This window comes from Marinilabiliales bacterium, from assembly GCA_007695015.1.
Lineage (GTDB): Bacteria > Bacteroidota > Bacteroidia > Bacteroidales > PUMT01 > PXAP01.
Map to the genome: position 1 here is coordinate 1 of REEN01000055.1, position 115,343 is coordinate 115,343.

The 115,343-nt window shown below is 46.1% G+C and carries 89 protein-coding genes, 1 tRNA gene and 1 riboswitch (1 of these 91 running past the window's edge); of the genes, 47 read left to right on the forward strand and 43 right to left on the reverse strand.

From position 1 onward, the window contains the following. Positions 1–348: 348 nt before the first annotated feature. Positions 349–1,209, reverse strand: coding sequence for a hypothetical protein (locus EA408_06185; protein ID TVR72528.1), 861 nt, complete (start codon positions 1,207–1,209; stop codon positions 349–351). 842 nt (positions 1,210–2,051) lie between these two features. Next, positions 2,052–3,494, reverse strand: coding sequence for an HD domain-containing protein (locus tag EA408_06190; protein TVR72529.1), 1,443 nt, complete (start codon positions 3,492–3,494; stop codon positions 2,052–2,054). A 176-nt stretch (positions 3,495–3,670) separates the two neighbouring features. Between EA408_06190 and trxA the strand changes: the two genes are divergently transcribed. Beyond that, entirely contained in the window at positions 3,671–4,030 is a 360-nt protein-coding gene (gene trxA, locus EA408_06195) for a thioredoxin (GenBank protein ID TVR72530.1), read from the forward strand. Between the two features lie 89 nt (positions 4,031–4,119). Further along, positions 4,120–4,217: riboswitch (TPP riboswitch) on the forward strand. 32 nt (positions 4,218–4,249) lie between these two features. Continuing rightward, a complete protein-coding gene (locus EA408_06200; protein TVR72531.1) occupies positions 4,250–6,664 on the forward strand; it encodes a TonB-dependent receptor in 2,415 nt (804 codons plus the stop codon). 59 nt (positions 6,665–6,723) lie between these two features. On the opposite strand, the gene EA408_06205 is transcribed toward EA408_06200, so the two are convergent. Then, positions 6,724–7,491 carry a DeoR/GlpR transcriptional regulator gene (locus EA408_06205; protein ID TVR72631.1) on the reverse strand — a complete coding sequence of 256 codons (768 nt, stop codon included), beginning with the start codon at positions 7,489–7,491 and terminating at the stop codon, positions 6,724–6,726. A 214-nt stretch (positions 7,492–7,705) separates the two neighbouring features. Here EA408_06205 and EA408_06210 point away from each other — a divergent pair, with 214 nt between their 5' ends. From EA408_06210 to EA408_06225, 4 genes are all read left to right on the forward strand, one after another. After that, the gene (locus tag EA408_06210; GenBank protein ID TVR72532.1) at positions 7,706–9,295 is read left to right on the forward strand and encodes a glycerol-3-phosphate dehydrogenase/oxidase; all 1,590 of its coding nucleotides are present in this window, start codon (positions 7,706–7,708) and stop codon (positions 9,293–9,295) included. 42 nt (positions 9,296–9,337) lie between these two features. Then, complete coding sequence (gene glpK / locus EA408_06215) at positions 9,338–10,828, forward strand: glycerol kinase (GenBank protein TVR72533.1); 1,491 nt, start codon at positions 9,338–9,340, stop codon at positions 10,826–10,828. Positions 10,829–10,916: 88 nt separating this feature from the next. Further along, positions 10,917–11,657, forward strand: a complete 741-nt coding sequence (locus EA408_06220) for an aquaporin family protein (GenBank protein TVR72534.1) — start codon at positions 10,917–10,919, stop codon at positions 11,655–11,657. A 49-nt stretch (positions 11,658–11,706) separates the two neighbouring features. Continuing rightward, the gene (locus EA408_06225; protein ID TVR72632.1) at positions 11,707–12,489 is read left to right on the forward strand and encodes a hypothetical protein; all 783 of its coding nucleotides are present in this window, start codon (positions 11,707–11,709) and stop codon (positions 12,487–12,489) included. Between the two features lie 149 nt (positions 12,490–12,638). Here EA408_06225 and EA408_06230 read toward each other — a convergent pair whose 3' ends face one another. Then, complete coding sequence (locus EA408_06230) at positions 12,639–15,224, reverse strand: beta-N-acetylhexosaminidase (GenBank protein TVR72535.1); 2,586 nt, start codon at positions 15,222–15,224, stop codon at positions 12,639–12,641. Positions 15,225–15,297: 73 nt separating this feature from the next. Here EA408_06230 and EA408_06235 point away from each other — a divergent pair, with 73 nt between their 5' ends. After that, positions 15,298–16,413: a DUF1624 domain-containing protein gene (locus tag EA408_06235; protein TVR72536.1), complete on the forward strand. Its 1,116-nt coding sequence runs from the start codon at positions 15,298–15,300 to the stop codon at positions 16,411–16,413. A 107-nt stretch (positions 16,414–16,520) separates the two neighbouring features. Beyond that, on the forward strand, positions 16,521–17,138 hold the full coding sequence (locus EA408_06240; GenBank protein ID TVR72537.1) for a hypothetical protein: 618 nt from the start codon (positions 16,521–16,523) through the stop codon (positions 17,136–17,138). A gap of 59 nt (positions 17,139–17,197) precedes the next feature. Here the strand turns inward: EA408_06240 and EA408_06245 are convergent. Beyond that, positions 17,198–17,274: transfer RNA gene (locus EA408_06245), tRNA-Met, on the reverse strand. A 195-nt stretch (positions 17,275–17,469) separates the two neighbouring features. Between EA408_06245 and EA408_06250 the strand changes: the two genes are divergently transcribed. The 6 genes from EA408_06250 (at position 17,470) to EA408_06275 (ending at position 24,057) form a co-directional block, all read left to right on the forward strand. Continuing rightward, entirely contained in the window at positions 17,470–17,847 is a 378-nt protein-coding gene (locus EA408_06250; GenBank protein TVR72538.1) for an SRPBCC domain-containing protein, read from the forward strand. Between the two features lie 113 nt (positions 17,848–17,960). Then, positions 17,961–19,457, forward strand: a complete 1,497-nt coding sequence (locus EA408_06255; GenBank protein TVR72539.1) for a YjgP/YjgQ family permease — start codon at positions 17,961–17,963, stop codon at positions 19,455–19,457. An 11-nt stretch (positions 19,458–19,468) separates the two neighbouring features. Next, complete coding sequence (locus tag EA408_06260; GenBank protein TVR72540.1) at positions 19,469–20,677, forward strand: glycosyltransferase; 1,209 nt, start codon at positions 19,469–19,471, stop codon at positions 20,675–20,677. After that, positions 20,674–21,843 (forward strand): glycosyltransferase, encoded by a 1,170-nt coding sequence (locus EA408_06265; protein ID TVR72541.1) that lies wholly within the window; start codon positions 20,674–20,676, stop codon positions 21,841–21,843. Before EA408_06260 ends, EA408_06265 begins: the two co-directional genes overlap by 4 nt. Next, positions 21,812–23,077, forward strand: a complete 1,266-nt coding sequence (locus EA408_06270) for a bifunctional 3,4-dihydroxy-2-butanone-4-phosphate synthase/GTP cyclohydrolase II (protein ID TVR72542.1) — start codon at positions 21,812–21,814, stop codon at positions 23,075–23,077. Before EA408_06265 ends, EA408_06270 begins: the two co-directional genes overlap by 32 nt. Positions 23,078–23,094: 17 nt before the next feature. Continuing rightward, the gene (locus EA408_06275) at positions 23,095–24,057 is read left to right on the forward strand and encodes a methionyl-tRNA formyltransferase (protein TVR72543.1); all 963 of its coding nucleotides are present in this window, start codon (positions 23,095–23,097) and stop codon (positions 24,055–24,057) included. A 4-nt stretch (positions 24,058–24,061) separates the two neighbouring features. Here EA408_06275 and EA408_06280 read toward each other — a convergent pair whose 3' ends face one another. Next, positions 24,062–25,036, reverse strand: a complete 975-nt coding sequence (locus EA408_06280; protein TVR72544.1) for a LysM peptidoglycan-binding domain-containing protein — start codon at positions 25,034–25,036, stop codon at positions 24,062–24,064. 97 nt (positions 25,037–25,133) lie between these two features. Here EA408_06280 and EA408_06285 point away from each other — a divergent pair, with 97 nt between their 5' ends. Further along, positions 25,134–25,631 carry a cytidine deaminase gene (locus EA408_06285; protein ID TVR72545.1) on the forward strand — a complete coding sequence of 166 codons (498 nt, stop codon included), beginning with the start codon at positions 25,134–25,136 and terminating at the stop codon, positions 25,629–25,631. A 108-nt stretch (positions 25,632–25,739) separates the two neighbouring features. Here EA408_06285 and EA408_06290 read toward each other — a convergent pair whose 3' ends face one another. The 3 genes from EA408_06290 to panB all read right to left on the reverse strand — a co-directional run bounded on the left by EA408_06290 (position 25,740) and on the right by panB (position 28,951). Beyond that, positions 25,740–27,335 carry a PAS domain-containing protein gene (locus tag EA408_06290; protein ID TVR72546.1) on the reverse strand — a complete coding sequence of 532 codons (1,596 nt, stop codon included), beginning with the start codon at positions 27,333–27,335 and terminating at the stop codon, positions 25,740–25,742. 79 nt (positions 27,336–27,414) lie between these two features. Beyond that, positions 27,415–28,149: an RNA pseudouridine synthase gene (locus EA408_06295; protein TVR72547.1), complete on the reverse strand. Its 735-nt coding sequence runs from the start codon at positions 28,147–28,149 to the stop codon at positions 27,415–27,417. Beyond that, the gene (panB, locus tag EA408_06300; GenBank protein TVR72548.1) at positions 28,130–28,951 is read right to left on the reverse strand and encodes a 3-methyl-2-oxobutanoate hydroxymethyltransferase; all 822 of its coding nucleotides are present in this window, start codon (positions 28,949–28,951) and stop codon (positions 28,130–28,132) included. Before panB ends, EA408_06295 begins: the two co-directional genes overlap by 20 nt. 279 nt (positions 28,952–29,230) lie before the next feature. Here panB and dnaK point away from each other — a divergent pair, with 279 nt between their 5' ends. The 3 genes from dnaK to EA408_06315 all read left to right on the forward strand — a co-directional run bounded on the left by dnaK (position 29,231) and on the right by EA408_06315 (position 32,349). Beyond that, the gene (gene dnaK, locus EA408_06305; GenBank protein ID TVR72549.1) at positions 29,231–31,147 is read left to right on the forward strand and encodes a molecular chaperone DnaK; all 1,917 of its coding nucleotides are present in this window, start codon (positions 29,231–29,233) and stop codon (positions 31,145–31,147) included. 165 nt (positions 31,148–31,312) lie between these two features. Then, positions 31,313–32,125: a hypothetical protein gene (locus EA408_06310; protein TVR72550.1), complete on the forward strand. Its 813-nt coding sequence runs from the start codon at positions 31,313–31,315 to the stop codon at positions 32,123–32,125. A 47-nt stretch (positions 32,126–32,172) separates the two neighbouring features. Then, complete coding sequence (locus tag EA408_06315) at positions 32,173–32,349, forward strand: MarR family transcriptional regulator (protein TVR72633.1); 177 nt, start codon at positions 32,173–32,175, stop codon at positions 32,347–32,349. Here the strand turns inward: EA408_06315 and EA408_06320 are convergent. Both EA408_06320 and dnaB read right to left on the reverse strand, forming a co-directional pair. After that, positions 32,331–33,596 carry a DEAD/DEAH box helicase gene (locus tag EA408_06320; protein ID TVR72551.1) on the reverse strand — a complete coding sequence of 422 codons (1,266 nt, stop codon included), beginning with the start codon at positions 33,594–33,596 and terminating at the stop codon, positions 32,331–32,333. The two genes, EA408_06315 and EA408_06320, sit on opposite strands and share 19 nt — an antisense overlap. Before the next feature lie 163 nt (positions 33,597–33,759). Beyond that, positions 33,760–35,274, reverse strand: coding sequence for a replicative DNA helicase (dnaB, locus tag EA408_06325; GenBank protein ID TVR72634.1), 1,515 nt, complete (start codon positions 35,272–35,274; stop codon positions 33,760–33,762). A 128-nt stretch (positions 35,275–35,402) separates the two neighbouring features. Here dnaB and ispE point away from each other — a divergent pair, with 128 nt between their 5' ends. Next, the gene (gene ispE / locus EA408_06330; GenBank protein ID TVR72552.1) at positions 35,403–36,230 is read left to right on the forward strand and encodes a 4-(cytidine 5'-diphospho)-2-C-methyl-D-erythritol kinase; all 828 of its coding nucleotides are present in this window, start codon (positions 35,403–35,405) and stop codon (positions 36,228–36,230) included. A 6-nt stretch (positions 36,231–36,236) separates the two neighbouring features. Here the strand turns inward: ispE and EA408_06335 are convergent, their stop codons facing one another. From EA408_06335 to EA408_06350, 4 genes are all read right to left on the reverse strand, one after another. After that, positions 36,237–36,614: an acetyl-CoA carboxylase biotin carboxyl carrier protein subunit gene (locus EA408_06335; protein TVR72553.1), complete on the reverse strand. Its 378-nt coding sequence runs from the start codon at positions 36,612–36,614 to the stop codon at positions 36,237–36,239. A gap of 110 nt (positions 36,615–36,724) precedes the next feature. Beyond that, positions 36,725–38,269 (reverse strand): acyl-CoA carboxylase subunit beta, encoded by a 1,545-nt coding sequence (locus tag EA408_06340; GenBank protein TVR72554.1) that lies wholly within the window; start codon positions 38,267–38,269, stop codon positions 36,725–36,727. Positions 38,270–38,535: 266 nt separating this feature from the next. Then, on the reverse strand, positions 38,536–39,630 hold the full coding sequence (locus EA408_06345) for a YjgP/YjgQ family permease (GenBank protein ID TVR72555.1): 1,095 nt from the start codon (positions 39,628–39,630) through the stop codon (positions 38,536–38,538). Beyond that, positions 39,627–40,757, reverse strand: coding sequence for a tRNA guanosine(34) transglycosylase Tgt (locus EA408_06350; protein TVR72556.1), 1,131 nt, complete (start codon positions 40,755–40,757; stop codon positions 39,627–39,629). The genes EA408_06345 and EA408_06350 overlap by 4 nt, the downstream gene beginning before the upstream one ends. A 246-nt stretch (positions 40,758–41,003) precedes the next feature. On the opposite strand from EA408_06350, the gene EA408_06355 reads away from it, so the two are divergent. The 3 genes from EA408_06355 to rsmG are packed head-to-tail and all read left to right on the forward strand — an operon-like array spanning position 41,004 to position 43,382. Continuing rightward, the gene (locus EA408_06355; GenBank protein ID TVR72557.1) at positions 41,004–42,146 is read left to right on the forward strand and encodes a glycosyltransferase; all 1,143 of its coding nucleotides are present in this window, start codon (positions 41,004–41,006) and stop codon (positions 42,144–42,146) included. Then, positions 42,137–42,736 (forward strand): sigma-70 family RNA polymerase sigma factor, encoded by a 600-nt coding sequence (locus tag EA408_06360; protein ID TVR72558.1) that lies wholly within the window; start codon positions 42,137–42,139, stop codon positions 42,734–42,736. The genes EA408_06355 and EA408_06360 overlap by 10 nt, the downstream gene beginning before the upstream one ends. Before the next feature lie 4 nt (positions 42,737–42,740). Further along, on the forward strand, positions 42,741–43,382 hold the full coding sequence (rsmG, locus tag EA408_06365; GenBank protein TVR72559.1) for a 16S rRNA (guanine(527)-N(7))-methyltransferase RsmG: 642 nt from the start codon (positions 42,741–42,743) through the stop codon (positions 43,380–43,382). A gap of 132 nt (positions 43,383–43,514) precedes the next feature. Here the strand turns inward: rsmG and EA408_06370 are convergent, their stop codons facing one another. Then, complete coding sequence (locus EA408_06370; protein TVR72635.1) at positions 43,515–44,399, reverse strand: transporter; 885 nt, start codon at positions 44,397–44,399, stop codon at positions 43,515–43,517. Between the two features lie 266 nt (positions 44,400–44,665). Here EA408_06370 and EA408_06375 point away from each other — a divergent pair, with 266 nt between their 5' ends. After that, positions 44,666–45,949 (forward strand): hypothetical protein, encoded by a 1,284-nt coding sequence (locus EA408_06375; protein TVR72560.1) that lies wholly within the window; start codon positions 44,666–44,668, stop codon positions 45,947–45,949. A gap of 146 nt (positions 45,950–46,095) precedes the next feature. Further along, on the forward strand, positions 46,096–46,254 hold the full coding sequence (locus EA408_06380) for a 50S ribosomal protein L34 (GenBank protein ID TVR72561.1): 159 nt from the start codon (positions 46,096–46,098) through the stop codon (positions 46,252–46,254). Positions 46,255–46,363: 109 nt separating this feature from the next. Here EA408_06380 and EA408_06385 read toward each other — a convergent pair whose 3' ends face one another. Beyond that, a complete protein-coding gene (locus tag EA408_06385) occupies positions 46,364–47,827 on the reverse strand; it encodes an aminoacyl-histidine dipeptidase (protein TVR72562.1) in 1,464 nt (487 codons plus the stop codon). Positions 47,828–47,933: 106 nt separating this feature from the next. Then, positions 47,934–49,517 carry an AbgT family transporter gene (locus tag EA408_06390; GenBank protein TVR72563.1) on the reverse strand — a complete coding sequence of 528 codons (1,584 nt, stop codon included), beginning with the start codon at positions 49,515–49,517 and terminating at the stop codon, positions 47,934–47,936. A 339-nt stretch (positions 49,518–49,856) separates the two neighbouring features. Here EA408_06390 and EA408_06395 point away from each other — a divergent pair, with 339 nt between their 5' ends. Beyond that, positions 49,857–50,405, forward strand: a complete 549-nt coding sequence (locus EA408_06395; GenBank protein ID TVR72564.1) for a DUF255 domain-containing protein — start codon at positions 49,857–49,859, stop codon at positions 50,403–50,405. Between the two features lie 85 nt (positions 50,406–50,490). Here the strand turns inward: EA408_06395 and EA408_06400 are convergent, their stop codons facing one another. Further along, positions 50,491–51,612 (reverse strand): DUF4831 family protein, encoded by a 1,122-nt coding sequence (locus tag EA408_06400; GenBank protein ID TVR72565.1) that lies wholly within the window; start codon positions 51,610–51,612, stop codon positions 50,491–50,493. Beyond that, positions 51,609–53,126, reverse strand: coding sequence for an NAD(P)H-hydrate dehydratase (locus EA408_06405; protein ID TVR72566.1), 1,518 nt, complete (start codon positions 53,124–53,126; stop codon positions 51,609–51,611). Before EA408_06405 ends, EA408_06400 begins: the two co-directional genes overlap by 4 nt. Before the next feature lie 232 nt (positions 53,127–53,358). On the opposite strand from EA408_06405, the gene EA408_06410 reads away from it, so the two are divergent. The 3 genes from EA408_06410 (at position 53,359) to EA408_06420 (ending at position 57,698) form a co-directional block, all read left to right on the forward strand. Then, a complete protein-coding gene (locus EA408_06410) occupies positions 53,359–54,921 on the forward strand; it encodes an AbgT family transporter (GenBank protein ID TVR72567.1) in 1,563 nt (520 codons plus the stop codon). Between the two features lie 18 nt (positions 54,922–54,939). Continuing rightward, positions 54,940–56,436 carry a sodium:solute symporter family protein gene (locus EA408_06415; GenBank protein TVR72568.1) on the forward strand — a complete coding sequence of 499 codons (1,497 nt, stop codon included), beginning with the start codon at positions 54,940–54,942 and terminating at the stop codon, positions 56,434–56,436. A gap of 431 nt (positions 56,437–56,867) precedes the next feature. Next, entirely contained in the window at positions 56,868–57,698 is an 831-nt protein-coding gene (locus tag EA408_06420; GenBank protein TVR72569.1) for a serine protease, read from the forward strand. Here the strand turns inward: EA408_06420 and xseB are convergent. Genes xseB through EA408_06450 form a run of 6 tightly spaced genes read right to left on the reverse strand, consistent with a single transcriptional unit; the run spans position 57,695 to position 65,331 of the window. After that, positions 57,695–57,922, reverse strand: coding sequence for an exodeoxyribonuclease VII small subunit (xseB, locus tag EA408_06425; GenBank protein ID TVR72570.1), 228 nt, complete (start codon positions 57,920–57,922; stop codon positions 57,695–57,697). The genes EA408_06420 and xseB overlap by 4 nt on opposite strands. A 32-nt stretch (positions 57,923–57,954) precedes the next feature. Continuing rightward, the gene (locus tag EA408_06430; protein TVR72571.1) at positions 57,955–59,946 is read right to left on the reverse strand and encodes a hypothetical protein; all 1,992 of its coding nucleotides are present in this window, start codon (positions 59,944–59,946) and stop codon (positions 57,955–57,957) included. Then, positions 59,943–62,237: a hypothetical protein gene (locus tag EA408_06435; protein ID TVR72572.1), complete on the reverse strand. Its 2,295-nt coding sequence runs from the start codon at positions 62,235–62,237 to the stop codon at positions 59,943–59,945. The genes EA408_06430 and EA408_06435 overlap by 4 nt, the downstream gene beginning before the upstream one ends. A 1-nt stretch (position 62,238) precedes the next feature. Then, on the reverse strand, positions 62,239–63,648 hold the full coding sequence (locus EA408_06440) for an exodeoxyribonuclease VII large subunit (protein TVR72573.1): 1,410 nt from the start codon (positions 63,646–63,648) through the stop codon (positions 62,239–62,241). Continuing rightward, on the reverse strand, positions 63,648–64,325 hold the full coding sequence (gene rsmI / locus EA408_06445; protein ID TVR72574.1) for a 16S rRNA (cytidine(1402)-2'-O)-methyltransferase: 678 nt from the start codon (positions 64,323–64,325) through the stop codon (positions 63,648–63,650). Before rsmI ends, EA408_06440 begins: the two co-directional genes overlap by 1 nt. A 10-nt stretch (positions 64,326–64,335) precedes the next feature. Further along, complete coding sequence (locus tag EA408_06450) at positions 64,336–65,331, reverse strand: hypothetical protein (GenBank protein TVR72575.1); 996 nt, start codon at positions 65,329–65,331, stop codon at positions 64,336–64,338. A 5-nt stretch (positions 65,332–65,336) separates the two neighbouring features. Here EA408_06450 and EA408_06455 point away from each other — a divergent pair, with 5 nt between their 5' ends. Next, positions 65,337–65,933, forward strand: a complete 597-nt coding sequence (locus EA408_06455) for a thymidine kinase (GenBank protein ID TVR72576.1) — start codon at positions 65,337–65,339, stop codon at positions 65,931–65,933. A 60-nt stretch (positions 65,934–65,993) separates the two neighbouring features. Next, the gene (locus EA408_06460; GenBank protein ID TVR72577.1) at positions 65,994–68,462 is read left to right on the forward strand and encodes a bifunctional UDP-N-acetylmuramoyl-tripeptide:D-alanyl-D-alanine ligase/alanine racemase; all 2,469 of its coding nucleotides are present in this window, start codon (positions 65,994–65,996) and stop codon (positions 68,460–68,462) included. Between the two features lie 46 nt (positions 68,463–68,508). On the opposite strand, the gene EA408_06465 is transcribed toward EA408_06460, so the two are convergent. Then, on the reverse strand, positions 68,509–69,204 hold the full coding sequence (locus tag EA408_06465) for a Crp/Fnr family transcriptional regulator (protein ID TVR72636.1): 696 nt from the start codon (positions 69,202–69,204) through the stop codon (positions 68,509–68,511). Positions 69,205–69,392: 188 nt separating this feature from the next. Here EA408_06465 and EA408_06470 point away from each other — a divergent pair, with 188 nt between their 5' ends. Together EA408_06470 and EA408_06475 are read left to right on the forward strand one after the other, a co-directional pair. After that, entirely contained in the window at positions 69,393–69,869 is a 477-nt protein-coding gene (locus EA408_06470; GenBank protein ID TVR72578.1) for a hypothetical protein, read from the forward strand. A 212-nt stretch (positions 69,870–70,081) separates the two neighbouring features. Continuing rightward, positions 70,082–71,485: an MFS transporter gene (locus EA408_06475; protein TVR72579.1), complete on the forward strand. Its 1,404-nt coding sequence runs from the start codon at positions 70,082–70,084 to the stop codon at positions 71,483–71,485. A gap of 36 nt (positions 71,486–71,521) precedes the next feature. On the opposite strand, the gene EA408_06480 is transcribed toward EA408_06475, so the two are convergent. The 5 genes from EA408_06480 to EA408_06500 form a co-directional block, all read right to left on the reverse strand. Continuing rightward, a complete protein-coding gene (locus EA408_06480; protein TVR72580.1) occupies positions 71,522–72,796 on the reverse strand; it encodes an adenylosuccinate synthase in 1,275 nt (424 codons plus the stop codon). A gap of 6 nt (positions 72,797–72,802) precedes the next feature. Then, entirely contained in the window at positions 72,803–73,243 is a 441-nt protein-coding gene (locus EA408_06485) for a transcriptional repressor (protein TVR72581.1), read from the reverse strand. A 79-nt stretch (positions 73,244–73,322) separates the two neighbouring features. Then, on the reverse strand, positions 73,323–75,569 hold the full coding sequence (locus EA408_06490) for a bifunctional (p)ppGpp synthetase/guanosine-3',5'-bis(diphosphate) 3'-pyrophosphohydrolase (protein TVR72582.1): 2,247 nt from the start codon (positions 75,567–75,569) through the stop codon (positions 73,323–73,325). Between the two features lie 155 nt (positions 75,570–75,724). Then, the gene (locus tag EA408_06495) at positions 75,725–76,993 is read right to left on the reverse strand and encodes an insulinase family protein (protein ID TVR72583.1); all 1,269 of its coding nucleotides are present in this window, start codon (positions 76,991–76,993) and stop codon (positions 75,725–75,727) included. 30 nt (positions 76,994–77,023) lie between these two features. Next, positions 77,024–78,274, reverse strand: coding sequence for an insulinase family protein (locus EA408_06500; GenBank protein ID TVR72584.1), 1,251 nt, complete (start codon positions 78,272–78,274; stop codon positions 77,024–77,026). Between the two features lie 319 nt (positions 78,275–78,593). Between EA408_06500 and EA408_06505 the strand changes: the two genes are divergently transcribed. From EA408_06505 to EA408_06515, 3 genes are all read left to right on the forward strand, one after another. Further along, positions 78,594–80,369 (forward strand): chloride channel protein, encoded by a 1,776-nt coding sequence (locus EA408_06505; protein TVR72585.1) that lies wholly within the window; start codon positions 78,594–78,596, stop codon positions 80,367–80,369. 67 nt (positions 80,370–80,436) lie between these two features. After that, positions 80,437–80,817, forward strand: a complete 381-nt coding sequence (locus EA408_06510; GenBank protein ID TVR72586.1) for a response regulator — start codon at positions 80,437–80,439, stop codon at positions 80,815–80,817. Between the two features lie 102 nt (positions 80,818–80,919). Then, complete coding sequence (locus EA408_06515) at positions 80,920–82,203, forward strand: serine hydroxymethyltransferase (GenBank protein ID TVR72587.1); 1,284 nt, start codon at positions 80,920–80,922, stop codon at positions 82,201–82,203. 120 nt (positions 82,204–82,323) lie between these two features. Here the strand turns inward: EA408_06515 and EA408_06520 are convergent, their stop codons facing one another. From EA408_06520 to EA408_06535, 4 genes are all read right to left on the reverse strand, one after another. After that, positions 82,324–83,151: a TonB family protein gene (locus EA408_06520; GenBank protein ID TVR72588.1), complete on the reverse strand. Its 828-nt coding sequence runs from the start codon at positions 83,149–83,151 to the stop codon at positions 82,324–82,326. Then, positions 83,151–83,543 carry a biopolymer transporter ExbD gene (locus EA408_06525; protein TVR72589.1) on the reverse strand — a complete coding sequence of 131 codons (393 nt, stop codon included), beginning with the start codon at positions 83,541–83,543 and terminating at the stop codon, positions 83,151–83,153. The genes EA408_06520 and EA408_06525 overlap by 1 nt, the downstream gene beginning before the upstream one ends. Before the next feature lie 22 nt (positions 83,544–83,565). After that, positions 83,566–84,270, reverse strand: a complete 705-nt coding sequence (locus EA408_06530; protein TVR72590.1) for a MotA/TolQ/ExbB proton channel family protein — start codon at positions 84,268–84,270, stop codon at positions 83,566–83,568. Between the two features lie 108 nt (positions 84,271–84,378). After that, a complete protein-coding gene (locus EA408_06535) occupies positions 84,379–88,857 on the reverse strand; it encodes a translocation/assembly module TamB (GenBank protein TVR72591.1) in 4,479 nt (1,492 codons plus the stop codon). A gap of 50 nt (positions 88,858–88,907) precedes the next feature. Between EA408_06535 and tsaD the strand changes: the two genes are divergently transcribed. Beyond that, on the forward strand, positions 88,908–89,933 hold the full coding sequence (tsaD, locus tag EA408_06540) for a tRNA (adenosine(37)-N6)-threonylcarbamoyltransferase complex transferase subunit TsaD (GenBank protein TVR72592.1): 1,026 nt from the start codon (positions 88,908–88,910) through the stop codon (positions 89,931–89,933). 84 nt (positions 89,934–90,017) lie between these two features. On the opposite strand, the gene EA408_06545 is transcribed toward tsaD, so the two are convergent. Beyond that, positions 90,018–93,314 carry a hypothetical protein gene (locus tag EA408_06545; GenBank protein ID TVR72593.1) on the reverse strand — a complete coding sequence of 1,099 codons (3,297 nt, stop codon included), beginning with the start codon at positions 93,312–93,314 and terminating at the stop codon, positions 90,018–90,020. 246 nt (positions 93,315–93,560) lie between these two features. Beyond that, entirely contained in the window at positions 93,561–94,049 is a 489-nt protein-coding gene (locus EA408_06550; GenBank protein ID TVR72594.1) for a T9SS C-terminal target domain-containing protein, read from the reverse strand. 160 nt (positions 94,050–94,209) lie between these two features. Here EA408_06550 and EA408_06555 point away from each other — a divergent pair, with 160 nt between their 5' ends. Both EA408_06555 and EA408_06560 read left to right on the forward strand, forming a co-directional pair. Next, positions 94,210–98,364 (forward strand): T9SS C-terminal target domain-containing protein, encoded by a 4,155-nt coding sequence (locus EA408_06555; GenBank protein TVR72595.1) that lies wholly within the window; start codon positions 94,210–94,212, stop codon positions 98,362–98,364. A 202-nt stretch (positions 98,365–98,566) separates the two neighbouring features. Further along, positions 98,567–100,132, forward strand: coding sequence for an aromatic hydrocarbon degradation protein (locus tag EA408_06560; protein TVR72596.1), 1,566 nt, complete (start codon positions 98,567–98,569; stop codon positions 100,130–100,132). 143 nt (positions 100,133–100,275) lie between these two features. On the opposite strand, the gene EA408_06565 is transcribed toward EA408_06560, so the two are convergent. From EA408_06565 to EA408_06575, 3 genes are all read right to left on the reverse strand, one after another. Further along, positions 100,276–101,487: a phosphofructokinase gene (locus tag EA408_06565; GenBank protein ID TVR72597.1), complete on the reverse strand. Its 1,212-nt coding sequence runs from the start codon at positions 101,485–101,487 to the stop codon at positions 100,276–100,278. Between the two features lie 91 nt (positions 101,488–101,578). After that, positions 101,579–102,004 (reverse strand): hypothetical protein, encoded by a 426-nt coding sequence (locus EA408_06570; GenBank protein ID TVR72598.1) that lies wholly within the window; start codon positions 102,002–102,004, stop codon positions 101,579–101,581. 156 nt (positions 102,005–102,160) lie between these two features. After that, positions 102,161–104,614: a phenylalanine--tRNA ligase subunit beta gene (locus EA408_06575; protein ID TVR72599.1), complete on the reverse strand. Its 2,454-nt coding sequence runs from the start codon at positions 104,612–104,614 to the stop codon at positions 102,161–102,163. Between the two features lie 115 nt (positions 104,615–104,729). Here EA408_06575 and surE point away from each other — a divergent pair, with 115 nt between their 5' ends. The 9 genes from surE to EA408_06620 all read left to right on the forward strand — a co-directional run bounded on the left by surE (position 104,730) and on the right by EA408_06620 (position 114,233). Beyond that, positions 104,730–105,521 (forward strand): 5'/3'-nucleotidase SurE, encoded by a 792-nt coding sequence (gene surE, locus EA408_06580; protein ID TVR72637.1) that lies wholly within the window; start codon positions 104,730–104,732, stop codon positions 105,519–105,521. Beyond that, a complete protein-coding gene (locus EA408_06585) occupies positions 105,502–105,801 on the forward strand; it encodes a hypothetical protein (protein TVR72600.1) in 300 nt (99 codons plus the stop codon). Before surE ends, EA408_06585 begins: the two co-directional genes overlap by 20 nt. Further along, positions 105,798–106,922 carry a lipid-A-disaccharide synthase gene (locus tag EA408_06590; protein ID TVR72601.1) on the forward strand — a complete coding sequence of 375 codons (1,125 nt, stop codon included), beginning with the start codon at positions 105,798–105,800 and terminating at the stop codon, positions 106,920–106,922. Before EA408_06585 ends, EA408_06590 begins: the two co-directional genes overlap by 4 nt. A gap of 6 nt (positions 106,923–106,928) precedes the next feature. Further along, a complete protein-coding gene (locus tag EA408_06595; GenBank protein ID TVR72602.1) occupies positions 106,929–108,077 on the forward strand; it encodes a SpoIID/LytB domain-containing protein in 1,149 nt (382 codons plus the stop codon). A 52-nt stretch (positions 108,078–108,129) separates the two neighbouring features. Next, positions 108,130–110,544: a gliding motility-associated ABC transporter substrate-binding protein GldG gene (gene gldG / locus EA408_06600; protein ID TVR72603.1), complete on the forward strand. Its 2,415-nt coding sequence runs from the start codon at positions 108,130–108,132 to the stop codon at positions 110,542–110,544. Then, positions 110,541–111,545: a hypothetical protein gene (locus tag EA408_06605; GenBank protein TVR72604.1), complete on the forward strand. Its 1,005-nt coding sequence runs from the start codon at positions 110,541–110,543 to the stop codon at positions 111,543–111,545. Before gldG ends, EA408_06605 begins: the two co-directional genes overlap by 4 nt. A 136-nt stretch (positions 111,546–111,681) precedes the next feature. Then, positions 111,682–112,812 carry a DNA polymerase III subunit beta gene (gene dnaN / locus EA408_06610; protein TVR72605.1) on the forward strand — a complete coding sequence of 377 codons (1,131 nt, stop codon included), beginning with the start codon at positions 111,682–111,684 and terminating at the stop codon, positions 112,810–112,812. Positions 112,813–112,837: 25 nt separating this feature from the next. Continuing rightward, positions 112,838–113,608 carry a 3'-5' exonuclease gene (locus EA408_06615; protein TVR72606.1) on the forward strand — a complete coding sequence of 257 codons (771 nt, stop codon included), beginning with the start codon at positions 112,838–112,840 and terminating at the stop codon, positions 113,606–113,608. Between the two features lie 13 nt (positions 113,609–113,621). Next, positions 113,622–114,233, forward strand: coding sequence for an FAA hydrolase family protein (locus EA408_06620; protein ID TVR72607.1), 612 nt, complete (start codon positions 113,622–113,624; stop codon positions 114,231–114,233). Positions 114,234–114,336: 103 nt separating this feature from the next. Here EA408_06620 and EA408_06625 read toward each other — a convergent pair whose 3' ends face one another. Continuing rightward, the gene (locus EA408_06625; GenBank protein TVR72608.1) at positions 114,337–115,059 is read right to left on the reverse strand and encodes a hypothetical protein; all 723 of its coding nucleotides are present in this window, start codon (positions 115,057–115,059) and stop codon (positions 114,337–114,339) included. A gap of 77 nt (positions 115,060–115,136) precedes the next feature. Continuing rightward, positions 115,137–115,343, reverse strand: partial view of an electron transport complex subunit RsxA gene (gene rsxA, locus EA408_06630; GenBank protein TVR72609.1) — the 3' portion only. 366 nt of this gene lie beyond the right edge of the window; 207 of the gene's 573 nt are visible here — the last part of the coding sequence; its start codon lies off the right edge, out of view; it ends in the stop codon at positions 115,137–115,139.

Here is a 115,343-nt window from a genome sequence, read left to right on the forward strand (position 1 = left end):
TATATTTGTTTTATCAAGTGAGGGATAAAAGACTTGTTCTTTGAGATGTTAAGCTGAAATAAACACCACCTTCGGGCAGGATTGCTTCAGTCAGGTCACACGGAGAATTTCCTTCGGGAAAATCTTCAGACCGCATAACAGGAACGGGGGCCAGCGTGAACATCAGCCGTAACAAGCTGGTCGGAACAAGGTCCGGATCCTCGCAACAGATCCTCCGGGATCTGCCATCAGGGATCAGTCATAATAACAGTAGCTTGACACTAAGGCGGTTCGCCGCCAAAAGTGAGCCGGGAATTTTTTCGTCAGGAAAAGTTCCCGGTTTTGTTTTTTTGGCTTTCTGCCGGAACCCTAATTTTTCCAGATACTGAAATCTGCAAATTGCATGTAGGAGTCATGCAGGGGAGCCCAGTCATCTGAATTTCCTCCGTGAAATGTTGAGAAGAATATACCCCCGATTTGCCCGTGTTCTCCTTCAGTATCGCGGAAACGCATATCATCTATTGACAGCATTTTTTCACCGTCTATCCAGACCTTCAGTTTGCCATCATCTTTTCCCGGAGTGCCTGCGTGTACATATTGATCTATACGGTGCCATATGCCGGGTTCTGCAAAAAAACCGCAGTCTATATCCTGCCCCCACCTTGTGCTGCCCCATTTGCCGTTCCCGGATGGGGGCACATAGGCATATATGACCAGCTGCCCGTTTCTTCTCCACATGAACCGCAAAGTCCATCCATTGGTGCCGTCAGGCTGGTTGCCTCCGGAACGTCCCCATGAGTCTCCTCCTCCCATAAGACCGGGCAATTTTCCTCCCAGCCTGAAATCAAAACCTTCTTCAAATTTCAGGTAATAGCTCAGACTGGCCTCCTTGTAGTGCGATCTGTCCATTCCTGGTATTTCGGCAAAAACCATAGGGAACTGTGCTCCTCCTTCTCCTGGGCCAACAGATCCGGCAGGATATTTTACCCGAATAGAATGATTTCCCTTAAATCCTCCGGGAATGCTTTTGCATTCAGAGGCACAATGATACCATGGTATACCCCAGGATTGCATCCATTCGTCAGTGCTGAACTGATCATCAAAAACACCTGAAAAAAGTACTTCCTTGTTGGTATCGACGGTTGAATTGATCGTCCGGACCTCTGCTGTCCATGATGCTATAAACAGAACCAAACTGGCGGTAATTGTCAAAATTATTCCTCTGGCCATAGTGTAAAAGAAGGTTATATTTTAATTGACAAGATTTATGATAACTGTTTTTGTTTTTACCGGGGTCATGTTATTCCGGTCCGGCCCAATATATTTAATTTTTGCCGGAGTGTACAGAAGAATGAGGCCTGTTATTGTTAGCAGCTGTTTCAAAAACCATTTTTATACAGCATAAGCTGAATTATATCAGTAGTATATACATGTTAACAAATTGTTAATAACCCCTGTTGTTTTCTTGTTGATACAGAGATGCGAAAAAATTTGGAGCTGAATGGTATTTCATACTATATTTGTTTTATCAAGTGAGGGATAAAAGACTTGTTCTTTGAGATGTTAAGCTGAAATAAACACCACCTTCGGGCAGGATTGCTTCAGTCAGGTCACACGGAGAATTTCCTTCGGGAAAATCTTCAGACCGCATAACAGGAACGGGGGCCAGCGTGAACATCAGCCGTAACAAGCTGGTCGGAACAAGGTCCGGATCCTCGCAACAGATCCTCCGGGATCTGCCATCAGGGATCAGTCATAATAACAGTAGCTTGACACTAAGGCGGTTCGCCGCCAAAAGTGAGCCGGGAATTTTTTCGTCAGGAAAAGTTCCCGGCTTTGTTTTGTGTGCCGGGCATGGCAGTCAGCCGGGTGGTGAAAGTCTGCTTTAGGGGTTTGTAGTCGCCAACCATTAGCTTAAGGCAAGGGTGTCTGATTGTCCATTCCTTAAAAACAGGCGTCTCCCAGATGATTGTTGCAGGCGCTCTCTTTTATTTGGTTTATTCCCAGGTAAAGTTTTCAGGTGTGCAGGCGAGGCAGGTTTTTTGATTTCTGCCAGGTTGCATGTCTTTTTATCAGGCCGGGTCCTGGCCGTTCCGCGAATTTTGTTGACTGCGGACAGGTTTAAGGCCCATTTCTTCAGCCTTACCGATCATGAACCTGATCGCTTCATCCCTGTCGTTTCTTATCACTCCGTCAAGTATGGCGTCTTTAATCGCCTGCTTAATTATGCCAATCTCCCGGCACGGAGAAAGCCCGAATGTATCCATTATTTCATCTCCCCTGACAGGCGGCTGGAAATTCCTGACTTTGTCTTTCTCTTCAATTTCCCTTAGCTTTCTTCTGACGGCCCTGAAATTGTTCATGTGCCTGCGCACTGTCTCCTTGTTTTTAGAGGTAATGTCAGCCTCGCACAGGGTCATCAGATCATCAATCTGGTCGCCCGCTTCATACAACAGTCGCCTTACCGCCGAATCGGTTATTTCATCACCTGACAGTGAGATGGGCCTGAGGTGCAGCAGCACTATTTTGCGGACATATTTCATTTTGTCGTTCAGCGGAAGCTTCAGTCTTCTGAATAACGGCTGTATCATGCCGGCACCCAGGTGGTCATGACCGTGAAATGTCCATCCGGTATCTTTGCTGTATCTTTTAGTTCCCGGCTTTCCGATATCGTGAAGCAACGCTGCCCACCTGAGCCAGATGTTGTCTGTTTTACGGCAAAGATTGTCCAGAACCTTGAGAGTGTGGTAAAAATTGTCCTTATGCCCTCTTCCATTCATAATTTCAACACCCTTCATGGCGTGAACCTCAGGCAGTATTATTTCAAGGAGGCCTGTCTTGTCCATCAGTTTAAACCCCATCGATGGTTTATCCGACATTATTATTTTGCAAAGCTCATCGGTGATCCTCTCCATGGATACTATTTCTATACGCACCTTGTTTTCTCTTATCGCATCCAAAGTACCCTTTTCAATTTCAAAATTGAGCTGTGAGGCAAACCTGATTGCTCTCATCATGCGGAGCGGATCATCTGAGAAGGTTGCTGAAGGCTCAAGCGGAGTGCGTATTATTTTTTTATCAAGGTCCTCAAGACCGTTAAAAGGGTCCACCAGCTGACCATAGTTATTTTTTCCAAGCCCTATTGCCAGGGTGTTTATGGTAAAATCCCTCCTTCTCTGGTCCTCTTCGATGGTGCCCGCTTCAACAACCGGTTTTCGGGAGGTTTTACTGTAAGATTCTTTTCTGGATCCTACAAACTCTATCTCATAACCATCGTATTTCAGCATTGCCGTACCGAAGGTTTTGAATATGCTTACCTTTGTATCTCCCATGGCTGAAGCAACCTTCCTGGCAAACTCTATTCCGTTGCCGGCAACCACGATATCTATGTCGACGGAAGACCTGCAAAGCAATATATCCCTGACGTACCCCCCCACAACATATATTTCTGTTTCATTCTCAACTGCTACGCCTGAAATGATTTTGAAAACCTTATAGTCAAGATGTTGCTCCATGCAGGTTTTTTATGACAGATAATGACTGTTTATCTGACAAAATTACAATTATTGGGCGTTATATATTAAAAAGTGAACAAATTGACATCTGGAACGTTTTTTGTACCAGATTTGCATGGGAAATATATACATGTATAAATAAAATATAAAAATTTAACTATCAAAATTTTAAAACGATGATCGAGCACTTAACTGCAGAAACATTCAAGGAAAAGATTTTTGACTACGCTAACAATAAGGATTGGAAATTCCAGGGAGAAACACCCTGTCTTATTGATTTTTATGCGGACTGGTGCCAGCCGTGCAAAATGGTTGCCCCGGTTCTTGAAGAACTCTCTGAAGAGTATGGTGATAAACTGAATATCTACAAGATTGATACGGAAAAGGAAAAGGAGCTTGCCGGTGTTTTCGGCATACAGAGCATTCCCTCCCTTTTGTTCGTGCCAATGGAGGGTATGCCGCAAATGGCGCAGGGAGCTTTGCCAAAGGAGACTTTCGAGAAGGCTATCAAGGAGGTCCTTTCTGTTGAAAAATAGTTCCCGCCGCGATCTGGGGTCTTTTAATACATCGACCGGTCAAATGACCGGTTTTTTTGTTTTGCCTCTAAGAATTATTATTTTTGCATAGTCTAATGATGGGGTGCCTTAATATTTCGGGCTGAGATCATACCCTTTGAACCTGATCCGGGTAATGCCGGTGTAGGGAAGAAGCAGATCACCTCATTGCAATTATAAGTCTAACCAAAAACTTTTATCATGTACAGGGTAATTGGAGTACTTGTATTGCAATTGGTTTATTTATCATCTTTTGCAAATACAATTTTACATGGCACTGTAAAAAGTGACAGAGGAGAACCGATTATTGGTGCCAGTGTCACCGTTGAGGGTTCTTTTATGGGAACCGCCACTAATGCAGATGGCCGGTTTACGCTTAAACTTAAAGCGGGGGATTATGTTTTAAGAGTATCTCATGTGGGATACAGGACCACTTTCCCGGAGGTTACCGTTGAGGGTGAGACAACTGTTGATATCACTCTTGAACGATCCTCCTATATGGCTGAGGAGGTTATTGTTTCTGCTACCAGGGCTCACTCAAGGGTGCCAGTGGCTTACACTGATATTAGCCGGGCGGAGATAGAAGGCAGGGATTACGGACAGGATATTCCGTATATAATAAGTCTTACTCCTTCATTTGTTGCATCTTCAGATGCAGGTACAGGAATCGGTTATACAAGTTTCCGGATCAGAGGTTCGGATATGAACCGCATAAACATCACTTTGAACGGGATACCATTGAATGATTCTGAATCACACGGCGTGTGGTGGGTAAATATGCCTGATCTGGCTTCTTCTCTTGATAATGTGCAAATACAGAGAGGAGTTGGAACTTCGACCCATGGCGCTGGCGCCTTTGGCGCGAGTATCAATTTGCAGACTTCAGTTATGCAGCAAGATGCGTATGGTGAAATAACTTCATCCGCCGGCTCATTCAACACATTCCGTAATACTGTAAAAGTTGGATCAGGTTTAATTAATGACCGCTTTACATTTGATGCCCGTCTTTCGAAAATCAATTCCGACGGGTTTATTGAACGCTCCGGTTCCGATCTCAAATCGTTTTTCATATCAGGTGGAATGCATAATGAGAAAAGCATATTGAAAGTCAATGTTTTTTCCGGCCAGGAAAAGACCTCTCTGGCCTGGACCGGAGTTCCGTCAGAAATGCTTGGTGATAACCGGAGATATAACAGTCTAGGCAGATTTACAAATCTGGATGGTGAAACTGATTATTATGATAATGAAACTGATAATTATCAACAGGATCATTATCAGCTTTTCTATTCAAGGGAATTGTCTCGGAATCTAAATCTTAATACTGCATTCCATTATACACGAGGGTATGGGTATTTTGAACAATACAGGCCAAATGATCGCTTCAGGAGTTATGGTCTGGGGAACCTGGAGATGGGTGATGATGTCATTGACAGAAGCGATCTTGTTAGAAGAAGGATACTGGATAATCACTTCTACGGGATGACTTTTTCCGTGAAGTACAGCCAGAGAAAATATGATATTACATTTGGCGGAGGAATGAACAGATATGACGGCGATCATTACGGACATATTATCTGGGCACAGTTTTCCGGACATATTCCGAAAGACTACGAATGGTATTTCAATAATGGCGATAAAACTGATCTCAATTTTTTTGGAAAAATCGATTACCGGCTCACAGACAGGTTAAACCTCTATGGCGATCTGCAATATAGAAGAATAGATTATTCAATAGATGGAATTGATAGCAGGTTACGCGACATTACCAGTAATCATGATTACGGGTTCTTTAACCCAAAAGCAGGTATTTTCTTTGAACTGGACGACCGTCAAAATGTTTATCTCTCATATGCGGTTGCACACAGGGAACCAAGCCGGAGTAACTTTACGGATGCCAGACCGGGTGAATTTCCACGTCCCGAAAGGCTTGATAATATAGAAACAGGATATAATTTCAGATCCGAAAATCTTAGTCTTAATGCAAACCTGTTTTATATGAAGTATACGGATCAGCTGGTTCTTACCGGCGACATAAATGATGTTGGTAAGGATATAATGACAAATGCACCTGACAGTTACCGTGCCGGGATCGAGCTGATGGCCGGGGCAAGGCTGTCTTCTGTTTTTGAACTGTCATTCAATGTGTCGGTCAGCGAGAACCGGATTTCTGATTTTACCGAGTATATTGATAACTGGGATTACTGGGATGATCCGGAGAATGAGCCGCTGCAAGTTGTAAGGCATATTGGCAGTACCGAACTATCCTTTTCACCCCCGGTTGTTGCAGGAGGTGATTTAACCATACGACCGGTTGAAAATCTCGCTGTTAACCTTGCAGGTAAATATGTGGGAAGACAGTTCATTGACAATACTGCAAGCAGGGACAGGATGCTCAACTCCTATTTCTTCAGTGACCTCAGAATTAATTACACTATAGAAACCTCACGGTACGGGGAGTTCGGGATAAATTTCATGGCAGCTAATATTTTTGATGCAAAATTTGAAACAAATGCATGGATTTACCGTTATTTATATCAGGGAGAAGAGCGATTTTTCGATGGCTTTTTCCCGCAAGCAGGCAGGCATTTTTTCACAGGCGTTTTTTTCAAGTTTTAGGTTAATTTTTTTTAGGGTTAATGGTGAATCGAAAGCCGGACAAGTTCCGGCTTTCGTCTTTATGTGATGATGATCTCAATACCGGCCTCCTCCAGTTTTCTCACAAAGGGTGAGTGTGCCTCGCTGTCGGTTATTACCATGTCAACCCGTGACAGATCACAGATCCTGCTAAAACCACGACGACCGAATTTTGTCGAGTCGGCAAGCACAATGACCCGCTGGGCGGCTTCAATCATTTTCTTGTTCAGGTTCGCTTCCATTGCATTTGTGGTAGTAAAACCATAATCAGCTGCAATGCCATCAACTCCCAGGAAAAGCTTGCTGCAGGAGAAATTTGTCAGTTGTTCTTCTGCGTAGGGTCCCACTATTGAAGATGAGCTTTTCCTGACTATTCCTCCCAGCTGAATTATATCGATTAAGGGATCGCGGGACAAAATCAATGCGGCGTTAAGCGAAGCAGTGACAACGGTTAACTGGTCAACTGCCCTGATTTGCCTGGCGAGTTCGATCACTGTTGTGCCCGATGCAAGGATTATACTTTCTTTTGGCTCAATCAGGCTGGCAGCGTACCTTGCTATTTTCTGCTTCTGAGAAACCCTGATCTTCTCTTTTTCATTTACGGGACGGTCATTGATGTAGGGGTTGTTGGGGGTTGCGCTTCCATGCGTCCTGAACAGAAGCTCCTTTTCTTCAAGGCATTTGAGGTCTTTGCGGATGGTAACCACTGAAACCTTTAACTCCCTGCTCAGGTCAATCACTGTTACATGTCCCTGCTCCCTTAGTCTGGTGAGTATGAACTGGTGCCTTTCTGCTATACTTGCTGACATAATAAGGCTTTCTTCAAATTTAACGCCTGATTTACTAAAAACCAAGCAGAACCGGATTTTGGCGGACCCTTGTAATGCAAAAGAAATAAAATGTAATTAAAACGAAAGAAAAAGAAATAAATAAGTTGTAAAAAATTTCGATATTTAATATATTTGTAATGGTTTATAATTGATCATAATAGATGCAGTGGTGAAAATCTTGTAAAGCGATGAGATGAAAAGAGAGATTATGCTTGAGAGACTTGAAGGGGGTAAAAAGAATTTTGACTTCATAATTGCCGGGGGCGGCGCCACCGGGATCGGTATTGCCCTGGAGGCAGCCAGCAGGGGCTATTCTGCTGTGCTGTTCGAAAAGTCTGATTTTGTCAAGTCCACATCCAGCAAAAGCACCAAGCTTGTCCATGGAGGAGTAAGGTACCTTGCGCAGGGAGATGTTGCTCTGGTAAGGGAGGCTTGTGTTGAGCGTGGCCGTCTGTTAAAAAATGCTCCTCACCTTGTACGCAACCAGCCATTTGTGATACCGGCATTCAGTTGGTTTGACGAGTATCTTTACACTGCAGGGCTTAAAATTTACGATCTTGTGGCTGGCAGGTACAGCATGGGCCGCTCTGAAAGGATATCAAAAGAGGATGTCTTGAAAAAATTGCCCTCTGTTTGCGGTAAAGGACTTAATGCAGGAATTCAGTATCATGACGGACAGTTTGATGATGCAAGGCTTGCCGTGAATGTGCTGCAGACGGCTGCAGAATGCGGGGCAGTGGTTTTGAATTATATGCCTGTAGAGGGGCTTGTTAAGGATGGATCGGGAAAAATCAGGGGGGTCCGGGCAAGGGATTTGCTAAATGACCGGGAATATGAGGTTATGGGCAGCGTTGTGGTAAATGCTACCGGAGTATTCGCCGATGAGATAATGAAAATGGATAACCCGGAAATGAAACCAACCATGAGGCCGAGTCAGGGTATCCATATCGTTGTGGATAAATCATTCCTGCCCGGTGATCATGCATTGATGATACCTAAAACTGATGACGGAAGGGTACTTTTTGCTGTGCCATGGCACGGGAAGGTGGTGATAGGAACTACCGACACACCGGTTGACCGGCCCTCTCTTGAGCCTGTGGCCCTTGAAAAGGAAATTGAATTTATTTTGTCAACTGCAGGCAAATATCTTGAAAAGGCTCCTGCCAGGAGTGATGTGCTTAGCATATTTGCCGGATTACGACCACTTGCTGCCGCAAAAAATGATAATGGAAAGAAGACAAGGGAAATATCCCGGAGCCATAAGATCATCGTTTCCCGGAACGGATTAATGACCATGATCGGAGGCAAATGGACAACCTTCAGGCGCATGGCTGAAGACATGGTCACACGTGCCGAAAAGGAGAACCGCTGGGGAAGGACCAGCCCGGCTACGCGAAACATGAAAATAAGGGGGTATTCGGCAGGGGTAGACTGCAACGATCCGTGGTATTATTATGGTTCTGACCGCGATGCCGTGGCAGGTCTTGCTTTTGATGACCCGTCTCTGGACGTATACCTCAGCGAGAGCCTTTCAGTCAAAAAAGCACAGGTGGTTTGGGCGGTCCGTGAGGAGATGGCCATGACCGTTGAGGATGTGCTTTCACGCAGAACCCGCTGCCAGTTACTGGATGCGGCCGAAAGCATGAGGATGGCCCGGGAGACGGCTGAGATTATGGCCCGGGAACTTGGCAGGGACAGGCAATGGATAGATGACCAGGTAAGCTCTTATGAGCAGGTGACGAATAATTACCTTCCGCCGGTTGAAGGCAGTACAAGGGAATAATCATCCAAAAACACTATATTGCCAGTTAAAAACCAGATCAGCATGGAAAAATACATTCTCGCACTTGACCAGGGCACTACAAGCTCGAGGGCGTTACTGTTTGACAGACAAGGAAATATCAGATCTGTTGCCCAGAAAGAGTTTAAGCAGATCTTTCCCCGGCCCGGATGGGTTGAGCATGATCCATTGGAAATTTGGTCATCACAGGTAGCTGTGGCAGCCGAGGCTATTTCGAAAGCAGGGATCAACGGGAAGGCGGTTGAAGGAGTAGGTATAACAAACCAGAGGGAGACTGCGATTGTATGGGACAGGAAAACAGGCAATCCTCTATATAATGCAATCGTATGGCAGGACAGGAGGACATCGGGTGAATGTGACAGGCTCAGGCAGGAGGGACATGCTGATATGATCAGGGAGAAGAGCGGACTTGTGATAGATGCCTATTTCAGTGGCACCAAGGTTAAATGGATACTCGACAATGTTGAGGGTGCAAGGGCTAAGGCAGAAAAGGGAGAGCTGGCATTTGGAACGGTTGACAGCTGGCTCGTATGGAAGCTGACGCAGGGCCGCACCCATATTACTGATGTTACCAATGCCAGCAGAACCATGCTGTTCAATATAAACACCCTTGAATGGGATGATGAACTGCTGGATCTTTTTGACATACCTCACAGCATGCTGCCCCAGGTAAGGGATTCAAGCGAGATTTACGATTACTCCAATACTACATTCTTTGCGTCAAAAGTGCCGATAGGCGGGATTGCCGGCGACCAGCAGGCTGCTATGTTCGGGCAGATGTGTATAGAGGAGGGTATGGTCAAGAACACCTACGGTACAGGATGTTTTATTTTGCTGAATACGGGGGACAGACCTTTTATATCAAAGAATAACCTGGTGACCACGGTGGCCTGGAAAATTGGTAACAAGGTGACCTATGCACTTGAAGGTAGCATCTTCATTGCCGGGGCTGTTGTGCAATGGCTGCGTGACGGTCTGGGTATTATCGGCAGCTCGGCAGAGGTGGAGAAGCTGGCTTCCAGTGTTGAGGACAATGGAGATGTCTTTTTTGTCCCTGCTTTTACGGGTATGGGGGCGCCTTACTGGGATCAGTACGCGCGGGGTCTGCTTGTCGGTATAAGCCGAGGTACAGGCAGGGGACATATAGCAAGGGCAGCGCTTGAGGGCATAGCCTACCAGACGATGGATGTCCTTGACGTGATGGAAAAGGATACCGGGATGGAGCCCAGGGAACTGCGTGTTGATGGAGGTGCAGTTGCAAATAACCTGCTTATGCAGTTCCAGGCCGATATCCTGGGTGTACCCGTGGTGAGACCTGAAATTACAGAAACAACGGCGCTTGGTGCTGCTTACCTGGCAGGTTTGGCTACCGGCTTCTGGAGCAATATTGATGAGCTAAGGGATAAATGGAAAGTGGACCGGGAATTCAGGGGTGAAATGGACAGAGATACCATAACCAGGCTAAGGTCCAGATGGGCCGATGCCGTTCAGAGGGCCAGGTCCTGGTCGGATTGATGCGGTTACATCTCAGCAAATATTTGTAAAAACTGTAACAACCGGGTCAGAAGGGATATAAACCGCTGACAATTCAAATATTTAAAGAATGGATACAATTTACCTTTATGAGTTTATCGGCACCGCTGTTCTGGTGCTTATGGGCGACGGGGTTGTTGCCAACAGTGTACTTAAAGACACGAAAAGCCACGGGGCGGGATGGGTGGTCATCACCTTCGGCTGGGGTCTTGGAGTGTTCCTCGGGGTAATCATTGCAGCACCCCATTCGGGAGCTCATATTAACCCGGCAGTGACGCTCGGCTTTGCTTTTGCAGGGATGTTTGACTGGTCTTTTGTGCCGGGGTATATAATTGCGCAACTTTTAGGAGGCTTTGCCGGTGCTACGGTGGTCTATATTTATTTCAGGCAGCATTTTGATATTACAGAAGACAAGGGGACAAAGCTGTCCGTTTTCTGTACAGGACCACAGATAAGAAGCTTCCCTAATAATGTTTTCAGCGAGGTGGCAGGAACCTTTGTGCTGATATTTACCATATTCCATTTTGCCGATCCCTCCTTTACAACGCCGGCACTCGGCGAGGTGCCGGTGGGACTGGGGTCAGTGGGTGCACTTCCGGTGGCTCTGCTGGTAGTCGGTATCGGCATGTCTCTTGGCGGTACCACCGGCTATGCGATAAATCCTGCCCGGGACCTGGGTCCGAGATTTGCACATTATATATTTCCTATGAGAAATAAGGGAGGAAGTGACTGGGGATATTCATGGGTACCTGTCTTTGCGCCAATCCTTGGAGCATTCATTGCGGCTATGGCTTTCGTTGCGATATGGTGAAGTGCCCGGATAATTGCGAACTTATTGGATAATTAAATATTATTTTGTTATGGCAAAGATTTATTATGTAGGCGACTGGGCAGTTCTTATGGGACCGATGTTTGCCGAATCTCCCTTCAATTACGAGTATAAGGGTATCGATATTTTCAATTATGGTGAATGGCTTGTAAAAGCTCTTGAATCTGATGGGAGCCACAGTGTCAGCTCAGTCCCCGCCTGGGATTTTTACAAGATGGGACCTGGTGAATATGAGAAGATTCTTGATGAATATGATATGTTTATATTCAGTGACGTTGAGGCCAAGAACTTCCAGCTTGCCCCGGGTTTTTTCGACCGTGAAAAAATGGGCAAAGGGATCCTTACCTTTCCCGACCGTGCCAGGCTTACAGTTGAGGCGGTGCACAACGGCAAGCCAGCCATGTTCCTGGGGGGGTGGCTCTCCTTTTCAGGGCAGACCGGCAAAGGCGGCTGGGGCCGAAGCCTTCTCAGGGAGGTAATACCAGTTAAATGCCTTCAGGGTGATGACCTTGTGGAGAGCACCGAGGGTTATCATGCCGTTGTCAATAGCGGCCATGGCCTGTGGGGTGACGGACCCGACCTGTCAACCCTGCCTCCAATACTGGGCTATAACGAGGTCCTGCCCAGGGAGGAGTGTGAGGTTATTCTCTCAGTAAAGGAGACAGGCGACCCACTGCTTGCCACAGGCAAATTCGGCAGGGGACGTACTATGGCATATATGTCTGATCCCGCTCCCCACTGGGGATGCAATTTTGTCTACTGGCAGCATTACAATGAATTCTGGCTGAAATGCGTTGATATCCTTTCCGGGTGATCTGACATAACAGCCGGTACGGGAGCCAGGATAACAATTGGAGGCTGCCCTTTTGAGACAACCTCCTTTTGATTGGCTTTGCCGCAACACCGTTGCCCGGCTTACAGCATGCCTGTTTTAATTGGCTTCTTCCGGTCAGTTATCCGGCTCTATTCTAGCACAACAGTGCGGCTTGAACGTCCGGCACGGTCAAAAGCCTTGAGCTTTACGGTGCCTGATACTTCCACCGGCTGTGTGTATGCCGTTGAACGGCGTGTCGGTTCTTCTCCGTCGGTTGTGTACCTGATCGTAAGTCCCGGGAAAGCAATATTGGCTTTCAGCATGTTGTTTTCAATTACTGCTCCGGGTAATGGCAACCTGTAGTTGAAGCCTCCGTGGAGTCCGGACAGCCTTGGCAGTTCCCTTTGCGCAAGTGTGTTGGCGAACACGTTCCATTTCTTTTGTGCTTCTGCTTCTCTCAGATCATGATCCTCAATCGTTTCAAAGCTTCTTTCCTGCGCCCATGCGCTTTCAGAGAACGCTATCATCCTTGGCAGCATGTAATATTCAAGCATTTCGGGGCCATGTATCGTCTCGCTCCAGAACTGCGCCTGCAGTCCCAGAACATTCCTCCTGGCGTCAGGTCTCAGCCTCTCCATACCGGCATACTCCTCGTCAATATCGACTTCCCTTCCCATAGTCGTCCGCACCGTTGTCCTGAACATATCGAAAGGTGCATAATACCATGCATCCCTTGTATTGACAAAACCTGCCCAGTAATGACCGGGTTCCTCAGGGTCTTTATTGTAGGCAAGGTCAAAATAGAAATTGGACACATGGCACTGCACTATGGGATAACCCATGTTTGCCAGTTTGTATCCCAAATCCTGGTTGCCCCAAAGGCTGTTCCAGATATAAGGTACAACGTCGCCGCCGGCAAATCCGGGGTTGGGGACATACTGGCCGGGTGCTTCCCTCAGCAGGGCAACCTCCTCCCAGCCTGCTATCCTGAGATTCCTCTCCCTGAGGATATCAACCGCCCTTTCAAAGAAGTATGCCTGCAGGTTCTTTGGGTCGTCAACCTCCGGCATTCCGGCAAGCAGCTCGTCTATCATGGGGGACTGTGTCCATGAGCCGTCGGGAACCTCATCACCTCCTGTATGGAATATTTCCAGCGGGGCGTCTGCTTCCTCATACATGGCAATTATGGCATCGACAACCGTTTCAAAAAAATGGTAAACCGACTCCCTGGCCACATTGATTACGTTATCGGTAAAGCTTTGAGCAGACAGGTATTCTGAAGTCTCCTCAGGGTCGATCAACCTGAATTCATTTGCAGCCTCCTCGTCGCCTTCGGCCATAAACCGTTCATACCTGGCCTCCATTGCCTTGATTGCCGACCTGGCGTGGCCGGGAAGGTTTACTTCCGGGATAACCCGTATATGTCTCTCATTCGCATATTTCAGTATTTCGACATACTCGTCATGCGTGTAATAACCGCTGCCCCAGGTGTCTTCAGCATAGGGGAAGGGGCCCGAACCGTAGGCGGGATGAAGCGCAGGGGCATCTTTTGTGGTATGGCCCCTTTGTCCGCCAACCTCAGTCAGCTCAGGTAATGCCTTTATCTCTATCCTCCATCCTTCGTCTTCGGTAAGGTGCAGGTGAAGGGTATTTAACTTGTAATAAGCCATCAGGTCAATGGCTTTCAGTATCTGTTCCTTCTCCTGAAAGTTGCGGGCCACGTCTATGTGGATTCCCCTGTAGCCGAACCGGGGTGCATCCTCTATTGTCTGCACCTCCATCCTCACGACATCGGCGGTTCCAAGGAAGGCATTGACCGGCAGCAGTGCCGTAAGCGTCTGAATTCCGTAGAACACCCCTGCATTGTCGGTGCCGGTTATAACTATGTTCCTGTTGTTCCTTATTTCGAGACGGTAAGCTTCGCTATCCTTGCCGCTGACCCTGAAACCGGCCTTTCTGAGGAGAATGCTGTTTGCTCTCTCTTCGGTGCTCTGTTCAGGGTAGAAAGGCATCCCGGTAAGCCTTGAAAGCAGTCCGGCCAGGTATCCGGCCTCATTTTCCAGCCCTTCCTGGTAGAATATATTGACAGGCTCGTTGAAGGTCACAAACTCACCTGTGCCCTGAATCCTCACAGGTGTAGGTATCACGTTTTTGAGGGCAACGGCATCCAGCAGGTCCATTTTCTTGTTTTCCTCGTATCTCAACTCAGGAGTGGGGATAGGAGTAAGATCATTCCTGTGCCTTGATATCTGTTCTTCCCTTTCAAAAGGTTTTACAGTGTACTTGCCGACTGTTATAATATCGATCTCATTTCCCTGATCATCGTAAAAAACAAAGTACATGCCCATCGGTGCATCTATCTCTTTTATCCACCATGCGCTTGCCTCGTATCTGATGGTAACCTCCTGTCCTCTCCGGAGGCTGAATCCCTCTTTTGGCACTATTCTGAACCAGTCGCCGTTTATCCATTCAACCTCTGTAAATGATTCCGGGTTTGTGGAGATTATCCTTCTGGGCGGCTGGCTGTAATAGAGGGCCCAGTTATAATCCCTGAACCGGAACCCGGAGTTGTTGCTGATGGTGAACTCTGCCTTTGTCCTGGGCTGGTCACTGTGGGTATTGCTTATAAGCTCCCAGGTGATCTCTATCTGGTCGGGCTCGGGAATCTGCGGAGCACAGTTTGTTAGCATCATCATAATAAATACTGATGCTAAAAGTAATCCTGTTCTTTCCATAATTTATATTTTTGGGTTATGTAGTTTTTCGCAAGTTAAATTAATTCTGGGTTTCTAACAATACCGTATTGTAATGACATCCGTTTCAAAAAAAGCTGCCCCGGGAAGACTTGTGTCACTTGATGCCTTTCGCGGATTTACCATTGCAGCAATGATAATGGTTAATTACCCGGGCAGATGGCATCATGTGTTTGCCCCCCTGCTCCATGAGGATTGGCATGGTATTACCCCGACCGATCTCATATACCCTTTCTTTATTTTCATAGTCGGAGTTTCAATAGTGCTTGCCTACAACAAAAGGCTTGCAGACGGGCATCCCAGGAAGGATATGTATAAAAAGATTGTTTCACGCAGTATCAAAATATTTACAGTAGGTATTTTCCTGGCCCTGTTCCCGATGTTTGATTTTGCAAACCTCAGGGTTGCCGGTGTATTGCAGAGGATCGCACTGGTGTTTGCCGCATGTGCTGTTTTATATCTTAATGCAGGCTGGAAAAAACAGGCATGGACCGGGGCTGTGATACTTATAGCTTACTGGCTGGCAATGACACTTATACCCACACCCGGCATGGGTAAGCCGATGCTTGAACCAGGTGTTAATCTTGCAGCCTGGATTGACCAGCAGCTGTTACCGGGGAGGATGTGGCAGGGGGACTGGGATCCCGAGGGTATCCTTAGCACGTTTCCGGCTATCGTTACCGGCATAACCGGTATGCTTGCAGGCAAACTGATAGTGAGCGGCATGAGTCGCGAGCGAATTGTAATATGGCTCTTTACGATAGGGTTCCTTTCTGCAGTGCTTGGTGAGGCATGGGGCTGGGGGTTCCCCATAAACAAGAATATCTGGACAAGCTCCTATGTTTTGTATACAAGCGGACTGGCTGCAATGACCCTGGCAACCGCAATGTTCCTGATTGATATCCTTGGTTACCGGCGGGGTACGAAATTCGGCATTATTTACGGTGCCAACGCCATTACTGCTTATGTGCTTGCAGGGGTTCTCAGCGGACTGTTTTACAGTATACAATACTGGGGGGGCAAGTCGCTCAACCATCATTTTGTTGACAGCCTGTGGGAGGCGGGACTTGACCCCAGGGTCGCAAGCCTGATGTATGCGCTGATGTATGTCTTTGTGATCTTTATCCCTGTATACTACCTCTACCGGAAGAAAATATTTATCAAATTATAAATACTTAACCATATTAATTATTTTGAAGAGATTAGCGTGGCTATAATAATACTTGCTTAAATGTTGTTAGTATATAGTTTTCTGAATGTTTTATCAATAATCTTATTATGTCTTTAACTATTGGGATTAAAAACACAGCAATTATTATCGTGGTAATTATATTCCAGTTTATACAGCCTTTGTCGGGACAGGCTGTCCTGCCAGGGATACTGGAGACGGGAACATTGCCGGAACAGCTCGACTACATTGAGGACAGGACAAGGATTTACAATGATTTCAGGGCGATCCGCGAAGATATGTTTCAGGCAATTAAAAGGAATTCAATTGATTCACTTGAAGGTCTGAAAGGGGAGATTGAGGAGCTTACTTCAGATCTGGTAGACAGAATTGAGAATATCGATTCACTGACGGTTCTTCTTGCCAATACCAGGGAAGAATTGAGCCTGGCTGTCCGTAACAGAGACAGCATTGCATTTCTTGGGATACCTATGAGCAAAACAACCTATAACCTGATTGTATGGTTTATAATAGCCGGTCTCTTAGCACTTCTGGTTTTAGGATCACTTGCTTTTTTCAGGAACAGGGTTGTAACATTAAGAGTCCAGGAAGATCTGGAGGAGTTAAAAGAGGAATTTGATAGTTACCGGAATAGCTCCAGAGAACAACGTGAAAAGCTCGTATTGGATCATTTTAATGAAATTAAAAGGCTGAAAGCAGGCCGGTAGATCAATACTTCCGAATCAAAAAAGCACCCACAAATTGACTTTGTAAGTGCCTGATTTTCTTGTAGCGAGAGGGAGACTTGAACTCCCGACCTCATGATTATGAATCATGCGCTCTAACCACCTGAGCTACCTCGCCGGTTTATTTGTTCAAACTGTCCTTGTACACTAAATGATAATATCCCAGGTTATATTATGGGCCCTCATTCAGAGGCTGCAAATATAATAACTTTTTGGATTTTTTATATTGTATAATTTTTCTATATTGCAATATGTCCGGATGACAAATATATAGTCCGCGACAGGTACTTCGATATGGTTAATACATTGACTGATGAAGCATAAATTCAATCTGGAATATACCATTAACTCTTCACCAAACGTGCTTTACAAGCAACTCAGCACGCCGTCGGGCCTCTCCGAATGGTTTGCAGATGACGTAAACCTTAAGGGGAATACATTTACATTCATTTGGGATGGGGCTGAAGAGCGGGCTGAAATGATATCGCAGAAGGAAAACAAGTATATCCGGTTCCGGTGGCTCGAATCGGATGATCAGGATGCCTATTTCGAATTCAAAATACATCAGCATGAGCTGACCGGGGATGTTGCCCTGGAAATTACTGATTTTGCCGACGCGGAAGATGCTGATGATGCTCGGGGCCTGTGGGATACACAGATATCCCGGCTTAAGCATACCATGGGACTGTAATGTTTGCCGGCAGGGTTCCTTAAAAAAAGTTTATTTTTACATGTTTTAGCATAAAAAAACGGAAAGATCGTTTTATTTCCGTTATGCCTGTTTGTGGTAAACCAGGATGCCCCATGAAGAAACTGCATCTTTTTATATTGAAAATGTATATAGGGCCATTGATAGCCACTTTTTTCGTGGTTGTCTTTATTTTGCTCATGCAGTTCCTGTGGAAATATATTGACGATCTTATCGGGAAAGGCCTGGAATTTGAAGTGATTACTGAACTTCTTTTCTATACTTCCGCAGGCCTGGTGCCACTGGCACTTCCCCTGGCAATACTGCTGTCATCGCTTATGACCTTCGGAAACCTTGGGGAGAATTTTGAGCTGACAGCCCTCAAGTCGGCCGGCATATCACTTCAGAGGATAATGAGCCCGCTTATAATACTTACCATATTAATGAGCATAGGGGCTTTCTATTTCTCCAACAACGTCTTGCCTTATACTAATTTGAGGTTCAGGTCATTGCTGTACGATGTGCAGCAACAGAGGCCCGAGATGCAGATTCGTGAAGGTATATTTTACAACGGTATAGATAATTACAGCATCAAGGTCGGCTCGAAAAACCATCGCACCAGTATGATGTACGACCTTAAGATATATGACCACTCTGACCGCCGGGGCAACCTGAAAGTTACAGTTGCTGATTCAGGTTTAATGAGGATCACTGAAGATAAGGGGCACCTTCTAACCACTCTGTACAGCGGGTATAATTATGAAGAGATGGAGGACCGGGCCCGCAGAAGGGGCGACAGGACGTTTCCACACAGGAACGACCGGTTCACTGAGCAGGTGCTTATCATTGAACTGTCAGGGTTTGACCTGCAGAGAACCGATGAGGAACATTTCAGGCACAACTCACAGATGATGAACCTGGATCAGTTGGTGATGACCAGCGACTCTCTCAACCAGGAGCTTACAAGACAAGTGGTAGAGCACACCGATAATATGATAAGTTCAGCATATTTCAAGAGGGAGGCATACCGCAGCGAAATAGCAGATACAATTGTCAGGCCTGAACGTAAACTGCATGACATAGTTAAAATGGAACAGGCCCTTACCCTTGACCAGAGAAGAAGGGCCTGGGACCAGGCGCTTGTCGATGCAAAACTGGCGAGGAACCAGATATTATCGACCAAAACCAACTTTGACTGGAGAAACAAAACGATACGCAGGTATGAAATGGAATGGCACAGGAAATTCACACTGTCGTTTGCCTGTTTCATCTTCTTTTTCATCGGCGCACCATTGGGTGCGATTATCAGGAAGGGCGGACTTGGAATGCCTGTAGTGGTATCGGTGCTTTTTTTCGTTTTGTATTATGTAATTGATATATCTGCCCAGAAATTTGTCCGGGAACTCGTAATTCCGGCATTTCCCGGGATGTGGATATCCAGCTTCATACTTTTGCCTCTCGGAATATTTCTAACCTATAAAGCAACCACTGATTCAGCAATTATGAGTACTGAAACTTATTATCTGATATATAAGAAAGTTGCCGGCTATATAAGGAATATTACAAGCCGGAATATAACCCGGCAAAAAGAGACGGTTTATTCCCGGGGATAAGATATTTACATATGAACATTCTGCTGTTATGTAACAAACTACCATGGCCTCCCAATGACGGAGGCTCTCTTGCAACTTACAACATGGCCAAAGGCCTGGCCGGGGCAGGGAACAGGGTAGATGTTCTCGCTATGAGAACAAGCCGGCACTCGTCACACACCGATGTTTCAGATATAACAATTCCTGGCGTTGACAGGGTGTATTCCGTTTTTGTCGATAACAGAATCAAGTGGAACAATTTGCTCATCAACCTTTTTAATTCTTCACTTCCGTATAATGCTTCCATGTATATAAATGAGGAGTTCAGGGAAAGACTTGTATCTCTGCTCAGGGAACGCAATTACGATGTGGTGCAGCTTGAGGGGCTCTATCTTGCACCATATTTACGTGATATCAGGGAGTTTCCCGGGCTGATCATGTCTTACAGGGCCCATAATATTGAGCATAGGATATGGGAAAGATTTGGACGGCAGTCTGGCGGAATTATCAGGAGATTTTATGTCGGCTGCCAGGCTGAAAGAATTAGGAACTATGAACAGGATATTATTGATAAATATGATCTCCTGGTTGCAATATCATCTGATGACCTGGAAATCTTTGATAGTATGGGTAACAGCAGGCCCTCTGTCGTTGCTCCGTTCGGAGTTGATAATGATGCAATTCAGTGTGTTGAATATGGGGGAGCAGATGAGCTTTGCCTGCAGTTTATAGGGGCACTTGACTGGATGCCAAATGTCGAGGCCCTGGAATGGTTCATTGATAATGTCTGGGAAAGTCTCAGGTTTAGAAGACCCGGATTAAAATTCTATGTTGCAGGCAGGAATGCCGGCAAAAGCCTTGTGAAAAAACTGACAGCCTGTGGAATAGATTTTCTGGGGGAAGTTGAAAATGCTTCAGGGTTTATTTCACAACCGGGAATTCTTGTTGTACCTTTGTTTAGCGGAAGCGGTATCAGGGTTCGGATTATAGAGGCTATGTGGGCAGGCAAAGCGGTAGTGGCCTCACCTGCTGCGATTTCAGGTATACCTGCAGACGATGGCAAACACCTGATTGTTGCAGAAGACGGAAAGGCTTTCACTGAATCCGTTGAGAGACTGCTTGACGGAGTTGGCAAGGCACGGGTGATAGGTAACCATGCAAGGGAGTTCGCTCTGAAATACTATAATAACGGCGATATTGCAAGGAAGGTAGCGGACTTCTACAAAAAGCACATTGGATGATAGCTCTGTTTATATTTCTGATTTCAGTTACTGCACTTGTGCACTCCTATATATTGTATCCTGCAATTATTGCATTGTTAGCTTCACGCAGAAAGGCAAACTACAAGCTGTATGATGATCCCGTAGAAATACCCCCCGTTTCCGTGCTGATGGCTGTTCACAATGAACAGGATGTTATAGAGGAGAAGATAAGAAGTATTGCAGATTGCCACCTGCAGGGGGGACAACTTGAGATTATGGTGGGCTCGGATGCATCAACTGACCGTACCAATGAGATACTTGAAAAGCTTACATCAGAGTTTGATTTCCTGAAAAAAATTGCATTTTCCTCACGTCGCGGTAAATCGGCAATAATCAATGACCTGGTGAGGAAAGCAGAACATGACATTATTATTATTACCGATGCCAATGTGTTTTTCGACCGAAATACCATTTTCAGGCTCCTGCGCCATTTCCGCAACCCGGAAATCGGCCTGGTGGACTCTCATATGCTTCACAGGGGGCTGAAGAAGTGTGGGATATCTATTCAGGAGAACTCCTATATTGCAAGGGAGGTTAAGATAAAATACCATGAGAGCCTGGCCTGGGGTACGATGATGGGGCCTTTCGGCGGATGTTATGCGCTCAGGAAGCATCTCTACAGGGATGTGCCCGGGTCTTTTCTGGTTGACGACTTCTTTATCTGCATGAATGTGATCTCCTCAGGCAGTAAAGCAATTCTCGAACCGGAAGCTCTTGTTTACGAGGATGTATCCAACCGGCTGGGTGAGGAGTTCAGGCGAAAAGTCAGGATTGCCGCCGGCAACTTTCAGAATCTGGTTTATTTTTTCCCTCTTCTGGGCTCGGGTATCAGGGGTTTGTCATTTAGTTTTTTATCTCATAAGGTCCTGCGGTGGCTGGGTCCACTTTTTCTGGCAGCAATTTTTAGCACAAGTTTTTTTCTTTCATCTGTACATCAGGTCTTTTGGTATATTTTCCTGTTGCAGATATTATTATTGACAATACCAATAATTGATTACTTATTGGGGAAAATCAAAACGCATATTGTAATTTTGCGGTTTATTACCCACTTTATTAGCATGAATCTGGCTCTTTTGCTCGGGTTCCTGAAATTTCTGAAAGGAGTAAAAACAAATGTCTGGCAACCAACAAGGAGAAATCAATAGAAGGCTTGATACGATTGAAGAAGCAATTGAAGATATCAGAAAGGGAAGAGTAATTATTGTTGTGGATGACGAAGACAGGGAAAACGAAGGCGATTTTGTGGCAGCCGCTGAACTTACCACCCCTGAAATCGTTAATTTCATGGCAACGCACGGCAAGGGACTGATTTGCGCCGCATTGCCGGAGAATAGGTGTGAAAAACTCGAGCTTGAACTGATGGTTGGAAGGAACACCTCACTTCACGAAACTGCCTTTACTGTATCGGTCGACCTTGTCGGCAGAGGTTGTACCACCGGGATCTCGGCATCCGACCGGGCAAAGACCATAAATGCCCTTATTGATCCGGCGACCAGGCCTGAAGATCTTGCACGACCCGGACATGTTTTTCCCCTTAAGGCCAAGAATAAAGGAGTTTTAAGACGTTCAGGACATACAGAGGCAGCAGTTGACCTTTCCGTACTCGCGGGTCTGGAACCCGGAGGTGTCCTGGTGGAGATAATGAATCCAGATGGCACCATGGCACGTTTGCCGGAGCTGTTGAAAATAGCGGAAGAATTTGACCTGAAGATCATATCAATTGAGAAGCTGATAGCCTACAGGCTTAAGCATGAGAGTATTGTGGAGAGAGGGGTGGAGGTGAAGCTGCCATCCAGGCACGGAGATTTCCATCTTATACCCTTCAGGCAGAAGTCAGACGGCACTGAGCATGCTGCCATAATAAAGGGAAAGTGGAGAAAGGAAGATCCTGTTCTTGTAAGGGTTCACTCCTCATGCGTTACCGGTGATATATTCGGTTCTCTAAGGTGTGATTGCGGTAACCAGCTGCAGGAATCCCTCGAAATGATAGAAAAAGAAGGCAGGGGTGTAGTTGTATATCTCAACCAGGAGGGAAGGGGTATCGGACTGTTCAATAAAATAGCAGCCTACAAATTGCAGGAAGAAGGACAGGACACGATCCAGGCAAATATTAGCCTGGGATTTAATGATGACGAAAGGGATTTTGGCGTCGGGGCCAATATTCTTCATGACATGGGAATCGGGAAGATACGGCTTATTGCAAACAATCCGTTTAAGAGAAAAGGTCTGGAAGGTTACGGTCTGGAAATAGTAGAAACTATACATCTGAAGACAAGGACAAACAAGCATAATTACGACTATCTTGTCGCGAAAAGGGACAAGATGGGCCACCTTCTTGACCTTGTCAGGCCAGAAGAGGCCAAGGGCAATATTGACTGATAAAAGTTCTCATCCCTATGACCAATCAAAAGCCCGAAATAATTTTCCTGGGTACAGCAGGCTTTGCTGTACCCTCACTGGAGGCCCTGATTAATTTTGGATATCCTGTAAAGGCTGTTGTTACAGCACCGGACAGGCCGGCCGGAAGGGGATTGAAGATTAAAGAATCTGAAATAAAGAAAACGGCACTTTCTTTGAAATTGCCCGTTTTCCAGCCATCAAACCTTAATGACAGAGAGTTTGCTGAGAAACTTAGAGCTATCGGAGCGGATATATTTATTGTGGTCGCGTTCCGGAAGCTGCCTGAAATCATCTGGAAAATCCCCCCAATGGGCACTGTTAACCTTCATGCGTCTCTTCTTCCATATTACCGTGGAGCGGCCCCTGTAAATCATGCGATCATTAATGGTGAGAAAGTTACAGGGGTAACTACATTTTTGATAGATAAGGATATCGATACAGGTAAGATTCTGTTGCAGGAGAAAACTGAGATCAGCGACAATGAGAATGCCGGTCAGCTTCATGACAGGTTAATGAAGATTGGAGCCGGACTGGTAATCAAAACTGTAGATGCCTTGATGGCAGGTACCGCAGATCCGGTTACACAGGAGAGGAACGCCCCTGGTAATGGATTCCCGGCTGCTCCTAAAATCTCGAGGGAATACTGCCGGATTGACTGGAATATGCCTGCTGGCAGAATATATAACTTTGTAAGGGGCCTGAGTCCATGGCCGGCGGCATGGACCACTCTTGTAACAGGAGGGAATCGAACAGGGGTTAAAATATTTGAGGTAGAAAAAGGTGAAGGCAGGATCAACCTTTCACCCGGTTCTGTGGTACAAGATGATGCGGAACTGATAATAGGGACCGGTGATGGCTTCGTCTCGGTGAAATCCCTGCAGCTAGAGGGCAGGAGAAGGATGGCTGCCGGTCAGTTCCTGCAGGGTTTCCGAATAACAGATGATGCAGTTTGTATATGATTATCTATGGGTTGAACTGCATGCCGGGTCTTCCTTCACCGGCCGGCTTTTCTCTCCTCAGGTAAATAGTATCGCCCTGAGACGGTTCATCTCCCTCCTGCATGTGATTTCTCATCAGGAGCCGGTCCAGCCTGACCCCATATTTTTGTGATATTTTCCACATGGTCTCACCCGCCCCGGCAACATGTTTGTCATTTCCTCTTTCTGCCCTTCTGCGCTTTGGCTGAAGATATAAAATATCACCCGGCTGTATGCGGTGGTCACGTGAAATATCGTTGTATCGTGAAAGCTCCCATCTCATCAGGTCCATTTCCCTGCTTATGCTTTCATAGGTGTCACCCTCTTCTGCAATAATATAACGGATCCTGTTGCGCACTTCAATCCTGGATGCTGCAGTTGATTCATGAGTTTCCACACGCTGTGCCGCTTCCGGTTGCCTTCTTTCCCGTGTACGGCCGGTTCCCCTGTCAAGAAGGTACAGCTGGTTATCTTCAATAATCCTTATCAACAAGATGTCATACTGGGGGTTTGTGGCGTAGCCTGCCTGTCTTAGTCCTCTTGCCCATGCCTTATAATCATGAGGGTCGAGTTCGAACAGCCCCGCATATCTCGATCGTCCTGTAAGAAAATCACTGTGGTCGCGGAAAGATTCTTCGGCATTCCTGTAGCGTCTGAAGCATTCATTGCGCTCATCGTCGTCATGGTAGATTCTTCTCCCGGTCCAGTCATGGCACTTAATCCCGAAATGGTTGTTGGCACGTCTGGCAAGGGTGCTTCTTCCATCGCCCGATTCAAGAATTGCCTGGGCCATCTTAATACTGGCGGGTATACCTGTTCTTCTCATCTCCCTTATAGCAATGTCACTGTAGGTCTCAATATATTCAGCCCTGGAGTTTGGTGTTGCAGTTGGTAGGTGCCTCGGAGTGCCGCATGCGGTGATCAGGATTAATAAAAGAACCGGATGCCGGAAACTCTTCATAGATATTTGATTATAATTGATTTAAAATTATTAATTTTCCGGTTATAAGCCCAAATATAATATGTTTTTAACAGCTTAACAGGTAATAATATTGTATATGTGTGAATATACCATAAATATAACAGTATCGGAATATGAATCTGCAGATGAACTTGCAGAAAAATTCAGGGAGCTTGTAATACGGGCACGGCAGATCGCACAATCTGCCTATATCCCATATTCCGGCTTCGGGGTTGGCGCTGCCCTTCTCCTGGAAGACGGTGCGATTATAACCGGGAACAACCAGGAGAACGCTGCATATCCATCAGGGAACTGCGCAGAGAGGATAGCACTCTATTATGCGAATTCCCAGTTTCCGGAGAAATCCGTAATTGCGCTGGCAATATCAGGGATTGATAAAAACGGAGAAAGGGTCGAACTTCCCATTTATCCCTGCGGAGCATGCCGTCAGGTAATGCTTGAGACAGAAACACGATTCGGAAACAAAATCAAACTCTTTTTTGACGGGAAGAGCAGGATACAATCGGTTGGGAGTGCCCGGGAGATTTTGCCATTAAGCTTTGACAAAAACGCCCTCTTTCCGGTCAGTCATTAATCTGACAGCTATCAGCAGATTCTCAACAGGCTTTCTGGCCAGTCATTTTTATTGTACAGGTAAAACCAGGCTCCTGGTGAGACTGAATTCTGATTTTACAGGTAAAGGTTAGAATTCTGAAAGGATTTTTCTGAATGCACTGTTGGGTATCGTACCTTTATCATCCTCACTGTACTCTTTTTTGAGCCGGTTCAGAAAATACATGTCAACCTGGCCTTTGTTGCGAACATCTATCCTGCCCCTGTAGCTGCAATCAAAATAATTATGGATATAGCTGTATGTCGAGCCCGAAATATTTATCTGGTTTGGTTCACCGCTTGTTTCAATCCTGCTTGCAGTATTAACGGCGTCTCCCCAGATATCATAGGCCATTTTGTTATTACCTATAACTCCTGCTATTACCTCACCTGTGTGAATGCCCAGCCTTATTCTCCATTCAGGCTTGTTCTCCTTTTTCTGGTGTTTATTGGTCTCTTTTACAAATTTCAGCATCTCAAGTGATGCCAGAGCGGTGTCAATGGGATTACTGCGGTTCCTGAGGGGCAATCCTCCTGCACACATATAGGAATCACCTATGGTTTTTATCTTTTCGATATAATGATCTTTTGATATTGCATCAAATTTCTCAAAGTACATGCTCAGCTCTTTTATAAGATCGTGAATTGAGAGCTGGTCGGATATGCTTGAGAAGCCCACAAAGTCGGTAAACACTATAGATACCATCCTGTAATGCTTAGGTTTGGTATAGCCTTTTACTTTTAACTGTTCCGCAATTTCGTAGGGGAAAATATTGATCAGAAGGTTGTCTGCAAGTTTCTTTTGCTCTTCTGCCAGTTTTTTTTGCAGGGTAATCTCTTTTTGCTGTTCCTCAAGCTTTTTGTTTATCTGTTCAAGGTTGACGGTAAGGTCTACCATATCCTGATTCAGCTCAAGCAGTCTCTCCTGTGCAGTCTTCAATTTTGTCACATCTGTTTCAACCGCTATAAAGCTGGTTATTTCTCCATTGCCTTCAATTACAGGTGTTAGCGATGTCTGGATCCATTTTATTTCACCTGATCCTGTCTTGTGCCTGTTCTCATAGACCTGCCATTTACGGTCTTTTTTGCATTTTTTAAATGCTTCTGAGAACTCAGCTGAAATTTTGGGCAGGTTTTTGCCGTGCCTGTTTCCAAACTCAGCAAGGCTGCATTCATATAACTTTTCGAAGGCCTTGTTAGCCCACTCAAGGTCGCCATTTGTATTTGTGATAAGCACCGAATTCTCAGATTTGTCAGCTACAAGCGATAGTTTTCGGAGTTCGGCGGACTGGTTAATGTTTTCACGGTAAAGATTGTTTCTCTTTATCAGAAACTTGATTCTTAATATCAATTCGACCCGTTGAACGGGTTTTTTTATGAAGTCATCTGTACCGGCAATGATAGCTGACTGCACTTCCTTGGAGACAAACATGGTAGTCATAAGTACGGGCGTACTTATAAGGAGAGGGTTATCCCTGATCATGTTGAGAAACGTGATGCCCTTGTCTTTAACATCTTCAAAATCCAGAATTATCAGATCAGGAATCTCTGAAATATCCGGAACCTCATTATCTTTTCCGGATAATCTGCAATACACAGAAAATTCCTGTGTAAATGGTTCAATGGCTTTTCTTAAAAGGGACATTGATCTGTCGTCGTCACCCGCTATCAGAATCCTGTATCTCATGTTATCAGCTGTGACAATATTAATGAGTTAAATGCTGAACTGGTAATATGGCAGTTAAAAATAGTAATTTATTGCCTGATCATTGGTTTCCGGCTCTTAATTTTTTAAGATAAATATCCCATAGTATGTGACCGGAGGGATCTGCCCTGATTATTGTTTCCTGGCCGCTCACCGGGTGTTTAAACGAGATATCCCTCGAATGAAGGGCTATCCCCCCGTTTTCAAGTGACCTGGGATATCCGTACTTGAGATCGCCCACAATTGGGCTTCCGATAGCAGACAACTGGCAGCGTATCTGGTGATGTCTGCCGGTAAGAAGATCAACTTCAAGCAGGTAGTAATTTCTGAATTTATAAATTACACTGTAGTTCAGCTTTGCTTCTTTTGCTCCTTTGGTAGTTCTGCCGGTAATAAATGATTTGTTCTTTTCCCGGTCTTTTTTCAGAAAGTGTACCAGTGAGCCTTTGTTTTCAGGTGGTTTGACTCCGGTAATTGCCCAATAAGTCTTTTTGACGTTTCCGGTTTTGAATAGATTATTCATCCTTGCAAGAGCCTTCCCTGTTTTTGCGAATAAAACAGCCCCGCTTACCGGTCTGTCAAGCCTGTGGATGACACCGAGAAACACGTTTCCCGGTTTGTTATATTTCTCCCTGACCCATATTTTCAGAGCTTCCTGAAGCGTCTGATCTCCCGTACTGTCGCCCTGTACGAGATCCGAGCATTTTTTGTTTACTGCAATCAGGTGATTGTCTTCATATATTACAAGAGGTTTCTGGCTAATGCCTGGCTGTATATCAGTATTGTTCTCGCTCATTGGGGAAGCTCCTGTTTTTTACGTCTTCGGTGTAGCTCTGAACGGCTCCTTTAATTTCTTCATAAAGATTGTGATATCTTCTGAGGAACCTTGGTGAGAATTCCTGGATAATTCCAAGCATATCGTGGAGCACAAGAACCTGTCCGTCAACATCAGCCCCGGCGCCTATGCCTATTACCGGGATCTTCAGTTCCGATGACACTTTAGCTGCCAGTATTGCCGGTATTTTTTCCAGTACTATGGCAAAGCAGCCGGCCTCTTCCAGCAACCTTGCATCCTCAACAAGCTTCCCGGCTTCCTCTTCTTCAGTGGCCCTGACTACGTATGTCCCGAATTTGTGGATTGACTGAGGCATCAGACCGAGATGTCCCATTACCGGTATCCCGGCCGAAAGGATCCGTCTGACAGATTCTATGATCTCATGTCCTCCTTCCATTTTAACAGCGTGACCTCCGGTCTCTTTCATTATCCGGATTGCCGATGACATTGCTTCCCTGGAATTTCCCTGGTAAGTCCCGAACGGCATATCAACCACAACAAGGGCCCTGTTTATGGCCCGTACAACAGATGTGGCATGGTATATCATATGTTCCAGTGTAATAGGAAGGGTTGATTCGTTACCTGCCATTACATTAGAAGCTGAATCCCCTACAAGGACAATATCGATCCCTGTTGCATCGATTATTCTGGCCATTGAGTAATCATAGGCGGTTATCATAGCTATCTTCTCTCCGTGCAGCTTCATCTCCTGCAGGACATGTGTGGTAACCTTCCTTGGCTTTGAGCTTTTGTATACCGACATCCTTTTTCAGCAATTGATTTGAAAACAAATATACATGACAATTTTAAAATGACACACAGGCAGATGCAATTTTGCACGAGTTGAAAATTCCATAATAAACATTGTATTAAGTGAAAAACCGGTAACCTGATGTGTCACTCTGCCTTTTTGTCACCCTGCCGGTGCTATTTATGATAAAATAACGGTGCCATTATTGCATAATGTTGCCATGACTCCCAATTGGCACAATGATTGATTAATACTTTAACCAAAAATAATTCTATAAACTGAAATTATATTATGGGTAAAATAATTGGAATAGATCTGGGTACAACAAACAGTTGCGTATCTGTTATGGAGGGTAACGAACCTGTTGTTATTCCCAACAGCGAGGGGAAAAGAACAACTCCCTCAATTGTTGCTTTTGTTGATAACGGTGAAAGAAAAGTTGGCGATCCGGCAAAGCGGCAGGCAATAACCAATCCTGAAAGGACAATTTCGTCCATCAAGCGTTTTATGGGCGAAACCTATGATAAACTTTCGCCTGAGATCGGTAGGGTTTCATTTAAGGTTGAAAAGGGTGATAACAACACTCCGCGTATTATTATAGGTGACCGTAAATATTCACCGCAGGAGATTTCAGCCATGGTGCTTCAAAAGATGAAGAAAACCGCTGAAGACTATCTGGGACAGGAAGTGACGGAGGCAGTGATTACCGTACCAGCCTATTTTAGTGACTCTCAACGACAGGCTACAAAGGAGGCAGGAGAAATCGCCGGTCTTAAAGTTAAAAGGATTATCAATGAACCGACTGCTGCTGCACTGGCTTACGGTCTTGACAAAAAATCCCAGGACCTGAAAATAGCTGTATATGACCTTGGCGGGGGTACTTTTGATATTTCTATCCTTGAACTGGGCGATGGCGTGTTTGAAGTCAAATCTACAAATGGTGACACACATCTGGGTGGAGATGACTTTGACCAGGTTATTATTGACTGGCTGGCCGAGGAGTTTAAGAAAGATGAGGGGATTGATCTTAAGAGGGACCCCATGGCCCTCCAGAGGCTTAAGGAAGCAGCTGAGAAAGCCAAGATTGAGCTTTCCAGCTCAACAAGTACAGAGATCAACCTGCCTTATATAATGCCGGTCGACGGTATTCCCAAACACATTGTAAAGACATTGACCAGGTCGCATTTCGAGAAACTCAGTGATAAGCTTATTCAGGCCACCATAGAGCCATGCAAGAAGGCGCTTAAAGACAGCGGATTAGCAGCCAATGAGATCAATGAAGTTATCCTTGTTGGAGGATCCACACGTATGCCTGCCATACAGAAAGTGGTTGAACAGTTTTTCGGGAAGACACCCTCCAAGGGGGTTAATCCTGATGAAGTAGTTGCAATAGGTGCTGCAATCCAGGGAGGTGTTTTAACTGGTGAAGTAAAGGACGTTCTTCTGCTCGATGTTACCCCCCTGTCTCTTGGAATTGAAACCATGGGCGGTGTAATGACCAGGCTTATTGAGTCGAATACCACAATACCGACCAAGAAAACTGAGACATTTACAACGGCGGCCGACAATCAGCCTTCAGTTGAGATCCACGTTCTGCAGGGTGAAAGGCCGGTGGCCACCGGTAACAAAACTATCGGAAGGTTCCACCTTGATGGGATACCTCCTGCACCCAGGGGCGTACCGCAGGTTGAGGTTACGTTTGACATTGATGCAAACGGGATACTTAATGTTTCTGCAAGGGACAAGGGAACCAACAAACAGCAGAGTATAAGGATCGAGGCATCATCAGGACTGAATGAAGAGGAGATTAAGAGGATGCGCGAGGAAGCAAAAGCTCATGAAGAAGAAGATAAAAAGACCCGGGAAAAGGCTGACAAAATGAATGCCGCTGACAGCCTTATTTTCCAGACAGAAAAACAGCTCAAGGAGTTTGGTGATAAATTGCCCGCCGACAAAAAGGGTCCCATAGAGGATGCCCTTGGAAAACTTAAGGAGGCACACAAAAACCAGGATCTGGAAGCAATAGATAAGGCAACGGCCGAGCTCAATACCGTATGGCAGGCAGCATCTGAAGAGATGTACAAAACCAGCCAGGCCCAGTCCGGACAGCAATCCCCTCAGGAGGGTGCCGCTGAAGATGATACCTCCAATCAGGGCCCTAAAGATGATGGCGATGTGACCGACGTTGATTTTGAGGAGGTTAAGTAGTTTTTTCATTAATATAAAAGGTGCTGTCTTTTCTAAGGCAGCATTTTTTTTGCGGTAGATATACTTTCAGACCCGCATCCGCACGTTATTTTTGTCAGAGATTGATAACGTATCGGGTAATATTAACACTCCGGCGGACATAAATGCCGGAATAACCAGATTTATATGGATAACAAAACCAGGATATTATTTTCAGCTTTTTTGTTCTTCATCCTGTTTGCCGGTCCGGCAGGTGCCAGTCAAACAGATACAGTAAACTATACAGACAGTGACGGATACAGGCAGGGATACTGGGAGCAGAGGTACAGCAATAATAATTTGCGTTACACAGGTTGGTTCGTGGATGACAGGCCTTCTGGTGAATTTACCAGGTACTTTCCCACAGGGAATGTAATGGCGGTAATGAATTTTTGTGAAGACGGTGTACGTGCTGAAGCAGAGCTGTATTATGATAATGGAAATCTTGCTGCCAGGGGATTGTATGTCAATGAAAAAAAAGACAGTGTCTGGAAGTATTTCTCATATTACGAAAAGCACCTTGCATCGGTTGAAACCTACAATCATGGGGTAAAAGAAGGATTATCAGCTGTATATCTTCCCAACGGAAACATTTCAGAATCCTTTAAATTCAGTAATGATAAGAGGAACGGGCCATGGATACAGTATTACAGCAACGGGAATGTTAAGTCACGCTCTGAATTTGCTGACGATATGAGGCACGGTGATTTTGTGCTTTATTCGCCTGGTGGCAGGAAAGAGATAGCCGGCAGCTATAAAAGGAACAGGATGCATGGTGAGTGGATATTTTATAATGAAAGGGGAGAGGTAATTTCCTCTGTTATCTATGTAAATGGGGTTGCCGAGAATGAAGGCGAAATGATAGAAGCATTACAGGAGGAGTTCAAACAGATAGAGGAGATGCGGGGCAAAATTCCCGAGCCTGACGAATCGGATCTGTTTAATCCCGGCAGGCGTTGATGTGTTAAATGCTTATTTTTAGGGGACATATTAAATCATACGGTGTTATGGATAACAGTGATCTTATAATTAAAATTCTCAGGGAAAACGGAGCGATGCGTCCGGGTGAAATTGCCGGCAAGGCTGGCCTGGATAAAAAGGATGTTGATAATTCAATAAAGAAACTAAAGGCAGAGGAGAAGATCTTCTCTCCGAAAAGGTGTTTCTATGATGTAAGGGGCTGAGAGCCTGGTTTCTTATTTTTGTTGTACTTCTTTTTGCCCTGGTTTTTACCTTTTTTGGTTTTCCGGTCAGATGAATGATATGATGAAGCTTTGAATGAGTATTCAGGACCTTTTCCTATATGCGGGGGAAGAGGTATTTTATGTATATCCGTTCCGATCAGCCTTTCTATATTCCTGAAGCTCCTAACCTCTTTCCCGTTAATGAATGTCAGGGCCACACCTGTCTGTTCCGCCCTTGCGGTACGCCCTACACGGTGAACATAATCCTCAGCGTCTGCCGGTACATCGTAGTTAATGATAAGATCTATACTGTCAATATCAATACCGCGGGAAACAATATCGGTTGCAACAAGTATCTGGAATTTCCTGTTTTTAAAGTCATTGAGGACTGAAATGCGTTCGTGTTGTTCAAGATCTGAATGAATGGACCCGCAGGTGAGACCGTCTTTCTTTAGTTGCTTGTAAAGGGATTTTACATTTTTTTTGGTCGCTGAAAATATGAGTATGCTTTTCAATTCAGGTTTGTCATGAAGCAGGTCCATAATGAGTGCCTGCTTTTGTTCGTCATGAACCAGGTAGGCTCCCTGCAGAACACCTTCGGCAGGTTTTGCAAGAGATATGTTTACCTCCAAAGGATCGGTAAGAATCTTTTTTGCCAGTTGTCTTATCTTCGGAGGCATTGTGGCAGAGAACATAAGTGTCTGCCTTTTCTGGGGAAGAGCACCTATGATCTTGACGATGTCTTCATAGAATCCCATGTCGAGCATCCTGTCAGCCTCGTCCAGCACGAGGGTCCTGAGGCTTTCGGCCCTGAGATACTCAAGGTTTATTAAAGAAATCAGCCGGCCTGGGGTGGCAATGATCATATTCACTCCCTCTGCAACGGCTGATTTTTGCCGCTCCCATGAGTCCCCGTCACCTCCTCCGTAAACTGCCACTGAGCTAACCGGCACAAAATATGAAAAACCCTGGAGCTGCTGATCGATCTGTATTGCCAGTTCCCTTGTCGGAACAATAACAAGTAGCTTAATGCCATCGAAATCATTATTTTCAACTAATTTTTGCAGTACAGGAAGAAGGAAAGCGGCGGTTTTCCCGGTCCCTGTCTGTGCGCAGGCTATAAGGTCCCTCCCCTGAAGTATTACAGGAATTGTTTGTGTCTGAACCGGTGTTGGCTTAATAAAGCCCATTGAATCAATGCTCTCCTCTATCAATGAGTGAAATCCGAAATCTTTAAAGCTGTGCATGCTATAATAGTTTATCCTGGTCTTTGGCTTTTCCAGACCTGCAAAGATACAAACATATTTTGTTGGATTCTCCTTATGCCGGCTTATCCGAGGCTACCTGCACAGGGGCTTCTGGTGAGACTATCTTGATCATGTATATGTTGCAAGGCTGGCCATAAAGATTTCAGAAAGGAGGCTGGTCATTGTCGATGTCAATGTCCCTGTTTGAGCTGAACCCCTTTGAGAACTCGCTGTTTTCATTCATTTTTGATCCCAGTGTGACCGATGCATCATCCTCTGCTATAGGTTGCAGATCATCTTCAAGCTCTGTAAAGCTTGCTGATTCTGCATTGAACTTCAGTTTTACATCACCAATCGGTCCGTTCCTGTGTTTGGCAATTAGGATCTCGGCGATCCCTATGTTGGAATTTCCTTCGTCGTCTTCAAGAAAACCATAATATTCAGGTCTGTGGATAAACAAAACCATGTCGGCATCCTGCTCGATTGCTCCCGATTCCCTGAGGTCTGAAAGCTGAGGGCGCTTGGTGCCCCCCCTTGTTTCAACCGCCCTGTTTAACTGTGAGAGAGCAATAACAGGAACATCCAGTTCTTTGGAAATCGCCTTAAGAGACCGCGAGATGGTTGATACCTCCTGTTCCCGGTTACCCCTGGTTTCGACTGTTCCTGTCATAAGCTGGAGGTAGTCAATGATTATGAGCTCTATGTTGTGCTGTCTCTTCAGTCTCCTGCATTTTGCCCGCAGTTCATAGATTGATATGGCGGGGGTGTCGTCGATAAAGACAGGTGCATCAACAAGATTTTTAATCTTGATCTCAAGCTGTTCCCATTCATAGTCGTGCAGTTTGCCGTTCCTTATACGGTCTGAGGGTAGTTTGGTCTCACTTACTATAAGCCTGTTTACGAGCTGTATGGATGCCATCTCAAGAGAAAAAACAGCCACCGGTCTCTTATGCTCAACAGCTATATTCCTTGTCATTGAGAGGACAAAGGCTGTCTTACCCATGGAAGGTCTGGCAGCTATTATCACCAGATCTGATTTCTGCCATCCTGATGTTATACGGTCGATCTTTGTGAAGCCGCTCGGTATTCCGCTCAGATGATCCTCTCTCTTGCCCGATTCTTCGATCTGGTTTATCGCCTCTTTTATGAGAACGTTTATCCTGACAGTCTCTTTTTTTATGTTCCCCTCTGCTATATTGAAGAGCTCGGTCTCTGAATAGTCCAGCAGATCATCAACATCGGAGCCCTCGTCATATGATCGGTTCTGAATCTCAGATGATATCCTGATAAGTTCGCGCTGGATGAACTTCTGTGCTATAATGCGGGCATGGTATTCAATATGTGCTGCCGATGATACCCGGCTGGTTAGCTGGGTAATGTAAAATGCACCTCCGACAGCTTCAAGTTGTTTTTGCTTTTTCAACTCCTCTGTCACTGTCAGTATGTCTATCGGTTTTTCCTCCAGTGACAAACTCATTATAGCTGTGTAAATCTTCTGGTGCGCCTCTTTGTAAAAGCTTTCCGGCTTAAGAAGGTCAAGCACTGCAATTAGGGCATCCTTCTCAAGCATTATTGCCCCGAGAACGGTTTCTTCCAACTCAATAGCCTGGGGAGGGATCTTGCCGTAATCCTGGGCTGGCTGTATCCTTGCAAAGCTGCTTTTAACTGGTTTTTCCATTATATTTGTTTTCTGTTCCGGCAGCTTCAAAATTAATTAATAACCCGGGCCTTCCGAAAAAGAACCCGGTTTCTTTTTAAACAACCGGGTGTTGAAAAATATGTGTAAATTGTTTAAAAAAGCAGGTAATGATAGTTTTTTCCAACGCCAAGATAAATATAGGGTTGCATATCACCGCAAAAAGGGATGACGGTTATCATAACATTGAAACATTGTTTTACCCTGTAAGACTTGCTGATATAATTGAGATACTGCCTGTTAAAGGCAAAGGAGACCATCTGCTTGTAAATACCGGCGACACTGTCGACGCTGACCCTTCCCGGAACTTATGTATAAAAGCTCTTGATGCTCTGGATGGTTTGATTGAAACCCGCAGGCTGAAGATACATCTTCACAAGCTGGTACCGCAGGGTGCCGGATTGGGCGGCGGATCATCCAATGCTGCCTTTGTCCTTATGGCTGCAAACAGGATTCTTGAGGGAGGCCTGGATAGGTCCGTTATGGCATCCGTCGCAGGGAGTATAGGCAGTGACTGCCCGTTTTTTATCCATAACCGGCCCCTGTTCGCTCATGGTCGCGGTGACCAGTTTGAACCCTCCGGGATATCTCTTGCAGGATACATTATAGTTATCGTTTTCCCGGGTATTCGCGTAAATACTGCCTGGGCATATGCCATGGTTAAACCTGAAAAAAATAAGTGCCAGCTTAGAGAGGTCCTGTCGGATGGCCCTGAAACATGGAGAGGAAGGGTTATCAATGATTTTGAGCTGCCGGTATTCAGGGCGCATCCTGAAATCGGGAAAGTCAAAAGAGTTCTTGAAGATTCCGGGGCCCTTTATGCTTCATTGACCGGGAGCGGGGGGGCTGTATACGGGATATTTTCTGAAAAAAGCAATACCCGCAAAATCATCGGAAAATTTGCGGGTATGTTTGTTTGGAGCGGGGCTCTTGATTAAGCCTGTTCAGGTGTCATTTCCGGAGGCTGTGGCAGAAGTTCCCGTCCCGTATCCCAGCTCAACCAAAATCTTTCCTTTAGGGACTCTTGCTCCCTCATCCATGTTTATAGCCTCAACAATACCTTCAATGGGGCTTTTGATCAGATTTTGCATTTTCATGGCCTCGAGGATAAAAAGGGTTTCCCCTTTTTTAACACACTGTCCCTTTTTGACCAGTATCTTCACTACTGTACCCGGGATAAAAGAATATATCTTGTTTTTCTCGGGTTTTGCCCATGCAGATCTGGCTTCATATTTTCGGTGCAGTGTCGTCCGGTATTTGGTGCCGTCAATCACCAGTGACCTGCACCTTATTTTTTTATCTTCACAATCATTTTTATTCATCTAGTTCAGGTTATGGTTCCGGTCAGGGCCGGATACCTGTTTAAACACTATGCCTGACAGACCTGGTTATATCCTGATTGTTTTTAGCCTGCCGGTTTTCCTGACCGTTGTCAGAACGGGGGTATTCCATGCTTCTTACTTGGCAGGAAAACGGACTTGTTGCCTGAAACCTCGATTGCATGGAGGAGCAGCTGCCTGGTCTCTTCGGGTTCAATTACCGAATCTACGTATCCTCTCGCTGCTGCTACATAAGGGTTAGCAAACTTTTCCTTGTACTCTTTGACTTTTTGTTTTCGGGTCTTGTCAGGATCTTTGGATTCCATTATCTCCTTCCTGAAAATAATGTTTGCTGCCCCTTCTGGCCCCATAACAGCAATCTCGGCAGTTGGCCATGCAAATACGAAGTCCGCTCTCAGATGCCTTGAACTCATTGCTATGTAACCACCGCCATAGGCTTTTCTCAGGATTACGGTCATTTTTGCGACAGTTGCTTCGCTGTATGCATAAAGCACCTTGGCTCCATGCCGGATGACTCCCATGTGTTCCTGGTCTATGCCGGGAAGGTAACCGGGCAGGTCGACGAGTGTTATGATGGGGATATTGAAGGCATTGCAGAATCGTATAAATCTTGCTGCCTTGTCGGAGGAATCCACATCCAGAACTCCTGCAAGTACTAGTGGCTGGTTGGCCACAAACCCAATTGTGTCGCCGTTCATCCTGCCAAAACCTATCACCATATTGGAGGCCCACATCTCCTGGATTTCGAAAAAGTCGCTATCATCAACGATAGCCCTTATAACGTCCCTTACATCATAAGGCTGCTTGGGATCGCCCGGGACAATATCAGAGATCCTGTATTCCGGTTTAGGCTCCTTTGGTTCAAACCTGGCTGCCTTTTTTGTGTTGTTCCAGGGTATGAAAGAAATAAGTTTTTTTATCTGGTCGAAACATTCTGCCTCACTTTTTGCAAAAAAGTGAGCATTTCCGGTAATTTCACTGTGCACCCTTGCTCCTCCGAGATCCTCCATTGATATCTCCTCACCAAGTACCGTTTTAATAACCTCAGGTCCTGTAATGAACATCTTGGATATCTTGTCAACAACGAATACAAAATCAGTAAGGGCAGGGGAGTAAACTGCTCCACCGGCACATGGTCCCAGTATTACAGATATCTGGGGGATGACCCCGGATGACAGTGTGTTCCTGAAAAATATTTCGCCATAGCCTGCCAGGGAATTTACACCTTCCTGAATTCTGGCACCACCCGAGTCATTTATACCTATAAGGGGGACCTTCATCTTCAGCGCATGATCCATTATTTTGGTTATCTTCCGGGCATGCATCATGCCAAGCGACCCTCCTGCTACCGTGAAATCCTGGGCAAAAAGGCACACCGGGGCACCGTAAATAGTGCCGGTTCCGATGATAACCCCATCACCGTGAAGAATCTTCTTATCCATGTCGAAATCCCTGGCTTCATGCTCGACAAAAAGATCGTATTCATGAAATGAATCAGGATCGCACAGAGAAATTATGCGTTCGCGGGCAGTCATCTTTCCCATGGCTGTCTGCTTTTCAATTGCCTTGTCTCCACCGCCTTTCAGCACTTCTTCCCGCTTCTTGTGCAATTCAAGGATCTTTCTTTTTAATCCCATATACAGTTAGTTTTGTTGATAAAGTATAACATCCGGTTGCGGAAATTACAACGGGCCTGCTCAAAAATTCGAATACAACATTACAAAATCATAATTTATAAAAAAAATTTTCATGTACGAATATTTGCAAATTAGTAACTGTCCTTTAACACAAAATCGTTTACATTAAAAGGTTAAGAAGGCATCACATGTGGTGTTCACTTACTGAGTATGCACAAAATATTTTTTATGGTTGCTCATCTGTTTATGTTTTGTGCCGGGTTGAATCATTTTGGGGCAAGCCTGTATATTATGTAAGCGATAACTGCATAAACTACATTTGGTATCCATACTGCCACAAAGGGGCTGAGCGGTCCGATTACCGAGAACATAGTGCTGAACCTCATGAACAGGATATATGAAAAGCTCAGGAGCAATCCCAGGCCAATGTGCAGCCCTATCCCTTCTCTCATTTTCCTTGAAGACAATGACATTCCAATAAGGGTCAGAATAAATGTTGAGAACGGGAAAGATATACGGCTGTGCCTCTCGACAAGGTAAAAATCAATATTGTCGGCCCCCTGCATTCGCTGATGCTCAATAAATTCATCAAGTTCTCTGAGGTTCATTGTCTCGACAATTTTTTCGCTCCTGCCGAATTCCGAAGGGTGGACATTAAGGATTGTGTCTTTTCTGATACCCCGCTCAATTTTTTGTTCCTCTTCTTCAAAGTTTCTGATCATGTATTGCCTGAGTGTCCATTTATGTGTTGTGGTATCGTAACTGGCGTAATCAGACGTTGTTTTGGAGACAAGCCTGTTGCCGTCAAATTTCTCAATGGAAAAATGGTAGGCGATATTTGACGTCCTGCTGAAGTTTGAGAAATAAATATAAACCCCCGGCTCAATCTGTTTGTGCACATCCCTCAGGTTAGTCGTGGTCGGCCGCCTGCGATAGTACCTCTCTTCAAATTCCAGTCTTTTTTCATTTGACCGGGGCAGCACCATGTCGCTCATCACAAATGCAAACAGGGCGATTATGAATGCCGAGACAAAGTAGGGCCTGAGGAGGCGCCTGAAACTTACCCCGCTGCTCAGTATAGCAATGATCTCGGTATTATAGGCCATTTTGGAGGTAAAGTAAATTACCGAGATAAAGGTGAACAGGGGGCTGAAGAGTATAGCGAAGTAGGGGATGAAGTTGAGATAGTAGTCGAATACGACAGCTCTCCAGGGTGCTTCACGTTCCATGAAATTATCCAGTTTCTCGGCCAGATCGAAGATTACTGCTATGCTGACAATCAGCAGTATAGAGTAAAAGAAAGTTCCCAGAAACTTCCCTATTATATAACGGTCGAGTATTTTTAACCTGTATTTGTTCATAGCTTTCCTGATAGGACAGGTATGACCGAGTTTTTCCAGTCCCTGTAAGTACCTGCTTCAATTTCTGCCCTGGCCCGCCTCATGAGCCACATGTAAAACTCCAGGTTGTGTATACTGGCAATGACCGGGCCGAGCATCTCGCCCGAAACGATTAAATGACGTAAATAGGCCCTGGAATATTGTGTTCCTGTTTCACTTGTGCCTCCGGCATCAATTGGCCTAAAGTCATCTTTCCATTTCCGGTTTTTAATATTTATGATACCTTCAGAAGTGAAGATTGTGCCATTACGGCCGTTTCGGGTGGGCATGACACAATCAAACATATCAATGCCCAGCGCGACGCATTCCAGGATATTAGCCGGGGTGCCTACTCCCATCAGGTACCGTGGCTTATCCCGGGGCAGCACCCTGTTTACTTCCTCAACCATCTCATACATAACATCGGCAGGTTCGCCGACCGATAATCCTCCGATGGCATTGCCGGCAGCGTTCATACTGCTTATGTATTCAGCGGATTCTTTTCGCAGGTCGCTGTAAACGCTTCCCTGTACAATCGGAAAAAAATATTGTTCACAACCATACAGGGCACTGGTACCGGCAAATCTTTTCCAGCCCCTGTCAAGCCAGCTGTGGGTAAGCTCGGCTGACCTGGCTGCATAATCATAATCACACGGCCAGGGGGTACATTCATCAAATGCCATAATAATATCTGCTCCTATGGTTCTCTGAATATCGACAACATTTTCAGGGGTGAATGTATGCTCCGAACCGTCAATGTGTGATCTGAAAACTGCTCCTTCTTTGGAAAGTCTGCGATTATCAGCAAGTGAGAAAACCTGGTATCCGCCGCTGTCAGTAAGCATTGGCTTTTCCCAACCGGTAAACCTGTGAATGCCGCCGGCACTTCCTATGGTTTCAAGTCCGGGTCGCAGGTACAGATGATAGGTGTTCGCAAGTATGATCTCTGCCTTGATCCTGTGTTCAAGCTCATACCTGGAAACACCTTTCACACTGCCTGCAGTCCCCACAGGCATAAATACCGGCGTCTGAATCTTTCCCCGGCCTGTTGTCAAAATACCTGTCCTTGCTTCGGAATTCCTGTCAGTTGACCTGAGCTTAAAAAACATTATTAACCAAGAGTTTGTCGTTAATAGAAGCCGCCATATGTTCATCCCTGCCGGTTCTGCCCTGGTATTGGGGAAGGGTGTTCCCGGAAATGCCTGGCAAAGATAAACAAATCAGACAATATTTGATGTGGCGGACTGCTTCCCAGGCTCAACATGGGTTCAGCCTGAGTTCAACCAATTATTGCCGGTTAATTTGATTAAGTACAAAATGTTTAATAAAATTGCACATCCTTATAATTATCAGCTGTGGACTTTTACTTTGATCAGACCGGATTTATCTGGTATATATGTGCAGGTGTTTTTCTCTTTTCGTTTCTTACAGGGGTTTTTTATTACCTTTTTTTCTATTCCCGGCTTCTTTTTTACCGGAAAAATAGCGTATTGCCTCCTCCGGGAGAACCGGTTTCTGTTGTGATATGTGCAAGGGATGAGGCACGGAACCTGGAGAAAAACCTCCCGCTGATACTCGGACAGGATTATCCGGAATATGAAGTGATCGTAGTTGATGATGCTTCAGATGACGATACAGCTGAGGTTCTTGAAATGATGAGCAGGAAGTACAGCAATCTCAGGACCACGCGCATCAGGAAGGATCCGCGCTTCAGGCAGGGCAAGAAACTGGCGGTTACTATCGGGTTGAAGGCGGCAAAGAATGAATGGGTTCTTCTGACCGATGCAGATTGTTATCCGGCCAGTCCCCTCTGGTTATCAATGATGCAGAGACATTTTGTCTCGCAGAATGATATAGTTCTCGGTTATGGCGGGTACGCCAGGAAAAAAGGGTTACTGGACAAAATGGTAAGGTATGATACTTCCTTCATTGCATTGCAATACCTGTCATTTGCACTTGCAGGCATTCCCTACATGGGCGTTGGCAGGAACCTTGCATACAGGAGATCGGTGTTTTTTCGCAACAAGGGGTTTGCCTCCCACCTGGGAATTGAGTCCGGTGATGACGACCTGTTTGTTAATGAAGTTGCAAGTAAGGAAAATACAGCTATTGAGATCTCTCACCTGTCGAATACCATTTCAGAGCAGCCGGCTGGTTGGAATGAGTGGATCAGGCAGAAACGCCGGCACCTTACAACCGGTTTCCACTACCGGATGGGCACAAAATTTTTGCTTGGACTGGAAATATCGGGCAGGTTCCTTTTTTATTTATCATTTATTCTGCTGCTGACCATGTTTACGCCTTCATGGCCATTGGCTGCAGGCCTGTTTGCAACAAGGATGATAATTATGTTGGTAGTGTTCGGGATAGCAGCAAATCGTTTGAATGAAAAAAAATTATTATTATTTTCGCCTATATTTGACATGGTGATAATTCTTATTAATATTTTCTGTGTTACCGCAAATTTGATCACTCAAAAACAGCGCAGATGGAGGTAAGTCCAAATCTTTCTGAAAAGGCCCGCCATGATTATGATTTGGTTCTGAAGGCGAAGAATGGAGATCAGAAGGCCTACGCAGAGTTACTTGGACGTTACCGGGATGCCATCTATTTCATGCTTTTAAAGATGGTCAATAATCCGAGTGATGCGGAAGATCTTACAATTGAGGCATTTGGAAAGGCATTCAAGAGCATAGAGCAATATGCTCCCAATTTTGCTTTCAGTACCTGGCTTTTTAAGATTGCTACGAATAACTGTATTGATTATATGCGCAAGAAGAAAAGCGCACCGCTGTCAATTGAAACACATGGTGATGACCAGGATGATCCTTCCCACAATATTCAATGTGAGAGACTGGATCCTGAGGAGACCATGATCAATCATCAGAAGATGAAACTGATGGTAGATATTGTATCCAAACTCAAACCAAGATACCGCAAGTTGATTGAGTTAAGGTATTTCAAGGAATATTCCTATGAAGAGATAGCCCAGGAACTTGATCTTCCTCTTGGCACAGTCAAGGCACAGCTTTTCAGGGCCAGAGATCTGCTTTTCAATGTATTGAACAACGTCTCCCATAAATTCTGATATATTGGGTACTCAGGTTCTGGCTCGTTATTTTCCCGGTCTTGGCGGCATTACCCTTGACAGGTTCAAGCTGCTTGAGAGTTTGTATGTATATTGGAATTCACGGATCAATGTTATCTCAAGGAAAGATATATCCAATCTTTACATCAATCACGTACTGCATTCACTTAGTCTTGCAAAGGTGATAAATTTCAGTGACGGAGAGGCCCTTCTGGATATCGGTACCGGAGGCGGCTTTCCCGGCATACCTCTTGCTGTAATGTTTCCGCATGTTGATTTTACACTGGTTGATTCTACACGTAAGAAAATAAGGGTGGTTGAAAGTGTTGCCCGTGAGCTGGGCCTTGATAATGTCAGACCGGTCCACACCAGGGCTGAGGAACTGAAGGGACAGTTTAATTACGTGGTGAGCCGGGCAGTATGTCTTTTCCCTGTTTTGGTAAGTCTGTCTTCCGGCAGGTTGAACCGGTATTCGCCTTCCTCTTTTCACGGCATATACAGCCTTAAAGGTGGTGATGTTGACAGTGAGGTGGAAGTGTGGAAGGAGAAGGTCAGAATATTTGATATTTCCGATCTTTTTGCAGAAGACTTTTTCCTGACCAAAAAGATAGTCTTTTTACCAGCGGCCGAACTTAAATGCGAATAAGCGCTTTTGCCCTGAGTATGTTGTGCTGACTGACGGAATCGGGTCAGTATCCCGGATGCCGGACTGAATTCAATCTTTAGAGTTGAAAGCTATCAGGCGTTTCAGACCTGAGGACCATGGAAGTTTCTATCATCAGTCCAGCAGTTTGTAGCTTACAAACGCAAACCTTTGACTGTCGGGCGACCAGGAGGGTACGTTGATGGTGCCTTGTCCGCCGAAAAGTTCCGTAAGGGTTACAGGTTCTCCTCCTTCAGCTGGCATAAGCCTCAACCATACGTTTTTGTTCGCAGGGTGCCCCTCAACATCCTTGTCATACGAAAGAAGTGCAATATGTTTCCCATCAGGCGAAGGATGGGGGAACCAGTCATTGTAGCCGTCAAATGTCATTTGTGTGGGATTGCTTCCGTCACGCTCCATTCTCCATATCTGCATCACTCCGCTTCTGTCGGAATTGAACCAGATATATTTGCCACAGGGGCTGTAATCCGGTCCGTCCTCATGGGAGGCGGTATTGGTGAGTTGTATCTCAGGTCCACCCTTTACAGGTATCACGTAAATGTCATACTGACCGTTTCTGAGTGCACAATATGCAAGTTCCAGTCCGTCAGGAGACCAACCGTGGAGGTAGGAGGGCCCTTTGTCTGTTATCCTGACCGGCTCTCCGCCGTTAATATTTACAATGTAGATTATAGATGCCCCGCCATCTTCGGCGCTGTGATGGCTGATCGCCATATGTGTGCCGCCCGGGGAGACAACGTGGTCATTGTTGTTCCGGTTTGCGAAACCGGTATCAATCCTGACCGGTTCTCCACCCCCGACAGGGATCCTGTATATATATCCGCCACTGTTGAAGTAGAGCGTGGTGCCGTCAGGCGACCAGTTTGGGGCCTCAAAATGGCTGGTGTCTGACCATACGACATCCCGTTCCCCTGTTTTAATATCAATGATCTCGAGGAAACTGACAATGCCCCTGCTGCCTGGAGACTGTGCCCCGGCAGGTTTTAGTATTGCAGGCATCAGCAAGACTGCAAGCATGATCATATTTGTTCTCATATCTTGTTATTGTTATAAATGGAAATCTGGTTATTACCACAAATATACATTAAATTTTTTCTGCGTAAAATTACACACAGACGCATGAACCCGCATCAAATTTTTTACTGAACTGGCTGCACAGTGAACAAATAATTAACTAATTTTAATCCGTTTTTATTGGTTCTGATCAACAATGTTGGTATTATAAGGGTTTATTTGCAGGAAATACGAACTGATTTTAATTAGATATGAGACAAATTATTCTGAAAGGAGAAAGATTTTTTTATTATACCATCGTTGTTTTATTTGGTTTTATTGCCGGTGCAGGCACATCAGCTATGGGACAGGGTGTCACTGGCAGCAGGCTGAGCGTGTTCCTGGACCTTGAAAGATGGATTGACGACGATTTTATCAGGCAGGAGATACCTCTGGTTGATTATGTACGGGAGCGGGAGATGGCCGATGTCCATATCATTATGTCAAGGCATGCATCGGGAAGCATCGGGGCGACCTACAGCATATCTTTTATAGGCTACGGCAGGTTTAAGGCAATGAACTACGAGCTAAGCTACTGGGCCCCCTCCTCCAATACCTCAGACGAAACAAGGCGGGGATATACCGAAAAGATAAAATTCGGGCTTGCCCCGTTCATGGCTGCATCAAGTGCAGCCGGCAGAATGCGGTTAACATATGAGGCTGCCGCTGTTGCCATCGATACCGATGATGTTGTGACGGAAGATCCATGGAACTACTGGGTGATTGAGATTTATGGCGGCGGTAATTTCAGTCGTGAGGATACCAGGAATGCGATTCACCTGAGGTACGGGATATTTGCTGACAGGATAACCACAGAATCGCGTACCAGGCTCAGACCTTACAACAATTACAATGAAAGGAATTTTAAGACCGGTGACGGCTGGGTATCCTCTGTCGCCCACAGGGGCGGTTTTGACAGCTACCATATAGTGAGTATTGGCGATCACTGGGCGGTTGGCGGGTTTGGTGATATATACTACAGCACATTCGACAATATGAGATTCTCTGCGGAGCTTTCTCCTGCCATTGAATACAGTGTCTTCCCATACGAGGAAGCCACCCGCCGGTCAATTACCTTTGCATGGAGGGTTGGTGCCGGCTATTACGATTACCAGGAGGAGACTATCTTTGACAAGGAAGAGGAGTTACTGTTCGGCCAGGCAGTAATTGCTTCGGCAAATTTCCGCCAGCCATGGGGAAATGTGAGGGCAGGTCTTGTAGGCTTCCACCATTTTCATGATCTCCGGTCAAACAGGGCGGAACTGTTTGCTTTCATGAACCTGAGAATTGTTGAGGGTTTGTCGCTGAATTTCAGGGGCAGCTTTGAACTCATTAACGACCAGGTTGCAATTCCCAAAGGAGACCTTTCCCTGGAACAGATACTGCTGGAACAGCGCCGCAGGGCAACAAGTTACCAGTTAAGCGGGAACATAGGTTTGTCATACACCTTTGGGTCTAGGATCACCGGGGTGTTCAATCCCCGGTTAAGTCTGTGATAAAAAAAGGGAAACAGATTCATAAACTGATGTTTTTTGAATGTATGCATTTAAAATTTTCGCGGGTTTTTGAAATATTATTTAAAACATTATCTTTGCAGTCCCTGAATTATTGACCTGATAAATATAAAAATATCTGATATATCATGAAGAGGACGTTTCAACCATCAAACAGAAAGAGAAAAAACAAGCACGGTTTCCGTGAAAGAATGGCTACTGCCAACGGACGCAGGGTTGTGGCCTCAAGGAGGGCAAAGGGCCGTAAAAGGCTCACTGTATCCGATGAGCCAAGGCACAAGGTATAGCGGGACCTCTGCGGTCAAATATGTTATTAATTAAATGGCTGTCTGCGGACAGCCATTTATGTTAGCCTGCACACATAAGGCCGCTATTCCCCCGGTTGCGGAATTGAAATCAGTTTTTGCCGGGAATATTCTTGAGTGTTTCTGTCAGCAATACCCAGAATTTATGCACCGATTCGATATGGACCTTTTCATCGGGTGAATGGGGATACCTTATTGTCGGCCCGAAGGATATCATGTCAAGACCGGGATATACACCACCTATTATCCCGCATTCAAGTCCGGCATGAATGGCTTTGACTTCGGGTGTTTTGCCGTAAAGTGCCTTGTAGACATTTTTCATCACAGCCAGAATCTCAGAATCCATGTTGGGTTTCCATCCGGGGTAAGCTCCGTCAAAGGTTATTCCGGCTCCCGCCAGGGTAAAGAGCCCTTCCATCATTGAGGCAAGTTCGTCCCTGGAGCTATCAACCGAGCTCCTCATGAGGCACTTCACATCAATAACCCCGTTATCTGACCTGACACTTGCCAGGTTCGTCGATGTTTCAACGAGTCCGTGCATTGAATTGCTCATCCTTATCACACCATTGGGGCAGGCAATCACTGACCTGATAAGGCGACTAATAGTGTCTTTGTCGATAATATTTCCGGGTAAACCCGTTTCATTTAAATCAAGGCTCAGGTCGGGTTCAACTGCTGAGAGTTCATTCCTGAATATGCCGGCAAAAGCTTCGGCGCTCTCTTTCAGTGAATTCACCTTGTCTGGTACCAACACGACGGTTGCTGAAGCTTCTCTCGGAATGGCATTGCGCAATCCACCGCCGTCAATATTTGCAACCAGGGCTCCATGGAACTCCACCGCATGCTTGAGAAAACGGAACAGCAGCTTGTTGGCATTCCCCCGGCCAAGATCTATATCAAGTCCGCTATGCCCACCTTTCAACCCCTTAATTTCAACCCTGAATGCAGAATGACCTGACGGGGGCTCAATATTGTGGTACGTGAACTTAATATTTGCATCCAGACCGCCCGCACAACCTGTATAAAGCTCTCCTTCATCTTCAGAGTCCATGTTGAGCATAATATCTGCATTCAGAATGCCCGGCTCGAGTCCGTTAGCCCCTGTCATGCCGCTTTCCTCATCAACGGTAAAGAGAGCTTCGACCGGACCATGAACCAGATCACCGGCATCAAGCACAGCCAGTGCTGCGGCAACTCCGATACCGTTGTCAGCTCCTAGTGTTGTTCCGTGTGCACATACCCATTCACCTTCAATATATGCCTCAATAGGATCTTTTTCAAAGTCATGGACCTTATCGCTGTTTTTCTGGGGTACCATGTCGAGGTGACCTTGCAGGAGCACAGTCTTTTTATCCTCCATACCCGGTGTGGCCGGTTTTTTGATTATCACATTTCCGGCAGGGTCGATTAGGGTTTCAAGCCCTCTCTTTTCTCCGAATTTTCTGATATACCCGGCAACTCCGGCTTCTTTCCCTGAAGGCCTCGGTATTTGGGTTAAATCGTAAAAATAGTTCCAGATAAGTGCGGGGTCAAGGTTTTTGATCTCTTTACTCATTTCAGGTACTTTTTCTGATTATTATTTATTCCTTGCCGGGGATTCGGACACTCAAAGGTCTTGCGTCACGAAAGCCTGCCGGACCCTTTGATCCGGCAAACTTTTGTCAAGGGGTGTAATAAAGGGGGCCTTCGATACCGAGGGGCAGCTCAAGCCATATCCATATAAGCAGCATCGGGATCCTTACGATCAAAAATGCAATCGCATATGGCAGCATCATTGATATCAGGGTTCCTATACCCACATTCTTAACGTACTTCTGTGCAAAGACTATTACAATAGGGAAGTAGGGTAAAAGCGGGGTCAGTATGTTTGAATAGGAATCGCCGATACGATAGGCTGCCTGGGTCAGTTCAGGAGAGTATCCCATAAGCATGAGCATTGGAACGAATATGGGTGCAAGAATTGCCCATTTAGCCGAAGCGCTTCCCATAACAAGGTTGACCAGTGAGGCTACAATGATAAACGCGACCAGCAGCGGTCCGCCGGTAAATCCGATTGCCTTCAGTCCGTCAGACCCCTTAACTGCAAGGACACTTCCCAGGTTTGACCAGTTGAAGTATGCCACAAACTGGGCTGCAACAAACGCAATGACTATGTAGAGGCCCATTGTTGCCATTGCCTTGGCAGTCATATCAGAAACATCCTTGTCACTTTTTATGGTTTTTGCAACCATCCCGTAAACCAGTCCTGCTACAAAGAACACAACAAGCATTATGGGTACGATCGAGTCATAGAATGGCCGCATCGTTCTTTTTCCCGTTTCGGGATCAAAATCGCCCCTGAGCACGCCGTCGGCAGGGATAGTGGCCAGAGCGACCAACCCGAGGATGACAATCACGGAAAAGAGGGACCATTTCAGAGCCTTGCGTTCACGTGGGGATATTTCATTTGTTTCATCAAGAGCCACATCGTCATCCGGCTCATAGGATCCAAGCCGTGGCACCAGTATTTTTTCTGTTATCCATGTGCCTGCAATTCCCACGAATGGCACAGAGGCAGCCATCAGGTAGTAATTAGACAGCGGATTGACTGTGTATTCCGGGTCAATTATCTGGGCGGCGGGTTCGGTAAATGCGGCTATCATCGGATCAAGTCCGGTAGGCAGAAAATTAGCCCCAAATCCACCTGAAACACCTGCAAATGCCGCAGCTATACCTGCCAGCGGATGCCTGCCCATGCTGAGAAAGATAACTCCGCCAAGAGGTATTAGCACCACATAGCCTGCATCTGCTGCCACTGAGCTTATCATCCCGGCCACAACAATTGAAAAGGTTATCAGAAATTTTGGAACTTTTGACACAAACATCCGGAGGGCAACAGCTATCATGCCGGAATGTTCTGCAACGCCAATACCGAGCATTACCACTAGGACCAGCCCCAGCGGCGGAAATTGTGCAAATGTATCGACCATTTCGGTAAATATTCTCTGAACACCCTCACGCGAAAGAAGGTTTACAACACTTATAGTCTCGACAGGCCTGCCTTCGCTGTCAACAAGTCCCGCTTCCTTTCCCGGGTGATCAACGGTCACTCCGCCGAATATCCAGGATAACAGCAGAACTATTACCATCAGTATTGCAAAGAGTGTTACAGGTTGCGGCAGTTTATTACCTATTATTTCCACTTTGTCAAGTGCCCGCTGGAACAGGCCTTTTTTCTCCACTTTATTGGCGTCGTTATTTTCCATTTTGTACAGGTATGGTTATTAATGGTTTATGTATAAATACTTGTAGTTGGATTTATGGCGACCATGTCTGTCTGCCGGTGGATACCCGCCCGGATATTTAATTAAAGCGTAAATGTAAAAAAAAAAATATCGTCCAATGCATATGTAGCTGAACATAATTACCGGGAAAATTGTATTATATGGGAGTATGAATGAACATCCGGATATATTATACTTGTTAAATAATTGTAATTATTTATATATGTAACCTGAATGGTGTTAATTTTGCAAGTTAAGCAAGGGTTTTGTTTTTTCCCCGATACATTATAAACTGAGATAGTTGATCTAAAATTTAAAATTATGTTATTGAAAATGTCATCACTGAAGATATATCTGGTCATAATTATGACAGCCGGCATGTTCATTCCGGCTGTTAAGGCTCAGAACGAAAAGGTAAACTGGGTTAGTTTTGAAGAGGCTGTAGAGATGAGCAGGCAGAACCCTCGCAAGATAATAATTGATGTTTACACCGATTGGTGCGGATTCTGCAAGCGGATGGAGTCAGAGACATTTAATAACCCCCAGGTGGCAAGCTATATAAACAATCATTTTTATGCAGTAAAGCTTAACTCCGAGACCAGGGATACGATTAATTTTCAGGGACACATGTTTGTGAATGAAGGTGAGGGCAGGCGCTCTCCCCACCAACTGTCTATTGCTTTACTTGGTGGACAGATGTCTTATCCCACGGTGGTCTATATTAACGAAGACCTTGAATTACTGACTTCTGTGCCGGGGTTTATGACACCGGAAGGAATTGAGCCTATACTCCGTTTCTTTGCCGAGGATCATTACAAGCATACTCCATGGGAGTCCTACAGGGAGAGTTTCAAGGGGGCCTTCAAATAGGCGGCAACCAACAGGAAATACAGAATTACATTTGTACTTGAATGTTCCGTGCCGGCATCCGCCGAAATTGGATCGCATGAGGTCATTATTCCCACTTGAAGTCGGCCGGAAGGACTATTATTTTGCCCATCTGACCTACAAGTACTCTTCTTGAAGCCAGTCCGGTTTTGCCGTCAGAAATTCGGACTGAAGCGGCTTCGGGGATCCTGTAATATATTCCTGAACTTTGCCTGTCCTGCCTTGATGCTGATGATACCATATCAAGATTTCCGGTTTTGTTTTCATATGTCAACTCGATGGTTACAGGCCTTCCGCCGGTTTCATATGCACTTAAAACACCATCTGATTCGGAGAACCTGAATAAAACCTCAGGATCTTCCGTTTCGCCGGCCTCTCCCGGGGGCGGGGTATAGTCGAATACAAACCTGTGTTTATGCTCTGATACCTTTCCTGTGAACAGGCTGAGGTATTCAGATTCCTGCTTCCGGAACTCTTCAATTATCGCTTCCAGGGCTTTGCCGTCAGGAAACAGGTCCAGATCTCCCGATATCAGTTTAAACCTGTTACTTCTGAGTTCGAATATAAGGTCAGCCACTTCAGCAGCCCTTGCTTCCAGGCTTTTGGTAACGGATTGCCTTTGCAGGACAGGTACATTTACGAATGCGGTATCCTGCCTTACCATTCTCATTACGGTGCGTGTCTCTTCAACTACCAGCGGGTGGATTGACAGGTCGGTGAAAAGGGGAGAGGTGACCGGCACTTCGCCGGGCAGTGAGTAGCCGTCAAGGTCAGGCAGCTGTTTCTGGTTTACAGGCAGAACAAAGCCCTCTGCTTCCAGCCTGAAAAAATTTGTCACATGCCTGTCATTCGTCTTCAGCAGGTAATAATGTTCAGGATCTGCCTCCTGGTAGCTGTCAATCGAAATATTGTCAATTACCCACCGGTCAAAATTCCTTTCAGGAACCCCGGTTATACCCAGGTATCTCTCGGCATACTGGTAATATGGCCCCCTCCTTGTTGTAAACCTGGATGCTTCCACTGTAATTCTGAGTGTGGTTCTGGGCAGCGAATAGATTAACGTGTAACTATGGGGGTGAACGGCATCTTTTGCATTTATTGCCGAAGTTTCGTGTTTAAGGCTTCTTGAACCTGCACATCCTGCAATTATTGATGCAAGGAGTAACAAGAATGCAAATCTGTAAATCATGATCGAGCAGTTTTTAGTTTTCTGAATGCATTTCCCAGAGATGAGCTTATATCACGGGCAATCAGCGATTCCTCCGAACCGATTGAAGACGCATGATCACCTGCCATTCCGTGAATAAAAACACCTGTGATTGCAGCATCAGCAGGGGGGTAACCCTGACCGAGCAAAGATAAGATAATTCCTGTCAACACATCGCCCGAACCGGCTGTTGCCATTCCCGGGTTCCCGCTACCGTTGAAATATACATCGCCTGATGGAGTTGCTGTCGATGTGAACGCCCCTTTGAGGACTATTGTGATCTTATGGTTTTTCGCAAGATTTATTTGGGTAAGCAGCCGGTCATGACTGTTCATGTGCTTTCCTGCGAGGCGGTCAAACTCTCCAGGGTGTGGTGTCAGCACTGAATTTTCGGGCAGGAGCCCAATCCATTCATTGTTACCGGCCATAATATTGATTGCATCGGCATCCAGGATTAGCGGAACCTTCACCGTTGTGATCAGTTTGTAAAGTGCCCGGCTTGTTTTTATACCTGTTCCGGTTCCCGGCCCTGCTCCAATGGCATCAAACTTATCAAGGTCAGGCAGCTCGGTGAAGAAGTTCTCTGAGCAGTCTATGCTTAACATTGCTTCGGGTATTGCAGTCTGTACTATACCGCAGCCTTCTTTTGGTACGTGCACTGTCAGCAGTCCCGTCCCCGTCCTCAGGCATGATTCGGCTGCAAGTACCGCAGCTCCCATTTTGCCTCTGCTGCCTGATATCAGCAGGCAATGTCCCAGATTCCCCTTATGGGAGAATATCCTTCTCGGCCGGATCAGGGCCCTGACCGTTTCGGCACAGGCATAATGGAAGCTGGTCTTTACATTATTCAGAAACTCTTCATGCAGGCCTATCGGCAGTATTTCCCATCTGCCCGTAAATCTTTCATTCTCTGTAAACATGAATGCCAGCTTCGGAACCTGGAACGAAAGTGTATGGCTTGCACTGATTATGCTGCCACCGGTGTTCTCACGGTTGTCATCACCAAAAAGTCCGCTCGGCATGTCGACCGAGACCACTTTTGCACCCGAAGCATTTATATGATCAATTATTTTAGCCGGAAAACCTTCCAGCGGCCTTGACAGTCCTGTACCAAAAAGTGCATCCACAACTACCGATGAGTGGCTGATAAGGGGAAGTTCGCCTGAAGGTGTCAGAATTTCCGGCTTCAGACCAATGGCCTGAAGTCTTTCAAGGTTGACTGATGTATCCGGAGAATATCCTGTTGATGAGGTCATCAGGTATATACGTGGAGAATATCCATTTTCTTTGAGTATCCGTCCAAGAGCCAGTCCGTCACCCCCGTTGTTGCCCGGCCCTGCAAATATCATGATCTGCTCCCCGGCCGGCAGGTTTTCGAAGAACCAGCCGGCTATTGCCCCGGCGGCTCTCTCCATCAGATTGAGAGATGAGACCGGTTCATTTTCTATGGTGAACAGGTCGGCCTCTCTTATCTGGTTTGTTGTCAATATCTTCATCAGCAAAAAATTACTTTGGAGAATGCGTGTGCCTGATAGTTTTTTTACATTTTTCCAATGAAGGATGTAAAATTACGATAATATCGGTGCAATTGCATGTTGATATACTTTTAACACCTCTAAATTATATCGTTTCGTGATTTTTTATTGTTTTAGTTCCCAATAAATGCTAAAATTGCAACAATTTTTTTGGTTTTCCGGATGCTTCAGGAGTGCTAAATCAGATATGACTATGGCAAACAGTAAAAACGGAAGTTCGGGGTTCATTGCAAGAATGCTCGGTGCAATAGAGCGGGTAGGAAATAAACTGCCGCATCCGGCCACCCTGTTTGCCATTTTTGCGGGAGGAACGATTGTGTTATCAGGGATCGTGAGTGCTTTTGACATCACGGTTACGCATCCGGGCACCGGCGAGGAGGTAAAGCCTTTCAGCCTGCTGACGATCGAAGGGCTGCATATGATACTGATGAGGATGGTGGTCAACTTCACCTCTTTTGCACCTCTGGGGACTGTACTTGTTGCACTCCTCGGTATAGGGGTGATGGAGTCGAGCGGTTTCATGTCGACCGCGCTGCGCAAGCTGGTGCTGTCGGCGCCCAGGAAGCTTCTGACATTTGCAATCGTGTTTGCAGGGATCCTTTCAAATACAGCCAGTGAGGTTGGATATGTCGTTCTTGTTCCCCTGGGGGCTATGATATTCCTTGCAGTAGGCAGGAACCCGATAGCGGGGCTGGCCGCCGCCTTTGCAGGTGTTTCCGGGGGATACAGTGCCAATTTGCTTTTGGGGACCATTGATCCGCTGCTTGCAGGATTGTCGGAGGAGGCGGCCCATATAATTGACGAAACCTACCAGGTTAACCCCGCTGCCAACTATTACTTCATGTTTATTTCCACTTTCTTTATAGCATTTGTAGGCACCTGGGTTACCGAAAAGATCGTAATCCCACGCCTGGGTCCGTACAAGGGTGATGCGAAGCCTGAAGAACTGAGTGATATCAGCAGTGATGAGAAGAGGGGCTTGAAATATGCATCCTGGACCTTTTACGTGATTGTGCTGCTGCTGTTGTGGGCCACGATGCCCATCAGCGGAGGGATATGGGACAATATACCCGGCAGCGGTTTTTTGCGTGACCCCTTAACAGGCGACCTGCTGAGGTCCCCTTTCATGTCGGGTATCGTTGCCATGATCTTCATTATTGCCGCAGTGATCGGTATAGCTTACGGAATCGGGGCAAAAACCCTGAAAAGCAATGCCGATGTTATAAACGGGATGGGCAAGTCAATGTCGACGCTCGGCACATACATAGTTCTGGTTTTCTTTGCTGCACAGTTCGTTGCCTATTTCAACTGGACCAATCTTGGACTTATCTTTGCGATCAAGGGTGCCGAAGGCATAAGCGCACTGGGAATGGGGAGAATACCTCTGATGATCAGCCTTGTTTTGATTTCGGCACTGATAAACCTTATTATTGGAAGCGCCTCGGCAAAATGGGCCATCATGGCCCCCGTTTTCATACCGATGTTCATGCTGCTTGGATATTCGCCTGAATTTACTCAGCTTGCCTACAGGGTTGGCGACAGCGTTACCAATGTGATCGCTCCAATGATGTCATATTTTGCTCTTATAGTAGCCTTTATGGAAAAATATGACAAGCGTGCAGGTATAGGTACCATAATTGCAACAATGCTGCCCTATTCGGTTATGTTCCTTCTTTTCTGGCTGGCAATGCTGATTGTATGGATACTTACGGGCCTGCCGATAGGACCTGGAGCAGAGCTGTTTTATACTTTATAGAAAATTAAATTTACTGATATGATCTTCTTATGGGTGGTTCTTGGATACCTTGCTTTTCTTATGGGTATCAGCGTTTATAAAAGTTTTGCGGTAAAAGGGCAGGACGATTTCATGGTGGCGGGGCGTTCCGTACCTACGTATAAACTGGTGGGTACGCTTCTTTGTACCTGGATAGGTTCGGGAAGCCTTCTGGCAGGAGCAGGACTCGCTGCAAGGGTTGGGCTCTCGGAGTTATGGATGGCAGCGGGTGCCTGGGTTGGCATTATAATAGTATTCTTTCTTGCTGCCCGGGTCAGGAGAATTGCCCAGTACACGGTACCCGACATACTTGAGCTGCGCTACAACAAGTGGGCACGTATACTGGGGACCCTGGTAATTGTGATCGCCTATACCACTATCGTTGGTTACCAGTTCAGGGGCGGGGGGTTTGTGCTCAACCTTGTTGCAGGGGTGCCTGAATGGCAGGGGGTGATCATTACCGCAGCATTTATTGTTCTGTTTACCGCTTTTGCGGGAATGATCTCAATTGTTTCGGTTGACATAATTAACGGTGCAGTGATAACACTTGCCGTAATAGTTGCAGTCCCCCTGATCTATATCCATCTTGGCGGAAGTGAATATGTGTCTTCCAGCCTTGATCCTTCTAAACTTACGGTTTTTGGCGACAATAACCTTCTTTGGGCTATGGGTATCTTCTTTCCTACCTTCCTGCTTTTGCTCGGCGAATCTAACATGTACCAGAAGTTCTTTTCGGCGCGCAATGAAAAGTCGGCAAAAACTGCAGTGGTCTGGTGGGTACTTGGCACCATTGTAGTCGAAACCGCAATAGCTTCACTTGCCATACTGGCCTTCAATCATTTTAACAGCCTTCCGTCCTCTTCAGAACTTTTTCTGTCGGTTGAGAACTCGGAGCAGATAATTTTACACACAGCCAGGTACAGCACTGAGGTTGGGCTGCCGCTTCTTGCAGGGTTGCTTCTTATATGTGCGGCCGTAGCCATTATTACCTCCACCGGAAACAGTTTCCTTATGGCCCCTTCTACCAACCTTACCCGTGATATTTTCCAGCGGTTCATAAAACCCGATGCCGGACAGAAACAGGTGGTTCTTTTCCAGAGGATGGCCCTGATAGCTCTTGGCATAATGGCCTATTTGCTCCTTACCCAGTTCAGGACAATACTGGATATGGCCTTTACGGCCTACACCATGGTAGGAGCAGGGCTTACACCTGTGCTGCTGGCTGCTTTCCTCTGGAAACGCGTAACAACTGCGGGGGGGGTTGCCTCAATTGCTACCGGTATGGGGGTTACAGTATTGATAACGGTCATCAACGCAATTTTGCCTGAGCCATTTATCAGTACCAGTTATATTGTAATACCTGCTGCAAGTGCTTCAATTGCAGTGCTTATTATCGTATCGCTTCTGACCAGACCCGATCCGGAGCATAAATGGCAGAAATTCTATACCAGGGAGGCATCCCTCGCAGAAGCAATCCGTGAGCAGAAAAAGATTTAGAAGCTTCAATAGGTTCAGGGAGGGCGTGGCATCATGAGAACGGGAATTGTATTACAGACCCGCTTGATACCGTCACCGACCACTCTTTGCTCACTTTTAGCTCCGGCCTGATGGTTTTACCGGTCGGCACAATGGAAACCCGTTATAATTTTTTGTACCGGACTGTTTTTGTTTTCAACAAGTTATAAACAGTCGTGATAAGTCACTATACCTGTCAGGCTTATATCCGGACAGGTTATTTGTTAATAACTTATTTAATTAGTGGCTGGTTGTTGAAAAACCCGTGTCACGTTTTCAAAAAAAATGAACCTCTTGACAGGGGGCTATAACTTTTTGAACCAAATTTTTTGGATAATAAAGCAGCCTGACGGCATTGCAGATGGAAAAGCTGACTGCCTCCCAGGCTGGATGTTAAACAAAAACACGTCATTATGTACACCTCTGTCTGGAAAAACCATCACAAATCTGTATGTTCTTTTGAATTTTACAGTAAAAGGGGCATCCTTTTTTACCGGGCGACCGGCTTCAGGTACAAAGACTATATTGTGACTGACATATGCAGCGAAGAGATGAGAAGGGCCGTACGTTTAGTCCTGCGTTTTTGTCCTGATAGCTCAACTGAGCCTGTTATGTTTAAGGAACTCAACACCGTTGATCTGCGCAAGCTTATAGCGGGTGAGCTGAAAAATCGATATTCAGGAATAAAACTGATAAGGGTTCCCCCCGGCAGGACAGCGCCTGTTCCTTTAGCGGCACCTGTTGTACCTGCTGCTGTGGTAACCGGCACCCAGGTTGCCATTATCGGGTACAGCAGGCGTATGAACAAACCGTATTTGAAAGCTGGTATTGTTTCTTCACATAATATTATCGGTGGAGATGAATATATGCACATTGAAGCACCGTTTGAACCGGGCAATGCCGGTTCTCCTGTAATTGACCTGTCAACCGGTAATATTGTAGGAGTTGTTACTGATTGTCTATCTTCACAGTTGAGGGACTACAGGGTGCTGAAGAGTATCATTAAAGAAAATATAAGAACGCTCAGCAAGTTAAACGGCAGCTTTAACGATGGCAGGACTGATTTTGCACAGGCTATAAAAGCCAATCAGTACATGGCCATGAACCTGGCCAGGGATATTCACCTTGGCTGTCACAGGAGTTATGGTTTTGCAGCACCTTTTATCCGGATAGCACGGTATGTGAAAGCCATTGGGCACGAGATACAGATCAGTGTAAATACTTCGGTGCAGGAGGGATATTAGGTATTATTGGCGCTCTTTTCTTCTTCTCCGGCAAAATCTTTCAGGATATTCTCAATGTCTTTCTCGGTTGCATAAAGCTTTTCCCGGCACAATCTAAGCAGGAAGTATGCTCTTTTTACTTTGCCGGAAAGTTCGTCCACGTCCAGATCTTCGTTCTCTATCTGGTTAAGTATACTCTCTATTTCACCCACTGCTTCATTGTAACTGATCTTATTCTCAGGCATAATTACTTAATTTTGGTTTAACCATGGATTAATCATTTCTCCGGTTGATAATTCAGGGGAAGACTGAACCAGAAACTGCTTCCGGCACCAGGCTCGCTTTCAAATCCCAGTTTTCCTCCTGCCTTATCAATAAGCTCTTTGCACAGAATTAGGCCAAGGCCGCCTCCCTGCTCGTTGAATGTTCCCTTCCTGCTGGTATTACCGTCTATCCTGAATAATCTCTGCTGCATTTCATGAGGGATACCAATACCGGTGTCATCTATCCTTACAACCACTTCATTTCCTGTAACATTCAATGCTATGTCTATACGGCCATCCTCCCGTGTGAATTTGATAGCATTATCGATAAGATTCCTTATGACGCTGGATAACAGTGGTTTGTCTGACGACACGAACAGCTCGTCAGGAATGTCAGCGAAAATTGTTATATTCTTTTTCCGGGCACTGATCCTGAAGAAACTGATCTCTGAATGAATCTGGCTCACCAGGTCAAACCGCTCGGGAATGAAATGCATCATCCCGGTTTGTGAGGCTGACCATTTAAGAAGGTTTTCCAGCAGTTTGTAAAGATTCTGAGAGGACTGATGGATCAGTCTGATATATTCGCGAAGCTCTTCGCCTTCAAGCCTGTTGAAATCTGATACCATTATATCAGAGAATCCCAGCAGGGCGTTGAATGGGTTTTTAAGATCGTGGGCAATAATTGAGAAAAACCTGTTTTTAGTTGCATTCAGCTGCTCGAGGGTTATGGTCGATATCCTGAGCTTTTCGTTTGTCTCCTCCAGCTCACCGGCTTTCTTTTTAAGCAGCCTGCTTGTTTTCACTATTATCCTGTACCGGAAAGCAATGATAACTAAGAAGGTTGCCAATGAAGCCAGGACCAATGCCAGAATAATCTTAAAAGTATTCTGCCGGTTAAGGTTCAGTTCCTGGATCTCATTTTCCCTGCGTAGCAGCTCTATCATGCTGTTTTTCTTTTCCGTTTCGTATATCGCTTCTAGCTGTTGGATTCTCCTGTTCGATTGTATGGTTCTGACGGAATCTTTAAGTTTGCTGTGCTTTACCAGGTTTTCAAAGGCTGCCTGATGATCTCTATTGGCTTTGTTGTACTGGTATAAAAGATGGTAGTTGTTGCTCATCAGCATCAGGGAGGTTGTGCTTGCTGCCAGATCAATGCTTCTGTTTATGCTTTCCAGTGCTTCCTCTTTGCGGTCCAGTTCAAGTAATGACCTTGCGATGTGATAATGTGCCGATGCAATTAACAGGGTGTCATTAGTTTCTTGAGCAAAATCGAGCGAAATCATCAGATGCGATAGTGATTCGATATGCTGGCCCTTCATAAAAAACACCTCGCCTGTCTGCCTGTGAACGACCGCCAGACTCCTGGGATCCTCCTTTGTCTGTTGTATTTCCAGCTGCCTGGAAAAATAGTGCAGTGAAACATCATATTTCCCCTTATCCCGGTATAGTGCTCCAAGATTTCCAAGGGTTGAATATATGAGCTCGGGTTCCCCATGTAATTCTTTGGCGTCAAGTGCGCGGATCAGGTATACTTCTGCTGAATCATACTGTTCCAGCTCATAGTAAAGCAACCCTATATTATTAAGATATATTCCTTTTCTCCGGTCATCATCCAGTTCAATTGCAATTTCAAGCGCCATGTTGTAGCTTTCAATAACATTGTCGTGGTTTCTAAGGAAGTAGTGGACATTGCCAATTCTGTTGAGTGCGTCTGCCTTCCTTGCGGAAGAGTTAAGTTCTTCTGCCAGTTGGAGTCCCCGAACCGCATAATTCATGCTTTCCTCGAAACTGTTAAAGTACCAGAGCATCTGACTTATATCAAGCAGCAGGTCAATCTTTTCGGTTCCCCTGCTTTTATCTGCAAGGTTGATCAGGCTGTCAAGCCTTGCCCGGGAAGTTTGCTGCCCGTAAAGGGTGAGGTCTGAACAAACGGTTATATACAGGATCAGCATTATCCGTATGACGGTCCGGTAGAGCTTGTATATGTGGTTACATTTGATCATCCTGGTATTGTAAAAGAAAAAGTGCTGCCTTGCCCGGGTTCGCTTTCAACCCATATTCTGCCGCCGGACTTCTCAATAAACTCCCTGCACAGGATCAGTCCGAGTCCCGTTCCCTTCTCATCATTGGTTCCCCTGGTTGTTATGTTGTAGTTGATATTGAAAAGCTTTTTTTGTTCCTGGGGGTCTATCCCGGTGCCGTTATCTGTTACTGATACTTTTACGTCCCCTTCCCCTGGGATTGCCACCACCTTTATCTCACCGTTATAGTATGTGAACTTCACTGCATTGCTTAACAGGTTCCTGAGAACGCTGGCTATAATATTCCTGTCCGCGAAAGCGGTCAATCCTTCATCAATATCGGTGGTTACCGATATACCCTTTTTGCCGGCATCAGCCTTAAGTGAGCTTATGACCGTTTCAATAAAAGGCAGAAGCTTGAATTTTTCTGGTTTGTGACTGATGTTGCCCGTCTGGCTTTTGGACCATTCAAGCAGGTTTTCAAGCAGCTGGTATAGATTAGCGGCCGATTTATTGATGATCTCTATATATGTGTAAACCTGGTCTTTTGAGAGGTTGTCATAGTCCTGGTTAAGTGTCTCGGAAAAACCAAGGAGTGCATTAAACGGGTTTTTCAGATCATGCGCAATAATCGAAAAGAATTTGTCTTTGGTTGAGTTGAGTTTCCTGAGGTTCTCACCGGATACTTCAAGCTCATGGTTGGCTGCCTGCAGCTGCATGTTCTTTTCATTGAGCGCCATGTTAAGCTTTCCCCTGTACCTTATCATTCTTATGATGATGAAGGAAAACAGGAAAGCTATGGCTGCAATAATTCCTAGTGCGATGAGATATGTCCTTTCCCTTTCAATCCTGAGCTGCTGAAGCTGGTTATCCTTTTCAAGCAGGTCAAGCTGGTTAAGCTGGCTTTCAAACTGTTGCCTTACCCGTAGTTCGGCTATCTTGCTCCCCGTATCTTCAGTAAATATGCTGTCTCTGTACTCATCATGCCTTTCAAACAGGTAGAGTGCTCTTTCATAATCTTCAAGTTCACTTAAGAGCATGGACTGGAACAGGTAGTTCTCTGCAATCAACTCTTTCGCATTCAGGCCTATTGCCATCTCAAGCGCCTGTTCAAGATATTTGCCTGCACTGTCATATTCTTTTTTCAGGTAGAACATTTCGCCCAGGTTATTGTAATTGTTGGCCAGGCTGAATACGTTACCGGTGCGGCTGTTGATCTCAACAGACCTGTTATAGGCATCAAAAGCTTCTGCATAATTGCCCATCTTTGTGTGCAGAATCCCGATATTATGGGTTGTAGTGGCTATGCCCTGGTTCTGCCCTGCAGCATCATAACTCCCCAGAGCCTTCTTGTAATAATCGAGGGCCGTGGTATAGTCTCCCTTTTCATACCATATTATCCCGATATTATTCAGGATGCTGGCAATCCCTGATATATTTGCGCCCGTCTCATTATAAATATCGAGAGACCTGTGATAGTATTCAAGAGCTATGTCCAGGTGACCCAAATGCTTATGAATTATCCCTATATTGTTCTTTACTGAGGCTATCCCGTTCTGATTACCGGTTTCACGGAAATATTCAAGTGCTCTGAAATAATTGACCTGTGCTTCATCATACAGGCTCATCCGTCTGTACATGGCGCCCCTGGTAAGCAGTACCGACGCCATTCCCTCTCTGTTACCGGTTCTTTCAAACATTAGCAACGCCCGGTCAATATGTGGTGACGCCTTTTCAAACTCATGCATCTCCGATTTCCGGGAACCCAAAAGATTCGAAAAATAGGCGATCTGATTTTCATCTCCGCTGAGTTCGCTTATTGTAAAAGCTTCTTGCAGGCATTTGAGTGCTTCATTGCTTTGGCCTGCCGCATTATAGAGAATGTACAGGTTGTTATATGATCCGAGTATGCCTTCAGTATCTTCAATCTCTTTTCTTATTTCGAGCGACTGAAGATAGTATTTCAGTGATTCATCGTAATCACCCGCGAAATACCTTGCATTCCCCAGCCTGTTAATTGCATCGGCCACACCTTTCCTGTCGGCGAGCTGCGTGGCCATATCCAGTGCTTTTCCAGCATACCTGGCGCTCTCCTCGGGCGAAACCTGCCAGTATGCCCGGGAAATGTCATTAAATATCTGCACCTGTTCTGCAGGTGTGGCATATTCAAGCTTATTTAACAGGCTGTCAATAATATTGACTTCAGCTGTTGCAGAAATGTATGAATAGAACAGCAGTATAACCGTTATCGTGTATTTTGTATGTATCTTCAAATCATTCAGAGACTTTGGTATTGTCCGTGGATATATCAATATCCGACACCCTGCTGGTTATACGGCCGTCATGCAATTTAGTTTCCAGCAGGTCGCCAAAATGGATATTCCTGGCACTTTTTACAATGTTTCCGTTCTTCGTGACGAGCGCATAACCTTTTTTAAGGAGATTTTCCGGGTCCAGAAGTCCCAGCTTTGTCCCGAACAGATGGAGCCTTTCCGACCTGCCTTTTAATAATCTGGCGGTATGCTGTGGTATAAGCTTTGTGCGCATCTCGGCCTCACTGCTCTTATGGCTTAGCAGGTAGTTCTTTGTATGGACCCTGAAGCGGTAATGGAACGAATCGATAGTGTGATGTCTTTTTTGAATATAACCACCTGCTGACCTCGCCATTATTGACCCTGAGGCCCGGAGTTCCGCCTTAGCCTGCTGCATCCTGTTTTTTACGATACCTGGTATACTGCCTGAAAGTGCGGTAGTTACCTGCCTGTTCTGCCGGATCAGGTTTGTGACAGCGGAAGCCAGCCTGTTTCCAAACGATAAAACAAGGCTGTCAGCTTCAGTGTACTTGCCTATAAGCAGCTCTGCGGCAGCAGTGGGGGTTTTTACATTCGTGTTTGCAACCATACCTGCAATTGTTTTATCCCTTTCATGTCCAATTCCTGTAATAACCGGCAGCGGGAACTGTGCAATATGTGCTGCTATCTCATAGCTGTCAAAGCAGCTCAGGTCAGATGCCGAACCACCTCCCCTTAGGATCACCACCACATCAAACATCCCTTCCTTTTCGAATATCATGTCGAGTGCATCGGTAACAGACCTGCCGGCTGTGCTGCCCTGCATCTGGGCAGGAAAGAGCATTGTGCTGAAACGGTAATTGCGGGAATTATTCTCAAGCTGATGGATAAAATCTTCATAACCCGCAGCGGCAGGTGAGGAAATTACTGCTATTCGTGATGGAATACCCGGAATATCGAGCTGCCTGTTCATATTTATTATCCCTTCCTCCTCCAGCCTGTGCAGGATCTCTTTTCTTCTTCTCTCAAGGTCGCCTATTGTATATACCGGATCTATCTCTTTGATATTAAGACTTATTCCATATAATTCATGAAACTCGACAGTTACCTCGACAAGGACCATCATCCCCTTGGAAAGCTTCTGGGATGTTGAGGTCTCAAAGTATGGCTTAAGCATCCTCCATGTATAGGCCCATATAGTTGCACGGCATCTTGCCACTATATTGTCGTTACCACTGTCCTTCTCCACCAGCTCAAGGTAACAGTGTCCGCTATAGTTTTCCCTTATCTCATTAATCTCAGCAACTATCCAGTAACTGCCGTTAAGGCTGCGGGAAATAGCTTTGCCGATCATGCCGGTCAGTTCCAGAAGGGTGTGCCTGTTTTTTCCCATTATACCCGTTGGTTACCAGATAAGACAAGTGTAATTTCCCCTTTTACATCTGTTTTGCAAAACCGCAGTTGCAGTTCAGCGAGGCTTCCCCTGACTGTCTCCTCATGAATTTTGGTTAGTTCCCTGGAAACCGATGCCAGCCTGTCCGGACCCATTACATCAGATAGTTCCTGCAGTAATTTGCAGATACGGTAGGGGGATTCGTAAAAGATTATTGTCCTTGTTTCCTCCTTCAGGCCTTCTAACCGTTTTTTACGCCCTTTCTTATGTGGCAGAAAACCTTCAAAACAGAACCTGTCGCCCGGTATGCCACTGTTTATCAATGCCGGTAAAAATGCGGTCGCTCCCGGGAGAGTTTCAATCTCAATATTGTTTTTAATACATGTCCTTACCAGCAGGAAGCCGGGGTCTGATATCCCCGGGGTTCCGGCATCTGTCACAAGAGCAAGGGTTTGTCCTTCTGCGATCATTCCGGCAATGGCATCGACCTTCCTGTGCTCATTGTGCTGATGATATGGAATTATCCTGTTTTCTATATTGTAATGCGACAGGAGAATACCTGTTCTTCTTGTGTCTTCTGCCAGTATCCCGTCAGCGCTCTTTAGCACATCAAGGGCCCTCAGGGTTATATCTCCCAGGTTTCCCACCGGAGTTGGTACAAGTACAAGTTTTCCCATGAGAATGGATTTACCCGGCAGGATGCTTTCTTTTCACCAGGTTGATAAGTTTTTCCGCCACCTCATTATCCTCTTCCCAATCATAGCTGTCGTTAAGAAATTTAATGGCCTCTTCGTATGTGGTGGTTTTGTTCAGCATATCGATACACTGATTATATTGGTCAGGCCTTCCCCTGAAAAGCTCCTTTATGAAAAGGAATTTTTCATTCAGTCCGATAGAATTTCTCAGGTCTGTTATAGGCCGTGTTTGAATTTTTGAGGTAAGGTCCCTGCCGCCCTTTTTATCGGCCATTGCCTTGTTGATATAGTTTTGTGCATCCTGGAAGCGGTCTGCGACAATTTCTTTATGGCCGTTCTGTTTTCCTGAATTCTTTAATTTGGCATCATTTTTCTCAGTTGAGCCGGACTGAGGCTTTTCAGTATTTTTCTCATCGGCAGAAGGAAGCTGATCATTTTCATGACCGTAAGGGTCATTTTTCGCGTCTGTATCCCCGGATTGCCCAGTATCCCCGGATAGCCCGGCATTCTCCTCTTCGCTGGAGCCGGCGGCGTCATCTGCCCCATCCTTACCGCTAACAGAACCTGTTTTTTCCGGTTTGCTATCCTTTGATGTATCTCTGTCTTCTGTTTCCGGCTGTTTGTGAACCGGACCAGGAACTATGCCCTCCTGTTCAAATTCCTCATCGCTATTTACAGGTTCAGGATCTGAAGGAACCACCGGCTTCTCAGGCATTTCTGAGGTGCTGGTCCGACCGGTGACTGTTGAGGGGGCCTGACCGGTATTAAGGAGCAATTCATACAATTCCCTGGTTTTAGAGAGCGCCAGATCAATATCTATTCTGGCCGGTGTTACATCCTTTTCAATGTTACCGATAATAAGTTCCAGCTCCCTGAGTTTGTATTTCAGATGCTTTCCAATACTTTTTGAATCCATTGGGCAAAATATTATAAGTTGATGCGCCATTTTGTTTAATTTTGTAAAATTAACAATTATAAAAGAAAGCAACCGGCATGTTTCTTGAAAATTCAATCAGGGGCAACAAAAAGGGGGGATCGATTGAGGTAATTGCCGGTTCAATGTTCTCAGGGAAAACGGAAGAACTTATACGGCGTCTTAAAAGAGCGAAGATAGCCAACCAGAGAGTCGAGATATTCAAGCCTGAAATAGATAACAGATACTCTGATGAACATGTTATTTCGCATGATGATAATGCCATAATGTCTACATCTGTTTCATCCTCAGGTAATATCCTGCTGCTTGCGGCAGATGTTGACGTTGTCGGGATTGATGAGGCACAGTTTTTTGACAGCAATCTGGTTGATGTCTGCAATGAACTTGCCAACTCGGGTGTCAGGGTTATTGTGGCCGGACTGGATATGGATTTCAGGGGCAAACCATTCGGACCTATCCCTATGCTTCTTGCAACAGCGGAATATGTAACCAAGGTTCATGCGATATGCATGCAATGTGGAAATCTTGCGCAGTTTTCCTACCGTAAAGATGTTTCAGAGAAAATTGTTTTGCTTGGTGAGCAGAATCTGTATGAGCCGTTATGTCGTGTTTGCTTCAATGAGATACAAAGGAAAAACATCAGGCCGGCACGCTGATTCGGGCAATATGGATGATTTGATTACCGGATAATGTGTTATTTCTAAGATAACCTGTAAATGGCAAAATACCACGTTGAGAAGATAGCCGGCGCTGTCGGGGGGAAACTATACATGGGTGGCAGCAACCAGGTTATAAGGAACATTGTGACCGACAGCCGGAAATTCTCTTTTCCGGGTGATTCCCTTTTCGTGGCAATCAGGGGAGAAAGGAATGACGGGCATAATTACCTGACCGCCCTTTTCAGACAACAGGTCAGGAATTTTCTTGTAGAGCGCCTGCCGGAGGATATCAACCGCTTCCAGGGCGCTAATTTCATTGTTGTTAATAACACCCTGAGGGCCTTGCAGTTATTGGCTGCCAGTCACCGGAACGAGTTTGACCTTCCTGTAATCGGTATAACAGGCAGCAACGGAAAGACTATACTCAAGGAATGGCTTTTCCAGTTGATGCAGAAAGAAAGAGTGGTGGTCAGAAGTCCCAAAAGCTATAATTCACAGGTGGGTGTCCCTCTTTCGGTCTGGCAGATCGAGCCGCGCCATGACCTGGCCATTTTTGAGGCCGGCATATCGCGACCCGGTGAAATGGAGTTTCTTGAGCCCATTATCAGGCCTGGCACCGGGGTTATAACAAATATTGGCCAGGCACATCAGGAACACTTCAGCGACCTTGAGACCAAACTGGCTGAAAAGATGCTCCTGTTCAGGGAGTGCGGTACGCTGGTTTATTGCCGTGATCATAGGATAATTGATGACTACATCAGGGGTAAAAGCTTTTACAGGGGAAAGCGGCTATTTACATGGTCACGTTCAGGCAAGGCTGATCTCCAGGTTACCGAAATCGCCAGGAGTGAACGAAAAACCGGCATCTCTGCAATTTATAAAGGGAAGCGATACACCATTAACATTCCATTCTCTGACAAGGCATCTGTTGAAAATGCGGTTCATGCATGGGCCGTTATGCTGACGCTTGGTTTTGAGCAGGAATTAATAGGAGCCGGAATGGGGGAACTCACCCCTGTGGCGATGAGGCTTGAACAGAAGCAGGGGGTCAATAATTGCACCATCATAAATGACAGCTATAATTCAGACCTGGCTTCACTTGACATAGCAATGGATTTTTTATCACGGGTGACCGGCAGGAAAAGAAAGACCGTGATCCTGTCAGATATGTTCGAAACAGGCAGGAGCGCCGATGACCTGTTTTGCGAGATAGGGAAACTGCTTAACAGGGAAAAGACAAATCATCTTATTGGTGTTGGCACTGATGTAAGGAAGATTGAATCTTATTTTGAGGGGAAGCTTGAATTTTATGATACAACTGAAGAGCTGCTGCGCAACTTTGACAGGAGGAATATCTGCGATTCAGCCGTTTTACTCAAGGGTTCAAGAAAATTTGGTTTTGAACGTATTTCTGCACTTCTTGAAGAGAAGACACATGAAACCGTTCTGGAGATCAACCTTAATAATCTTGTAAGTAATTTTAATTATTTCAGATCATTGATACGCCCCCGCACAAAGGTAATGGCCGTGGTGAAGGCCTTCTCCTACGGAAGCGGAGGCTACCAGATCGCAAATGCACTTGTCCACAATCTGGTCGATTACCTTGCAGTTGCATTTGTTGACGAGGGAGTTGAACTCAGAAAATCAGGAATATCTGCACCTTTAATGGTCATGAACCCCGATTTCAATGATTGCAGCCGGATAATTGAAAACAGCCTGGAACCGGAAATTTATGGTTTCAGTGGATTTGATCTCCTGGTAAACGTACTGCGTGAAATGGGAATTTCCGGTTATCCGGTCCATATTAAGCTTGATACCGGGATGCACCGGTTGGGCTTCAGGCCTGACGAAATTGGAAGGCTCTGTGACCGGCTCGCAGATTGTGACAACTTAAGGGTGGTTTCTGTATTCTCCCATCTGGCTGCAGCAGATGACCCTTCGCACGATGATTTTACAAGGGATCAGATCAGGCTTTTTGAAAAGCTGTACGGGAAAATTGCAGAAAAGCTTGATTACCCCGTTCTTGCACATATCCTGAATTCGGCCGGGATCGAACGATTCCCTGAAGCACAGTTTGACATGGTAAGGCTGGGAATTGGGATGTACGGGGTCAGTGTCAATCATGTGAATAAACTTTCAAACGTCAGTACTTTTAAAAGTGTAATATCCCAGGTTAAAGAGGTGCCTTCGGGCAGCAGCATCGGATATTCAAGGGCTTACAGGGCTCCGGGGAAAATGCGTATTGCAGTTGTGCCGGTCGGGTATGCTGACGGACTTGACCGCAGACTTGGCAATGGTAACGGATGGATGATGGTAAAAGGCAAAAAAGTGCCGGTAATTGGCAACATATGCATGGATATGTGCATGATTGACATAACAACTGTTGATGCCCTGGAAGGAGATGAGGTTACAGTATTTGGAGATGAAAGTTCCATTAGTGATATTGCGGCCCTGTTGTCGACAATACCATATGAAATATTTGTAAAGATTTCAGAAAGGGTAAGACGTATTTATGTGCAGGAGTAATCGGGGTTTTTAAGGGGTTGTAAGCGGCCTCTTCTCAGGGACCTAATCATCCGTGTTCGCTTATCTTTTCAAGCTGGTCCATGTCTATAATCTTTATTTTTCTTCCGTCAATTCCAATCACCTTTTCAGAAGCAAAGTTTGAAAGGGTCCGGATGGCATTGGAGGTGGTCATATTGGAGAGATTGGCTATATCCTCCCTGGAGAGGTAAACTTTAATGGTCTGTCCGTCTTTTTCCAGACCGTAGGTGTCTTTAAGGAATAAGAGAGATTCAGCAAGCCTTCCCCTGATATGTTTCTGGGTAAGAGTTACCGTACGGCTGTTTGAGAAACCAAGTTCGGTAGCAAATGATTTGATGATGCTCAGAGAAAGGTACGAGTTGGTTTTAAGTACCCTGAAGAGTGACTCTTTGTTGATAATGCATATGGTTGAGTCCTCAATGGCCAGGGCAGTAGCCATATAGTTCTCTTCGGCGAACAGGGCCCTGTAGCCTATAAAACCTACCGGTCTTGCCATTCTTACAATCTGTTCCCTGCCGCCGATACCCTCCTTGTATATTTTTACCTTGCCGGCTGACAGGCAAATAAGTCCGTTCGGTTTCTCGCCTTCGCTATATATGGTCTCACCTTTTTTGAACAGAAGACATGTATGCTTTTCTGATAATATCTCCTTTTCATCGGTAGTAAGGCTGAAAAATATGGAGTTCTCGTTATTGATGCAGTGCCCGCAGATATGGTTGCTCATTTTTGCAAGTGTTTTGACCAATGCTACAAATGTAGATGAAATTTTTTTCATTTAAAATTGCACATGGGCAAATGAAAAATATTTCATCGGAAAGCTAAGCGGTTCCTTCTGTTAGTCAAAATTTTTTTAGAGATTAATTTTTTCTAATGGTAATTTTGCTATACTTTTGAATAAATAAACCGAATATTATGCAAAAACTTATCATTATTCTGTTTGCAGTAACACTGCTGATCAGTGGTTGCGATTTTGTCCAGAGGGTTAATCCGTTTGCAAAAAGAGTAGATACCATGGAGATCTACCAGCAGCGCCAGGATAGTATTCGCAGGGCTGAACTTCTTAGAAGACAGCAGGAAGAAGCCAGACGTGAGCAGGAGAGGGCCGACAGTATCAGGAGGGCGGCTGAGGCTCAGGCCGAAGCGGATCGTCTCAGGGCCATGCAACGTTATCACCTTATTGTCGGGGCATTCAAGAATCCTGCCTATGCCCAGGATTTTCACCAGAAGATCCTCGGTCAGGGGCACGACTCCAGGATCATCATGGCTGAAAACAATTTTCACCTGGTAACTATCAGGTCGCTTGACAATTATCGTGAAGCTGTTAACCAGTGGCGTTCAATCAGGAATGAGGGTGAGCATCTGGTGTGGCTTTACATAAAGGACCTGTAGTCCATCACTCCTGCCCATAAGGCCTTGTTCCCGGCCATACTGTTATCCACCCTTTTGCAGGGACGGATAATTATTATATTTTTGAGGCCTGCTGACAATTAACCAGCAGGCTTTGTTTTTTTATTGGAACCCTGTCATGGGTCACTGATGACATATGAGTGCAGTTTCAAGCATGGCGGGTTCTGCAGGTGCAATTACATAAAAAAAGATAAATGGAAGACTTCAAGAGTGCACTGAATGATTCAGCTATCCTGAGATGGGGTATAATGCTCCTGGTTAGTTTCACGATGGCTACCAATTACTACTTCTATGATGCCATTTCACCTCTTAAGTTTTTGATGGAGAGGGAGCTGGGTTTCTCCTCGGCAGAGTACGGCTTTTTTCAGGCCGCCTATTCCATCCCGAATGTTTTTCTGCTGATGGCAGTTATTGGAGGTGTTATTTTGGACAGGATCGGGATCAGAATTACCGGCTTTGCCTTTATATTTATCCAGTTTGCAGGCGCTGTCGTGACTGCCTATGGTGCCACTCCTTATTTCAACCAGGGGGGGTGGGGTTATGATTTCATGAACTCATTCCTTACGGCCTATTCGCCGGCACTTAAGGTCACTTCTCTTGGGTTTTTCCTTTTCGGACTGGGTGCTGAGACCAGCATTGTCGTTATTTCAAAGGTGATAGTTAAGTGGTTCAAAGGTAAGGAAATTGCTTTGGCGCTCGGATTGAACATTGCAATTGCCAGGCTGGGTATGGGGGCTGCAATGGTGCTTTCGCCGAGGCTGATAATTGAAGGATCCCAACTGACGCCGCTCTGGCAGAACTGGACTATGCCGATCTGGTTCGGTGCTCTGTTACTTGGGGTTGGGCTTCTTGCCTTTTTGGTTTACATGATATGGGATATAAGGTTTGACCGCAGGGTGGCTGAAAGGATGGAAACAGATCCTACCGAGGAGTTCAGGCTCAGGGATCTGGCTCGGCTTATGACCAACCGCAGCTTCATTTATATTACCATGCTCTGTGTCCTCTTCTATTCTGCGGTTTTTCCATTTATGAAATATGCACCCGATTTGATGATAAACAAATTTGGTGTAGATCCGACGATGGCAGGAGATATTTCATCAATATTGCCATTCGGCACACTGGTGTTCACCCCGGTATTTGCATGGATATGTGATTACCGAGGCCGGTCTGCTTCACTTATGGTCTATGGCAGCCTGCTTGTGGTTGGTGTTCACCTGTCATTTGCATTCACAAATATTACCCCATATATTCCCATGTTCGTTCTGGGGATCGCTTTTTCGCTTGTGCCTGCTGCCATGTGGCCTGCTGTGACAAAGATCGTTGAAACCAGCAGGATTGGAACTGCATATGGTGCCATGTTTACCATTCAGGCTATAGGACTGATGGTCTTTCCATGGCTGATCGGACTGGTTCTGGATTATACCAATCCCGGTGTATCTGAAACACTTGCTGCAGGCGGCAAGGCTTTATATGATTATACACAGGCCCTTGTCATGCTGGCAATGCTGGGAGTAGTCGGACTTGTTTTTGCATGGCTTCTGAAGCGTGAGGACCGTACCTCTGGTTATGGACTGGAAGAACCGAACAAGATGGATTAATGTTTTAAGCTACAGGGCAGGGAAATACTTGAGTTTTTATTCCTTACCGGGGAAAACTGCAGCTGTTCTGTCGGGGCCCAGGGAGATCATGGTAACGGGCACCCCGGTTTCTTCCTCGATATAACTGATGTATTTTTTGAATTCAGCAGGAAGATCATCGCAGCTCTTTATTGAAGAGAGATCTTCATTCCATCCGCTGAATTCCCGGTATACAGGTTCCAGGTTGCCTGCCATATCATAAGGCATGGTTTCCGTTACTCTGCCTTCATGTTTGTAGGCAGTACATATATTTATAGAATCCAGCCCTGTCAGCACATCAGCCTTTGTGATCATAAGCTGCGTAACACCATTTATCAAAACAGAATACTTCAGCGCCGGCAGGTCCAGCCAGCCGCATCGCCTTGGCCGGCCGGTGGTTGACCCGAACTCTTTGCCCTGATCCCTTATCCTGTCACCCGTCTCATCAGTCAGTTCGGTAGGGAAGGGGCCGCCTCCTACCCGGGTGCAGTATGCCTTGAAGACACCAATAACTTCACCTGTTTTTGATGGTGCAATGCCAAGTCCGGTACAGGCACCGGCACATACCGTATTTGATGATGTAACGTACGGATAAGATCCAAAATCAATGTCCAGTAGTGTACCCTGTGCACCTTCTGCGAGGATCTTCTTATTTTCTGCCAGCAGGTTATTGATAAAGTACTCACTGTCAACCACCTGAAACTCCTTTATCTTCTCAATCCCACGGAACCACTCTTCTTCATAATTCTCTGGTTTATCATCAAAGTCATATTGCTTCAGGATCGCACGGTGCTTTTCTTTGAGAAAACTGTATCTGTCATTAAAGCCGGGCAGCATTATGTCGCCTATCCTGAGTCCGTTACGCCCTGTCTTATCCATATAGGCCGGACCGATACCCTTGAGTGTGGATCCTATTTTTGAATTACCTTTCAGGGCTTCAGAAGCAGCATCCAGAAGCCGGTGTGAGGGAAGTATAAGATGGGCTTTTCTGGATATGAACAGGTTGTTGACCGCGTTGACTCCCAGACTCCCGAGAGCGTCTATCTCCTTTTTGAATACTGTAGGATCTATTACTACCCCGTTCCCGATCAGATTTATCTTCCCGGCGTGGAAAATCCCAGAGGGTATTGTATGAAGAATATGCTTTATTCCGCTGAACTCAAGTGAATGTCCGGCATTGGGGCCACCCTGGAACCGGGCAATAACATCGTATTCAGGGGCCAGAACATCGACTATTTTTCCTTTTCCCTCGTCTCCCCACTGGAGACCCAGCAAAACATCTATTTTGTGCATTGTCAATTATTTTTCTTCCCGCTGGCCGTATATGTAGAGTGAATGGTGAGTCGGTTTGAAGTTGGCAAGCTTGCAGGCGGTCTTTATTATCTCCTGTATGCGGGGATCGCAGAACTCTATCACTTCTCCGGTCTTCGTATCTATAAGGTGGTCGTGCTGCTTGCACTCATGTGCTTTTTCAAACTGGGCAATGTTCTTGCCGAACTGGTGCTTAATAACAAGGTTGCATTCCAGCAGAAGGTCAATGGTATTGTACAGGGTAGCCCGGCTGACCCTGTAATTCTTATTTTTCATTGAGATATAGAGTGATTCAATATCAAAATGTCCTTCATGACTGTATATCTCTTCAAGGATTGCATACCTTTCGGGTGTTTTCCGGTGGCCTTTTTTTTCAAGGTACTCGGTAAACAGCTTCTTAACAGTATCTTTGGAATCAATGCACCCCATAAATAGTCTAATTTAAAATAATCCTAAAAATAGCAAAAATTGTGTAATCGCGGTAAGGTTTAGACGGATTTAATAAAAATTACTCTCTTCCGGCATCAATCCTGTTAACGGAAATAACCCCGTTAATCTTAAACAGATTCATGATAAGATTGTTCAGGTGCTTGGTATCATGAACATAAAGTTCTATGCTTCCCTCAAAGATACCATCGTGAGTTTCAACATTGATTTTCCTGATATTGGCATTCAAATCGTGAGAGATCACATTTGTTATCGAATTGACGATCCCTATCTTGTCGATCCCCTGGATTTTTATACCGGCCAAAAAGGAGAGTATCTTGTGACTGGTCCACCGCGCTGATACAATAAGGTTGCCGTGACTTGACATCAGCTTGGTTGCCGTGGGGCATTTAGCAGAATGAATTATGATGGTCTCGTTCGGGCTTTTGTAACCTACGATTTCATCTCCTGGAATAGGACTGCAGCACTTTGCAATCCGGTAATTCTTCCCGGGCTCATCAACGCCCTCCCTTATAATAAGTGGCTTGCCAAGATCTATGGCAGGTGTCTTCTGATCGCTTTCGGCAACTTTCCTGCCTTTTTGCAGGTTCTTGCTGTATGTCAGTTCCCAGTATTTGATCCATTTGCTGCGGGTATTCTTTTTGAGTACCTTTTTCAGGTTATCAAGGGTGATTATTCCGCTTCCAATTTTAAGGTAGAGATCATCTTTGCCCGACACCTCATAACCGGTTATCAGCTTTTTTATTATCCTTGAGTTTGGATGCAGGCTGATGTCTCTTAGTTTCTCCTCAAGGATTTTTTTGCCTGTTTCAATATGAATTTTGTTTTCAGCCCTGAGAGCGCTTTTTATATTGGACTTGGCACGGGCGGTAATTGCATAATCAAGCCACTCACGCTGCGTACGCTGTATATCGGATGTAAGCACTTCAACCTGGTCACCGCTCGACAGGGTGTGGCTCAACGGCACCAGCTTCTGGTTGACTTTGGCACCTATGGCCCTGTTTCCAACTTCAGTATGTATCTCGTAGGCAAAGTCAATCACAGATGCATTTTTGGGAAGAGTTATAATTTTACCCTTAGGTGTAAAAACCAGTATCTCCGATGAATACAGGTTGAGCTTGAACTCATCCATGAACTCCAGTGCGTCGGTATCAGGATTGTCAAGCAATTCCCTGATCCTCTTTATCCATTTGTCAAGTTCAGATTCTCCCTGCCCGTTGTTCTTGTATTTCCAGTGAGCTGCAAATCCCCTTTCGGCAATGTCGTTCATCCTGGTGGTCCGGATCTGCACTTCCACCCATTTGCCGTTGGGCCCCATCACCGTTCCGTGAAGGGCTTCATACCCGTTTGCTTTTGGAGTGCTCACCCAGTCCCTTATCCTCTCAGGCTTCGGCATGTAAATGTCGGTTATCAGGGAATAGATGTTCCAGCACTGCACCTTCTCAGGTATGCTGGGATTGGGCTCAAAAACTACCCGTATGGCAAAAAGGTCAAATATCTCCTCGAACTTGACCTTCTTCGCCTCCATCTTTGAGAATATTGAATTTATGGATTTCGGCCTTCCGCTTATGTCATACTCTATATTGTGTTCATTCAGTTTCTCAATGATTGGCAGTGAGAACTTGTTGATGAAAAGCAGTCTTTTCTTTTCGCTGTCCTTTATTTTCTGGGATATTTCATTATAAATAGCGGGGTTCTGGTATTTAAGGGCGAGATCCTCCAGCTCGGTCTTGATGGTGTAGAGGCCAAGTCTGTGAGCAAGCGGCGCAAAAAGGAAATTGGTCTCACCCGCCACTTTCAGCTGCTTGTTCCGCGAAAGCGAATCAAGGGTTCTCATATTATCAAGGCGGTCGGCAAGTTTGATCAGGATAACCCGTACATCGTCCGACAATGTCAGAAGGAGTTTTCTGAAATTCTCTAACTGGATTGTTGACTTCTTGTCAAATACACCGGCGATCTTGGTCAGCCCGTCAATTATAACGGCTATCTTATTGCCGAAATTCAGGCTTATGTCATCAAGTGTGTATTCGGTATCTTCAACAACATCATGCAGGAGCGCCGAGATAACCGAACTGGCACCCAGCCCGATCTCATAGGCAACTATCTTGCTTACGGATATGGGATGGATAATATAGGGCTCTCCCGACTTCCTTCTCATATCCCGGTGTGCCTCGTTGGCAAACTGGAAAGCTTTTTTTATAAGCTTTCTGTCTTTCTGATCGGTAATATGTGAGCAGTGATCGAGCAGATCTTTGAAACGTGCTTCAATATCCCTTATTTCCTCTTCTGTTTGAAACTTTACTGCCATCTGCAACTCTTAAACCTGACCAACCTCAAAAAAACCGGGGTCTGTTAGCTTAACAAAATTAATCATTTTGGGGCGTTTCTCAACCGATATACTACAGATTATTCTGCAGATTGAACGTTATGTAATCCGGTTTTATTGAGAGTTATCAGTCAATATTATTGTCCTGCAACAACTTCAGTCATTTCGCCGGTTAACAGGTATCTGCCGGCAAGGTCCTGCAGCCTGGCAGCTGATATGCCGTTTATCGTTTCAATCAGAATATCGATAAAACCGTCGTCCAGGTCATGCTCAACCAGGTTCCTGATGCTTTCAAGCCATGCGAAGGGGCCATCGAAACTACCCAGGATTTCACCAAGCATCAGGCTTTTTGTCAGCTCAAGTTCTTTTTTTGACACCGGCTTGTTCCTGAGCCTGTCAAGTTCATTATATATCTCTTTAACTGCATCCTTTCTGTATCCGGCTCCCACCTCAGAGATTACCGCTATATATCCGCTGTGCCTGAGACCCGCCAGAACTGATCCGATACCGTAGGTGTATCCTCTCTTCTCACGGATGTTCTGCATAAGACGTGATCCGAAATGGCCGCCCAGAATGCTGTTAAGCACCATCATCCCGGGGAAATCAGGGTGCGACCGGTTAAACAGCCGGCGGCCGATTCTCAGGGCGGACTGGACAGCATCTTCTTTTAATATCAGTAAATCTCTTTTTTCAGTTTGAAGCGGTTGCGGCATACTCATTTCCGCTTCCGGGGGTGACAGCCACCCGGTGCCTCCCAAAGTTTTGTCCAGCAATTTTGCAATGCTGTCTTCATCATAGCTTCCTGATATAAAAACGGCACAGTTGCCGGTTTTGTAAAAATCCCTGTGAAATGCATGCAGGTCATCGCTGCTGACATTTTTAAAATGTTCCGGTTGCAGGATCTGGCCGTATGGATGATCTTTTCCATAAAGAGCAGAGGAAAACTGCTCCCTGGCAATGGTTCCGACCCTGTTCATTTCGATCATGTAGCTCTGCAATTTTCTTTCAAGCAGTGTTTCAAGTTCCCTTTCGGGGAAGGAGGGGACCTTGATGATCTCCCCGATTAGGGGCAGCAAGGACTCCAGGTGCTTTGTAAGCGAATAGATGCTTACAAAGGCATTATCACGGTCAATATGGGTATTAATGTAGGAGCCAAAATAATCGGTTTTCTGTGCAATTTCATCACCTGAATGATATATCGTGCCCTCTGTCAACATTGCGTTTGCAGAAGATGCAACAAGTGGTTTTGGCTGCCACCATGAGCCTGCCCTGAAAAGGATGTCTACCCTGGCCACAGGCTGGCTCCCTGCCCTGATCATGTATACGGGAACAGAGTTACCAAGCCTTATCTGCCTGGGTTTAACAGGGCCTGGCCTGGGGAATTTATCTGTTACTGGTTTTTTCATATCCTTTTGTGTGCTTTAGCTCATGGGGGGTCATGTTTTTGATCTGTCCCGGGGCAGGTAAAAAAGTACAGATGAATTTTCCGGTCTGAACAGGATTGATGCCTGCTGAACAATATCATGTGGTTTAACTTTTTTGTACAGGGCAATTTCATCGTTGAGGTAAGCAGCATCTCCTATAAGCTCATAATATGCCAGGTCGATTGCCTTATTAAGAATGCCGGTATGCGTGTAATGCCTGGTAGCTTCAAGTTTGTTCATGACCTTGTCAAGCTCCTTTTTTACAGGAGGTTCTGTGATTATCCTGTTGACCTCTGCTGTCATCTCATTATATGCCTGTTCTGCTTCAATATCCTCTGCTACCATTCCGTGTACAATGAAAAGGCCAGGATCCCGGTCTCCTGTTATATAGGCATTCACATTGCTGAATATCTTTTTTTCCATCACAAGGCGCCTGTAAAACCGGGAGGACCTGCCCCCGGCCAACAGGTCGGATATGAGGTCAGTCGCATAATAATCCGGGTCATTCCTGCCGCACATATGGTAAGCAACCGTGATCTGGCCGGAAGGAACGTCACGGTAAACTGTTTCCTGCCTCATCTCCTTCCGGGGTTGTTCGGCAGGCAGAGAACGGGTAACGGGTTCTCCTCCCTTCAAATGCCCGAACCACTTTTCTGCAAGATCAATGCTGTGCTCCTCATCCATTCCGCCCGCAACGGCAAGGATTGCATTGGCCGGACAGTAATGGTGTTTGTAGAACCTGCTCATATCGTCAAGGCTTATCCTGGCGATGTGGGATATATCGCTGCCGATAACGGGCCATCTGTAAGGATGTGTTTTATATGCAAGTGGCCTGAGTATCATCCACAGGTCACCGTAGGGTTGATTGATATATCTTTGCCTGTACTCTTCCGTAACCACACTTTTTTGAATGTCAAGGCCCTTCTGGGAAAGCTCAAGTCCCATCATCCGGTCCGACTCCAGCCACAATCCTGTTTCCAGGTTGGCTGCGGGAAGCGATATGTAATAGTTGGTTATGTCATTGCTTGTAAATGCATTGTTTTCTCCTCCCGTTCTCTGAACCTCCCTGTCATATGAGGGAACCGATACTGATCCGCCGAACATAAGATGTTCCAGCAGGTGTGCACCACCTGTTTTTTCAGGGTTGTCATCCCTGGAGCCGGCATCGTACATTACGCTGACCACGGCCATAGGGGTAGAAGTGTCACGGTGAGCTATGATTGTCAGGCCGTTGTCCAGAACTTTTTTTTTGAAATTTATCATGGTAGTACCAGTGAAGACTGTTTTATTCCGGTCATTTTACCGGCTGGTAAAAATAATCAGAATTATTCAACCTTTTTTTCGGCGGCAGTCTGTTACCGGCATTACCTGCCCGTTATATTCTGGTCTGGACTGATTTTTGAACCTTGAATGTCTGATAGCCGGCAATACCCGGATGTTTCGCCTTGAGCTTTATTGCCTGAGGATAACTCGTTGTCCGGGCATCCCCTGCCGGGTTAATGTTTCCGTTATGTGAAAATAATTTGGAAAAATCACCGGGTCTGTATCAAGTATCACCGCACAAAATGTATTTTTGTGTCAGATGGAGAAAAAAACGGCAATATCGCGATTATTTATCTGGATCATTGGTAATCTCAGGCACCGGCAACTGCTTCTTATACTTAGTCTCATTATTGGAGTGGTAAGTGGTCTTGCCGCTGTTCTGCTCAAAAATACCGTTTTCTATACAAATGAGTTCCTGACAGGCAGGCTTGCCCCTGAAACCGGCAATCTTATCTATCTGGCGTTTCCTGCCATAGGAATATTGCTTACCGTTCTGTTTTCACGGTATCTGATAAAGGATGATTTTTCACATGGTGTAACAAAGGTTCTGCATGCCATATCAAGAAAGGATTCAGTTCTCGCTCCCCATAACTCTTATTCCTCCATGCTCGGAAGCACACTTACTGTCGGGTTCGGCGGGTCTGTCGGACTGGAGGCCCCGATAGTCCTTACAGGGGCATCTATAGGGTCTAACCTCGGCAGGTTTCTCAGGCTGAATTATAAGACAATTACCCTGCTGATAGCGTGTGGTGCAACGGGTGCGATTGCCGGGATCTTCAAATCTCCCATTGCTGCCATGATCTTCAGCCTTGAAGTGCTCATGCTGGACCTTACCATGTGGTCGATAATACCTCTGCTGATCTCGGCGGTTACGGGTGCAACGATAGCAACCCTCTTACTTGGGCAGGGTGTGGTTTTCTATTTTACCATGCCTGAACCATTTGTTACCGCAAATATCCCGTGGTTCATACTGCTTGGAATAATTACCGGTCTGGTCTCATACTATTTCACATGGGGATCCATGAGAATTGAGGCAGGACTGAGAAAGGTGTCAAGCCCTTATCACAGGTTGTTCTACGGTGGCGCCGTTCTGGGCATCCTGATTTTTCTGTTTCCCCCTTTGTACGGAGAAGGATATGGCACACTCAGTGCCCTGCTGGGAGGAGATGCCAGTGAAATTGCTGCCGGGAGCCTGATAGATGGTATTCGTGACAATTACTACGTTTTTATTGCATTCCTGCTTCTGATACTTGTTTTCAAAGTTGTGGCAATGGCGGTAACAACCGGAAGCGGCGGAGTAGGAGGGATCTTTGCCCCGTCGCTTTATATGGGTGGGGTTACCGGATTTGTAGTGGCAAGCCTCATCAATCATTTCTCATTCATTAACGTGTCGGAGCGTAACTTTGCGCTTGTTGGTATGGCCGGTCTTATGGCCGGGGTTATGCATGCACCGCTTACGGCAATATTCTTAATTGCCGAGATAACAGGAGGTTATGAGCTGTTTATCCCCCTCATAATAACAGCAACGATATCATACCTAACGATAATGTACTTTGAGCCCCATTCAATCTATACCAAAAGGCTGGCATCAAAAGGTGAATTGATAACCCATCACAAGGACAAGGCTGTTCTTACCCTGATGAAGATGGGGCCGGTAATCGAAACCGACCTGAAAACCGTGCATCCTGATGACAGCCTTGGCGAGCTGGTAAAGACCGTCTCCAAGTCCAGGAGAAACATCTTCCCGGTAACCGATCATGACGGCAATCTTCTGGGAGTTGTACTTCTGGACAATATCAGGGATATAATTTTCAAACCTGCACAGTACGACCAGGTCCGTGTGTCTGATATCATGGACATACCTCCGGAAACTGTTTCGAAGGATGAAAGCATGGAATCTGTAATGCGTAAATTTGAGGATTCCGACGCGTGGAATCTTCCTGTGACCGATAAAGGAAAATATGTGGGATTCATTTCAAAATCAAAGATATTTTCGGCATACAGAAAGATACTTCTGCAATTTTCGTCGGAATAGTTCCCTGTGCTTTAAAAAAAAACACTATATTTGATTTGGGTGCTAACCAATTAATATTGTTTGCAGGATGAAAGGAAACAGATCCGGGAAACTGGTATACGTGGTTGATGATGATTTGCCCAGTTACCAGTTGATAGAGGAGCTTCTTTCCGGCAAAAGAATTGCCCTGAAGCATTTTACAAATGGTGTAGATCTGCTGGATGCCTTCAGCAGCGGTAAAAAGCCAGAACTGGTAATTATGGATATACAGTTGCCGGGGACTGACGGACTTGAACTGACGAGAAAGATTAAAGCAATGGGAGATAACATCCCTGTTATTGCATACACCTCCTATGCTATGGCCGGGGACAAGGACCGGTGCCTGGAAGCCGGATGTGATGAATATGTCTCAAAACCTGTCGACCTAAAGCATTTTGCAGCACTGGTTTCCCACTATCTTGACGGCTGATCATACCCTGACCATTACGGCTGTTTCTCTTTACAGTTTGCCGGATCTGCGATTCGGTAAAAAAGATGTATTTTCGCTTCTATAAAAACAAATAACAAAATCATGCAGAGAGATAAAATGATATTTGACCTGATCGAAAAGGAGGACAAAAGACAGCTTGAGGGTATTGAACTGATAGCGTCAGAAAATTTTGTGAGCGACCAGGTAATGGAGGCCATGGGGTCGTGCCTGACCAACAAGTATGCTGAAGGATACCCGGGAAAACGTTATTATGGCGGTTGCCAGTATGTAGATGAAGTTGAGACCCTTGCCATTGAGAGGGTGCAAAAGCTTTTCGGCGCCGGGTATGCCAATGTTCAGCCCCATTCCGGTGCACAGGCAAACGCCGCTGTAATGCTGGCTGTCCTGAAGCCCGGGGATACGTTTTTGGGACTTGACCTGTCGCATGGGGGGCATCTTACCCATGGTTCATTTGTCAATTATTCCGGGATACTCTACAGGCCTGTTGCGTATGAGGTTTCAAAAGAAAGCGGACTGGTAGACTATGATATGATGGAGAAACTGGCAGAGAAGGAGAGGCCGAAACTGATCATAGCCGGTGCTTCGGCATATTCGAGGGACTGGGACTATGAGAGGATGAGGGCCATTGCCGACCGCACCGGCGCCCTTCTTATGGCCGATATTGCCCATCCGGCGGGATTAATTGCTACGGGTATGCTGAACCACCCATTCCCCTGGTGCCATATCGTTACATCAACAACCCACAAAACACTCCGGGGTCCCAGGGGCGGAATTATACTTATGGGAGAAGATTTTGAAAATTCCTGGGGACTGAAAACCCCGAAAGGTGCAGTGAAGATGATGTCGCAGATACTGGACTCGGCCGTATTCCCGGGAATGCAGGGCGGACCTCTTGAGCATGTGATAGCTGCAAAGGCAGTGGCTTTTGAGGAGGCTTTGTCAGATGGGTACAAAAAGTATATGATGCAGGTTAAATCCAATGCTTCTGCAATGGCAGATGCTTTTACCGGAAAAGGTTACAAGGTAGTATCGGGTGGTACGGATAACCATTCAATGCTCATTGACCTGCGGACAAAGGTGCCGGAATTAACCGGCAAGGTTGTGGAGAATACCCTCGTGAAGGCTGATATTACCATAAACAAGAACATGGTACCCTTTGATGACCGTTCTCCGTTCCAGACATCCGGCATAAGACTTGGAACACCTGCCGTAACTACCCGGGGAATGAAAGAGAGGGATATGACAGAGATCGTCAACCTGATCGATGAGGTGATTATGAATATCGACAACGACAGCACCATCTCCCTGGTAAAGGATAAGGTGAATGCCATGATGGCAAAATTTCCGAAATTTACGTGGGACTGAACAACCCGGGCATGTGAGCGGCACTTCACTGAAAAACCACTCTGCCGGAAAACAATTATGATTTCATCAGGCTGATCCGGTGAAGTTGTTCTTATGCTTACTGTAATTTGGTATTCCGGACTACTGCAGACGGAAGTGATAAGTTATGGTTCCCCTTTGTGAAGCAGGGGCATCGGGGCGGACGTTGAACCTGGCTCTTTCTGCCGCCCTCCGGGCTGCATTGTGAAGATATTCATTATGGATGGTTGTACCCCTTACTCCGGGTAAGGCACTTGTAACTTCGCCCTGCCTGTTTACGGTAACCTGAACCACAACAGTGCCTTCAGCCTGACGCTCGTAATCGGGGGGTGGCAACGAGGTAGCCGACCTTCCATCAAGGCTGAATGAGATGGCGTCGGGACTTCCCGTATCACCACCTTCCCTGTGAGTTGATGCCGGATCTCCTGTTGCACGTCCCTGGTCACCTTCACCTTCGGTTTCCCCCTCGCTTGCTCCTGTATCTCCTGTCTCGGTCCTGCCCGGGAAGAGTGCATCCGGATTTGGCCTTCTTTCCGGGACCTCTTCGGCAGCCTCCTGTGGCGTCTCCTGCTCAGCCGGTGATGGTTGCGGTTCAACGGGCGGAGTGACCGGATCGGGCTGCCTTTGCTCTTCGGGTTGCGGCACAGGTATGGCCGGTGCCTCCTCAAAGTCCTGCGTGATTATCTCTTCCTCTGCTTCGGGTTCACTGACCGGTGGCGGCGGAGCAGCCGGCGGCGCAGTTCTTTGCTGCTCAGGCTGTGTCATCCCGAAACCTTCATCATCTGTTCCGAAATTTATTATTATTCCCTCTTCACCTGGCAGCGGGAGTGGTGTGGAGAAACCGAGAAAAACGATAATAAGGGCTATGGCCACATGGAAAGCAGTGGTTCCTATAATACCTTTTTTATGTTTTTCAAATAGTTCAAACATTATCTGGCACTTGTGGCAAGTATTAGCCTGTATCTGTTGTCTTTGGCAATATTCATGACCCTTACTACCTGCTCCATGGGTACGCTTCTGTCAACATGAAGTGAAATTGTAGGGTCTGGTTCGCCTGACAGTCTCTCCTGCAAAACCCGTTCCAAATTTTCAACCTCCACCGGTGTGGTCTCTACGTAAAACTCAAAGTTTCTTGTAATAGAAACAGTTGTTATGGGGTTCGCCAGTGTCTGGTGCATGCTTTGAGGCAGCAGCAGCTTCAGGGCATTTGGCGCTATCAGGGTTGATGTTATCATAAAGAATATGAGCAGCAGGAAAACGATGTCGGTCATTCCCGACATACTGAAACCTGCCTGTATCTTGTTTCTGCTTCGCAGTGCCATATCTGGTCTGTTAAGTGTTATATCAGTTGACCGGTTCGTTAAGCAGGTCCATGAACTCGGTAGTATTTGCTTCCAGTCTGAAAACTACCTTCTCAACTTTTGCCACAAGGGCATTATAAGCGAGAAAAGCCATGATACCTACCATAAGGCCTGCCATTGTCGTGATCATTGCTGTATAAATGCCGCTCGACAGCAAACTGACATCTATATTGGCGCCAGCCGTAGACATATCGTAAAAGGCCCGGATCATTCCCATTACGGTTCCAAGAAAACCGATCATCGGGGCGGCGCCTGCAACTGTAGCCAGGAATGGAAGCCCTTTTTCAAGTTTATAGATCTCAAGCTTTCCCACATTCTCAACTGCGGCATTTATATCATTGAGAGGCCGGCCGATACGGCTTATTCCTTTTTCGATCATTTTGGCAACCGGGTTATCGGTTGACTGGCAAAGGGTTATTGCAGAGTCGATCTTGTCGTCATGAATATAATCCTTGATCTTATTCATAAAATTGATATCCACCTTTTCAGCCTTCTTTATTGCAAAATAGCGCTCTACAAAAATGTACACAGCAACTATTGACAATACAACTATCGGGATCATTACCCATCCTCCCTTGAAAGCCAGCTCCCAGTAAGACATTGTTAGTTCTCCCTGTTCCGCAAGTGGTTCCAGGTCATTCAGATTCTCCGATAGGGTGATCTGCAGAAGTGATAAGTAGTAGGTCATCTGTAAAATACAATTAGTAACTTGTTAAACAATGGTTGGTAAATTAAATAATCAGCCAAAATTACATCAATCATTCCATCCAAGCAAATAGTGACAAGAAAATTACTGTTATGGTTCAGATGCTTCCTCTTCCCGCTTTGCTTCTGCAAAAACCATATTCCAGTAACGTCTCATAAGTTCGTCGAAACTGTCGAAATCTTCCCGGTAAAACAGTCCTACACCCTGGGTGTAAGGAGAAAGATGTGTCCTTATAAGATTGTCGTTCGCCCGGGTGAATGCTTTGAGCCTGAGTTTGCCGCTTCTGTTGAGTTTAATATCAACGTCGAAGTCTCCCACTATGTTACTTGTGTTCATTTGACGACCGCCAACATCCACATTGCCGTTGATCCTGACCCTGTCGTTCAGCACCTGGGTTGAAAGGGCCAGTTCTACTTCATCAGGCGTGATTTCATCGCCTGGCCTCCAGTTAACCCCGAAATCAATATCCCTGCTTAACTGTGACAACCAGTTGCTGAGCTGGTTGGAAAAGAATTCGCTGACTGTCGTGATGCTGGCTTCCGTCGCGCTCATGCCCAGGTTGGCGCCCATTCCCGGGCCTGACAGATCTTCTTCGACAATGAAATTATTAATTACCAGAAGAGCGAGAAACTGCCTGTTTCTCTTTTCTTCATCACTAAGAATTCCCTGTATGTTTCTTCTTGTATCGGGGTCGGCTGTTGGCAGGTCAATGTCAAAAGTTATATCGGGTGTCATCAGGTTTTCCCTCATGATAATATGACACTCAACAGGGATCCTCCTGGTATAAGCGTCTGATGTTCCGTATTGTGCGAGCAGCGGCGCAGGGGAGGTCCTCAGCCTGTATACAGCCTTCATATCTATATTGGCATCAAACGGATCACCGTTCCAATTGATCCTCCCGCCCCTTTCTATCTCAAACCGTTTGTTTATTACATTCTGAAGCGTGAAAAGATAATCACCCTGTTCAATTGTATATTCGCCGAACATACTGAACTGTCCCAGTGTGTTGATCTCCATTTTGAATGATCCGCTGCCCCTGCCCCTTATTATGTCGCCTATCTTTGAGTCGAATATGATCTGCACCTCTGCATCGGGTGTGACGTCGAGGTCAAAGCTGAGCTGTATTCCTGAAAGATCGACTTCGTAGTTTCTTATACCTTCAACAGGTTCTATGCCGGCTTCATTGTCTGCTGACCCTGTAAAGCTAAGAAAATGCAGTTCCCCTACCTCGCTGCTTTTGTGAAGTGGTATGAAGAACTGGGTGTTACGGTCGGTTCGTGCAGAGATATTCATAATAATATTGTCAACGGGTCCGGTAATATGAACAAGTCCGCTTGCAAAAACACGGCCATAAAACTGTTCATTATCCCTCTCCATTGTGTTCAGGGCCATGAACCGTTCGGGATACAGGTGGATGTTCAGGCTGAAGTCCCTGAACCAGGTATGTGATACACGCCCGCTTGCACGGCATGTGTTGTGGTTTGCATCGTATACAACAATGTCGTTAAAAATGATGTCATTATCTCTTATTTCCACCTCATGGGTAAAATTATAGCTGGTTTTGAGATAGTCAATCATGAATGAGGCTTTTTGCAATAATATGTTACCATTGAAGCGGGGTTGTCTGAGGTTGCCTTCGAGTCTCAGGTTTCCTCCAGCCAATCCTCTCAGGTTCCCGAAAACCTCATCAATGTAACCGTCAAAGGTGCGGAGGTTGATCTTGGCCAGTTCTATCTCAAAATCAAGCAGATTGCCATCGGGTGTATACTGTCCCTCCATGTTTATGATCCGGTCGCCGTCACGTTCGCTGTGGGTATGAACCGCAATGCTCCTGCTTTCAGGTAGCCACTTCGTAATAATATCCATATCGCCAAAGACCTGGTGATTGATTGTGAGATCTTCAATTTTCAGGTTGGTGCCGAATAACGGATTGGCATGAATATCCGACAGGCTTGCTTTGCCGTTAACTATTCCTGCCAGGTGGAAACTCCCGGGAGTGGCTATCAGCTCAATGGTCCTCAGTTCCATATCGTGGAATTCAAGGTGAATGGAATCAAGCGGGTCTTCAGAAAGTTTGCCGTTCAGCATGAGCTTCTGGTGGGGCATGCCGAAGACGAAGTCTTCAATCTGGTAAGATGAAGAATCAATTATCGCCCTGCTCTGTTCAACGGTCCAAAGCGTATCAGCAATATAAATATCTGAAGGCATGATATCCACGGTTACAAGAGGAGTGGCTTGCCCGGGTCTTCTTTCAAATGTCACCCCGGCATTAATTTCTCCTTTGTACCTGATTTTCTCCCTGTTATCCCATGCAGCATGGAAGGAGGTGCTGTCATTGATTATGCCCGACCTGATACTGATGTTTTCAATTTCAAACCGGTTGGCAAAAAGCAATCTCTCTATTGCGGAGCTGAAATTGAACAGTGAGTCGGTCGAATTTGTTTCAATATTTATTCTGCTGAATACGTGGTTATTGATCCTAACCTCATCTGACTGTGCATTAACTGCAGTCAGGTAGGATGCCGGGTCGTAAACCCCTTTCAGTGTGGTACCCGATGCAAAATAGAGGTCAGGAAAAAAGAAGGATGTAAATTCTTCAGTCTCCTTAAGGTGAAGGTCGAATGAAAAATCGTTCCCTGAAGGATCAGGTACTGGTTTGTAATTGACAGCGTATGAGGGAATATATTTGTTAACCAGTGTATTTATTGATGATGTAATAGTCGCAAACTCATAGTTGCCTGCAAGGTAACCATCGGCAAGGTCTGAGCTGAGGATTATCTCCCTGTTTTCTCCGGTCCCGGTTGCCTGCAGGCTAAGGTTTTCTATCTGCAGATACTGTTCATCTCTTGTAAACCGGGCATTGACCAGGTCTACCCGCCCGCTCAGGTTATCCGGGCTGTTTCCCCTGAATGAAGCAGTAGAGAGGAATGAAAGGATTGTGCCGGGCTCATCCTTCTCAATATTAAGATTATACATGTTTGCGTCTGAAACATTCGCCGAAAAATCAAATTCCGGGATCTCGTCAGAAATATCTATGCTGCCCAGAAAATCAAGTATTATGTTCGGGTCATTTATATGAGCCGACCCTGAATAACGCCTGTTCGCCACCTCACCGGCAAGCTTGATGTTTTTGTAAGTGTATTCATTAAATCTTACAGAGTCTATCGTGCCGTCCAGATCTGCGTAAACAGCACCTCCGGTGGTGATCTGCCCACTAGTTTCTGCATTGAACGTAATTCTGCCCAAAAGATCCGCACCCGAAAGGAGGCCAGCATCAAAGTGGACCGCCCGCATCCGGCCGCTGAAGTTGAGCGTGTTATCGGTGTCGGGCTGAAGTGCGAGGTCGGTGATCACCGAACCGATCCCGGTTGTTAGTTCGCCATAAGCCACAAAGTCGTCTATGAAACCTGTGAATTTTCCCCTGTAGTCAATGTCACCAATGTTTGCAAGAATTTCAGGTGCCTGATCAGCAGTGGGTTCTCCGACTGCCGACACCACCTTCATTATATCCGCTGCGCTGGTGGACAGGTTGTCAAGATCAAAAAACATAAATGTCTGGTCAATATCAGGCAATCCAATCATGTTGAAGCTGGCCGTCATACTGGTGCCATCAAAAGCCTCAATATTTAACCCGGTGCCTCTGAGATTGCTGACTCTGCCTCCGGCCTCGCCGGAAAGCCTGACTGTAAGGTCAACCTCTTTCAGACCGGGGGCAAAATATGCCAGGTCATTGAATGATATCCATGAGGGCCTGAAGTGGCCGGATAACGTAACCCTTCCGACAAAGTCTTTGAAGTCGGCGAAATCATTGAAGGCCATCTGGTAGTGTTCAAGATCAAGTCTTGAATAAGGCGTCATTATCCGCAGGCCGTCCAAACGGATTCCTGCCGGAGAAACTGTGTTTTCAGAAGAGAAGTGATCAACGGTAAAACCGCTCTTCTCTTTCAGGTTAAGATACCTGATGTTGAAAAAAACAGTATCGGCCGATGTCTTTATCCGGTCAACCAACAGGTTCAGGCGTGTAATTCCGATATCCCCGAAATCGATTCCAGACTCCCTTGCCTCTGGGTCATATGCCCTGTAGGTAAATGAAGAATTTTTCAGATATACCGCATTTATCTCAAAATCCCAACCCGTTCTGGTGGTATCATCAGATGCAACGGCATCGATTATAAACTGCAGGTTAAGAACAGAATCGGCATCACTGGCCAGGTTTATAACAGCATTGTTCATCAGTATCTGGTTGAAACCGATACTTCTTCTGGCACGGTTAAGGTGATTGATTGTAACGGTAATACGTTCAGCTCTGAGCAGGATATCACCCCGCTGATCTTCAATGATAATATCACTCAGCATCACACGGTTGAAAAATACAATATCAACCCTCCCCACCTCAAATTTTGCATCCAGGTTTTCCGAAACCTGCCTGGCAATCTGATTTGTGAGATAGGTCTGCACTGATGGCATTCGAGCCAGAAAATATACTCCCGCAGGAAGGGCTGAAATTAACAGTACAGCAAGGGCTGCTATCTTGAGTATTTTTTTGATACCTTTGAGCTTTCTTTTCAAACGTAAAAGAATAAAAAAAAGTTCATATATAGTTAATTTGTTGAATAATAATGTCGGCTGTTATCCTCGGTATTGAATCATCATGTGATGACACATCGGCGGCAGTTATTTCCGGCGGGGTCATACTTTCAAACAGGATAGCCGGTCAGGAGGTACACAAAAAATATGGCGGTGTGGTCCCTGAACTGGCTTCAAGGGCGCATCAGCAGAATATCGTTCCGGTTGTCGACCTTGCGCTCAGGGAGGCAGGTATGACTGCCGGCGACATTTCTGCCGTGGGATTTACCAGGGGTCCTGGACTTATGGGTTCGCTACTGGTGGGAACCTCCTTCTCAAAAGGCCTGGCTCTTAGCCTTGGGATCCCTCTTATTGAGGTCAATCACCTCCAGGCCCATGTTCTTGTTCATTTTATCAGGGAACCCGGTAAGACCGGGAGGGTCCCGTCATTTCCCTTTATTTGCCTGCTTGTTTCAGGAGGCCATACACAGCTCATCATAGTGAGAGATTATCTTTCGATGGAAATAGCAGGCCAGACAATCGACGATGCTGCCGGTGAGGCTTTCGATAAATGTGCCAAGCTTATGGGATTACCTTACCCCGGCGGACCCTGGATTGATAAACATGCAAAAGAAGGTAACCCGCAGGCATATGCGTTTGCCAGGCCTTCGGCAGGAGGGTTCGATTACAGTTTCAGCGGACTTAAAACGTCATTTCTCTATTTTTTAAGGGACAGGGAAAAGGAGGATCCCGGGTTCATTAAAAAAAACCTCGGCGATCTGTGCGCATCACTGCAACATACAATAGTTGAGATACTGATGCATAATCTTGACAGGCTTGTTTCCCATACCGGTATCGGTACGCTCGCGCTCGCAGGAGGGGTCGCGGCCAACAGCGGATTGAGGGAAGCTTTTGCGGGTTATGGTGCAGGGAAGGGTTATGATATGTTCATACCAAAGCCGGCATATACTACCGACAATGCTGCCATGATTGCAATAACCGCATATTATAAATATTTAAGGAAAGAGTATTCCTCACAGGATATTGCCCCAGATGCAAGGTTCGGTTTCAGTTTCTGAGTGGGACCATCAGCGAGATGCATATACCAGTGATGATTATATTATCACCGGTTTGTTGCCAGGTACACTCCGATAAAATATCTGTCAGACGCGCACACCCATGACGATTATATCGTCAACACGCTCGAATGATCCCTGCCACTCTTCCAGCTCCATCAGAAGAATTTCTACCTGCTCCGACATTGGCTTTTGATGAATATCCAGAAGCAACTGCTTAAGACGCTTTATCATGTACTTTTTTCCCTTCGGGCCACCGAACTGGTCCTGGTAACCGTCGGAGAAGGTGTAGATTACATCACCGTCTTCAAGCTTTACAACATGATTTGTAAATGGCTGGTTGGCCCTGTCGTGAATGCCTATTGGCATTTTGTCTCCTTTGATCTCAATAAGTTCATTGTTGCGAATTATGAGAAGGGGGTTATTGGCTCCGGCAAATTCAAGGTTCCTGTTTTCCATGTCGAGTATGAACAGGGAGATATCCATGCCGTCCTGTGCTTCTCCCGTTTTGCCGGTCTGATGTAGTGAGGCTATAACCTGTTCGCGCAACTGGTTGAGTATCTCGGCTGCAGTTACATCATCGGGACTTTTGTTTACGACCTCATTCAGGAATGCAATACCCAGCATACTCATGAAGCCTCCCGGAACACCGTGTCCCGTGCAGTCGGCCGCTACCGAGATAATCCTGTTTTTGAGCTTGGTAAGCCAGTAAAAATCGCCGCTTACAATGTCTCTTGGCAGGAAAAGGATGAAGCGCTGCGGCAACAGCTCTTTCACATAATCACCCGGCGGGAGGATTGCAGTCTGTATCCTGCGTGCATATTCTATGCTGTCGGTAATATTCTTGTTCTGTTCGGCAATCATGTCGTGCTGTTCCTCAATCTCCTCTTTCTGCTTTACAATCTCAGCCGTCCGTTCCCTTACAATGCCTTCCAGGATTATCTTCTCTTTCTGAAGCCTTCGTGAATTAAGCAATACAATGACATAAATAAACAGGGAGAGAAGAATGAGGTAACCTATATAGGCGACCATGGTCCTGTGCCAGGGAGGGTGGATAAAGAATTCAAATGATGCCGTGCTGCTCTCGACACCGTAAACGTTTCTTGCCCTGACCCAGAAAGTGTAGCTTCCCTCCCGGAGGTAAGTGTATTGCGCCCTGGTTTCGCCCGACCAGGCTGACCATCCGATATCCTCTCCCTCAAGGTACCAGCTGTATTCTGTCTGGTCGTGGCTGTCAAAGAACGGAGATGCAAACTCAAATTCTAGCCTGTTGTTGGCAAAACGCAGCCTGGGTTTGATCTGTTCAGGCTGTGTGCCGGAGATCAGCATCCTGCCGTCTTCGGCCAGCCTGTAATTCGTGCCGTCAAAGATCACAGAGTCAATCTGGCTTAAAGTTACTCTTCTTATCAGGGTGTTGAATGGCTGCCGGTAATCGCGGATAATGTTTTTGTTGTAGCTGTATATTGTATTGGAAATAGCAACCCAAACGATGCTGTCCTCATCCGGGTATATGGCATCGCACCAGATAGGGGGCAGAGGCCTGAAGGGTGCATCATCCGGAATATATTTGCCATCTTCTGACATCCGAAGGACAGATATCCATCTTTCATGCTCGTCATATGCCGATATCCACAATAGCCCTTCTTTATCCTTTACCATATGGTAAACCCCTGATTCCGGCCTTCCCGGAATTTCGGCAAATCTTTCGTCGGGGTAAAATATATCTTCTGTTCCGTCAAATCTGAAGATGCCTTTTGTTGTTGTGAAAAGCAGCTCTCCACCATATTCGGCTATGTTTATGTTTCTTAAAAGTTCAGGAAGTCCGTCATCAGTGGTATAATAACGGGACAGGGTGTCCTGGCCGGTAAATTCAACCCTCAGGAAACCGTTGACGAAGGTGGTAAGCCACAGGTTACCCTCAAGATCCTCCCTGATGTTCCTTATTTCGTCCCTTACAGGTCTTATTTGATTGAGGCTCCATTCATTCCCGTCATATTCAATATACTCAAGATCAGCCGCCAGTCCGAGATAAATCCTGCCGGGATGATGCTCAGATACATGAAGCGAAAAACAGTTGTGAGTTTTGCCAGCAAAGTTGCCGGTTATTGATTCAACCCTGCCTGATCCGTCAATCTCAAATACTCCGAACTGTGAACCAACAATGAGTCTTTTGCCCTTTCCAGGCAGGTTGGCTTCAGCAAAGCTGGTTGCAGGGAGCCTGATCTCATCAAGAGGTTTGAATACAGGCAGGTTACCTTCATCATAGGAAAGCCGGAACACACCCAGGCTCGTTGCAGCATAAAGGGTGCCCTCAAATCTCCTGACATCGGCCACAATACCTCTTAACCCGCTTTCTTCACCGAAAAAGCTCAGGGGGTTGTGATTCTCAACGTAGGCAATTCCATTGTTCATTGTTATCCATAACGGCATCTGCAGTCCATCATCATGATTGTTGAAAACTGCGGTAATCTGCTCATCCCTTAACTCGTTCTCATATGTCAGCAGGGTGTTAAACTCTCCGTCGGGTGAGGTAATGATCGCGCCGCCGTAAAGCGTTGCAAATGCATGATATCCCCCTGAAAGGTGTGTTGCATGATAAAGGCCGTGTTGTATCAGATATTGCTGTGCTTCCGGTAAAATGATATTCCTGTCTGTTTCCCCGGAAAGGAGGTTGTAGAGGTAAACACCTGACTGGTATGTGCATATCAAGACATGTTCGTCGTCATGGGGCAGAATCTCCAGGATATTTTTCATCTCGAACAGATCGCCGTTTTTGACAACGTCATAGCCGTCATCGGAAAGCTTTATAAGTCCCCTGTGCATCGTTCCAGTATACAATTCATTATTTACTGCAAAGGTCATGAAGGGAGAGAGCTCCTCATCGCCCATAGCTATTCGTCTTTCTCTGATCTCATTGTGGGCATAAATAAAAATTACCGGACTCGTGCAGAAGTAAACGGTATCGTTGATAACATGGGTTTTCCATACGTCATGAAAATCAATGAAGGCTGAGTCAATAAGGTGTGTAAGTGACCTGTACTGCAAATGTCCGCTTTCGTCAGGGGCCAGGTATCCCAGCTCTCCTATTGCGCCGACATAGATCGTTCCATTGTCATCAATTGTGAGGCTCCTGACCGGAGAGTTATTGGGAATGGGAATGCTTCGCCAGCTTGATCCGTCAAATTCAAGAACTCCCCTGTCATTGTTGCCGAAGTACATAACTCCCCTTTTATCCTGAACCATGCTCCAGTTCTGCTCAGGAGCACCATATTCGAGAGGGGCGAAATTTCTTACAAAGGGTGTCCCGTATTTGTTTGGCTGTCCCCATGAAAGCAGGGGGATAGAAATAATCAGCAGCAACAAACCTGTAATTCTGAAGGCCATACACTATGTCACTAATTAGTAAAAATAACAGATGACTTAAAAAATATCAGCAAGATACAAAAAATTGAATTTTAATGAGCCTGTTATCCCACTTTATACGTAATTTGGAAATGAAAGTTTTTTCAATAAAGGTTTTCCGGGAGACAGCCTTGCAGCAGGCTCCATCTCAAGTCCGTTCCGCCGGAACTGTTCCTGCCTGCAGAACCGGCTTTTGTCTTGTGTTTTTGAGGTGGAATGATACCGCCGTCAATATTTTACTATCCTGTATGTTTTTGAGAAATCTCCTTCGGATGTAAATACCTTCAGCAGGTATGTTGATCTCTGTAGTGATTGCAGTTCAATATTTATATAATCGGTGCTGCCGTCAGATTGCCTGTCTATTAGTTTCCTGCCAACAAGATCGTACAGTTCGACACTGATATATCCTTCTATTTCACGGGACCACTCGACTCTAACGAAATCAGTTGCAGGATTGGGATATACCCTTAAGTCGAAAGGCTCATTTATATGTTCTGCAGATACAATTCTCATATCAGGTTGCTGGAAACCCTGGGTGAGAATAAAATCATTCGAGAAACGGGTTTCAGTTACTGTTTCACCCGAGGTCCAGCTGAGGTTGACATCTCCGTTGGATGAGAATCCTCCGGCTGCCGATACGACAAAGGGTGATAAGGACTGTCCTGCGAGCGGCAGGCTAAGGCTCACTATTGCTATTAATACCAGAATTTGCTTCATAATTGAAACAATTTGGTTAATAAACTTTTGAATAAAATTACAAAAAAAGTATTATAAGTCAATATATTTCAGCAGAAAAAAACATGCGAGAGCCTTATTTATACGATCTTTAAAAAGATTATATTTTTTTGCGGGATAATTTTGCACTATTTTTGGTTATATGTTCTCAGGTCCCGGATATTATCCTGTACGGAGGTTCTTAGCCGTTTTACCGCTGCTCATTCTCGGTACGGGAATTATTTTTTCAACCGGCAGGAATACCGTCAGGTTTGAATCCGGCCCGGCGGCAACAGAGATATCAGATAACAGTGACCAGGGCTTCAGGATAAGACAAACCATTTCTTCGGTTGATCTTGGCGAAATTGATACTGACCATGGGACCTTTACGGTCATTGAATCAACAGGTCACAGATCGGCCACCGGACACGGTGCGCCTTTGCTTCCGGTAACCAGCAGGCTGATTGAGATACCCCGGGGTGCAGAAGTGTATTACGATATTATCTCATTCAGAAAGGAAACAATTGCCATGCAGGATCATGGCTACAATAATCCGGTTATTCCGCAGCAACCTCCGGTGTCTAAAAGTGATAGTTTGCGTAACCATGAATTCGTATTTCTTGAGAGTGTATACGAAAGAAACGAGTTTACAGGTCCTGACCTTGTGTTGATTGAAGAGATCGGTGTAATGAGGGGGAAGCGTATTGCCAGAGTGCAGATCTCGCCGGTAAGCTACAACCCTGTGAGAAAAGAGCTTGTTGTTTACAGAGACCTGGAGGTTGAGGTAGGTTTCCTGAACCCTGAACCGGAAAAAACTGACCGAAGCATGTCGCTGTATTCTCCCCTGCACCAGGCTGCTTTTGAATCAAAGATTTTCAACTTCAGGGAAGAGCGGCTGAAAACATATTTCAGCGGAGGGCCCGTAAGGTATGTTATATTGTCTGATCCTGTGTTTGAGGAACACCTGGCCGGTTTTGTAGATTGGAAAACCAGGAAGGGGTTCGAGGTTATTGAGATGTACAGGGGCACTGAGGAAGTTGGCAGTACGCCTGCGGAAATGAGGGCAGCGCTGGCTGATCTGTATCATTCTGCAACACCTGAAAATCCTGCACCGGTTTTTTTACTTATAGTGGGAGATCATGACCAGATCCCTGCCTTCCGTTCAGGCGGACACTATACAGATCTCTATTATGCAGAGTATGACGGTGACGGAGATTTCCTTCCCGATCTCTTCTACGGCAGGTTTTCTGCCAACAATCCCGGTGAGTTGCTGCCGCAGATAGAAAAGACCCTCATGTATGAGCAATACCTCTTCCCCGACACGGAGTTCCTCAATAATTCAGTGCTGATTGCCGGGGTCGACAGCAGGTTTGCCCATGTACACGGGAACGGTCAGCTCAATTACACCACCTCCTATTATATTAATGAAACCCTCGGGATCAATGCGCATACATTTCCCGTGCCCCATCAATCCGGTACCACGCAGGAGATCAAGGACCTTATCTCATCAGGGGCAGGATTTGTTAATTATACCGGACACGGACTTTGGAACCGCTGGAACAATCCACTGCTGTCGGTCGACGACATACCTTTCCTTCAAAATGAGGGAATGTATCCGCTTATGATCGGCAATGCCTGTGAGACAGCAAAATTTAATCTTTATGAGAGTTTCGGCGAAGCGGTTCTCCGTGCCGACCGGAAAGGTGCTGTTGGTTATATAGGCGCCTCCAACGATACCTACTGGGACGAGGATTTTTACTGGGCAATAGGTGTGGGACCAATATCTTCCAGTCCGCTGTACGAACAATCGGGTCCGGGTGCCTTTGATCGACTTTTCCATACACGGGGGCAGCCATATACAGAATGGTACGTTGCCCAGGGGCAGATCCAGCAGGCCGGTAACCTGGCTGTTAGTGCAGGGGCTACCATGGCGCGCACCAGGTATTACTGGGAGGTTTACCATTTGCTTGGCGACCCGTCGCTTATGATATATTTTTCAGAACCGGATCCACTGGCCGTAGAATATCAGAATGTTGTGCCTCCGGGTGCAACAAGCCTGGCTGTTATGGCTGATCCCTACAGTTACGTGGCTCTTTCTTCGGAGGGACAATTGCTTGATGCCAGGTATACCGGACCGGCGGGCGCAGTGCAGCTTGATTTTGACAGCCTGGTTGCCGGGGTTGAATATGAGCTTATAGTTACAAGGGAAAACCGGAGACCCTATTTTGGTGGTATAAACGTATCCGAAACAGGCAGTCCGTTCATATCTCTCAGGTCGTTCAGCCTGGATGACAGTGAAGGCAACAATAACGGCTTTGCAGAATCGGGCGAGAGAATATCACTTGACCTGATCCTCAAAAATTACGGTGACACCCCAGCCGGCGACCTGTTTGCTGAACTTGCAAGTGACAACAAAAATGTAAGTGCTGTCATCTCGGAATATATGCTACCTGACATTGACCCCGGATCTGAAGAAGAGATTAAGGGTGGGTTCAGTTTTGACATATCCCCTGAAGTGCCTGACGGTGAGATATTGTTCTTCAGCCTGAAAGTAACTTGTGGCGACACCATGCACTGGGTATCGGATTTTACAATTGAAGTCAGGGCCCCGGAGATCGAAAAGCTGGGATTCAGGATTGAAGATAATGATGGAACCAAACGGTTCGGTCACCTTATGGCCGGTGAGACGGCGAGGTCGGTACTTGAGTTTGTAAATACAGGGTCTGCGGCAATTTACGATGCAGAGGTATGGTTTGCCGAGAACAACAGGTACTACGTATTCCATGATGCCGATCCGCCTTATAATATTATAATGCCGGGCGATACGGTTTTACATAATGCAATGATCACTGCCCGCACCAATATTGATTATGGGTCATTCACTACGCTTGTAGCAGGTATCACCTCAGAGAGGTTTGTCTACGCAGGTGAACTACCGATCAGGATCAATACTGTTTATGAGGATTTTGAGTTTGCCGGACTTTTTAATGCCAGGCCATGGAATACCGGCCCTGAGAATGGATGGTTCCGCACTCCTGATTCTGAATCCGGCCGTTACAGTCTCCGCTCCGGAATGATCAGTCATAATGATACTTCGGAGATCAGGATAAGGATGAAGGTTTCCGGTCCGGGTACAATCTCATTCAGCCAAAAGGTTTCATCGGAGGCCAGGTACGACTTTCTTGAGTTTTACATTGATGAGAACAGAGCCGGAAGATGGAGCGGATTCCATGAATGGTCGGCTGCCGAATTTGATGTGGAGCCTGGCAACCGTGTGTTCCGGTGGCAGTATATTAAAGACGGTTCGGTCAGCAAGGGGCATGATGCAGCATGGATAGACGATGTGGTGTTCCCGCCAGGCAAGCTTGTGGCCCTTTTCGAAGACGAGGCTGTTATAGATATCGGGCCTGCAGATCTTGTTTCACCTGTTTCGGGTCAATGGATCAGAGGTATGCAGCCGCTGATCATGCGTGTAGGGAATTACGGCAACTATCCCGTAACAGAATTTGAAGCGGGGTACTCCGTTGATGGTTACGCCCCAGTGATTGAATCATTCGAAACTGTCCTCGAGCCCGGCGACCATGTTGATGTAACATTCAGCATACCGGTTGATCTGAGTGACCCGGGCCAGTACGATTTAACCCTGTTCACAGTTCATGTGTCAGATTCAATCAGCCATAATGACACTCTTATTCTCAGCCTTACGGTTCCCGAGGTGCATGATATTTCACTGACTGGTATTGTAAGGCCTGTAAGCGGAGCAGATATGGGTGGTACAGAGGTTGTGGAGGCCGGTATTGAGAACACCGGGAACATGGTGCTTTCCGGCTTTGAGCTCGGATATTCATTGAATGACACTGCGACAGTGAGCGAAATATTTGATGGAGAGATATATCCGGGTGAAAATATGTTTTATTCATTCGCCACCGGTGCCGACCTGTCTGAGCCGGGAACCTACCGGCTTAGGGTGTACGTCCTTCTTGAACTGGACGCAAAAACCGTAGGCGACAGCCTGGATATTGAAATAGAGAACATAGTGACCGGCAACCTGATTCCTGGAATTGATCAGGAAGGGGTCTCCGTTTTCCCGAACCCGTTTACCGGAACACTGCATATAAGTATTAAAGACAGGGATCTCTCCCGTGTCACTGTAAACCTTGTGTCGGCGGCTGGTATGCTGTTATATGACAAGGTCCTGTCTGTTGCTGAGGATAACCCGGTTATCAGGCTTGATACTCCCGGCCTGCCTCCGGGTATCTATTACCTGAAAGTCTCAGCCGGCGAGAGGACATATGTTGTTCCCGTGATCCGTAACTGACCTGCACCATTTCACGATCCTGATAATATTCGAATCCTGTTCGAAAAAATTGCCCTCCAAAACATATGTAAGCAACTGAACAGTTGTGGTTATTGTATAATAATTTCATAAATAGAATTATTTTCGGAATTGGTTCGAATAATTTTTTGTTCATTTGTACAATAACCCTAAACCAATAAGTAGAATTAATCCTTTAAAAGCCATGAAAAAACTTTTTACTTTGATTTTGATCGCAGGCTTTGCGATCCATTCTGCATGGGCAGGTGGTATTATGACCAATACCAACCAGAGTGCCTCATATATAAGGATGCTTGCCCGTGATGCCTCCCTTGGCATCGATGCAGTTTATTACAACCCGGCGGGATTGACACGACTTTCAGATGGATTCCATCTTTCGCTCAGCAATCAATCTATCTGGCAGACAAGAAAAATCGACAATACAATGCCTCTTCTCAACAGCGGTTATTACCAGGGTGATGTTTCAGCCCCCCTGTTCCCTTCCGTTTATGCCGTATACAAGACTGGCAGACTCGCCGTATCGGGTGGTTTTATGCCCGTTGGCGGTGGCGGCGGAGCCGAATATGAAAGAGGGCTTCCTTCATTTGAGACTACTTTTGCTGCTGTTCCTGCGCAATTGACCAATTTTGGACTTCCAACGAACGCTTATGATATTGATATCTTTTTTGAAGGCTCTTCCATATTTTTCGGCGGACAACTTGGAGTGAGCTACCAACTTGCCGACATGATTGATGTATACGGCGGATTGCGGTACGTTACTGCTACCAATACCTACAAGGGACACCTTCGTAATTTTACGGTTAACCCCGCTCACCCCCTCAATCCCGGTGGAGGAATGGTTAGCGGAAGCGAATTCCTTAACAACCTTGCTGCCGTTGCTTCAGGAGCTGCCCAGAGTGTTCAGCCTCTTATAGACGGTGGAGCCGGATCACTTACGCTTGATCAGGCTGTTCAGATGACTCTTATTTCAGAGGAACAGGCCATGCAGCTGGCCGGGGGACTGGGAGCAATGTATGATGCATCGATGACCATAAACCAGGTTCAGGGGGCATATTCCACCACAGCTATGACCGCGGCCGGATTTGCTGGCGAGTTGACAGACAGGCGTGTAGATGCGCGCCAGACCGGTTCGGCTATTGCCCCTTTGCTGGGTGTCAACCTGCAGCTTTCAGACCAGTTGAATATCGGGATCAAATATGAATTCCTTACAAAGCTTGAGCTTGAGAATGACACCGAAATAGATGAAACCGGCATGTTCCCCGACAGGGCTAAAACACGCAGTGATATGCCGGCCATGCTGTCGGTAGGCGCCGCATTCAAGGCAACACCCCAGCTGAACATTGCAGGCGGGGTTCACTACTACTTCGACAAGTCGGCCGATTACGGGAAGACTGTCGGAGGGACCAGGGTAGACAATGATGTTGTCATCGACAATAATTTCATTGAGCTGGCTCTCGGACTTGAATATGATGTTACTGAAAGCCTGCTTGTAAGTACAGGCTATCTCCGTACCATAACAGGGGTGAATGAAAAATATCACAGTGACCTCAGCCACAGCCTTTCAACTCATTCTATCGGATTGGGAGGACGTTACGCCATCAACGATATGATTGCTGTTAACCTGGGCTTCCTTATGACATTCTATGATGAAGACCAGAAGGAATTCACCATGCAGGGCCTGCCTCCGTTCACGGAGATCTATAACCGTGAAGTTATGGTATTTGCGATAGGACTTGACTTTACGTTCTAGTATGCCCCTGGCTTCCCCCGGGTTGCCCGGAAAATTTTGTTAACCGCTCTGGTCAGGCGGGATACGATGCACAGGTATATGAATCAGTAATGGGCTGTCCTTTTCTGGCAGCCCATTACTGATTTTGTCCAAATTCGCAGGTATCAGTTATCGGTTTCTCCGGTCATCAGGAAGAGGGGCTTCATTTCAAAGCTTTCGTAGATCGGCCTCAGCCTGTCGGTGTTGTAATGTTTCCGAACGTCTACCAGTTTCTTCGAGCTGGTAACAACATCAATAGGTACGTTGTCGTACCGGCCGTTCTGAAGGACTACAAGCCTTCCGTGTATTCCCTTGAGTATAAGGTCAAGTGCCAGATTGCCGAAAGCCATGGGGGCGATCGAGTCAATTGCGTCGGGATCACCTCCCCTTACCAGGTATCCAAGTTTCTGGTTAATTACATTGATAGGCCTTCCTCCGTTATATTTAGCCGAAAGCTGAACCATCTCACTTGAAACGAGGTCGCCTATGCCGCCAAGCTTGGCATGCCCGTATGCGTCTTTTTCCTGGTTTTGGAACACCATTTCTCCACCTTCAAACATGGCGCCTTCTGAAACCAAAACTACCGAGTAGTTGCTGGGGTTCTTCTTGCGGTCTTCCACCATCAGCCTGGTCAGTTTTTCCATGTCGAATTTGTACTCGGGGATTACACAGCGGTTTGCTGCTCCGGCCATGGTTGGCAACATTGCGGTAAATCCTGCATACCTGCCGAACACCTCAAGCACCAGGAAACGCTCATGTGATCCTGCTGATGTGCGCAGAATATGGGTCATCATTATTGTACGGGTTATACAGGTACTGAACCCAATGCAGTAATCGGTTCCCGGAACATCGTTATCCATGGTTTTGGGAATTGCAATTACCTTGAAGCCTTCCTTGTATAGCCTTACACCGTAACTCAGAGTGTCGTCACCACCTATAGGTATAAGGAAATCAATGTTCAGATAGGCCAGGTTCTTCAGTACCTCGGGTGTAAGGTCATTGATCTCTTCCTTGTATTTGTCCTTCAGATGCTCCGGAACCTGGTTCTTCTTTACCTTGCTTGGGTTGGTCCGGGAACTGTGCAGGAAGGTGCCCCCTGTCCGGCCGGCTTTGTTGACGATCTCTTCTGTAAGATCAAGATAGAACTCCTTGTTGTTGGCTTTGGGTTCGGGTTTCATCTCCATTATGCCGGCCCATCCTCTCCTGATGCCTATTACCTTATACCCTTCGCGGATAGCCCTTATAGTAACCGCCCTTATGGCGGGATTCAGTCCCGGAACGTCTCCTCCTCCGGTAAGGATTCCAATAATTCCTTTTACCTTCTTTGTTGTTGCCATGATATTAGTTTAGTTAATTGTTGGTTTTTGAAGAGCCTAAAAGTATAAAAAAAACCAAAATGTTCAAAAGCGAATCAGGCATGAATCAAGTTTACCTGCACTCATCCACTTCTTTAATTTCAAGATCTTCTATTTCCCAGCTGAACTCCTCTGATTGAAGATCTTCGTTGCTGAGGATTCCGCTCTGGTAATACATGCCATTCAGCCTTCCTGTTTTGGATCGCCTTGAGTTGATGCACAACTCTGTCAGGTCACTGCTCTCCTTGAGCTCAGGGCCCATATAGAATTCGACAACATAGCTTACCGATACGGGGTGCCTGTTCCTGTTCCGTATCCGGAGCCTCAGTTCGAGGGGACTGTCACTGTCGCGCCAGTCAGAATTAGCCCACCTGTACTGGATAATAACTCCGTCAACTTCGGAATGGTCAACATAACGTCTTTGTGCCGAGGCTTCCTGGGTGCTTCCAGCAAAAAGTAGAGCCAGGGCAATAAATGCAAGCAAAGTAATCTGTCTCATAATTTATTATTGTTTTGATTTGGTTTGGTGAGGCCGCATAGTGAGGTCCTCTTTAATTGCATTAATACTGATTGTGTAAAATGTCACACAAATTGCCGGTTGCTCTGTCGGGATTAAAACGGAGCTCCTGTCTACGATGTTGTCAAAATCACTGCCTTATTTCCTGATCCTCGCTCCGGCTTCCCTTTCAAATGCCCCGGCCAGTTTCACCATGACAGCATCTATGGTCTCGTCACGCATTGTTCCCTTAATATCCTGCAATATAAAACTGACCGCGTAGGATTTTTTGCCGGGGGCTATTTTTTCTCCTTCGTAAATATCAAAAAGAACTATGTCTTTTAAAAGTTTTTTCTCTGTTTTATAGGCAATTTCTTTTATTGTACTGTAATTAACCTCCCTGTCAAGTTCCATGGCGAGATCACGCCGCACTTCGGGGAAGCGTGGTAATTCAGAATAGGCGATCTTCTTTCTGGATGCTTCATTAACCATAGTCTCCCACCATATACTGGCAAAAAACACACTGTTTTTTATACCTGTGATACTGCAAATACGGGGATCAACTTTCCCGAATTCGGCAAATATTTCCTTTCCTTTTGAAATTCTTAATCCGTAACTAAATATGTCCGATTTCGTTTCATTATGTTCAAATTCTTCCTGATCCAGCCCTGTTCTTTTAAAAACAGATGAAACATAGGCTTTTATATCGAAAAAGTCGGCGTCCTTATCATTACTGTTCCATAAGGGCTTCGAAGTTTTCCCCGAAAGGAAAAGTCCCAGTTGCATACTCTCCGAATACTTTTCCAGCCCCTTTTTTCCTGAACCGGATTCAGTGCAGCTATATACATTGCCAAACTCATAAAGTCGGAGGTCGGAATTCTTTCTGTTTGAATTGTAAAGAATCGTTTCGAGTCCCCCAAAAAGCAGAGTCTGACGCAGGCTGTCAAGATCGGTGCTGAGGGGGTTTAATATTTTCACAAGATGTTTTTCAGGAAAGGCTTGAAGCTCTTTATAATAAGAGGACCTTGTAAGCGAGTTGCACATGATCTCGTTAAATCCCAGGCTGCTCAACAAGCCGGCCACGGTGTGCAGGTATTTCTCGCGGTCGGGTTTTTCTGAGTACGAAAGTGTGGAGTGCACAGTAAGAGGCACCGGTACCCGGTTGTAACCGTATATGCGAAGGATCTCCTCTACCACATCTGCCGGCCTGGTAACCTCCACCCTGTAAAGGGGTGCCTCAACCAGCAAACTTTCCTTTTTTTCTTCAGCGATCCTGAAATCGAGAGAAGAGAGGATTTTCCTGATTTCATCAAGGGGTATTGCCGTCCCCACAAGAGTATTAACATATCCGGTATCGAGCAGGATCATGGCCGGTTCGGCTGAAACCGGGTAAACATCGGTCACATCCGACGATATATCGCCGCCGGCTATTTCCTTTATAAGTAGAGCGGCCCGTTTAAGGGCGTAAACTGTGACGGAGGGGTCGGTTCCGCGTTCAAACCTGAATGAGGCATCGGTGCTTATCCCGTGCCGGCGGGCTGTTTTTCTTACAGATATTGGGTCGAAGCAGGCACTTTCCAAAAAAATGTCAGTGGTGTTTTCGTCAACCCCGGTGTATTTGCCTCCAAGCACACCAGCTATACACATTCCTTCGCTCTCATTACAGATTATCAGGTCTTCGGCATCAATCTCCCTCTCTTCGTCATCGAGCGTGATAAGTTTTGAGCCGGGGGGAAGATGTCCCACAATCACCTTTTTGCCTTTTATACTGGACGCGTTAAAAGCATGGAGTGGCTGCCCCGTTTCATGAAGGACGAAATTGGTTATGTCGACCACATTGTTTACAGGTTTAAGCCCTATGGACCTCAGCCTGTTCTGAAGCCATTGAGGCGAAGGGGCCAAAGTAATGCCGCAAATGGTCAGTCCGCTATACCTTTTGCACGCCTGCGGATCATCAATAATAATTTCAACCGGAAAGCTGTCATTGTCAGGTCTGAAATCCTCAACAGAAGGCCGGTAAAGCCTGACGGCCTCAGTTAAACCCAGCCTTGCGGCAAGATCACGTGCAACACCGAAATGAGAAGCAGCATCAATTCTGTTAGGGGTAAGGCCAATCTCAAACACGGTGTCTTTCTCAATTCTGAAGTATTCAGCTGCAGGTGTGCCGGGTACAGCATCATTATCAAGCACCATGATACCTTCATGTGAATCACCCAGTCCCAGCTCATCCTCGGCACATATCATCCCTTCTGATTCTTCTCCCCTGATTGTGGTTTCACTGATCCTGAGCGTTCTGTTGCTGAACTGAAGCTCAGATCCAGGGAGGGCAACAATCACTTTTTGCCCTTCCGACACATTCGGGGCCCCGCATACAATCTGACGGGTTCTTCCTTCGCCGGTATTTACGCCGGCCAGCACAAGCTTGTCGGCTCCCGGGTGCTTTCTGCATGAAACAACTTCTCCCACAACCACCTTTTCCAGTCCCCCGGCAACAGACTCAAAAGTTTCAATGCCTTCCACTTCCAGTCCGATGTCTGTGAGGATACCGGCTATTTCAGACTCATCAAGGCCTGTTTCCAGGTATTGTTTCATCCAGTTCAGTGCTATCTTCATGTAGATTGAAAATTGAGTTTAAAAATTCAAAAGTAAATAAAAAATAGACTTCAGGCTTGCCGGGTGCCCAAAACATTGGGTATATTTGCATATTATTACTAAAAACCAGCGAAAATTGAAACCAGACAATAACAGGCCCCTGATTTTGGTGACCAATGATGACGGGGTTAATGCTCCCGGACTTAAGACCCTGATAGAGATGGCCCTGAAAATTGGAGATGTGGTTGCTGTCGCTCCCGATGAAGGCAGGTCAGGTATGTCACATGCAATTACCATTAAATACCCTTTGAGGATTAAAAGGATCAGGGAAGATGAGGGTCTTGAATTATGGTCCTGCTCAGGAACTCCGGCCGATTGTGTAAAACTGGCCGTCAACCAGCTGCTGGACCGGAAACCAGCGCTTCTGCTGTCGGGCATAAACCATGGCTCAAATTCGTCCATATCGGTTGTTTACAGTGGCACCATGGCAGCTGCAATTGAGGGAGGGCTGCATGGTATACCCAGTGTTGGACTTTCCATAACCGATTTTTCATCAAGACCTGATTTTTCAAGCTGTATCCTTTATGGTGAGAAGATAATTAAAAAGACTCTGACAGACGGACTGCCCCCGGGGATATGCCTTAATGTTAACTTTCCCAGCGTGCCTTCGGCGAATATAGGGGGAATCAGGATATGCAGACAGGCAAGAGGACTTTGGATCGAGGAGTTTGACAAGCGGACAGATCCTCACAAGAGGGATTATTACTGGCTTACAGGTTATTTTGAGAACTATGAGCCCGATGCTGAAGATACAGACGAATGGGCGCTCAGAAACAATTTTGTGTCGGTAGTCCCTGTAAGGACCGATTATTCTGACCGGGAGGCGATGGCAAAACTTACTGCTGCTTATGAGAAAGCCGGAACTTAATTCACAGACAACAGGTCTTGTTGCCGGACTTGTTCTGCCGCTTTTAACGTTCCTGGTATTCTACCTTATCAGGTACGGAGATATCTCTATCCCTGAGTTTATCAGGTATGTATGGTTCAGGGGTATCCTTGCCTCCCTGCTTAGCCTGAATATTTTGCCTAACCTTGCCATCTTTTATCTTTTCATCAGGAAGAACTACCTGTTTTCTGCACGGGGGGTTCTTTTCGCTACTTTCTCATATGCAGGGGTTATACTAATAGTTAAGGTTTTGTCCGGATGAGGTATTACATCATTGCCGGCGAGGCCTCCGGTGACCTGCACGGTTCCAAGCTTATGAAGGCTATCAGGGATTTTGATCCTGATGCAGATTTCAGGTTCTGGGGGGGTGACCTTATGAAGGCCGCGGGTGGCACACTGGTCCGACATATAAACACCACCAGTTTCATGGGATTCTGGGAGGTTTTGAAGAATATCGGGAAAATATTCAGGGCCCTGCGCCTTTGCAGGAAAGATCTGATCAGGTTCAGCCCCGATGCACTGATACTTATCGATTACCCCGGCTTTAACCTCCGGATGGCACGGTATGCCAAAAAGCACGGGATCAGGGTTATTTACTATATCTCCCCGAAAGTATGGGCCTGGAACAGTTCGCGGGTGAAAATCATAAAAAAATATGTAGACCATATGCTGACCATTCTTCCGTTCGAGACAGAATTTTTCAGGCGATATGGCTTTCAGGTGGATTATGTGGGCAACCCTGTTGCTGATGCTATAGAAAACCGGAGTTGCAGGAGTGAGAGTGCTGAAATGTTCAGGACCAGGACAGGCGTCGGCGATAAACCCCTGATAGCTGTTCTTCCCGGAAGCAGGATCCAGGAGATCAACGGATGCCTGCCTGTTATGCTGTCTGTTGCAGGCCGGTTCAGTGGTTACCGGTTTGTGATAGCAGGGGCACCATCTGTTCCACCAGATATTTACCAGAGGATTACCGGAGGGAAATTTACCGTATTGTTCAATGAAACCTATGCCTTGCTGCAGCACTCTTCGGCAGCGATAGTAGTAAGCGGTACGGCTACCCTGGAGACCGGACTCCTTGGTATTCCGTTTGTGGTATGTTACCGGGGCTCGTTTGTGTCGTATCAGATAGCCCGGATGTTTATAAGGGTCAGGTATATCTCTCTTGTAAACCTTATACTTGAAAAGGAGGTGGTCAGGGAACTATTGCAGGACCGGTTGAGCAGCAGGAACCTGGCTGAAGAGATGGACCGGATCCTATCCGATCATGTATACCGGGAGAATATGCTTTCGGAGATGAACAGGCTGCGATTACTGGTTGGCAGCGCAGGTGCCTCAGAGAGGGCTGCCGGTAAAATTGCCGGCTACCTGGGAATTGGCAAATAATTAATTATGAGAAGTCTATATGTGATAATTGCTTTAATGTTGTTTACTGTGCCGGCACGACCCGGCAACTTCCTGATCAGCCTGTTCAATGAACAGTCATTGTCGTCAATAATGGTCTCGGCTGAAAAGGGACGGTACACACTGACTGCAGACGGAAACGAGATCGGGATTTATGGTCATAATGAACTGTTGTATATAGCAATACGTGGCGACAGCCTGATGGTCAGGGATCAGTCCGGGCCTATTGGTGTTTTTTCGAGGGTGTCATTCAGTGAGACCTTGGAGTTCAGCCTGTTCGGCATAAAGCCTTCCGAACCGGCAGCAGAAAGATCCCTGTATTACGGCAACCTTGAAGTGCGGTCAGAGTACGGTCGCCTGAGCATCATAAACAAAGTTGATGAACACAACTACCTGGGTGGCGTCGTTGAGGCAGAAGCCGGTAACGGATGGTCACAGATGTTTTACATGGTACAGGCAATAATAAGCCGGACTTACCTTTATGGAAATATCAACAGGCATTCAGACGAAGATTTCCACCTTTGTGACGCGGTTCATTGCCAGGTTTACAAGGGGCGTCTTACAGGTAATGAAACTATCTATGAAGCTGTCAGCCTCACGGAAGGGCTGGTAATTGTTAATGATGACAATACCCTGATCACTGCTGCTTTTCATTCCAATTGCGGTGGACAAACAGTTAACTCAGAGGATGCCTGGGTCGTTTACAGGTCCTATCTGCGCTCCATAACCGATCCTTATTGCAGGGGAGGCCGCAATGCATCGTGGCATGCGGATATTGACGGGGATGAGTGGCAGGAATACCTTGCACGGCATGGGTTTGATCCGGGAGATACAGGGCCGGGTCGCCAGTCATTCAGTCTCCGGCAACCTGCAAGGCAGTCTTTCTATACGATAGGAGAGGTAAGCATCCCTTTAAGGGTGATCAGGAATGACTGGAATCTGAGGTCGGCCTGGTTTGATATAGATGTGTCCAATCCTTCGGGAATGCTCCGTTTCAGGGGAAGGGGACACGGTCATGGTGTAGGACTATGCCAGGAAGGAGCAATGGAAATGGCTGCCCGTGGTTATAATTTTATTGATATATTGCAGTTCTACTATAATGGCGTAAAAGTAAAACAAATTGATGAACTGTTCTGAGATAATCAGGCCGGTCCGGCACCGCAGCCGGTTATGAAAACCCTTCAGAGAGATGTTTGTACTGGTATTAAAAGAAGTAGGCAGCTTTTTCAGTTCACTCACAGGCTATGTTTCTGCCGGAGTGTTCCTCGTGGTGAGCGGGCTCTTTATATGGGTATTCCCCGGAGAGCTCAACATACCCGACAGCGGGTATGCAACACTTGATACACTCTTTATTATTGCTCCATGGGTTTTCCTTTTCCTGGTACCTGCCGTAACCATGCGATTGTTTGCCGAAGAAAAAAGGTCAGGCACCCTTGAGCTGCTGCACGTTAGGCCTTTAAGTGATCTTAATATTGTCACTGCCAAGTTTGCCGCCGCAGTTGTTTTGATTGTCATTACCCTGCTGCCCACGCTAATCTGGTTCTGGTCTGTTCACTCCCTCGGAAATCCCCCGGGTAATCTTGATGCCGGCGCCATCTGGGGATCCTATATCGGACTTGTATTTCTGGCAAGCTGTTATGCCGCGATAGGCCTTTTCGCATCTTCTCTTACAGGGAACCAGATCTTTGCCTTCATACTGACCGTGCTTCTGTGCTTTTTCTTCTTTACGGGTTTTGAGATGATCAGCATTCTGCCTTTGCCTTCAGGTATCCAGGAACTCCTTCTTCACCTGGGTATAAATGAACATTACAGGTCTGTTTCAAGAGGAGTGGTCGATTCGCGCAACATAGTCTATTTCCTCTCACTTATCACTTTCTTTGTTTACCTTACCGCGAACGTTTTGGAAGGCAGGAAGAAAAGGCATTATGCGGGGCCGGCCTTCCTGCTGGGGGGACTGGTACTGATAGGTATGATCTCAGGACATGTTTATTACAGGGCTGATCTGACGGCAGACAAGCGTTACACGCTTTCAGACGCCTCCCGCGAGGTTCTCAACAGGCTCGATGATGTGGTTCATGTCAGGGTTTACCTTGATGGTGACCTGCCTGCAGGTTTCAGACGTATGAGGAACTCGGTAAGGGATTTGCTTGATGAGTTCAGGGTGGTCGCAGGCACAAGGCTGCATTATGAATTCATTGACCCTTCAGATTTTGATGATGCTTCGGTAAGGAACGATCTGTTCAGGCAGTTGCATGGCAAGGGCCTTAATCCCACAAATATCGAAATAACGGAAAGGGGAGGAGGACGTTCCCAAAGGCTTGTTTTTCCAGGAGCTTTAGTCACTTACAAGGGACTTGAGATCCCGGTGAATCTTTTAAGGAATAATCCTGCGCTGCACGCTGAGCAGAACCTGAACAATTCCATACAGGGACTCGAATATGAATTTGCCAGTGCTTTGTACTCGATAACAGATCCTGAAGCCAGAAGGATTGCGTTTATAGAAGGGCACGGAGAGCTCGATGAAATGCTGGTGTCGGGAGCCAGTAATGCTATGGCCCGGTATTATGATATATACCGGGGGCGTATTGACCCGGATGACCCCCGCAGCCTTGACGACTATGATGCAGTGATTATTGCCAAACCGCTCAGGCCTTTTTCCGAACGGGAAAAATATGTGATAGACCAGTATATAATGAGAGGCGGCAGTGTTATGTGGTTTATTGATCCGGTTGCTATCGATCTGGATAGCCTTACATATCAGAGTGAAGCTGTAGCCCTGATCAAGGATCTGAACCTGGATGACCAGCTTTTCCGGTATGGGGTAAGGCTTAATCCCAACCTCATAATGGATATAAACTGCCTTCTTATTCCGGTAAATGTGGGTCTGGCCGGACAGGAGGCCAGGTTTGTGCCTGCACCCTGGTATTTTTCTCCGCTTCTGGCAGGAGATGACAACCACCCCGTTACCAGGGGCCTTAACTATGTAAAAGCCGAATTTGCAAGTGTTATCGATACCGTTGGCACGGATCCGCTAATAAGACGGGACGTATTGCTTAGGTCTTCTCCCGCTACCCGCGTGGTCAATGCCCCTGTTCTTGTAAGTCTTGACATGGCCCGAAAGGAGCCTCGCAGCAGCGACTTTAACCTGGGTGGGCAGCCTGTTGCTGTAATGCTTGAGGGAGAGTTCACATCTGTTTTTGCCAACAGGATAATATCAGGGATAATAGGACGGGATGACCCCGGTTTCAGGGATAGGGGTGAATTGACCCGCATGCTGGTTGTCTCCGACGGAGATATAATAAGGAATGATGTTACCGTATCAGGAGGTGTACCTGAACCATTGCCGCTAGGTTATGACAGGTATTCGGAGCAGACATTCGGAAACAGGGAGTTTATCGTCAATGCCCTGAATTACCTTCTTGATGAACACGGGTTGATGGAGTTGCGAACCCGCGAGCTGAGACTGAGGTTGCTTGACCGCCAGAGATTGCGTGAAGAGCGTACTGCATGGCAGGTCATCAATCTCACGGTGCCATTTATCCTGATTGTTATTGCCGGACTTATTTATAATTATATCCGTAAAAGGCTCTACAGTTACAGATGACGACAACAGGTGCCATGCGTAAATACAGATACCATATGGCTGCGGTGTTGCTGCTTGCCCTGCTTGTTGTCCTGATCCGTCACTACAGGGGTGCTACAACACTGGGAAAATGGGAGACCAGGTTTGCTGTTAAAAATTATGAGAGGGTTGACAGGATTGTAATTTGCGATGGCAACAGCGAGATAAAACTCGAACGGGAAGGTGATATATGGATTCTAAACTCCCGGTTTGAAGCAAGGAAAGAGGCAGTTGACATGCTCCTTCAGACATTTGGGAGGTTGCGCGTGAGTAGTCCCGTTCCCCTTTCTCAGAGGGATGATGTAATGAAAAGCCTTGCCGAAGAGGCGGTTACTGTCGAAGCTGCTGCCGGACGCAGATCACGAAAATTTCGCGTATGGTCTCCGGGGCAGGGGTCGCCCACCTATATGATCAGGGATGGATATGGCCAGCCTTATATTGTTGATATTATTGGTTTTGAGGGACATGTTGCCTCTGTTTTCGTGGTTGATCAGGGTTACTGGCGGCCTAACGTGCTGTTCAGCTATCGCCCGGGTGATATAAGTGAGGTGGTTGTACATCACAGGGAAGACACCGACGGGTCGTTTGTTCTCCGGCAGCCGCAAAGGCAGCATTACCGTTTATTTGCTTATCCCGGCAATGATGAATATGATGGTATAAACGATTCCCTGGTTATACGGTTCCTTTCAAATTTCATATATGTTCCGTTTGAAAGACCGGCCCGGGAGGATGAGGCCCTGATGGCCGACTCACTTTTAGTTGCCGGTCATGACCACTATATAAGAGTTACATGCCGTGAAGGATATGTTTCTGAACTTTCATTGCACAGGATTATCAGCGGTTATGAGGATGGCGATCCGGTTTTTGATATTTTCAGGCTGCACGGGATTTCAGACGGGGGTGCAGACATGGTAGTAGTGCCATATCATTCGGTTGACCTGCTTTTGCGAAGCTCATCGTATTTTCTTCGGGAAGGCAGGTAGTACGGAATTTATTCGATGTGCATCACATATTGTTCAGGTTATTTTTTTTTTGTATTATTGGTATTTGCATTTTTCCCGTAAGATGCACATAAACAAAGTATTTTAAGAACGCAATTACTAATAAAACCACTATCATATGAAGTTTGTTGTTTCCAGCACCGATCTGCTGAATCACCTTCAGGCTGTCAGCCGGGTAATCAGCACAAAAAACACCCTGCCAATCCTGGATAATTTTTTGTTTAACCTGAAGGATAATGAGCTGGTAATAACGGCTTCCGACCTGGAATCTACCCTGACCACAAGGATGGATCTGGATAATACATCCGGAGGGGGGCTTGTAGCATTACCGGCCAGGATCCTTACCGATACGCTCAGGGAGTTTCCTGAACAACCGCTGACGTTTGAAATTTCAGAAGAGAACTACTCGGTTGCCATTACCACGGAGAACGGTAAATTCAATGTGGTAGGGCAGAGCGGTGAGGACTTCCCGCAGTACCCGGTCCTTAAGGACGATATTAAGGTTACTGTAAAGATGGGCGCTGATGTTATGCTCAATGGTATATCCAAAACAATATTTGCCACTGCTGATGATGAGCTGAGGCCCGTTATGAACGGTATCTTCCTTGACTTTACTCCTGACAATATGATCTTTGTGGCATCAGATGCACATAAGCTGGTCAGATATAAAAGATTTGATGTGAAAACGGAGGAGCAGTCCTCATTCATCCTTCCAAAGAAACCTGCATCATTGCTGAGAAATATCCTTGCACGTGAAAAAGGCGAAGTAATAGTTGAGTTTGATGATAAGAATGCACTGTTCACCCTTACTGATTATAAACTGGTCTGCAGGCTTGTTGAAGGGAATTATCCCAACTACAGCTCGGTGATCCCTGCCGACAACCCCAATAAGCTTGTGATCGACAGGCTGGATATTATCAATTCGTTGAAAAGGGTTTCGGTATTCTCCAGCCAGGCCAGTAACCTGGTCAAGCTGGAACTGGATGAGAACCAGATTACCACATCTGCTCAGGATATTGATTTCAGTATCTCTGCATATGAGAGGCTTCAGTGCCAGTATGAAGGGGATAAGATGGAGATAGGTTTCAAATCCACATTCCTGATCGAGATACTAAACAATCTTGCTTCCCGGGAGGTGATAATGGAGCTTAGTGATCCCTCCAGGGCAGGTCTTCTTTTGCCTGCTGAAAAAGAGAGTGATGAGGAGGACCTGCTGATGCTTCTCATGCCTATGATGATAAACGTATAGCAGGGCTTTCCTGCAAAACAATATCATGAACAAACTGAAGCTTAAGAACCCGCTGATCTTTTTTGATCTTGAAACCACAGGGATTGACGTTGTCAAGGACAGGATTGTCGAACTGTCATACCTGAAGGTGTACCCGGATGGCAAGGAGGAGACAAGAACCTGGCTCATTAATCCCGGAATGCCAATCCCGCCTGAATCCACTGCTATACATGGCATATCAGACAATGACGTAAAAGATGCTCCTGCTTTCCAGCAGGTTGCTCAAAAACTTGCCAATGAGTTTGAGGGATGTGATTTTGCCGGGTTTAATTCAAACAAGTTTGATATCCCCCTGCTTGCCGAGGAGTTTTTGAGGACCAATGTCGATTTTGACATGAAAAAGCGCAAGTTCATCGATGTGATGATCATCTTTATGAAGATGGAGCAGCGCAACCTTGGTGCTGCATACCGGTTTTACTGCAACAGGGAGCTGGATGATGCACACAGCGCCGAAGCAGATACCCGGGCCACTTATGAGATCCTGCAGGCCCAGATTGACAGGTACGGTGATCTTGAAAATGATGTGGATATGCTTTCGGCGTTCTCTTCGCACAACCGCAATGTTGATTACATGGGACGAATCGTCTACAATGATAATGATGTCGAAGTGATAAACTTTGGCAAGTACAAGGGAGTCCCGGTTGAGGAGGTGCTTGAAAAGGATCCGGGTTATTACAGCTGGATAATGAATGCAGACTTTCCCCAGTATACAAAGAAGGTCCTTACAAACATAAAGCTCAGGAAATTCAACAAGTAGGAACCGGAACCTGATGAAGATAATTTGTATTGGCCGAAATTATGCTGATCATGCCAGGGAACTTAACAACCCGGTGCCTGAGAAGCCGGTATTTTTTCTTAAGCCTGACACCTCGCTGGTACTAAACAACAGGCCATTCTTCTACCCTGATTTTTCATCAAATATTCACCATGAGGTTGAGATAGTAATCAGGATCAACCGTCTTGGCAGAAATATCGACCAGCGTTTTGCACACAGGTATTACGATGAAATAACTGCAGGAATTGATTTCACGGCCCGTGACCTGCAGGACAGGTGCAAGGAGAAGGGGTTGCCGTGGGAGATTTCCAAGGCTTTTGACAATTCAGCCCCTCTGGGAAGGTTCGTCAAAAAAAGTGAAACAGGCGACCCCGGCAATATCCCGATCCGGCTTGATATAAACGGTAAAACCGTGCAGGAAGGGAGCTCATCGCAGATGATCTTTTCGTTCGATCATATAATATCATATATTTCACAGTTCATTACCCTTAAGATAGGAGACCTGATCTTTACCGGCACCCCTGCCGGAGTGGGGCCGGTAAGTGTCGGCGACAGGCTGCAGGCCTGGCTGAATGATGAGATGCTTCTCGATTTTTATGTGAAATGACCTTTCCCCGGGACCCTGCTCCGGGAAAACCCGGTCCACTCCATGGAACTTTTACGGTTGAAGGCTGCCATCCTTATTACCGGCTGTCAGTCAGTGTGCTGCTTTATCCGGGAGCAGGTTTGCGGACGGCGGCCAATACTGTTATTATCGCAACGGCTATGGCAGATACGGCTGCGACTACAAGTATTGCCCTGTTATCCGGCCACCGGGCGATCATTATCCCTGCAAGCGCCCAAATAACCGCCAGTCCCGCGAAAGGATTACGGTAGTTCTGGATTACAAGGATTGTAATCACCGCTCCCGCCAGAATCATCACCACTGCCCATGTTTCTTGCGACAACCCCCAGCCCTGCCAGTTGGCAGCCACAAGCAGGGCGGTTACGTTTGCAATTGTGGCAATGCATATCCAGCCCAGGTATATGCCGAAGGCCGCTCTGGCAATGCCGGCCGGGAAACCTGTGAGCCTTGAGCTTATTGCAGTAAGCACAGCCAGGAGAAGCACCATTACCAATATTGACAGGGCCATTTTCTCGTAATGCCAGGTGACTATCCACAGGGCATTCAGCAGACAGCTGGCAGCAAAGAGCCATCCGATGGACTGCACGATTTCCCTGTGATCTGACATGAACTGCAGGATGCAGAAAAGCAGCAGCAACAGGTATATTACTCCCCAGATTGAAAATGTTATACCTGCTGGCACAAAAAGGTTAGGGTACTGGGCCGACAGCTCACCGGTGGTCTTGCCGCCAAGCGGCAGGGCATTTGCCAGGTAATTCATGACGATCATGAGGGTGAATGCGGCGACATTGATGATTTTCAGGGTCATGACAAGCTGGTTTTAGTTTGGGGCGCCTGCGTGGCGCCATATGTCTTGCTGTCTCTTTTTCCGCGAAAGCGTAATCCCTAAACTATTCCTGCAAATCCCATGAAAGCGAGTGCCAGAAGTCCTGCTGCAACAAGTATTATAGGATTGCCTTTCATACCTTTTGGAACGTTAACCAGCTCAAGCTGCTCGCGGATGCCGGCAAGGATAACCAGTGCAAGCGTGAAGCCTATTGAATGAGCTACCGCGAATACAACGCCGCTCATAAGGGTGTACTCGTTCTGTAT

Coding starts and splice junctions, on each gene's coding strand:
- EA408_06395 (TVR72564.1), top strand. CDS start 49,857: ATGTTATTGAAAATGTCATCACTGAAGATATATCTGGTCATAATTATG.
- EA408_06235 (TVR72536.1), top strand. CDS start 15,298: ATGACATCCGTTTCAAAAAAAGCTGCCCCGGGAAGACTTGTGTCACTT.
- EA408_06530 (TVR72590.1), bottom strand. CDS start 84,270: ATGACCTACTACTTATCACTTCTGCAGATCACCCTATCGGAGAATCTG.
- EA408_06560 (TVR72596.1), top strand. CDS start 98,567: ATGAAAAAACTTTTTACTTTGATTTTGATCGCAGGCTTTGCGATCCAT.
- EA408_06310 (TVR72550.1), top strand. CDS start 31,313: ATGGATAACAAAACCAGGATATTATTTTCAGCTTTTTTGTTCTTCATC.
- EA408_06210 (TVR72532.1), top strand. CDS start 7,706: ATGAAAAGAGAGATTATGCTTGAGAGACTTGAAGGGGGTAAAAAGAAT.
- EA408_06420 (TVR72569.1), top strand. CDS start 56,868: ATGTACACCTCTGTCTGGAAAAACCATCACAAATCTGTATGTTCTTTT.
- EA408_06350 (TVR72556.1), bottom strand. CDS start 40,757: ATGTTTTTTAAGCTCAGGTCAACTGACAGGAATTCCGAAGCAAGGACA.
- EA408_06515 (TVR72587.1), top strand. CDS start 80,920: ATGCAGAGAGATAAAATGATATTTGACCTGATCGAAAAGGAGGACAAA.
- EA408_06295 (TVR72547.1), bottom strand. CDS start 28,149: ATGAGCGAGAACAATACTGATATACAGCCAGGCATTAGCCAGAAACCT.
- EA408_06200 (TVR72531.1), top strand. CDS start 4,250: ATGTACAGGGTAATTGGAGTACTTGTATTGCAATTGGTTTATTTATCA.
- dnaB (TVR72634.1), bottom strand. CDS start 35,274: ATGGAAAAACCAGTTAAAAGCAGCTTTGCAAGGATACAGCCAGCCCAG.
- EA408_06505 (TVR72585.1), top strand. CDS start 78,594: ATGGAGAAAAAAACGGCAATATCGCGATTATTTATCTGGATCATTGGT.
- EA408_06260 (TVR72540.1), top strand. CDS start 19,469: ATGAACATTCTGCTGTTATGTAACAAACTACCATGGCCTCCCAATGAC.
- EA408_06385 (TVR72562.1), bottom strand. CDS start 47,827: ATGAGTAAAGAGATCAAAAACCTTGACCCCGCACTTATCTGGAACTAT.
- EA408_06345 (TVR72555.1), bottom strand. CDS start 39,630: ATGAACAAATACAGGTTAAAAATACTCGACCGTTATATAATAGGGAAG.
- EA408_06205 (TVR72631.1), bottom strand. CDS start 7,491: ATGTCAGCAAGTATAGCAGAAAGGCACCAGTTCATACTCACCAGACTA.
- EA408_06390 (TVR72563.1), bottom strand. CDS start 49,517: ATGGAAAATAACGACGCCAATAAAGTGGAGAAAAAAGGCCTGTTCCAG.
- EA408_06255 (TVR72539.1), top strand. CDS start 17,961: ATGAAGAAACTGCATCTTTTTATATTGAAAATGTATATAGGGCCATTG.
- EA408_06265 (TVR72541.1), top strand. CDS start 20,674: ATGATAGCTCTGTTTATATTTCTGATTTCAGTTACTGCACTTGTGCAC.
- EA408_06470 (TVR72578.1), top strand. CDS start 69,393: ATGCAAAAACTTATCATTATTCTGTTTGCAGTAACACTGCTGATCAGT.
- EA408_06335 (TVR72553.1), bottom strand. CDS start 36,614: ATGAATAAAAATGATTGTGAAGATAAAAAAATAAGGTGCAGGTCACTG.
- EA408_06320 (TVR72551.1), bottom strand. CDS start 33,596: ATGCACAGCTTTAAAGATTTCGGATTTCACTCATTGATAGAGGAGAGC.
- EA408_06615 (TVR72606.1), top strand. CDS start 112,838: ATGAACAAACTGAAGCTTAAGAACCCGCTGATCTTTTTTGATCTTGAA.
- EA408_06490 (TVR72582.1), bottom strand. CDS start 75,569: ATGGCAGTAAAGTTTCAAACAGAAGAGGAAATAAGGGATATTGAAGCA.
- EA408_06370 (TVR72635.1), bottom strand. CDS start 44,399: ATGCCTGCAATACTAAAACCTGCCGGGGCACAGTCTCCAGGCAGCAGG.
- EA408_06440 (TVR72573.1), bottom strand. CDS start 63,648: ATGGGAAAAAACAGGCACACCCTTCTGGAACTGACCGGCATGATCGGC.
- EA408_06290 (TVR72546.1), bottom strand. CDS start 27,335: ATGAGATACAGGATTCTGATAGCGGGTGACGACGACAGATCAATGTCC.
- EA408_06240 (TVR72537.1), top strand. CDS start 16,521: ATGTCTTTAACTATTGGGATTAAAAACACAGCAATTATTATCGTGGTA.
- EA408_06625 (TVR72608.1), bottom strand. CDS start 115,059: ATGACCCTGAAAATCATCAATGTCGCCGCATTCACCCTCATGATCGTC.
- EA408_06485 (TVR72581.1), bottom strand. CDS start 73,243: ATGGGGTGCATTGATTCCAAAGATACTGTTAAGAAGCTGTTTACCGAG.
- EA408_06565 (TVR72597.1), bottom strand. CDS start 101,487: ATGGCAACAACAAAGAAGGTAAAAGGAATTATTGGAATCCTTACCGGA.
- EA408_06190 (TVR72529.1), bottom strand. CDS start 3,494: ATGGAGCAACATCTTGACTATAAGGTTTTCAAAATCATTTCAGGCGTA.
- EA408_06460 (TVR72577.1), top strand. CDS start 65,994: ATGGCAAAATACCACGTTGAGAAGATAGCCGGCGCTGTCGGGGGGAAA.
- dnaN (TVR72605.1), top strand. CDS start 111,682: ATGAAGTTTGTTGTTTCCAGCACCGATCTGCTGAATCACCTTCAGGCT.
- EA408_06480 (TVR72580.1), bottom strand. CDS start 72,796: ATGCACAAAATAGATGTTTTGCTGGGTCTCCAGTGGGGAGACGAGGGA.
- EA408_06430 (TVR72571.1), bottom strand. CDS start 59,946: ATGATCAAATGTAACCACATATACAAGCTCTACCGGACCGTCATACGG.
- rsmI (TVR72574.1), bottom strand. CDS start 64,325: ATGGGAAAACTTGTACTTGTACCAACTCCGGTGGGAAACCTGGGAGAT.
- EA408_06585 (TVR72600.1), top strand. CDS start 105,502: ATGAGAAAGCCGGAACTTAATTCACAGACAACAGGTCTTGTTGCCGGA.
- tsaD (TVR72592.1), top strand. CDS start 88,908: ATGTCGGCTGTTATCCTCGGTATTGAATCATCATGTGATGACACATCG.
- EA408_06475 (TVR72579.1), top strand. CDS start 70,082: ATGGAAGACTTCAAGAGTGCACTGAATGATTCAGCTATCCTGAGATGG.
- EA408_06220 (TVR72534.1), top strand. CDS start 10,917: ATGGATACAATTTACCTTTATGAGTTTATCGGCACCGCTGTTCTGGTG.
- EA408_06465 (TVR72636.1), bottom strand. CDS start 69,204: ATGAGCAACCATATCTGCGGGCACTGCATCAATAACGAGAACTCCATA.
- EA408_06185 (TVR72528.1), bottom strand. CDS start 1,209: ATGGCCAGAGGAATAATTTTGACAATTACCGCCAGTTTGGTTCTGTTT.
- EA408_06225 (TVR72632.1), top strand. CDS start 11,707: ATGGCAAAGATTTATTATGTAGGCGACTGGGCAGTTCTTATGGGACCG.
- EA408_06520 (TVR72588.1), bottom strand. CDS start 83,151: ATGTTTGAACTATTTGAAAAACATAAAAAAGGTATTATAGGAACCACT.
- EA408_06525 (TVR72589.1), bottom strand. CDS start 83,543: ATGGCACTGCGAAGCAGAAACAAGATACAGGCAGGTTTCAGTATGTCG.
- trxA (TVR72530.1), top strand. CDS start 3,671: ATGATCGAGCACTTAACTGCAGAAACATTCAAGGAAAAGATTTTTGAC.
- EA408_06360 (TVR72558.1), top strand. CDS start 42,137: ATGGAGGTAAGTCCAAATCTTTCTGAAAAGGCCCGCCATGATTATGAT.
- EA408_06285 (TVR72545.1), top strand. CDS start 25,134: ATGTGTGAATATACCATAAATATAACAGTATCGGAATATGAATCTGCA.
- gldG (TVR72603.1), top strand. CDS start 108,130: ATGTTTGTACTGGTATTAAAAGAAGTAGGCAGCTTTTTCAGTTCACTC.
- xseB (TVR72570.1), bottom strand. CDS start 57,922: ATGCCTGAGAATAAGATCAGTTACAATGAAGCAGTGGGTGAAATAGAG.
- EA408_06620 (TVR72607.1), top strand. CDS start 113,622: ATGAAGATAATTTGTATTGGCCGAAATTATGCTGATCATGCCAGGGAA.
- EA408_06315 (TVR72633.1), top strand. CDS start 32,173: ATGGATAACAGTGATCTTATAATTAAAATTCTCAGGGAAAACGGAGCG.
- EA408_06550 (TVR72594.1), bottom strand. CDS start 94,049: ATGAAGCAAATTCTGGTATTAATAGCAATAGTGAGCCTTAGCCTGCCG.
- EA408_06230 (TVR72535.1), bottom strand. CDS start 15,224: ATGGAAAGAACAGGATTACTTTTAGCATCAGTATTTATTATGATGATG.
- dnaK (TVR72549.1), top strand. CDS start 29,231: ATGGGTAAAATAATTGGAATAGATCTGGGTACAACAAACAGTTGCGTA.
- glpK (TVR72533.1), top strand. CDS start 9,338: ATGGAAAAATACATTCTCGCACTTGACCAGGGCACTACAAGCTCGAGG.
- EA408_06510 (TVR72586.1), top strand. CDS start 80,437: ATGAAAGGAAACAGATCCGGGAAACTGGTATACGTGGTTGATGATGAT.
- EA408_06250 (TVR72538.1), top strand. CDS start 17,470: ATGAAGCATAAATTCAATCTGGAATATACCATTAACTCTTCACCAAAC.
- EA408_06275 (TVR72543.1), top strand. CDS start 23,095: ATGACCAATCAAAAGCCCGAAATAATTTTCCTGGGTACAGCAGGCTTT.
- panB (TVR72548.1), bottom strand. CDS start 28,951: ATGTCGGTATACAAAAGCTCAAAGCCAAGGAAGGTTACCACACATGTC.
- EA408_06410 (TVR72567.1), top strand. CDS start 53,359: ATGGCAAACAGTAAAAACGGAAGTTCGGGGTTCATTGCAAGAATGCTC.
- EA408_06555 (TVR72595.1), top strand. CDS start 94,210: ATGTTCTCAGGTCCCGGATATTATCCTGTACGGAGGTTCTTAGCCGTT.
- EA408_06545 (TVR72593.1), bottom strand. CDS start 93,314: ATGGCCTTCAGAATTACAGGTTTGTTGCTGCTGATTATTTCTATCCCC.
- EA408_06280 (TVR72544.1), bottom strand. CDS start 25,036: ATGAAGAGTTTCCGGCATCCGGTTCTTTTATTAATCCTGATCACCGCA.
- EA408_06575 (TVR72599.1), bottom strand. CDS start 104,614: ATGAAGATAGCACTGAACTGGATGAAACAATACCTGGAAACAGGCCTT.
- EA408_06405 (TVR72566.1), bottom strand. CDS start 53,126: ATGAAGATATTGACAACAAACCAGATAAGAGAGGCCGACCTGTTCACC.
- EA408_06400 (TVR72565.1), bottom strand. CDS start 51,612: ATGATTTACAGATTTGCATTCTTGTTACTCCTTGCATCAATAATTGCA.
- EA408_06495 (TVR72583.1), bottom strand. CDS start 76,993: ATGAAAAAACCAGTAACAGATAAATTCCCCAGGCCAGGCCCTGTTAAA.
- EA408_06340 (TVR72554.1), bottom strand. CDS start 38,269: ATGGGATTAAAAAGAAAGATCCTTGAATTGCACAAGAAGCGGGAAGAA.
- EA408_06455 (TVR72576.1), top strand. CDS start 65,337: ATGTTTCTTGAAAATTCAATCAGGGGCAACAAAAAGGGGGGATCGATT.
- EA408_06380 (TVR72561.1), top strand. CDS start 46,096: ATGAAGAGGACGTTTCAACCATCAAACAGAAAGAGAAAAAACAAGCAC.
- EA408_06500 (TVR72584.1), bottom strand. CDS start 78,274: ATGATAAATTTCAAAAAAAAAGTTCTGGACAACGGCCTGACAATCATA.
- EA408_06605 (TVR72604.1), top strand. CDS start 110,541: ATGACGACAACAGGTGCCATGCGTAAATACAGATACCATATGGCTGCG.
- EA408_06375 (TVR72560.1), top strand. CDS start 44,666: ATGAGACAAATTATTCTGAAAGGAGAAAGATTTTTTTATTATACCATC.
- EA408_06415 (TVR72568.1), top strand. CDS start 54,940: ATGATCTTCTTATGGGTGGTTCTTGGATACCTTGCTTTTCTTATGGGT.
- EA408_06270 (TVR72542.1), top strand. CDS start 21,812: ATGTCTGGCAACCAACAAGGAGAAATCAATAGAAGGCTTGATACGATT.
- EA408_06595 (TVR72602.1), top strand. CDS start 106,929: ATGAGAAGTCTATATGTGATAATTGCTTTAATGTTGTTTACTGTGCCG.
- EA408_06590 (TVR72601.1), top strand. CDS start 105,798: ATGAGGTATTACATCATTGCCGGCGAGGCCTCCGGTGACCTGCACGGT.
- ispE (TVR72552.1), top strand. CDS start 35,403: ATGATAGTTTTTTCCAACGCCAAGATAAATATAGGGTTGCATATCACC.
- EA408_06570 (TVR72598.1), bottom strand. CDS start 102,004: ATGAGACAGATTACTTTGCTTGCATTTATTGCCCTGGCTCTACTTTTT.